Source organism: Streptomyces sp. NPDC003284 (assembly GCF_053589675.1).
The window spans coordinates 1-112173 of the sequence record NZ_JBSFSI010000010.1 but is presented as its reverse complement, the minus strand read 5'-3'; the positions used below and the strand labels follow the sequence as shown (position 1 = coordinate 112173).

General features: G+C 73.1%; 97 protein-coding genes, 4 tRNA genes and 2 pseudogenes (1 of these 103 only partly in view). 53 read left to right on the top strand and 50 right to left on the bottom strand.

The features are described 5' to 3' along the window. The 6 genes from ACWDYF_RS21885 to ACWDYF_RS21860 all read left to right on the top strand — a co-directional run. Positions 1–133: the end of an ABC transporter permease gene (locus ACWDYF_RS21885; RefSeq protein WP_018565627.1), read on the top strand. 665 nt of this gene lie to the left of the window's left edge; 133 of the gene's 798 nt are visible here — the last part of the coding sequence; the start codon falls outside the window, past its left edge; its stop codon occupies positions 131–133. A gap of 81 nt (positions 134–214) precedes the next feature. Next, positions 215–1270 (top strand): 2-aminoethylphosphonate ABC transporter substrate-binding protein, encoded by a 1056-nt coding sequence (locus ACWDYF_RS21880; RefSeq protein WP_381738623.1) that lies wholly within the window; start codon positions 215–217, stop codon positions 1268–1270. 74 nt (positions 1271–1344) lie between these two features. Next, positions 1345–2124 (top strand): HAD-IIA family hydrolase, encoded by a 780-nt coding sequence (locus ACWDYF_RS21875; RefSeq protein WP_018565629.1) that lies wholly within the window; start codon positions 1345–1347, stop codon positions 2122–2124. Between the two features lie 157 nt (positions 2125–2281). After that, positions 2282–2653 carry a hypothetical protein gene (locus tag ACWDYF_RS21870; RefSeq protein WP_389465993.1) on the top strand — a complete coding sequence of 124 codons (372 nt, stop codon included), beginning with the start codon at positions 2282–2284 and terminating at the stop codon, positions 2651–2653. 40 nt (positions 2654–2693) lie between these two features. Continuing rightward, positions 2694–2930, top strand: coding sequence for a hypothetical protein (locus ACWDYF_RS21865; RefSeq protein ID WP_037896860.1), 237 nt, complete (start codon positions 2694–2696; stop codon positions 2928–2930). A gap of 124 nt (positions 2931–3054) precedes the next feature. Then, complete coding sequence (locus tag ACWDYF_RS21860) at positions 3055–4077, top strand: glycoside hydrolase family 6 protein (protein WP_389465996.1); 1023 nt, start codon at positions 3055–3057, stop codon at positions 4075–4077. Between the two features lie 23 nt (positions 4078–4100). Here the strand turns inward: ACWDYF_RS21860 and ACWDYF_RS21855 are convergent, their stop codons facing one another. From ACWDYF_RS21855 to ACWDYF_RS21845, 3 genes are all read right to left on the bottom strand, one after another. After that, positions 4101–6035, bottom strand: coding sequence for a radical copper oxidase GlxA (locus ACWDYF_RS21855; protein ID WP_389465999.1), 1935 nt, complete (start codon positions 6033–6035; stop codon positions 4101–4103). After that, positions 6032–7906, bottom strand: coding sequence for a glycosyltransferase family 2 protein (locus ACWDYF_RS21850; RefSeq protein ID WP_389466003.1), 1875 nt, complete (start codon positions 7904–7906; stop codon positions 6032–6034). The genes ACWDYF_RS21855 and ACWDYF_RS21850 overlap by 4 nt, the downstream gene beginning before the upstream one ends. A 195-nt stretch (positions 7907–8101) precedes the next feature. Further along, positions 8102–8175: transfer RNA gene (locus ACWDYF_RS21845), tRNA-Lys, on the bottom strand. Between the two features lie 189 nt (positions 8176–8364). Here ACWDYF_RS21845 and ACWDYF_RS21840 point away from each other — a divergent pair. The 3 genes from ACWDYF_RS21840 to ACWDYF_RS21830 all read left to right on the top strand — a co-directional run bounded on the left by ACWDYF_RS21840 (position 8365) and on the right by ACWDYF_RS21830 (position 10770). Continuing rightward, positions 8365–9489, top strand: coding sequence for an SPFH domain-containing protein (locus ACWDYF_RS21840; protein ID WP_381743919.1), 1125 nt, complete (start codon positions 8365–8367; stop codon positions 9487–9489). 110 nt (positions 9490–9599) lie between these two features. Then, positions 9600–10205 carry a lytic polysaccharide monooxygenase auxiliary activity family 9 protein gene (locus ACWDYF_RS21835; protein ID WP_018565636.1) on the top strand — a complete coding sequence of 202 codons (606 nt, stop codon included), beginning with the start codon at positions 9600–9602 and terminating at the stop codon, positions 10203–10205. 112 nt (positions 10206–10317) lie between these two features. Next, positions 10318–10770 carry a DUF3592 domain-containing protein gene (locus ACWDYF_RS21830; protein ID WP_389466007.1) on the top strand — a complete coding sequence of 151 codons (453 nt, stop codon included), beginning with the start codon at positions 10318–10320 and terminating at the stop codon, positions 10768–10770. 121 nt (positions 10771–10891) lie between these two features. Here ACWDYF_RS21830 and ACWDYF_RS21825 read toward each other — a convergent pair. From ACWDYF_RS21825 to ehuB, 5 genes are all read right to left on the bottom strand, one after another. Further along, positions 10892–10965, bottom strand: a tRNA-Lys gene (locus ACWDYF_RS21825). A gap of 133 nt (positions 10966–11098) precedes the next feature. After that, entirely contained in the window at positions 11099–11899 is an 801-nt protein-coding gene (gene ehuA, locus ACWDYF_RS21820) for an ectoine/hydroxyectoine ABC transporter ATP-binding protein EhuA (RefSeq protein ID WP_389466010.1), read from the bottom strand. Further along, entirely contained in the window at positions 11889–12539 is a 651-nt protein-coding gene (ehuD, locus tag ACWDYF_RS21815) for an ectoine/hydroxyectoine ABC transporter permease subunit EhuD (RefSeq protein WP_018565639.1), read from the bottom strand. The genes ehuA and ehuD overlap by 11 nt, the downstream gene beginning before the upstream one ends. Then, positions 12536–13249 (bottom strand): ectoine/hydroxyectoine ABC transporter permease subunit EhuC, encoded by a 714-nt coding sequence (gene ehuC, locus ACWDYF_RS21810; protein ID WP_389466014.1) that lies wholly within the window; start codon positions 13247–13249, stop codon positions 12536–12538. Before ehuC ends, ehuD begins: the two co-directional genes overlap by 4 nt. Then, entirely contained in the window at positions 13246–14160 is a 915-nt protein-coding gene (ehuB, locus tag ACWDYF_RS21805) for an ectoine/hydroxyectoine ABC transporter substrate-binding protein EhuB (protein ID WP_389466017.1), read from the bottom strand. The genes ehuC and ehuB overlap by 4 nt, the downstream gene beginning before the upstream one ends. A gap of 163 nt (positions 14161–14323) precedes the next feature. Between ehuB and ACWDYF_RS21800 the strand changes: the two genes are divergently transcribed. From ACWDYF_RS21800 to ACWDYF_RS21790, 3 genes are all read left to right on the top strand, one after another. Next, positions 14324–15055: a maleate cis-trans isomerase family protein gene (locus ACWDYF_RS21800; RefSeq protein ID WP_381742885.1), complete on the top strand. Its 732-nt coding sequence runs from the start codon at positions 14324–14326 to the stop codon at positions 15053–15055. 235 nt (positions 15056–15290) lie between these two features. After that, positions 15291–16445 (top strand): glutathione-independent formaldehyde dehydrogenase, encoded by a 1155-nt coding sequence (locus ACWDYF_RS21795; protein WP_381742887.1) that lies wholly within the window; start codon positions 15291–15293, stop codon positions 16443–16445. A 130-nt stretch (positions 16446–16575) separates the two neighbouring features. Then, positions 16576–17673, top strand: a complete 1098-nt coding sequence (locus ACWDYF_RS21790; protein WP_381742888.1) for an LLM class flavin-dependent oxidoreductase — start codon at positions 16576–16578, stop codon at positions 17671–17673. 37 nt (positions 17674–17710) lie between these two features. Here the strand turns inward: ACWDYF_RS21790 and ACWDYF_RS21785 are convergent, their stop codons facing one another. Further along, positions 17711–19843 carry a putative bifunctional diguanylate cyclase/phosphodiesterase gene (locus ACWDYF_RS21785; protein ID WP_389466022.1) on the bottom strand — a complete coding sequence of 711 codons (2133 nt, stop codon included), beginning with the start codon at positions 19841–19843 and terminating at the stop codon, positions 17711–17713. Positions 19844–20328: 485 nt separating this feature from the next. Between ACWDYF_RS21785 and ACWDYF_RS21780 the strand changes: the two genes are divergently transcribed. Then, positions 20329–21696, top strand: a complete 1368-nt coding sequence (locus tag ACWDYF_RS21780) for a M6 family metalloprotease domain-containing protein (protein WP_389466025.1) — start codon at positions 20329–20331, stop codon at positions 21694–21696. A 114-nt stretch (positions 21697–21810) separates the two neighbouring features. Here the strand turns inward: ACWDYF_RS21780 and ACWDYF_RS21775 are convergent. From ACWDYF_RS21775 to ACWDYF_RS21745, 7 genes are all read right to left on the bottom strand, one after another. After that, positions 21811–21884 (bottom strand) — tRNA-Lys (locus ACWDYF_RS21775). Next, the gene (locus ACWDYF_RS21770; protein WP_389466028.1) at positions 21875–22549 is read right to left on the bottom strand and encodes a bifunctional DNA primase/polymerase; all 675 of its coding nucleotides are present in this window, start codon (positions 22547–22549) and stop codon (positions 21875–21877) included. The genes ACWDYF_RS21775 and ACWDYF_RS21770 overlap by 10 nt, the downstream gene beginning before the upstream one ends. A gap of 129 nt (positions 22550–22678) precedes the next feature. Further along, on the bottom strand, positions 22679–23053 hold the full coding sequence (locus ACWDYF_RS21765) for a hypothetical protein (protein WP_018565647.1): 375 nt from the start codon (positions 23051–23053) through the stop codon (positions 22679–22681). A 238-nt stretch (positions 23054–23291) separates the two neighbouring features. Then, positions 23292–24671, bottom strand: a complete 1380-nt coding sequence (locus tag ACWDYF_RS21760; protein WP_389466031.1) for an AAA domain-containing protein — start codon at positions 24669–24671, stop codon at positions 23292–23294. Continuing rightward, positions 24668–26281: a hypothetical protein gene (locus tag ACWDYF_RS21755; protein WP_389466034.1), complete on the bottom strand. Its 1614-nt coding sequence runs from the start codon at positions 26279–26281 to the stop codon at positions 24668–24670. The genes ACWDYF_RS21760 and ACWDYF_RS21755 overlap by 4 nt, the downstream gene beginning before the upstream one ends. After that, complete coding sequence (locus ACWDYF_RS21750; protein ID WP_018565650.1) at positions 26272–27459, bottom strand: hypothetical protein; 1188 nt, start codon at positions 27457–27459, stop codon at positions 26272–26274. Before ACWDYF_RS21750 ends, ACWDYF_RS21755 begins: the two co-directional genes overlap by 10 nt. Then, complete coding sequence (locus ACWDYF_RS21745) at positions 27410–28375, bottom strand: phosphatase PAP2 family protein (RefSeq protein WP_381742897.1); 966 nt, start codon at positions 28373–28375, stop codon at positions 27410–27412. Before ACWDYF_RS21745 ends, ACWDYF_RS21750 begins: the two co-directional genes overlap by 50 nt. A gap of 223 nt (positions 28376–28598) precedes the next feature. On the opposite strand from ACWDYF_RS21745, the gene ACWDYF_RS21740 reads away from it, so the two are divergent. Then, positions 28599–29195, top strand: coding sequence for a histidine phosphatase family protein (locus tag ACWDYF_RS21740; protein ID WP_381742898.1), 597 nt, complete (start codon positions 28599–28601; stop codon positions 29193–29195). A 112-nt stretch (positions 29196–29307) separates the two neighbouring features. Here ACWDYF_RS21740 and ACWDYF_RS21735 read toward each other — a convergent pair whose 3' ends face one another. Further along, positions 29308–30810: a hypothetical protein gene (locus ACWDYF_RS21735; protein WP_389466038.1), complete on the bottom strand. Its 1503-nt coding sequence runs from the start codon at positions 30808–30810 to the stop codon at positions 29308–29310. Positions 30811–31094: 284 nt separating this feature from the next. On the opposite strand from ACWDYF_RS21735, the gene ACWDYF_RS21730 reads away from it, so the two are divergent. Next, positions 31095–31505 (top strand): hypothetical protein, encoded by a 411-nt coding sequence (locus tag ACWDYF_RS21730; protein WP_389466041.1) that lies wholly within the window; start codon positions 31095–31097, stop codon positions 31503–31505. Between the two features lie 118 nt (positions 31506–31623). Next, on the top strand, positions 31624–32493 hold the full coding sequence (locus ACWDYF_RS21725; RefSeq protein WP_037896881.1) for a spermidine synthase: 870 nt from the start codon (positions 31624–31626) through the stop codon (positions 32491–32493). A 43-nt stretch (positions 32494–32536) separates the two neighbouring features. On the opposite strand, the gene ACWDYF_RS21720 is transcribed toward ACWDYF_RS21725, so the two are convergent. After that, positions 32537–33148, bottom strand: a complete 612-nt coding sequence (locus ACWDYF_RS21720) for a hypothetical protein (RefSeq protein WP_389466044.1) — start codon at positions 33146–33148, stop codon at positions 32537–32539. 130 nt (positions 33149–33278) lie between these two features. Here ACWDYF_RS21720 and ACWDYF_RS21715 point away from each other — a divergent pair, with 130 nt between their 5' ends. The 3 genes from ACWDYF_RS21715 to ACWDYF_RS21705 all read left to right on the top strand — a co-directional run bounded on the left by ACWDYF_RS21715 (position 33279) and on the right by ACWDYF_RS21705 (position 37175). Next, positions 33279–33983 carry a response regulator transcription factor gene (locus ACWDYF_RS21715; RefSeq protein ID WP_018565657.1) on the top strand — a complete coding sequence of 235 codons (705 nt, stop codon included), beginning with the start codon at positions 33279–33281 and terminating at the stop codon, positions 33981–33983. Further along, complete coding sequence (locus ACWDYF_RS21710) at positions 33980–35362, top strand: sensor histidine kinase (protein WP_389466048.1); 1383 nt, start codon at positions 33980–33982, stop codon at positions 35360–35362. Before ACWDYF_RS21715 ends, ACWDYF_RS21710 begins: the two co-directional genes overlap by 4 nt. Before the next feature lie 337 nt (positions 35363–35699). Beyond that, complete coding sequence (locus ACWDYF_RS21705) at positions 35700–37175, top strand: glycoside hydrolase family 18 protein (protein ID WP_389466051.1); 1476 nt, start codon at positions 35700–35702, stop codon at positions 37173–37175. Between the two features lie 150 nt (positions 37176–37325). On the opposite strand, the gene ACWDYF_RS21700 is transcribed toward ACWDYF_RS21705, so the two are convergent. Both ACWDYF_RS21700 and ACWDYF_RS21695 read right to left on the bottom strand, forming a co-directional pair. Beyond that, positions 37326–38750 (bottom strand): GH1 family beta-glucosidase, encoded by a 1425-nt coding sequence (locus ACWDYF_RS21700; protein ID WP_389466053.1) that lies wholly within the window; start codon positions 38748–38750, stop codon positions 37326–37328. A gap of 258 nt (positions 38751–39008) precedes the next feature. Then, positions 39009–40052 (bottom strand): LacI family DNA-binding transcriptional regulator, encoded by a 1044-nt coding sequence (locus ACWDYF_RS21695; protein ID WP_389466056.1) that lies wholly within the window; start codon positions 40050–40052, stop codon positions 39009–39011. Positions 40053–40544: 492 nt separating this feature from the next. Between ACWDYF_RS21695 and ACWDYF_RS21690 the strand changes: the two genes are divergently transcribed. The 5 genes from ACWDYF_RS21690 to ACWDYF_RS21670 all read left to right on the top strand — a co-directional run bounded on the left by ACWDYF_RS21690 (position 40545) and on the right by ACWDYF_RS21670 (position 47483). After that, on the top strand, positions 40545–41864 hold the full coding sequence (locus ACWDYF_RS21690; protein WP_381742914.1) for an ABC transporter substrate-binding protein: 1320 nt from the start codon (positions 40545–40547) through the stop codon (positions 41862–41864). A 743-nt stretch (positions 41865–42607) separates the two neighbouring features. Further along, complete coding sequence (locus tag ACWDYF_RS21685) at positions 42608–43600, top strand: carbohydrate ABC transporter permease (protein ID WP_018565663.1); 993 nt, start codon at positions 42608–42610, stop codon at positions 43598–43600. Positions 43601–43614: 14 nt separating this feature from the next. Further along, entirely contained in the window at positions 43615–44538 is a 924-nt protein-coding gene (locus ACWDYF_RS21680) for a carbohydrate ABC transporter permease (RefSeq protein ID WP_381742918.1), read from the top strand. Positions 44539–44789: 251 nt separating this feature from the next. Next, complete coding sequence (locus tag ACWDYF_RS21675) at positions 44790–46235, top strand: GH1 family beta-glucosidase (RefSeq protein WP_389466063.1); 1446 nt, start codon at positions 44790–44792, stop codon at positions 46233–46235. A 192-nt stretch (positions 46236–46427) separates the two neighbouring features. Then, entirely contained in the window at positions 46428–47483 is a 1056-nt protein-coding gene (locus tag ACWDYF_RS21670) for a LacI family DNA-binding transcriptional regulator (protein WP_381742921.1), read from the top strand. A gap of 12 nt (positions 47484–47495) precedes the next feature. Here the strand turns inward: ACWDYF_RS21670 and ACWDYF_RS21665 are convergent, their stop codons facing one another. Then, positions 47496–48005: a GNAT family N-acetyltransferase gene (locus ACWDYF_RS21665; protein WP_389466068.1), complete on the bottom strand. Its 510-nt coding sequence runs from the start codon at positions 48003–48005 to the stop codon at positions 47496–47498. A 108-nt stretch (positions 48006–48113) separates the two neighbouring features. Here ACWDYF_RS21665 and ACWDYF_RS21660 point away from each other — a divergent pair, with 108 nt between their 5' ends. Continuing rightward, positions 48114–48578: a MarR family winged helix-turn-helix transcriptional regulator gene (locus ACWDYF_RS21660; RefSeq protein WP_389466217.1), complete on the top strand. Its 465-nt coding sequence runs from the start codon at positions 48114–48116 to the stop codon at positions 48576–48578. An 82-nt stretch (positions 48579–48660) separates the two neighbouring features. Here ACWDYF_RS21660 and ACWDYF_RS21655 read toward each other — a convergent pair. The 4 genes and pseudogenes from ACWDYF_RS21655 to ACWDYF_RS21640 form a co-directional block, all read right to left on the bottom strand. Then, positions 48661–48733: transfer RNA gene (locus ACWDYF_RS21655), tRNA-His, on the bottom strand. 112 nt (positions 48734–48845) lie between these two features. Then, complete coding sequence (orn, locus tag ACWDYF_RS21650; protein WP_018565674.1) at positions 48846–49454, bottom strand: oligoribonuclease; 609 nt, start codon at positions 49452–49454, stop codon at positions 48846–48848. 138 nt (positions 49455–49592) lie between these two features. Beyond that, positions 49593–50810 (bottom strand): helix-turn-helix domain-containing protein, encoded by a 1218-nt coding sequence (locus ACWDYF_RS21645; RefSeq protein ID WP_381742925.1) that lies wholly within the window; start codon positions 50808–50810, stop codon positions 49593–49595. A gap of 467 nt (positions 50811–51277) precedes the next feature. After that, a pseudogene (locus ACWDYF_RS21640) lies at positions 51278–51598 on the bottom strand (hypothetical protein); the annotation flags it as partial. A gap of 376 nt (positions 51599–51974) precedes the next feature. Here ACWDYF_RS21640 and ACWDYF_RS21635 point away from each other — a divergent pair. Then, positions 51975–52502 carry a universal stress protein gene (locus tag ACWDYF_RS21635; protein ID WP_018565676.1) on the top strand — a complete coding sequence of 176 codons (528 nt, stop codon included), beginning with the start codon at positions 51975–51977 and terminating at the stop codon, positions 52500–52502. Between the two features lie 151 nt (positions 52503–52653). Beyond that, positions 52654–53220, top strand: coding sequence for a GPR1/FUN34/YaaH family transporter (locus ACWDYF_RS21630; protein ID WP_389466073.1), 567 nt, complete (start codon positions 52654–52656; stop codon positions 53218–53220). Positions 53221–53353: 133 nt separating this feature from the next. On the opposite strand, the gene ACWDYF_RS21625 is transcribed toward ACWDYF_RS21630, so the two are convergent. Continuing rightward, the gene (locus ACWDYF_RS21625) at positions 53354–54625 is read right to left on the bottom strand and encodes a helix-turn-helix domain-containing protein (RefSeq protein WP_389466076.1); all 1272 of its coding nucleotides are present in this window, start codon (positions 54623–54625) and stop codon (positions 53354–53356) included. Positions 54626–54880: 255 nt separating this feature from the next. On the opposite strand from ACWDYF_RS21625, the gene ACWDYF_RS21620 reads away from it, so the two are divergent. Genes ACWDYF_RS21620 through ACWDYF_RS21610 form a run of 3 tightly spaced genes read left to right on the top strand, consistent with a single transcriptional unit; the run spans position 54881 to position 58285 of the window. Further along, positions 54881–55903: a dTDP-glucose 4,6-dehydratase gene (locus ACWDYF_RS21620; protein WP_389466079.1), complete on the top strand. Its 1023-nt coding sequence runs from the start codon at positions 54881–54883 to the stop codon at positions 55901–55903. Beyond that, positions 55896–57122, top strand: coding sequence for an ATP-grasp domain-containing protein (locus ACWDYF_RS21615; protein WP_389466082.1), 1227 nt, complete (start codon positions 55896–55898; stop codon positions 57120–57122). The genes ACWDYF_RS21620 and ACWDYF_RS21615 overlap by 8 nt, the downstream gene beginning before the upstream one ends. Continuing rightward, on the top strand, positions 57119–58285 hold the full coding sequence (locus tag ACWDYF_RS21610; RefSeq protein ID WP_389466084.1) for a DegT/DnrJ/EryC1/StrS family aminotransferase: 1167 nt from the start codon (positions 57119–57121) through the stop codon (positions 58283–58285). The genes ACWDYF_RS21615 and ACWDYF_RS21610 overlap by 4 nt, the downstream gene beginning before the upstream one ends. On the opposite strand, the gene ACWDYF_RS21605 is transcribed toward ACWDYF_RS21610, so the two are convergent. The 3 genes from ACWDYF_RS21605 to ACWDYF_RS21595 all read right to left on the bottom strand — a co-directional run bounded on the left by ACWDYF_RS21605 (position 58239) and on the right by ACWDYF_RS21595 (position 61895). Beyond that, the gene (locus ACWDYF_RS21605) at positions 58239–59450 is read right to left on the bottom strand and encodes a UDP-N-acetylglucosamine--N-acetylmuramyl-(pentapeptide) pyrophosphoryl-undecaprenol N-acetylglucosamine transferase (RefSeq protein ID WP_389466087.1); all 1212 of its coding nucleotides are present in this window, start codon (positions 59448–59450) and stop codon (positions 58239–58241) included. The two genes, ACWDYF_RS21610 and ACWDYF_RS21605, sit on opposite strands and share 47 nt — an antisense overlap. Positions 59451–59671: 221 nt before the next feature. Next, entirely contained in the window at positions 59672–61489 is a 1818-nt protein-coding gene (gene glmS, locus ACWDYF_RS21600) for a glutamine--fructose-6-phosphate transaminase (isomerizing) (protein WP_389466093.1), read from the bottom strand. A 148-nt stretch (positions 61490–61637) separates the two neighbouring features. Further along, positions 61638–61895, bottom strand: coding sequence for a hypothetical protein (locus tag ACWDYF_RS21595; RefSeq protein WP_018565679.1), 258 nt, complete (start codon positions 61893–61895; stop codon positions 61638–61640). 165 nt (positions 61896–62060) lie between these two features. Here ACWDYF_RS21595 and ACWDYF_RS21590 point away from each other — a divergent pair, with 165 nt between their 5' ends. After that, complete coding sequence (locus ACWDYF_RS21590) at positions 62061–63644, top strand: purple acid phosphatase family protein (protein WP_389466098.1); 1584 nt, start codon at positions 62061–62063, stop codon at positions 63642–63644. Between the two features lie 38 nt (positions 63645–63682). Here the strand turns inward: ACWDYF_RS21590 and ACWDYF_RS21585 are convergent, their stop codons facing one another. Further along, on the bottom strand, positions 63683–64618 hold the full coding sequence (locus ACWDYF_RS21585; RefSeq protein WP_389466100.1) for a DUF4429 domain-containing protein: 936 nt from the start codon (positions 64616–64618) through the stop codon (positions 63683–63685). A 66-nt stretch (positions 64619–64684) separates the two neighbouring features. On the opposite strand from ACWDYF_RS21585, the gene ACWDYF_RS21580 reads away from it, so the two are divergent. Continuing rightward, the gene (locus ACWDYF_RS21580; RefSeq protein WP_389466103.1) at positions 64685–66373 is read left to right on the top strand and encodes a beta-N-acetylhexosaminidase; all 1689 of its coding nucleotides are present in this window, start codon (positions 64685–64687) and stop codon (positions 66371–66373) included. A gap of 138 nt (positions 66374–66511) precedes the next feature. Here the strand turns inward: ACWDYF_RS21580 and ACWDYF_RS21575 are convergent, their stop codons facing one another. From ACWDYF_RS21575 to ACWDYF_RS21555, 5 genes are all read right to left on the bottom strand, one after another. Further along, positions 66512–67561, bottom strand: a complete 1050-nt coding sequence (locus tag ACWDYF_RS21575; protein ID WP_381742935.1) for an ABC transporter substrate-binding protein — start codon at positions 67559–67561, stop codon at positions 66512–66514. Positions 67562–67678: 117 nt separating this feature from the next. Beyond that, complete coding sequence (locus tag ACWDYF_RS21570) at positions 67679–68839, bottom strand: acyl-CoA dehydrogenase family protein (protein WP_355483170.1); 1161 nt, start codon at positions 68837–68839, stop codon at positions 67679–67681. A 6-nt stretch (positions 68840–68845) separates the two neighbouring features. Continuing rightward, positions 68846–69790, bottom strand: coding sequence for a hydroxymethylglutaryl-CoA lyase (locus ACWDYF_RS21565; RefSeq protein WP_018565685.1), 945 nt, complete (start codon positions 69788–69790; stop codon positions 68846–68848). Next, positions 69787–71769: an ATP-binding protein gene (locus tag ACWDYF_RS21560; RefSeq protein ID WP_389466107.1), complete on the bottom strand. Its 1983-nt coding sequence runs from the start codon at positions 71767–71769 to the stop codon at positions 69787–69789. Before ACWDYF_RS21560 ends, ACWDYF_RS21565 begins: the two co-directional genes overlap by 4 nt. A gap of 16 nt (positions 71770–71785) precedes the next feature. Next, positions 71786–73402 carry a carboxyl transferase domain-containing protein gene (locus tag ACWDYF_RS21555; RefSeq protein WP_037896906.1) on the bottom strand — a complete coding sequence of 539 codons (1617 nt, stop codon included), beginning with the start codon at positions 73400–73402 and terminating at the stop codon, positions 71786–71788. A 97-nt stretch (positions 73403–73499) separates the two neighbouring features. On the opposite strand from ACWDYF_RS21555, the gene ACWDYF_RS21550 reads away from it, so the two are divergent. The 4 genes from ACWDYF_RS21550 to ACWDYF_RS21535 all read left to right on the top strand — a co-directional run bounded on the left by ACWDYF_RS21550 (position 73500) and on the right by ACWDYF_RS21535 (position 77350). Next, complete coding sequence (locus ACWDYF_RS21550) at positions 73500–74108, top strand: SACE_7040 family transcriptional regulator (RefSeq protein ID WP_381742937.1); 609 nt, start codon at positions 73500–73502, stop codon at positions 74106–74108. A gap of 169 nt (positions 74109–74277) precedes the next feature. After that, a complete protein-coding gene (locus ACWDYF_RS21545; RefSeq protein WP_389466111.1) occupies positions 74278–75435 on the top strand; it encodes an acyl-CoA dehydrogenase family protein in 1158 nt (385 codons plus the stop codon). Positions 75436–75440: 5 nt separating this feature from the next. Beyond that, on the top strand, positions 75441–76331 hold the full coding sequence (locus ACWDYF_RS21540) for an acyl-CoA thioesterase (RefSeq protein ID WP_064533271.1): 891 nt from the start codon (positions 75441–75443) through the stop codon (positions 76329–76331). A gap of 5 nt (positions 76332–76336) precedes the next feature. Then, positions 76337–77350, top strand: coding sequence for a cation diffusion facilitator family transporter (locus ACWDYF_RS21535; protein ID WP_389466115.1), 1014 nt, complete (start codon positions 76337–76339; stop codon positions 77348–77350). Between the two features lie 13 nt (positions 77351–77363). On the opposite strand, the gene ACWDYF_RS21530 is transcribed toward ACWDYF_RS21535, so the two are convergent. Next, positions 77364–78152: a phosphatase gene (locus tag ACWDYF_RS21530; protein ID WP_064533269.1), complete on the bottom strand. Its 789-nt coding sequence runs from the start codon at positions 78150–78152 to the stop codon at positions 77364–77366. Positions 78153–78214: 62 nt separating this feature from the next. After that, on the bottom strand, positions 78215–79780 hold the full coding sequence (locus ACWDYF_RS21525; RefSeq protein ID WP_389466120.1) for a helix-turn-helix domain-containing protein: 1566 nt from the start codon (positions 79778–79780) through the stop codon (positions 78215–78217). 244 nt (positions 79781–80024) lie between these two features. On the opposite strand from ACWDYF_RS21525, the gene speB reads away from it, so the two are divergent. Further along, complete coding sequence (speB, locus tag ACWDYF_RS21520) at positions 80025–80996, top strand: agmatinase (RefSeq protein WP_389466123.1); 972 nt, start codon at positions 80025–80027, stop codon at positions 80994–80996. Next, entirely contained in the window at positions 80993–82678 is a 1686-nt protein-coding gene (locus ACWDYF_RS21515; protein ID WP_389466126.1) for a thiamine pyrophosphate-binding protein, read from the top strand. The genes speB and ACWDYF_RS21515 overlap by 4 nt, the downstream gene beginning before the upstream one ends. A 117-nt stretch (positions 82679–82795) precedes the next feature. Here the strand turns inward: ACWDYF_RS21515 and ACWDYF_RS21510 are convergent, their stop codons facing one another. Beyond that, positions 82796–83167: a hypothetical protein gene (locus tag ACWDYF_RS21510; protein ID WP_389466129.1), complete on the bottom strand. Its 372-nt coding sequence runs from the start codon at positions 83165–83167 to the stop codon at positions 82796–82798. Positions 83168–83289: 122 nt separating this feature from the next. On the opposite strand from ACWDYF_RS21510, the gene ACWDYF_RS21505 reads away from it, so the two are divergent. The 5 genes from ACWDYF_RS21505 to ACWDYF_RS21485 all read left to right on the top strand — a co-directional run bounded on the left by ACWDYF_RS21505 (position 83290) and on the right by ACWDYF_RS21485 (position 91216). Further along, complete coding sequence (locus tag ACWDYF_RS21505; protein ID WP_389466132.1) at positions 83290–84228, top strand: serine hydrolase; 939 nt, start codon at positions 83290–83292, stop codon at positions 84226–84228. Positions 84229–84281: 53 nt separating this feature from the next. Further along, on the top strand, positions 84282–85334 hold the full coding sequence (locus ACWDYF_RS21500; protein ID WP_389466134.1) for an esterase-like activity of phytase family protein: 1053 nt from the start codon (positions 84282–84284) through the stop codon (positions 85332–85334). A gap of 109 nt (positions 85335–85443) precedes the next feature. Further along, on the top strand, positions 85444–89184 hold the full coding sequence (locus ACWDYF_RS21495) for an ABC transporter ATP-binding protein (protein ID WP_389466137.1): 3741 nt from the start codon (positions 85444–85446) through the stop codon (positions 89182–89184). Between the two features lie 92 nt (positions 89185–89276). Beyond that, on the top strand, positions 89277–89666 hold the full coding sequence (locus ACWDYF_RS21490) for a hypothetical protein (protein ID WP_389466140.1): 390 nt from the start codon (positions 89277–89279) through the stop codon (positions 89664–89666). A 119-nt stretch (positions 89667–89785) separates the two neighbouring features. Then, on the top strand, positions 89786–91216 hold the full coding sequence (locus ACWDYF_RS21485) for a S28 family serine protease (protein ID WP_389466143.1): 1431 nt from the start codon (positions 89786–89788) through the stop codon (positions 91214–91216). 75 nt (positions 91217–91291) lie between these two features. Here ACWDYF_RS21485 and ACWDYF_RS21480 read toward each other — a convergent pair whose 3' ends face one another. Next, the gene (locus tag ACWDYF_RS21480) at positions 91292–93151 is read right to left on the bottom strand and encodes a glycoside hydrolase family 3 protein (protein WP_389466146.1); all 1860 of its coding nucleotides are present in this window, start codon (positions 93149–93151) and stop codon (positions 91292–91294) included. 127 nt (positions 93152–93278) lie between these two features. Continuing rightward, entirely contained in the window at positions 93279–94202 is a 924-nt protein-coding gene (locus tag ACWDYF_RS21475; protein WP_381742958.1) for a LysR family transcriptional regulator, read from the bottom strand. A gap of 132 nt (positions 94203–94334) precedes the next feature. Between ACWDYF_RS21475 and ACWDYF_RS21470 the strand changes: the two genes are divergently transcribed. The 3 genes from ACWDYF_RS21470 to ACWDYF_RS21460 all read left to right on the top strand — a co-directional run bounded on the left by ACWDYF_RS21470 (position 94335) and on the right by ACWDYF_RS21460 (position 96898). Continuing rightward, the gene (locus tag ACWDYF_RS21470) at positions 94335–95315 is read left to right on the top strand and encodes an EamA family transporter (protein WP_389466149.1); all 981 of its coding nucleotides are present in this window, start codon (positions 94335–94337) and stop codon (positions 95313–95315) included. A 119-nt stretch (positions 95316–95434) separates the two neighbouring features. Then, positions 95435–96049, top strand: a complete 615-nt coding sequence (locus ACWDYF_RS21465; protein ID WP_389466152.1) for a dihydrofolate reductase family protein — start codon at positions 95435–95437, stop codon at positions 96047–96049. A gap of 48 nt (positions 96050–96097) precedes the next feature. Next, positions 96098–96898: a sugar phosphate isomerase/epimerase family protein gene (locus ACWDYF_RS21460; RefSeq protein WP_389466155.1), complete on the top strand. Its 801-nt coding sequence runs from the start codon at positions 96098–96100 to the stop codon at positions 96896–96898. Here the strand turns inward: ACWDYF_RS21460 and ACWDYF_RS21455 are convergent. From ACWDYF_RS21455 to ACWDYF_RS21440, 4 genes and pseudogenes are all read right to left on the bottom strand, one after another. Next, positions 96882–97628, bottom strand: coding sequence for a GNAT family N-acetyltransferase (locus ACWDYF_RS21455; RefSeq protein WP_389466158.1), 747 nt, complete (start codon positions 97626–97628; stop codon positions 96882–96884). The genes ACWDYF_RS21460 and ACWDYF_RS21455 overlap by 17 nt on opposite strands. 246 nt (positions 97629–97874) lie before the next feature. After that, on the bottom strand, positions 97875–98051 hold the full coding sequence (locus tag ACWDYF_RS21450; protein WP_451584298.1) for a DUF397 domain-containing protein: 177 nt from the start codon (positions 98049–98051) through the stop codon (positions 97875–97877). A gap of 38 nt (positions 98052–98089) precedes the next feature. Further along, on the bottom strand, positions 98090–98395 hold the full coding sequence (locus tag ACWDYF_RS21445) for a Scr1 family TA system antitoxin-like transcriptional regulator (RefSeq protein WP_389466163.1): 306 nt from the start codon (positions 98393–98395) through the stop codon (positions 98090–98092). A 124-nt stretch (positions 98396–98519) separates the two neighbouring features. Further along, positions 98520–98960 (bottom strand): annotated as a pseudogene (locus tag ACWDYF_RS21440) (Scr1 family TA system antitoxin-like transcriptional regulator); the annotation flags it as partial. Between the two features lie 109 nt (positions 98961–99069). Here ACWDYF_RS21440 and ACWDYF_RS21435 point away from each other — a divergent pair. Together ACWDYF_RS21435 and ACWDYF_RS21430 are read left to right on the top strand one after the other, a co-directional pair. After that, positions 99070–99372, top strand: coding sequence for an ATP-binding protein (locus ACWDYF_RS21435; RefSeq protein WP_389466166.1), 303 nt, complete (start codon positions 99070–99072; stop codon positions 99370–99372). A 15-nt stretch (positions 99373–99387) separates the two neighbouring features. Continuing rightward, a complete protein-coding gene (locus tag ACWDYF_RS21430) occupies positions 99388–99624 on the top strand; it encodes a DUF7848 domain-containing protein (protein WP_451584297.1) in 237 nt (78 codons plus the stop codon). 146 nt (positions 99625–99770) lie between these two features. Here ACWDYF_RS21430 and ACWDYF_RS21425 read toward each other — a convergent pair whose 3' ends face one another. Beyond that, complete coding sequence (locus ACWDYF_RS21425; protein WP_389466169.1) at positions 99771–100826, bottom strand: LacI family DNA-binding transcriptional regulator; 1056 nt, start codon at positions 100824–100826, stop codon at positions 99771–99773. A 437-nt stretch (positions 100827–101263) separates the two neighbouring features. Between ACWDYF_RS21425 and ACWDYF_RS21420 the strand changes: the two genes are divergently transcribed. From ACWDYF_RS21420 to ACWDYF_RS21405, 4 genes are read left to right on the top strand one after another with little or no spacing between them, the layout of a single operon-like run. Further along, on the top strand, positions 101264–102415 hold the full coding sequence (locus ACWDYF_RS21420; protein ID WP_389466171.1) for a Gfo/Idh/MocA family protein: 1152 nt from the start codon (positions 101264–101266) through the stop codon (positions 102413–102415). Continuing rightward, a complete protein-coding gene (locus ACWDYF_RS21415) occupies positions 102412–103590 on the top strand; it encodes a dihydrodipicolinate synthase family protein (protein ID WP_381742974.1) in 1179 nt (392 codons plus the stop codon). Before ACWDYF_RS21420 ends, ACWDYF_RS21415 begins: the two co-directional genes overlap by 4 nt. Then, a complete protein-coding gene (locus ACWDYF_RS21410) occupies positions 103587–104429 on the top strand; it encodes a sugar phosphate isomerase/epimerase family protein (RefSeq protein ID WP_381742976.1) in 843 nt (280 codons plus the stop codon). Before ACWDYF_RS21415 ends, ACWDYF_RS21410 begins: the two co-directional genes overlap by 4 nt. 4 nt (positions 104430–104433) lie before the next feature. After that, on the top strand, positions 104434–105036 hold the full coding sequence (locus ACWDYF_RS21405) for a hypothetical protein (RefSeq protein WP_389466174.1): 603 nt from the start codon (positions 104434–104436) through the stop codon (positions 105034–105036). 203 nt (positions 105037–105239) lie between these two features. Here the strand turns inward: ACWDYF_RS21405 and rbsD are convergent, their stop codons facing one another. The 5 genes from rbsD to ACWDYF_RS21380 are packed head-to-tail and all read right to left on the bottom strand — an operon-like array spanning position 105240 to position 111306. Further along, complete coding sequence (gene rbsD, locus ACWDYF_RS21400; RefSeq protein ID WP_037896949.1) at positions 105240–105629, bottom strand: D-ribose pyranase; 390 nt, start codon at positions 105627–105629, stop codon at positions 105240–105242. Continuing rightward, on the bottom strand, positions 105626–106558 hold the full coding sequence (locus ACWDYF_RS21395) for a ribokinase (protein WP_389466178.1): 933 nt from the start codon (positions 106556–106558) through the stop codon (positions 105626–105628). Before ACWDYF_RS21395 ends, rbsD begins: the two co-directional genes overlap by 4 nt. Positions 106559–106611: 53 nt before the next feature. After that, on the bottom strand, positions 106612–108561 hold the full coding sequence (locus tag ACWDYF_RS21390; protein WP_389466181.1) for an ABC transporter permease/substrate-binding protein: 1950 nt from the start codon (positions 108559–108561) through the stop codon (positions 106612–106614). Beyond that, positions 108551–110122 (bottom strand): sugar ABC transporter ATP-binding protein, encoded by a 1572-nt coding sequence (locus ACWDYF_RS21385; protein ID WP_389466183.1) that lies wholly within the window; start codon positions 110120–110122, stop codon positions 108551–108553. Before ACWDYF_RS21385 ends, ACWDYF_RS21390 begins: the two co-directional genes overlap by 11 nt. Beyond that, on the bottom strand, positions 110119–111306 hold the full coding sequence (locus ACWDYF_RS21380; protein WP_389466186.1) for a LacI family DNA-binding transcriptional regulator: 1188 nt from the start codon (positions 111304–111306) through the stop codon (positions 110119–110121). The genes ACWDYF_RS21385 and ACWDYF_RS21380 overlap by 4 nt, the downstream gene beginning before the upstream one ends. Before the next feature lie 301 nt (positions 111307–111607). On the opposite strand from ACWDYF_RS21380, the gene ACWDYF_RS21375 reads away from it, so the two are divergent. Then, complete coding sequence (locus ACWDYF_RS21375; protein ID WP_451584296.1) at positions 111608–111934, top strand: hypothetical protein; 327 nt, start codon at positions 111608–111610, stop codon at positions 111932–111934. Positions 111935–112173: the final 239 nt, after the last annotated feature.

Below are 112173 nucleotides of genomic sequence, written 5' to 3'. Positions count from 1 at the left end.
GGTGCTGATCTTCGCCGCCACCGACCGGGGTTCCCTGTTCACCGGCTCCGCCGTCGCCGTGGTGCTGATGGCGGTCACCCTGCTCGCCCTGCTGGCCGTCTCCCGCGTCCGCACCCGGGCGACCTACCGCTGACCCAACCCCCCGCGCCCCACCCCGCTGGTCCCTCCCGTCCCACGTCTCAGGCTTCCGCCCCCGCAAGGAGTCCGTCCCGTCATGCCCAGAAACACCCTCAAGCTCGCCGTCGCGCTCGCCGTGCTCGCCACCCCGCTGCTGTCCGCCTGCGGCGGCTCCTCCGCCGCCGCCGACGACAAGTCCGTCACCGTCTACAGCGCCGACGGCCTCAAGGGCGAGAACGGCGACGGCTGGTACGACCGCGTCTTCAAGGACTTCGAGAAGCAGACCGGCATCAAGGTCAAGTACGTCGAGGGCGGCTCCGGCGAGATGGTGCAGCGCGCCGTCCGCGAGAAGGCCAACCCGCAGGCCGACGTGCTGGTCACGCTGCCCCCGTTCATCCAGCAGGCCGACGGCAAGGGCCTGCTCCAGAAGTACGCCCCCAAGGGCGCCGACCAGGTGGCCGCCGCCGACAAGGCCGCCGACGGCACCTGGACCTCGGTCGTCAACAACTACTTCGGCTTCGTCTACGACAAGAAGGAGCTGAAGCCCGCCCCCACCACCTGGGAGCAGCTCCTGGACGCGAAGTTCAAGAACCGGCTCCAGTACTCCACGCCCGGTGTCGCGGGCGACGGCACCGCCGTCCTGGTCAAGGCCATGCACGACTTCGGCGGCAAGGACGCGGCCCTGGAGTACCTGAAGAAGCTCCAGGCCAACAACGTCGGCCCGTCCGCCTCCACCGGCAAGCTCGCCCCCAAGGTGGACAAGGGCGAACTGCTCGTCGCCAACGGCGACGTCCAGATGAACTACGCCCAGTCCAAGACCATGCCGAACCTCGGCATCTGGTTCCCGGCCCGGCAGGGCGGCCGGCCCACCACCTTCGCGCTGCCCTACGCCGCCGGGCTCGTCACCAAGGCCCCGCACTCCGACAACGGCCGCAAGCTCCTCGACTTCATGCTCGCCCGGCAGGCCCAGGAGCAGGTCAGCGAGATCGGCGGCGGCTTCAGCTCGCGCACGGACGTCAAGGCCACCGACGCCAACGCCACCGCGCTGACCAAGCTGATGACGGGCGTCGAGGTGTTCCAGCCGGACTGGGCGGACATCGACAAGAACCTCACCGCGTACGTCGACGCGTGGAAGGCGGCCACCGGGAGCTGAACCGTTCCGGCAAGATCGGGCCACTGGTTAGGCTGGGGCGACGCAGGCCCGCGTACGGCAGGAGACCGAACCCCATGGCAGACCGCAAGCCCATCGAGTCGTGGCTCACCGACATGGACGGTGTACTGATCCACGAGGGTGTCCCGATCCCCGGCGCCGACGCCTTCCTGAAGAAGCTGCGCGACTCGGGACGCCCGTTCCTGGTGCTCACCAACAACTCCATCTACACCCAGCGCGACCTGCACGCCAGGCTGCGCCGGATGGGACTGGACGTACCGGTGGACAACATCTGGACCTCGGCCCTGGCCACCGCGCAGTTCCTGGACGACCAGCGGCCCGGCGGCAGCGCCTATGTCATCGGCGAGGCCGGTCTGACCACCGCGCTGCACGACGTCGGGTACATCCTCACCGACCACGAGCCCGACTTCGTGATCCTCGGCGAGACCCGTACGTACTCCTTCGAGGCGCTGACCAAGGCCGTGCGCCTGATCAACGACGGGGCCCGGTTCATCGCCACCAACCCCGACAACGTCGGACCCTCGGTGGAGGGCGACCTGCCCGCCACCGGCTCGGTCGCCGCGCTGATCACCGCGGCGACCGGCAAGAAGCCGTACTTCGTCGGCAAGCCCAACCCGCTGATGATGCGGGCCGGGCTGAACGCGATCGGCGCCCACTCGGAGACCTCCGCCATGATCGGGGACCGGATGGACACCGATGTGCTCGCCGGTCTGGAGGCCGGGATGCGCACCTTCCTGGTGCTGTCCGGTGTGACCCAGCCCGACGACGTCGACCGCTACCCGTTCCGCCCCTCCGAGGTCGTCGCCTCCATCGCCGACCTCGTGGAGCAGATCTGAGCGCGGTTCCAGCGGCGGCACCCCGCCCTCCGGTCCAGCGCCCGCCCGGCATCCGGGCGGGCGCTGAACCATGTGCTCACCCGTTCGGAGCAGCACCGGCCCGTTGTGGATGCGGACGCCCCCGCCGTGGAGTCTCCTGGTACCCGGAGGTCTCACGATGGGTTCACTGCGCCTGACACTCTGTACAGGACTGCTGCTGGCCGGTGCCTTCGCCCCGGCCCTGGGCCCCGCCTCCGGCACCGGCGACGGCACCGCCGGGGCCGGCGGCAGCCCCGCGGCGCCGTCGGCGGCGGCCGCGCCCGCCGCCGCACCCGCAGGGGCGGCGCACCCGGAGCCCTCCCCGGCGCGGGCCACCCCCGCCGCACACGCCGTCGCACCCCTGCCCGGCGCGGCGCACGCGGTGACCGGGCTGGTCCTCGCGGGCGCCGCGGCGGCCGCCGTCGTCCTCCTGCCCCGGGCCCGCGCCGCCCGCGCCGGGAACGGCGGGGGCGGCGGGAGCGGGCGCGGCCGACGGCGCACCGAGGACTGAAGGCGAGCACCGAAGGCGAGCACCGAAGGACGGGATCACGATGTCGTACACCGAACGCTTCCGCGGCGCCGGCCGCGTCCTCGCCGCGGTGCTCTGGGTGGCGCTGCTGCTCGCGCTGTGGCAGTGGGGCGCCTCGGCCGACGTACAGCGGTCACCTGCCGTGCCGACGACCGGGGACATGGCCGCGGTCGGCCGCCCCGCCCAGGACCACCCGGACCGGCGCGCCGAGCTGCCCGGCCCCGCCGTCTCGGCGTACCTCACCCGAACCGGCCCGTGAGACCGCCGTCGCCTGGCAGCATGGAACGCGGCGAATACGCCGTATGAAGCTGCTATAGAGCTGAACGCACTGAACACGCTGAATGCGCCGGATGTGCCGAAGGGGACGAGGGGGAGGGAGTCGTATGCGCGGCCACAGGGGGGTGCGCGGGCGCGTCCGCGCGGTGGCGGTGGTGCTGGGGGCGGCGCTGCTGGCGGCCGGATGCTCCTCGGCGTCCCCGGGCGGGGACGACGCGGCGGGCGCGGCGGTCGCCCAGCGGCCCGGGGCGGCCGGTGACCCGTACTGGGTGAACCCGGACAGCGCGGCGGCCCGCCGCCTCGCGGATCTCGTCCGGGCCGGGCGCACGGACGAGGCCGCGCTGCTCCGCAGGATCGCCGAGCAGCCCACCGGCCAGTGGATCGGACCGGAGAACCCCGAGCGGGAGGCGCGCGGCTTCACCGAGGCCGCCGACCGGGCGGGCCGCACCGCGCTCCTCGTCCTGTACGACATCCCGCACCGCGACTGCGGCCGGTACTCGCGCGGCGGCGCCGCCGACGGCGACGCCTACCGGGCCTGGATCGCCGCGGTGGCCCGCGGCATCGGCGGCCGCGCCGCCACGGTGGTGCTGGAGCCGGACGCCGTGCTGCACCTGGTGGACGGCTGCACCCCGCCCAAGTTCCAGGAGGAGCGCTACGACCTGCTCGCCGGTGCCGTCGCCACCCTCACGTCCCTCGGGCGCACCAAGGTCTACCTGGACGCGGGCAACCCCGGCTGGGGGCGGCCCGGCCAGATCCACGAGCCGCTGCGGCGGGCGGGCGTCGAACAGGCGGACGGCTTCGCCGTCAACGTCGCCAACTTCTACTCCACCCGGCAGTCGCTCGCCTACGGCCGCCGGCTCTCCGCGCTGACCGGCGGCAAGCACTTCGTCGTCGACACCAGCCGCAACGGCAACGGCCCCGCCACGGACGGCGACCCCGGCGAACGCTGGTGCAACCCGCCCGGCCGGGCCCTCGGCGAGCCGCCCACGACACGGACCGCCGACCCGCTCGCCGACGCCTACCTCTGGGTCAAGCGCCCCGGCGAGTCCGACGGCACCTGCAAGGGCGGCCCGAAGGCGGGCGACTGGTGGCAGGAGTACGCCCTCGCGCTGGCGGGGGCGGCCCGGTAGGCGCCCGGGGCCGGGTGCGCGGCTCACCGTACCCGCACCCACCGGGCGACACTGGGCGCGCCCCGGGCGTCGTCCACGAACAGCATGTACCACCCCGGCTGCACCAGGTTCCGGTTCTCCGGCACCCGTACGGTGACCCGGTCGCCCGCCACCGTGAAGTCCAGCGCGATCGAGCGCTGGTCCACGTCCGTGACGTGTGTGGAGGCGCTCGGCCGGATCAGCCGGGCCTTCCTGATCCGGGCGGCGTCCCGCGAGACGAAGGTGGCCGGGGCGCCGCGCGCCACGGTCGCCGGGCCGCCGGACAGGGCGGGCCGCGCGCCCCGGTACAGATACGGCGGGGTGTAGATCTCGATGCGCTGCTCGAAGGTGCCCGGCCGGGTGCCCGCCTTGTCGCCGTAGAGCGGGTCGGAGCCGAAGAACATCACCCGGCCGTCCGGCAGCAGCAGCGAGCCGGAGTGGTAGTCGCGGCCCACCAGCGGGTCGGCGACCCGGCGGAAGGTGCCGGTGCGCGGGTCGTACAGCCGGGCCCGGCGGATGTCGGAGGCGCCGCGCCCCCGGTAGTCCGCGGAGCCGCCGGAGACCAGCACGGTGTCGTCGGGCAGGACCGACGCCTGCGGATAGCGGGTGCCCCGGTCCAGCGAGGGGCCGTCGGTGAAGCGCGGGTGCGCCGCCTTCAGGTCGATCAGCCGGGTCCTGCGGCTGGAGCGCGCGGACTCCCCGACGCCCCCGCCGCCGATGACGAGGTACCGCTCGTCCTGGGCGGGCGGCAGCAGCACCGTGCCGGACGTCTCCATCAGATCCGGGTCGCTCAGACCGGGCAGCGGGGTGAACCGGTTGCTGCCCACGTCCCAGATGCCCGGGGCGCGCCCCACGTCCGCGGGCCCGTACCCCGCGTTGGACCCGGAGTAGAAGAGCCTGCCGTCCTGCATCAGGAACAGCGCCGGGTAGGTGGGAAACTGACGGATCTTCGGGGTGTACGCCCACGTCCGGGTCGCCGGGTCGAAGAGCTCGTTCTTGCCGGGGACCAGCTGGCCGATGTCGTCCAGACCGGAGACGCCGAGCACCTTCCCGTCGCCCAGGGTGGTGAGCGTCGGGTACCAGCGGGCCTCGTGCATCGGGTCGACCTTGACGTACTTCTCGGCGACCGGGTCGAACTCGAAGGTGTCCCGGATCCCCTGGAAGTCCTTCTTGTCCAGGGCGAGTTTCTGCGCGATGCCGTAGGTGTTGCGGGCGTCGGCGCCGGTCAGGCCCTGGACGCGGTAGTTGTCCTGGGTGCCGGTCTCGTAGCGGGTGCCGCGGTGCTCGGCCTCGACGTAGATCCGGCCGAGCCCCGGGGTGTTGCCGCGGAACCTCCCGGTCCGGTCGAAGTTCTTCCTCGCGCGCGGGACGAGCACCGGGTCCTTGGAGACGAACGTCCGGCCGTTGGCCCTGCCGGTGAAGCGGGTGCCCGCGGGCAGGGTGACCGGCTTGTCCGGGTCCTCGTTGTGGACGATCATCAGACCGCCGGCCTTGGTGACGTCGCCCTTCAGCTTCTCGTAGCGCCTGGTGCCGCCCGCGATCAGGATGCTGCCGTCCGCGAGCTGGGTGTGGCCGGTGCAGAACAGGTCGGTCGGTGTGGGCACCTTCTTGACGGTGCCCTTCACCGGGTCCCACAGCCGGGAGTCGAACCGCCTGGCGTCGAAGTTCGCCTGGTTGTTGCCCGAGCCCGCGACCAGCAGCACCTTGCCGGTGTGCAGGAGCACCGCGTGGATGGTGTCCTGCCGGTACTCCTTCGGGAACTCCACGATGTCCCAGTGGCCGTGGGACGCCTTGTACCCCGGCTCGTCGATCTTGTACTGGTGGTAGCGCTGCGCGCCGAAGCGGTAGAGCCACGGCCCGTTCATCCCGGCCAGGGCGAGCACCACCACGGCGCCGAGCCCGACCCGGCGGGCCCGGCGCAGACCGGCCCGGTCCCTCATGCGTCACGCCCTCCCGTCCCGTGCCCGGCGTACGCCCGGGGCGCGGCGTCCCGCGCCGACGGCACCGGGTGCGCCGGGTTCATCGGGTTTGCCGGGTGCGCCTCCCGTCCGGGTCCGGTCCCTGGCCGCCGCGGCGAGCAGAGCCGGACGGCGACGGGGGAGAGGGTGATCAGCAGGGCGAGCCCGGCCCAGGTGAGCATGGCCGGGTGGGAGTGCCCGCGGACGATCCCGGCCGCGATCGAGCCGCCGAAGACCAGCACGAAGAACCAGTGCACACGGAACGTGCCGAACAGCGTGTCCGGGCTGTGCGCCGCGCCCTTGGGCGTCACCACGAACCGGCTGGGGCGGCGCAGCACCGCGTCCAGCAGCGCGCGGGCGTACACCGGCGCGGACAGCGCCGACATCACCATCCCGGCCACCCCGCCGGAGCCCTCGGGTTCGTGCGGGGAGACGTTGTGCCGGCGGTTCCAGACGTACAGGCCGATCTGGAGCGCGGACGCGTTCCCGTACAGCATCAGCCAGACCACGGGGTCGATGTTCACGCCCGAGGCGCCGAGGCCCAGGAAGAGCGCGCAGCTCAGCGCGGCCAGGATCCAGTTGAGCGCGGACAGCGGATAGAAGGCGATCAGCAGCGTGTAGTTGAGGAGGCGGCCCGGCGGGAGCGAGCCGAAGCCCTTCCAGTACTGCCTGAGGATCGTCTCGTACGTCCCCCGGGACCAGCGCAGTTGCTGGGAGAAGAAGTCCGTCCAGGAGGCGGGGCCCTCGCCGACCGCGAGCACGTCCGGGGTGTACACGGACTTCCACCGGCGGCCGGTCGCGGGGTTCTTGGCGCGGTGCATCTCGAAGCCGGTCGCCATGTCCTCGGTGATCGAGTCGTGGAGCCCGCCGATCTGCTTCAGGGCGCTGATCCGCACGGCGTTGCAGGTGCCGACGAACATCGGGGCGCCGTAGCGGTTCCCGGCGCGCTGGATCAGCGCGTGGAAGAGGAACTGCTGCGACTCGGCGGCCTTGGTGACGAAGGTGTCGTAGTTGCCGTAGACCTGCGGGCCGACGACGAAGCCGACGTCCGGGTCGCGGAAGTAACCGAGCATCCGCTCTAGGTAGTTGGGCAGCGGCACATGGTCGGTGTCGACGGAGGCGAAGACGTCGTAGGCGCCGCCGTGCGCCTGGAGCCAGGCGTTGTAGTTGCCGTGCTTGGTCCTGGCCCGGTGGGGGCCGCTGGGGCGGTTCCAGCGCTCGACGCCCCGCCGGGTGAAGTGGTGCACGCCCAGGCGCGCGCAGAGCGCCTTCGCCTCGGGGTCGTCGCCCTCGTCGAGCAGCCATACGTGCATGACGCCCCGGTGGCGCAGCCGTACGGCGGCCCGCAGCGTCCTGGCGGCCAGCTCCAGCGGCTCCTTGCCGGGCACGAACGTGGTGAGGAAGGCGACCCGGGTGCCGCTCTCCGGCACCACCGGGACGGGGTCGCGGGCGACCAGGGTGGCGTGCGCGTTGGACAGCACGTTCACACAGCGGAAGAGCTCGATCAGGCCGATCGAGACCAGCATCACCGCGTCCAGGAACGGCAGCCAGGGGTGGGCCGGGTGGTCGCGCTCGGTCCAGTGGGCGGGCTGCATCAGCCACGCGAGCAGGACCAGGGAGAGCAGCGGCGCGGCCACCAGCATCAGCGTGACCCGGACCCGGTGCGGCTCTTGGGCCAGCAGCGAGCGGTGGCGCACCCGGTAGGGGCGGTCCGGGTCGGGCCGGGTGAGCGGTCCGGCCAGCCGGCTGTGGTGCTCGTAGTCGTATCTGGGCAGGGCGCTCCTGATCGTGCGGAACGCCCCGGTGGTGCTGCCGCTGCGGTGCCGGGCGCCCGGCGGCGGCGTCGATGTCATGACTCATCCCCCCACGCACGCTCCGGCGCGTGTCGATCCCGTTTCGTACCGGTTGCATGGCTGCCCGGCCCGACCCCACTCGACGCGCGGAATCCGCGCCTTCGGGGGGTGCACATGAGTGCGAGCGAGGGGTGGGGGCGGGTGACCGGGGAACGCGAAAGGCCCCCCGCTCGCGCGAGGGGCCTTCCGGTGTCGTGCGCCGCCAGGGACTCGAACCCCGGACCCGCTGATTAAGAGTCAGCTGCTCTAACCAACTGAGCTAGCGGCGCCTGCTGACGTGGAGAACTTTACAGGAAGCAGTGAGGTGCCTGTGACCACCGCCGGGGGGTGTGGGGCGGGCGGGGAGAGGCTCCTTTGCGTCATTCAGACCGTCAGACATGCGTATTTTTGGGCTGATTGTGGCACTGATCACCGTGCATAGATCCGGACAAGTCCGTATGGAGTGTGACGTGGATCGCATGGAGCTGCCGGCCGACCTGCCGAATCGTTCCTTCCCTCGGCTCATCCAGAACGAGGCGACCACCGAGATCCCGGTCCACCTGCTCTTCCGCGACGAGGGCGGCCCGGCCCCCGCGCGGTCCTCGCCCACGGCACCGGCGGCCCCCGTCCGGCCCGCCGTGGTGGGCAGCAGGCGGGGCGGCCCGGACGAGCCGTCGCGCCCGCGCCGCCGGGTGCCCGCACCGGCCCGCCCGGCGCCCGGGGCGGACCCCGGCCTGGTGGAGCGGCCGGCCCGGACGCTGCCCGGCGCGGCCGGTGTCCTGGCCGGTGCCTGCGGGGCGGCGGGCTGTGTGCTCACCTCCTGGTGGGCGGGGGTGCTGCCGCCGCTCGCGGTGGAGGCGCTGCGGCTGCCCTCGGTCACGGGGGCGGGTCTCGGCCTGCCGCAGTGGGCCGCGTACGCCGGGGCCGGGGCGCTCGGACTGCTCGGCTTCGGCGGGCTGGCCCGGGGGCGGACCGGGCGGGCCTGGGTGCTCCAGCGGTTCGGCCGCTACCGGGGGACCGTCCGGCGCGGCGGGCTGCTGTGGGTCAACCCGCTGGTGCCGCGCCGCCGGATCGACGTACGGCTGCGGCACTGGCGCAGCGAACCGCTCCCGGCCGCCGACGCGGACGGGGTCGCGCTGCGGGTGGCGGTCCTCGTCGTCTGGCGGGTGCGGGACACCGCGCGGGCCGCGCTCGGCGTCGACGATCACGAGGGGTATCTGCGGGACTGTGTGGAGGCCGCGCTGGCGCGGGTGACGGTGCGCGCGGCGGGCGGCGCGCGCCAGACGGCGGAGGCGGCCGGGGAGGCGCTGACCCGGCTGGTGGCGCGGGAGGCGGAGCCGGTCGGGATCGAGGTGTTCTCGGTCCGCCCGGCCCGGGTCGTGTACGACCCGGAGGTCGCCGGGGCCATGCACCGGCGCAGCGTGGCGGCGCTGGACGCCCGCGACCGGGCCGGTGCGCTGACCTCGGTGGTGGACTCGGTCGAGGACACGGTGACCCGGCTGACCATGCGGGGACTGGTCGATCTGGACGCCGGGGAGCGCAAGGTGCTGGTGCGGGATCTGACGGTGGCGTTCTGCGCGGGACGGCGGGAAACCATCCCGTGATTGGTATGGACATGTTCAAGTGGCGGCCATAATCTGGGCTTGGTCTAGACCAGCACACCAGCACAGTTCAGCTCAGCGAACCTCCCCACACGTCCACCAGGAGCGACTCCATGCGGACCAAGGCCAAGTTGTACGCGGCCGTGCTGGGCCTCGCCACCACCGGCGCTCTCGCGCTCTCCACCGGCGGTGCCAGCAGCCACGGCTACACCGACCTCCCCATCAGCAGGCAGCTGCTCTGTGCCAACGGCACGGTGCGCGGCTGCGGCGAGATCCAGTGGGAGCCGCAGAGCGTCGAGGGGCCCAAGGGCTTCCCGGCGAGCGGAGCGGCCGACGGGCACCTGTGCTCGGGCGGCCTGGACCGGTTCGGGCAGCTCGACGGCGCCCGGACCCCCAAGGGTGCGGACTGGCCCACCACCAAGGTGACCGGCGGCCAGAGCTACACCTTCCGCTGGCAGTTCGAGGCACGGCACGCCACGACCGACTTCAAGTACTACGCCACCAAGCAGGGCTGGAACCAGGACCACGCCCTGAGCAGGAGCGACCTCAACACCACGCCGTTCCTCACGATCCCCTACGGCGGCAAGCAGCCCCCGGCCACCCTCAGCCACAGCGGCACCCTGCCCACCGGTCTGAGCGGCCACCACGTGATCCTCGCCGTCTGGACGATCGCGGACACCGGCAACGCGTTCTACGCCTGCTCCGACGTCACGTTCTGATCCGGACACCCGGCGCCGGCCGCGCGGTTCAGAGCTTTCTCTGAGCAAAGGGCGCGGCCGGTGCGGGTAGCCTCCCCTGCACGCCGGCCGGTCACGGCGTACGGGGGGTCCGATGGAAACGCTGTTCTACGTCGTCCCGGGGCTCATGGCCTGCGGCGCGCTCTGCGCTCTGGTCGTGGTCACGCGACGCGCCGGTGAGATACGCCGCGCCTGGCGCGACGGGCCGACCGCCGAGGCCCGCTGCCTGCGGGTGCACCTCGCGTCCGGCGGCGGGCAGACGTCCGCCGCCTCGCACCACGTGTACGAGTTCAGCACGCCCGAGGGCCGTGTCGTGCGGTTCACCGAGCGCGGGGGACCGCTGACGACCGTCGAGGGCGACATCGTCACCGTGCGCTACCCGGCCGGGCGTCCGGAGCGGGCCACGGCCCATGTCCCGGCGTCCGGCAGGCTCCTGGCGGAGCAGGGCTGCCTCTGCGCCTTCCTCGGGGTGTTCATCACCGCGTGCCTCGCCTTCATGGGCGTCGCCCATCTCGCCTTCGCGGTGGCAGGCGACGTGCTGCCGTGAAGCGACGCGCGGAGAAAAGCGGAAAAGCGAGAACGGCGAGAGGCGAGGGCGGTGAGAGACGAGGACGGTGAAAAAAGCGGTGAGGCCGGTCCATGGACTCATGGACCGGCCTCACCGTCGGTGCGCCGCCAGGGACTCGAACCCCGGACCCGCTGATTAAGAGTCAGCTGCTCTAACCAACTGAGCTAGCGGCGCATGACTCCCGCCGTCCGCTTCCCGCGTTCGGCGACGAAGAAAATACTACCCGGTCCCGGAGGGTGCTCGTGACCACCCGCGCGGCGGGCGGAGCAGGGGCGGCGCGCGCCCCGGCCCCGCCCGCGCGGGCGGCTCACAGCACCGCGCTCAGGAACTCCCGGGTCCGCTCCTGCTCCGGGTCCCCGAAGATCCGCTCCGGCGGCCCGGACTCCACGACCCGCCCGGCGTCGAACATCAGCACCTGGTCGGAGATGTCCCGGGCGAAGCCCATCTCGTGGGTCACACAGAGCATCGTGATGTCGGTGGAGCGGGCGATGTCCCGCAGCACGTCCAGCACGCCCGCGACCAGCTCCGGGTCGAGCGCCGAGGTCACCTCGTCCAGCAGCAGCACCTGCGGGCGCATCGCCAGCGCCCGCGCGATGGCCACCCGCTGCTGCTGCCCGCCCGAGAGCTGGGAGGGCCGCGCGTCGCACTTGTCGGCGAGACCCACCAGCTCCAGCAGCTCCCGCGCGCGGACCTCCGCCTCGTCCCTGCTCATGCCGAGCACGGTGACGGGGGCCTCGGTGATGTTCCGCAGCACCGACATGTTCGGGAACAGGTTGAAGTGCTGGAAGACCATCCCGATCTTCTTGCGGATCTCCCGGACCTGCTTCTCGGGCGCCGGGAAGAGCTGCTCGCCGTCGACCGTGATGGTGCCCTCGTCCGGCCGGGTCAGCGTCATCAGCAGCCGCAGGATGGTGGTCTTGCCCGAGCCGGAGGGGCCGATCAGCGTGACGTGCCGGCCGGCGGCGACGGAGAAGTCGAGCCCGTCCAGGACCGTGTGGTCGCCGAAGCGCTTGGTCACGTTCTCCAGGCGGACCAGTTCGCCGCCCGCCGCGCCGCCGGACCGCGGCCCGGCGGCGTCCTCGGGGTTCTTCGTGGTGTCAACGGACAAGACGTCGCTCCAGTGCTCGCAGGAGGAGGGAGGCCAGATAGGAGACGAGGATGAAGGCCACACCGATCACGGTCAGCGGCTCGGTGAACTGGAAGTGCTGCTGCGAGTACAGGCGCGCCTGCCCGAGCATCTCCAGCACCGTGATCGCCATCAGCAGCGGTGTGTCCTTGAGCATCGAGATGACGTAGTTGCCGAGCGCCGGGACCACCCGGCGGATCGCCTGCGGCAGGATCACCGCCGTCCAGGTCCGCCGCCGCGGCAGGTTCAGCGCCGTCGCGGCCTCCCACTGGCCGACGGGCACCGCCTCGATGCCGGCGCGGTACACCTGCATCGTGTACGTCGAGTAGTGCAGCCCGATCGCGAAGACACCGGTGGTCAGCGCGGAGAACGTCAGCCCCCACTCGGGCAGCACGTAGAAGAGGAAGAACAACTGCACCAGCAGCGGGGTGTCCCGGACGAACTCCGTGACCACCCCGACCGGCCAGCGCACCCACCGGGTCGGCGTCCGCATCAGCAGCGCCCACACCAGACCCAGCGCGAAGGAGATCAGCGAGCCCAGCACCAGCGCCTGGAGGGTGACCAGCAGACCGTCCCAGAAGTGCGGCAGGAAGTCGCGTACGGCGCCCCAGTCCCAGTTCACGCCGCACCACCCCCGACCGAGGTGCCCACCGGCCGCGCCGGGCGGGCGGCCGCGCCGCCCGGCGCCCTGCCGACGCCCCGCTTCAGCCGCTTCTCCAGACCGCGCATCAGCCGGGTGAGCGCGAAGGCGATCACGAAGTAGATGAGCAGGATGTACGTGTAGATGTGCGCGCTCTCCTGGAGCGCGAGCCGCACCAGGTTGCCGCTGAACGCCAGGTCGCCCATGCCCATGACCGACACCAGGGCGGTGCCCTTGAGCAGTTCGACCAGCAGGTTGCTGAAGGGCGGGATCATCTCCGGCACCGCCTGCGGCAGCAGGATCAGCCGCATCCGCTGCCAGGGCGTGAAGCTGAGCGCGATCCCGCCCTCGCGCTGCGCCGGTTCCACCGCGGTCAGTGCGCCGCGCACGATCTCGGCGCCGTACGCGCCGTACGTCAGCCCGAGCGCCAGCGTGCCCGCCCACAGCGGCACCAGCTGCCAGCCGAAGGCGGGCGGCAGCACGAAGAACACCCAGAAGATCATCACCAGCGCGGAGGTCCCGCGGAACACCTCGGTGTAGAAGCCCGCCAGGAAGCGGACGATCCACAGCCGGTGGGTGCGGGCGATACCGACCACGAAGGAGACGGCACCGGCCAGCAGCGCGCTGAGGACGAGCAACTGGACCGTGATCCACACGCCTTGGAGTACGAGTTCCCACAGTCCCTTCGTCATCCGGCGCACAGCTCCTTCGCGGTCAGCTCCGTCATCTCGTCCTTCGAGAACCCGAAGGGCCGCAGGACGCGGAAGAGTTCGCCGCTCTTCTTCAGCTTGTGCAGCTCGGTGTTGAAGGCGTCGCGCAGCTTCGTCTCGGTCGGCCGGAAGGCGAAACCGCCGCCGTCCACATGGGGCTTGCCCTTCACCAGCGGCGCGAACGCCTCGGTGGCCTCGGCCTTGGCGGACTTCTGCACCACCGCGCGGGTGGTCAGCGCCGTCCCCGCGAAGACGTCGACCCGGCCCGCCTCCACGGCGTTCAGCCCGGCCACCTGGTCCGGCACGATCAGGATGTCGCTCTCCTTGTACCCGGCCTCCACCGCGTACTGGATCTCCGCGTAGCCGGTGCCGGTGGCGAACCTCGCCTTCTTCGCCACCACGTCCCGGTAGTCGTGCAGCCCCTTCGGATTGCCCTTGCGGACGATGAAGGAGTCGAGCATCTGGTAGTCGGGGTCGGCGAAGAGCACCTGTTCGCACCGGTCGGCGTTGATGTACATCCCGGCGGCCACGACATCGAACTGCTGGGAGTTCAGCCCGGGTATGAGCGAGCCGAACTCGGTGGGCACGGGCTGCACCCGGTCCACCCCCAGCCGCTTGAAGATCACCTTCGCCAGTTCGGGCGCCTCGCCCGTCACCTTCCCGTCCTTGCCGATGTAGCCGAACGGGATCTCGCCCGCGATACCGAGCCGGACGACCCCCTGGGCCCTGAGCCGGTCCAGGAGGTCGCCACCGCCGTCCGCGGACGCCGTCGCCACGCGACTGCACCCCGCCGCCCCGAGCGCACCGGCCGCCGCGACCCCCGCGAGCAGCGACCGGCGGCTGGGCCGCGCGGGCGTCCGTCTGCCTCTTCCAAGTCCATGTGGTGGAGCCATGAGCGCGCCGCTACCCAGAGCCGGAGAACTTATGCGAAGGAAAACACGGCCCCTCCTGGGTACCCGGAGAGGCGACCCTGGCGGGGCCACGACCGGGCAACGGCACCGGACGCGGGCCCCGGCAGGGCCGACGACGCCCGCGAACACAGCAGAAAGGCTGGTCATGACCGCACTCGGAGTCCTCTACCCGGGCCACTTCGCCGAGGACGACTATCCGCGCATCGAACAGCTCCTGGGCAGCGACATCCGGGTCGACCTCGTCCACACCCCGCAGGACGAGGACGCGTACCGGACGGACGTGCCGCGCACGGCCCGGCCCGTCGAGGAGCTGACGCGCGGCGCGGAGGAACTGCGGCTGTCCGGCGCCGAGGCTGCGGTGTGGGCCGGCACCGGCGGCGGCTTCACCGCCGGCTGGGACGGCGCCCACCAGCAGGTGCGCGCCCTGGCACAGGCGATCGGCATGCCCGCCTCCGCCACCTCCTTCGGCTTCGTGCACGCGGTGCACGAGATCGGCGTACGGCGCGTCGCCGTCGCCGCCACCTACCCGGACGAGGTGACCGCCCTCTTCGCCGACTTCCTGCGCGCGGGCGAGGTCGAGGTGGCCGCCGCGCACAGCGCGGGCTGCCGCTCGGCCGCCGAGGCGGCGGCCTGGGGCGAGCCGGAGGTCCTCGCCCTGGCCCGCGCCGCCGACACCGCGCGGGCCGAGGCGGTGCTGCTGCCGGACACCGCCCTGCACACCGCCTCCCACCTCATGGCCCTGGAGAAGCACCTCGGCAAGCCCGTCCTCACCGCGAACCAGGTGACCGTCTGGGAGGGGCTGCGGCTCACCGACCGCCGTGTCAACGCCCCCGACCTGGGCGCGCTGTTCACCCGGGAACCGATCGTCCAGGTATGAGGTCGGCGGGCATCCGGCGGAAAGGTGTGAGAAGGGCGGGCGCGCTTGCGGCCGCCCGCGCCGAGGCGTTACCTGGAAGTGTCCGGCGGTGCAGCGAGAACGCCCCGGGTCCGGCGCAGGCACGGACCGGCGGCACCCGCCCGCCTGTGCTCGTGCGCCCCTGCCCGCGTGCCCCGCCCCGGAGGCGGGCCGCCGTCGCCGCCGTCGTGGAGCGATGACGCGGAGGTGACCGAAGGTGAAAGCCGTCGTCTACGAGAAGCCCTTCGACGTGGCGGTGCGCGACGTCGACGATCCCCGGATCCAGCACCCCAACGACGTGATCGTCCGCATCACGTCCAGTGCGATCTGCGGCTCCGACCTGCACATGTACGAGGGCCGCACGGCCGCGAAGGCGGGCATCGTCTTCGGCCACGAGAACCTGGGCGTCGTGGAGGAGACCGGCAGCGGCGTGACCTCGCTGGCCGAGGGCGACCGGGTCGTCATGCCGTTCAACGTCGCGTGCGGGTTCTGCAAGAACTGCCTCGCCGGAAAGACCGGGTTCTGCCTCACGGTCAACCCGGGCTTCGCCGGCGGCGCCTACGGCTATGTCGCGATGGGCCCCTACACCGGTGGCCAGGCCGAGCACCTGCGGGTGCCCTTCGCCGACTTCAACTGTCTGAAGCTGCCGCCGGGCGACGAGTTCGAGACCGACTTCGTGCTGCTCGCCGACATCTTCCCGACCGGCTACCACGGCTGCGAACTCGCCCAGGTCACGCCGGGTGAGTCGGTGGCGGTGTTCGGCGCCGGGCCGGTGGGCCTGATGGCCGCCTACTCGGCGCTGCTGCGCGGCGCGTCCAAGGTGTTCACCGTGGACCGGGTGCCCGAGCGGCTGGCCAAGGCGGAGGAGATCGGGGCCATCCCCATCGACTTCACCCGGGGCGACCCGGCCGAGCAGATCAAGGAGCAGACGGGCGGCGAGGGCACCGACAAGGGCGTGGACGCCGTCGGCTACCAGGCCCAGTCGCACAAGGACGTGGGCCACGAGGAGCCCGCCGTCGTCCTGAACACCCTGGTCGAGACGGTACGGCCCACCGGCATGCTCGGCATACCGGGCCTGTATGTCCCCTCCGACCCGGGCGGGCCCGACGAGCACGCCAAGCACGGCCAGCTGCTGGTCTCCATCGGCAAGATGTTCGAGAAGGGGCAGCGGATGGGCACCGGCCAGTGCAACGTCAAGCAGTACAACCGCCAGCTCCGCGATCTGATCATCGCCGGGCGGGCCAGGCCCAGCTTCGTCGTCTCGCACGAGCTGCCCCTGGACCGGGCACCGCAGGCGTACGAGAAGTTCGACCAGCGCGTCGAGGGCTACACCAAGGTCGTCCTGCACCCCGGGCACGCCCTGGCCGCGTGAGCCCCGCCCCCGGGCCGCCCCCTCCGGAGGGACGGGTCTGAGGGGATCTGAGGGGAAGGGGGAACAAGCGGGGACCGTCTCCTGTTGTCGCCCGGAGGAACCAGCACGGCCAACCAGCAGGAGGCACCCCGTGGCGGCAGAGGCGGCAGACGAGATCCGAGGCGAGCGGCACGGCAGCGCGCCCGTACCCCTCTCCGTCCTGGACCTGGTGACGGTGGGCGCCGGCCACACCGCCACCGAGGCGCTGCGCACCAGTGTGGCCCTGTCCCGGCTGGCGGAGAGCCGCGGCTACCACCGCCTCTGGGTCGCCGAGCACCACTCCATGCCCGGAGTGGCCTCCTCCTCACCTGCCGTGATCCTCGCCCACCTCGCCGCCCACACCGAGCGCATCCGCCTCGGCTCGGGCGGCGTCATGCTGCCCAACCACGCCCCGCTCGTCATCGCCGAGCAGTTTGGCACCCTGGAGGCCATGGCCCCCGGCCGCATCGACCTCGGCCTCGGCCGCGCTCCCGGTACCGACGGCGCCACCGCCGCCGCCCTGCGCCGCACGGACCACCTCGGCGAAGGCGCCGATGAGTTCCCGCAGCAGCTCGCCGAGCTGACCCGCTTCCTGGACGACGACTTCCCGGACGGCCACCCCTACCGCCGTATCCACGCCGTGCCCGGCCCCGTCCAGGCCACCTCGCCCGGCGGGGTGCAGTCCCCGCACCGGCCGCCCATCTGGCTGCTCGGCTCCTCCGGCTTCAGCGCCCGGCTGGCCGGCATGCTCGGCCTGCCCTTCGCCTTCGCCCACCACTTCTCCGCGCAGAACACCGTCCCGGCGCTCGACCTCTACCGCGAGTCCTTCCGGCCCAGCGCGGTGCTCGACGCCCCGTACGCCCTCATCGGGGTCGCCGCCCTCGCCACCGAGGACGAGCGCGAGGCCCGCCGCCAGGTGCTGGCCGCCGCGCTCAACATGGTCCGGCTGCGCACCGGCCGCCCGGGACTCGTCCCCACGCCCGAGGAGGCGGAGGCGTACGAGTTCAGCCCGATGGAGCAGGACTTCATCGCGTCCTGGAACGCCAACGTCGTGCACGGCACGCCCGACGAGGTCCGCTCCGGCCTCGACGACCTCCAGAAGCGCACCGGCGCCGACGAGCTGATGATCACCAGCAACGCGCACAGCGGCGACGTACGGCTGCGCAGCTACGAACTCATCGCGGACGCCTATGGACTGCCCCGCGCCTGAGTCGAGCCGAGCCCAGCCCGTGCCGGGCGCCGGGGGGCTACCGGCGGCCGCAGGCGTGGCCGCCGAGCAGCTCGGAGATGCGGTCCGGTGACACCGGGCGGGAGTACAGCCAGCCCTGCCCGGTGTCGCAGCCGATGCGGCGCAGCCTGCTGGCCTGGTCGGTGGTCTCCACACACTCGGCGGTGACGGTCAGCCCCAGCCGGTGCGCGAGCTGGATCATCGCCTCGACGATCACCTCGTCGGCCGGGCTCGCGGGCTCCGCGCCCGCCTCCGGCGTCCCGGTGTCCGCGAGGGCAGGCCGGACCGCCTCCCGCTCCGCGTACTGGAAGCCCCGGACGAACGAGCCGTCCAGCTTCAGCGCCGACACCGGCAGCCGGCTGAGGTAGGCGAGGTTCGAGTAGCCGGTGCCGAAGTCGTCGATGGCGATGTGCACACCCATGCCGCTCAGCGCCCGCAGCGCCTCCAGCGGCCGCCCGGCCGAGCCCATCACCGCCGACTCGGTCAGCTCCAGCTGGAGCAGGCCCGGTGCGAGCCCCGTCTCCGCCAGCACCTCGGCCACGTCCGCGACCAGGTCGGAGTCCCACACCTGGCGGACCGCGACATTGACGCTGACGAAGATCGGCGGCTCGTCGGGGTGGTCGAGCTGCCAGCGGCGGGCCTGGCGGCAGGCGGTCGCCAGGATCCAGCGGCCCAGCGGCACGATCGAACCGTCCTCCTCCGCCAGTGCGATGAACCGATTCGGCGTCAGCACCCCGAACTGCGGGTGCCGCCAGCGCACCAGCGCCTCCACCCCGCGCAGCCGCCCGTCCTCCATGGCGACCAGCGGCTGGTACTCCAGCGTGAACTCGCCCCGCTCCACGGCCGCGCGCAGCGTGGAGACCAGCGCCTGCCGGGTCATCCGGTGCGCGTTGCGCTCCGGGTCGAACAGGGTCCAGCGGGCCCTGCCGTCGGCCTTCGCCCAGTACAGGGTCGTGTCCGCGGCCTGCATCAGGGCGGTCGCCGACGTCCCGGCGGCCTGCCGCTCGACCACGCCGATCGACGCCGACACCGACAGCAGGCGCCCGGCGACCTCGAACGGCGCCTGGAGCGCGGTGAGCACCGACTCGGCCAGATCGGCCAGTTGTTCGGTGCCGGTGGAGTCCTCCACGAGCAGCGCGAACTCGTCCCCGCCGAGCCGGGCCACCAGCGGGGTGCTGCCCCGGCCGGAACCGGCCTCGTCCGCGCAGCCGGTCAGCCGCCGCGCCACCGCCGCGAGCAGCCGGTCGCCGACCCGGTGCCCCAGGGTGTCGTTGACCGCCTTGAACCCGTCGAGGTCCAGGTAGCACAGCCCGATCCGGCCGGTCCCGCCGCCGTCGTACGCGTCCGCCTCCAGCACGGCCGACAGGCGCTCGAAGAACAGGGTGCGGTTGGGCAGCCGGGTCACCGGGTCGTGCATCCGCAGATGCCGCAGCCGGGATTGCAGTTCACGGCGGGCGCTGACGTCGGCGATCGACAGCAGCACACCCGGAGGGACGTCCGGGCGGACCTCCGGCGGGGCGCCGTCCGAGCCGCCGTCCGAGCGGCCGGGCGCGGCTCCGGGCGCGTTCGCGGGGCAGTTCTCCGGCGGCAGCGGCGCGACCGTGACCTGCGCCCACAGCGAGCGGCCGTCGGCCTGTTTGAGCCGCCGGGTGCAGCGCAGCCGGGCCTGCCGCCCGCGCAGCACCTCGCGGTACGCCTGCCAGGTGCGGGCGTCGGAGCCGAGCTCCACCAGATCGGCGGCGGGCTGTCCGGCGAGGTCGGCGGCGGACGCGCCGACCAGGGCGGCGAAGGTGTCGTTGGCGCTGACGACCAGGCCGTCGCGGTCGACGACCGCCATCGCGAGCGGGGCGGCACCGAAGGCCGACCGGAAGGGCGGGGCGGACGGGGCGGGCGGGGCGGCGGAGGGGGACGGGGGGGACGGGGTGGTGGAGGGGGACTGGTCCGGCCCGGCGAATCCGGACCCGGCGGGGACCGGTTCCGCCATTGGGGTGACGCCGGGGCTGAGGACGGGGGTGACGCCGGGGATGGGGACGGGCGCGGGCGGGGGCGCGGGGGCCCTGGTGGACAGGGCGGTGCCGTGACCGCCGTTCGGCCCGGCCGTGGCCCCGGTGTCCGGGCCGCAGCTGCCCGGGTCGGTACCCGGAGCCTTCATAACATCACTCTGTGTGACTTTCGGCCGCATGAAGTCTGCCGCGGGCGTCGGCCCTTCGGACGTTCCGCTCACCGCTCGCTCCCGCAGTGCACTCGTTCTTCGTATCGGTCTCGTCGGGTGGCCGGCCAGGTGGGGATCGGCCGCCGGGCCCGTGTCCGCGCAGGAAGTGCCAGGAAAGTGTGCCGATCATAGATGCTGGCGCGGGGCCCCTTCCAGCCACTTGCCGGTTCCGCCGGATGGACGACCTTTCTGACAGATCGTTTCTGCCCACACCTGGGCAGGTTCTTCAGAAGGACGACCGATTGTGACGTTCCGTGAGTGGTCCGGGGGTGTCATCCCCGTCACGGCCGCTACGGCTCCGTATCTCGTGAACTCGCGTCCCGCACGCTCGCGCTCACCCTTCCGGTGCAGACAAACAGGGCGTACCTCTCCAAACTCGCACAGGCTGGGTTCGGTGTCCCCGCGAACCGCACCCGGAGGTCCCTGTGCCGCGTCAGCTCCCCCTGAAAGCGCTCGGCCGTGACGCTTTCCAGGCGCTGAGCCGCGCGGGGACGCGCCCCCGACTGCGCAGCACCGCCGCCGTGTTCACCACCCTCTCGGCGGTCGCCGCCACCTCGATCCTCAGCGGGCCCTCGGTCGCCGAGCCCTTCGCGGCCGCCCCCTGCGCGCTGCGCCGGACCGCGGCCCACCACTCGGAGGGCGTCGACACCTGGAACCCCTCCTACACCCGGCCGGTCAGACCGCTCGACGCCGTGATGATCTTCCTGTCCTTCCCGGACGCCGCCCCGCTCACCACCCCGGCCGAACTCGCCGCCGACCACTTCCCGGCCACCAGCCGCTTCTACGCGCAGGCGTCGTACGGCAGGTTCACGCTCCGGGCGCATCCGCTCAGGCACTGGATCCGGATGCCGCGGCCGTCCACGGCGTACGCCATGCACCGCGACTGGGACGTCCGGGACCGGGCCGCCTATCTGCGCGACGCCGTCGCCGCCGCCGACCCGCAGGTCGACTTCTCCCGCTACGACATCGTCTATCTGGTCGCCGACCCGGACGCGCCCGGTGTCGACTCCGACGCCACGAAGGTCGTCAACCTCAACACCCCGCTGCGGGCGGACGGCACGGACATCCGGCGGGTCGTGACGGTGTTCGAACGGCATCCGCCGGACCGGCTGGTCCTCGCCCACGAGACCGGGCACGTCTTCGACCTGCCGGACCTGTACCACCGGCCGGCCGACGGCAAGGGCGACTGGGACACCTATGTCGGCGACTGGGACCTGATGGGCAGCCAGTTCGCGCTCTCACCGGACCTGTTCGCCTGGCACAAGTGGAAGCTCGGCTGGCTGGACCCGCGCCAGGTCGTGTGCGTACGGGGGACCGGGCCGACCCGGCTGACCCTGGAACCCGTGGAGGCGGGGCCGGCCGCCGCGGGGCCGCCCGTGGCGGCGGAGCCGCCGGACATGGGGCAGTCGTCGGACGTGCCCGGGGCGGCGCCGTTCGGGCTGGGCGGCGGCACCAAGCTCGCGGTGGTGCGGACCGGGAGCGACCAGGTGCTGGCCGTCGAGGCGCGCTCCTCGGTCGGCAACGACCTCACCGGATGCCGGCAGGGCGTACTGGTGTACCGGGTGCGGGGGGACACGGAGTCGGGCGGCGGCGCGGTCCAGGTGATCGACGCCCATCCGCGCACCGGGGCGTGCGCGCACACCTCCGTCTATCCGCCGCTCGCCGACGCGCCGATCGGCGTGGGGGAGAGCTTCACCGTGCCCGGCGACGGTGTCCGGGTGGAGGTCGAGGACCGCACGGCCTCGGGGGCGTACACCGTGAGCATCACCCCGGCTCTGGAGAGCGAGGGCTGAGGGGGGTGCGGGGTGAGGGTGGTGGAGCACCCGCCATGCGCGACGTGGTCGCGGAGGAACGAAGATGGCGAGCCTTGTCCACGTTTCCGTGGGCGAGACTCGCCATCGTCATTGTGCGCCGCCAGGGACTCGAACCCCGGACCCGCTGATTAAGAGTCAGCTGCTCTAACCAACTGAGCTAGCGGCGCCTGCTGACGTCGTAGACCTTAGCATCCTGATCGGGGGGAGGAAAAATCGAAATCCGCACGGCCGACCGGGCCGCCCGGACGGCCGCCCACAGCAGGATCTCGGGACCCGGCAGCCACGGTCGCCGGGTGTCCGGCGCGACCAGCCAGCGGGACGCGGCGTGCGGGCCCCCGGGGCCGCCGACCGGTGCCGGGACGGTCACCGCGTCGCCGTTGCCGTGGCACAGCAGTGGCGGGACGCCGTCCGCGCGGCCCCGCCCGGCCGCCGGGCTCCGGGAGCCGAAGTCCTCCCACTCCAGCAGCGACGGCAGCCGGTGCGCGGTGCCCGGCGCGGCGAACAGCAGCATCCGTCCGCGATGGACGGCCACCGGACCGGAGCCGGGCCCCTCCTCCCACAGCCGGTCCAGCATCCGGCGGCCGAAGACCGCGGGCACGCTGACCACGTCGAAGGCGGTGCCGCAGGGCAGGACGACCGGTGCGTCCGGCTGTTCGCGCCAGTGGGCGAGGGTGCTGCGCGGATACGGCCCGGCCGAGGCGAGCCAGCCGGCCCCGTCGGCGGTGACGCGGGTGGCGTGGGTGGCGCCGGTGAGGTCGGCGCGGTCGTTGAGGTCGGTGAGACCGGCGGCGGCGGTCCGGTCGGCGAAGAGAGACGTTTCTGTGAGGCTCATGTCTCACGTCTACCGACCGTGAGGGTTTCCTCGCGCACAGTTGCCGGAAACCGGGACAGGGCGGGGGCCCGGGGCGTATCTTGCCCCGCGGGCATATGCCAGGGCGGGTCCGGCCGGGAGCGGCTGGGATCAGAGGGGGTCGGCCGGGTTCGCGTGCACGCTGTCCTCGGCGCCGCGCAGCAGATCCCGTCCGAACTCGACCATCCTGTGGGCGTAGTCCTCGGTCCACTGGGCGCGCTCGGCGATGTCCGCGGGCTTCAGCCGGTCGAAGCGGCGGGGGTCGGCGAGCTGGGCCGCCGCTATCGCCTGGAACTCCACCGCCCGGTCGGCCGCCGCGCGGAACGCCGTCGTCAGTTCGGTCGCCCGCTCCAGCAGCGTCCTGGGATCGTCGATCGACTCCAGGTCGAAGAAGTGCTCCGGGTCGGAGGCGGCTGCCACGGGCTCGAAGAGCAGGGGCGCGGGGCGTAGCCGCGGTTCGTTCCGACGCGGCGTGGGCTCCGCCATGTCTTCTCCTCCTCGTACTCGTACGGTCTCGGGTGGCGCCGTCCTCGTGGCGGGCCACCCTCCATTCTCTCGCGTGTGCGCAAGGGGACGGGTGCTCGCTGCCCATCCCCGGACCTTCTCAAGCCCCCGCCCCCACGGGATGTTCCCGCCTCACCCGCCCGGGGAGCCCCCGAGGCTCAGGGTCACCAGGGGACCTGTCCCCGAGGGTCAGGGATTCCAGGGCACGCGCCCCTGCGGCTCAGGGTCTCCATGGCACCCGGTGCTCGCGCAGGCGGGCCAGGACCGCGTGGTTGGCCTCCCAGCCGTCCGGGAACTTGACCGTGACGCCGAGCTGGACCGGGTCGGTGGAGGGGTGTTCGTCGAGGAGTTCGCTCACGCCCGCGCGGCAGACGACGATGCAGGCGTGCCGGTGCCGGGAGGCCAGCACGCACAGGCGGCCGGTCTCCAGGTGGAAGGCGGTGGCGTCGGGGCGGCCGGAGAGCGGGTGGAGCACGACGGTGACGTCGAACTCGCGGCCCTGGAGCCGGTTGGCGGTGTCCACGGTCACGTCCGTGACGCCCAGGGCGGCGAGGGCCGCGCGGACGGCCGCCGCCTGGTCGCGGTGGGCGGTGCCGACCGCGATCCGGCCGGCGGTCAGCGGCACCGGTTCGTCCGGCGACCGCTCGGACAGCGCCGCGCCGCCGCGCTCCAGCAGCCGCGCCACGACCGCCGCCACCGCCCGCACCGCCTCCGGGTCGGTGCGCGGAGTGTGCCGCGCGGGCAGCTCCAGCAGCCCCCAGCCGGACTCGGCGGCCTCGTCGATCACCCGGTCGGGGCCCGAGCCGTCCGAGGGCACCGCGAAGCCGAGCCGCCGCTCCCCGGCCGCCGTACCGCTGCGGAAGGGCGTGTACGGGTAGAACGCGTCGGACACCAGCGGCGCCGCCGACGCGGGCAGCCGCCACGACACGGGCAGCCGGTGCTGCGGCAGCTCCGGGTTGTGCGCCAGCAGTGTCGTCACCGCCGAGGCCGACGGGTCGTACGACAGTCCCGCCCACTGCTCGCCCCCGACGATCGAGAACGGGTCCAGCTGCCCGGGGTCGCCCACGAACAGCGCCCGCTCGAACAGCCCGGCCACGGCCAGCAGCGCGTCCGAGCGCATCTGGTACGCCTCGTCGACGATCGCGTGCCGCCACGGCTCGTCGGTCTTCACATGCGCCCACTTCGCGGCGGTGGACAGCACGATGTCCAGCCCGGCGAGGTCGCCCGCCTTGGCGGACGTGCGGACGTTCTCCAGGGCGTCGAGTGTCTTGTCGTACGGGTCGGAGTCGCTGCTGTGCAGCCGCCCCACGGGCAGCTCGGGCTCCTTCTCCGCGAGCCGTACCACCAGGTCGTCGACCTGCGCGTTGGTCTGCGCCACGACCATCAGCGGCCGTCCGGCGGCGGCCAGCTCCAGCGCGGCGCGCACCACCAGCGTCGACTTCCCGGCGCCCGGCGGGGAGTCGACGACGACGCCGCGGTGCGTGCCGTGCAGGGTGTCGCGGAGGATCGCCTCGGTGGCGCGGGCGGCCGCCGCGCCGGGGTCGAGGCCGGGCCCGGGGGCGCCGGACGCGGCGGAGGTCTCCTCGGCGGGGGCGGTCACAGGACGTCCTCCTCGGTCACCGGGTCCGGGGCCTGGGCGGCGCTCTCCTCACCCGGCGGCCCGCCGTGCGTCCACGGGGTCTGCTCCGGGTCGGGCAGCTTCGCCCCGCCGCGCTGCTCGTGCTCGAAGAGCGTGAAGCAGACCCGGTCGCCCTTCTGCGGCACCGAACCGGCCTCCGGCTCCTTGCCGCGGCCCATCTTGTCGAGGATCCGCAGCACCACCAGCGTCCCGTCGGCCCCGGCCTGCTCGGCCTCCTCGACGGCCACGCACTGCGCCGACTGCGGCCTGCCGTCCAGCGAGCGGTACACCTTGACCCGCTCGGCCAGATGCGGACGGTCGTCGGTGCGCACGGTGACCAGCGGGCGCGGGCTGGGCCGCTTGCCCTCGCTGTACGCCATGGTCACATCGGTGACCTCCCCGGCGAACGCCTCCCCGGACAGCCGCCGCCCCGCCATGACCAGCGGGTCGTCCAGTGCCTCCTGGGCGTCCAGGCGGGCCTGCTCGCGCTCGCGTGCCGCCAGTTTGTTCGCCGCGGTGACCGCGTCGTCGCGGCGCGGCTGCGGCGGCTCCCCGGCCAGCACCCGGTCGCGATGGCCGGTGAACGACCAGCGGTCGCGCGTCCACCGCTCCGCCACGCGCGCGCCCTGAGGCAGCTCCCGCAGCAGGTCGAGGCCCTGCCAGACCTTCTCCCAGGTGGGCAGGGCGCAGCCCAGGACCAGCTCGTGGACGCGGCGCTCGGCCGCGGTGAGCGCGGCGAGCCGGTCGTCGGCCTCCAGCCCGTCCGCCGCCGCGGCCAGCTCCCCGCGCGCGCGGTCGTAGCGCTCGATGGCGGGCGCGAGCAGCTTGTTGTCGAAGGCCGGGTCGGTGGCTGGACCGGCGGGCGGGCACAGCAGCTGCCCGGCCGCGTCCCGCTCCAGCTCGGCGCGCAGCGCGGCCTCGGCGCCCGAGAGGCCGTCCGGCGGGTCGATCCAGGCGAGCAGCGCTCCCAGGTGCTGGTCCTCCAGGGCGGACTGGCCGGTGGTCCAGTGCCGGGCCAGTACGTCGCTGAGGGCCAGCAGCAGCGAGGAGCCCGGCACCCGGGCCCGCTCGCCGAAGTGGGTCAGCCAGCGCCCCAGCAGGGGCACCCGGGGCGGCGCCGGATACGGGGTCTCCGGGTCCTGCTCGGCGGTGCGGCGAAAGCGCATGGAGCGGCCGAGCAGCCGTACGAAGTCGAGGCCCGCGCGGCTCGGCACGATCAGCTGGGGGGCGTCCGCGCACAGCTCGGTCTCGACCTTGACCCGCTTGCCGGTCTCCGGGTCGGTCTCGGTGCGCTCGGCGGCCTCCACCACGTCGGCGTAGGAGTCCAGGTAGGGCAGGACGACGTCCGCCAGCTCGGCCAGGAACGCGAACCGCAGGTCGCGGTCGCGCGGCTGCGCCACGGCCAGCAGCCGGGGCGCGTCCCGGTCGGTGCCGACCAGCGCGCCGAGCGGGGCGCCCGCCTCACCGGCGGTGGTGAGCGGCACGAGCACCAGGGGCCGCCCGGACAGATGCCGGTGCCGGACGGTCGCGGCGGGCTGGGCGTGGCCGTCGTGCACCGCCTGGAGGCGCGCGAGGGTGTCGATCAGCGACATGCGGCCCCCCGCCGCTCGTCGGCGGCCGCGGTCCGGCGCGCGGGCGCCGGGCGCGGGTGGTCCCGCAGGGCCTCCGCCCGCAGCAGCGCGGCCCGGCGCAGGGCGGCCACCGCCGGGTCGTCCGGCTCGCCCGCCTCGCCGTGGGCCGCGGCGAGCACGTCCTCGACGGTCTCCAGGCCGCCCAGCTCGGCGCGGACGGAGCGGCCCAGGGCGGTCACCGCGCCGTGCGCGCGGGAGCGGGCCCGGCAGTGGAAGGCCAGCTCGCAGGCGGCCAGGCACTCGGGCGCGTAGGCGGCGGGCACCGCCTCGACCGCCGCCGTCAGCCGCTCGGCGGGCAGCTCGGGGGAGAAGCACACGCCCTCGGGGAGCAGGTCGGCGATGTCCTGCAACCGGGTCAGCCGCGCCAGCTGGCGGGCGGTCACCGCACGCTGCTTGCGCACGTCGACGGCGGAGGCGGCGGGCAGGTTGGAGAAGTCCTTGGGGCACACCAGCAGCACGCTGTGCCGCACGCGCGGGGGCGGCGCCCCGTCCGGGGAGCACCGGGCGGCGACCTCCTCCAGGGCCAGCACGTACACCGCGGCCTGGCGGGCCGCCGCGCCCACCTTCGCCGGGTCGGCGGAGCCGTCCAGCATCGGGAACGACTTGATCTCCACGACGGTCCAGGCGCCGTCGGGGTGCACCACCACCGCGTCCGGTTCCAGGAAGGCGGGGGAGCCCGCCACGTCCAGGGCGAGCATCGGGTGGTCCAGCAGCGTCCAGGCGCCCGCCGCGGTGGCCTCGCGCAGCGCCAGCGCCGTACGCGCCGCGCGTCCCTCGGGGCCGACGGCGGTCAGGTCCGGGACACGCGCCTCGTGCGGCGGCTCGGCGCCGGGGTCGAGCCGCCGGTGCACCAGCCGCAGCAGCTCGGCGCCGCCGTCCGCCTTGACCCGCGCCTCGAACGCGTTGCCCCGGGTGAGGGCGAACTGGGACTGGCCGAACGCGGAGGGGGCGCCCAGCGCGCCGGCGAGCGCCGTCTTGTCCACACCCGCGCCGTCCAGGATCGCGCGCCGTCTGCACCCCGGGTTGGCGGCCAGGGCCGCCAGCGCGCGGGCGTCCAGGGCACGGGCCGGTACGCCGGGGCCGCGCAGCTCAGCGAGCTGCTGCCGGAGCGCCGTCCCCGGTGTCCTGGGGGGAGGCACCCGGCTCGGCTCCGGAACCGAACCGTGTTTCGCGCTGCCGTGGAATTCGCTCACCCGCCGAAGTCTGGCACTCGCCACTGACAACGGGGGAACCCGCGCCGTCCGGGCGGCCCGCCAGGGCCGGGACCCGCGCGGCCAGCAGCGTCCGGGCCCGGTCGGCGGCGCGCAGCACGTACGGGGCGAGCAGCAGCCCGACGCCCATCACGGCCACGCCCGCGACCGCGTCGAGGAAGTAGTGGTTGGCGGTGCCCATGACCACGATCGCGGTCAGTGTCGGGTAGGCGACACCGGCCGCCTTCGCCCAGCGGGTGCCGCCGTGGCGCCACAGCATCACGCCGCACCACAGCGCCCAGCCGACGTGCAGGCTGGGCATGGCCGCGTACTGGTTGGTCATGCCGCCCATGCCGCGCGGCGCGCTGGCGTCGCCGCCCCACCAGCCGTACGAGCTGTAGTGGGCCATGGTGTCCACGAAACCGTGACCGGGCGAGAGCAGCCGGGGCGGGCAGGTCGGCAGCAGGGTGAAGCCGATCAGTCCGATGAACGTGGACGTCATCAGCCAGGTGCGGGCCGTGCGGTAGGACGCGGCGCGCCGCCGGAACAGCCACACCAGGATCGCGGGCGTCACCACGTAGTGCAGGGACGCGTACCAGAAGTCGGCCGGGACGCCGAGCCAGGGCTCGCGGGTGAACAGCCGGTTCAGGGGGTGCTCGAAGTTGATCCGCAGCACCTTCTCGATGTGCAGGATCGACAGACCGTGGTCGACGGCGCCCGCGACGTCACCGCGGACCAGCAGCCGCCCGGCCGAGTAGCAGCCGTACACGAGCAGGATCAGCGGCAGTTCGGTCCACCAGCGGGGCCGGGTCCGCGGGGGCGCCTCGGCGCGCGGTGCACGTGCCGGTGCCTCGGTCTGCGGCATCCGATGCCCTCCCCCTTCAGGTCGCTCTTGTCGTCGCTGCGGCGCCCGGTGATCTCCGGTGGTCCCCGGCCGGTCGTGCCACTTTACGGTGTATGCGCCCGCCTGCGCGGGGCGCCCCGGCCCTCAAAGACGCGAGGGCCGCCCGCCGGGTTGCCCCTGCACAGGGTGCGCGATGATGGAAACCCCCGTCCGAAGATCTCACTATTTCCCGGAAAGGCTCCTCATGGCACCGCGCATCCTGCTGGCCCGGCACGGGCAGACCCAGTGGTCGCTGTCCGGCAAGCACACCGGCAGGACCGACGTGCCCCTCCTGGAGGAGGGCCGGCGCGGCGCCAAGCTGCTCGGCGAGCGGCTGCACCGGGCCCCCTTCGACGGCTTGCCGGGCATCGAGGTCCGCACCAGCCCGCTCGTGCGCGCGCGGGAGACGTGCGAACTGGCCGGTTTCGGCGAGCGCGCCACGGCCTGGGACACGCTCATGGAGTGGGACTACGGCTCCTACGAGGGCATGACGCCCCGGCAGATCCAGGACGAGGCCCCCGGCTGGCTCCTGTGGCGCGACGGCGCCCCGCGCGGGGAGACGCCCGGCGAGGTGCGGGACCGCGCCGACGAGGTGGTGGCCTGGGCCCGCGCCGAGGACCGCGACGTGCTGGTCTTCGCGCACGGGCACATCCTGCGGGCGATCGGCGCGCGCTGGCTCGGCCTGCCGCTCGACTTCGCCGCCCGCGTGCGCCTCAGCCCCACCTCGCTCTCGGTGCTGGACTGGGCCTACGGCGAACCGGTCCTGCACAGCTGGAACGACGTGGGGCACCTGGAGGGCTAGGACGCCCGCCCGAGCCGCCGCGCGGTGCCGGGACGCCCGCCGACCGCTCGTGTGCGGTGCGCGCGGGGCGTGGTGCCAGACCCACGCGCGCGTGGGTGCCGTGTGGCCGGTCTCACGCCGTCCTGGGGGTGCTCGCGTGGCGTTCCAGGAACGCCGAGACGCCGTTCGCCCGGCGGTGCGGCAGCAGCACCCGTGCCGTCCCGGCCAGCATCATCTGGATCCGTGAGGACTGCACCTGGTCCAGCAGGTCCAGGACCCGCATCCCGGCCGCCGCCGCCTCGTCGGGACGTCCCCCGCGCGCGAGGTCGTCGGCCAGCTCCGCCGTGTACAGCGCGATGTTCCGGGTGAAGTGCGGGTCCTGGAGGCGGGCGGCCCGCAGCGCGTACCGGGCCGCGCGCGGCCAGTCGCCCAGCGTCGACCAGCACTGGGCCTCCAGGCCCGCCAGCTCCGCCTCGCCGTAGAAGCTCATCCACTCGGGATCGGCGTCCGAGGGGCCCCGCCCGTACAGCGCCTGCGCGCGCGTGAGCGCCTGCGCGCAGCCGGTGCGGTCGGCGAGCCCCGCCCAGCCGCCCGCCTCGCGCAGCGCCAGCAGGGACATCAGCCGGGCCGAGCCCAGCTCGCGGGCGGCGCGCTGGGCCGCCTGCGCGGCGCGCACCGCCTCCCGGGGCCGTCCGGCGTCGCGCGCGAGGAACGCCGTGTTGCAGAAGGCGTGCGCCTCCACGGCCGCGTCCCCGGTCATCCGGGCGGTGGCCAGCGCCTCGGCGTAGTGCGAGCGGGCGTCGTCGAAGCGGCCCGAGTCATGGGCCAGCCAGCCCACCGAGATGGCGAGTTCACCGGCGCCCGCGTGCAGCCGGTCGGCCGTGGCCCGCCGGGTGGCGCCGGCGTCGAGCAGCGCGTACGCGGCGCGCAGCGGAGCCGCCGCGCGCCGGTAGAGGCCGTCCGCCCCGTGCCGGTCGTCGAGCAGCCGGATCCGGCGGACGGCTTCTTCGACGGCGCCCGCCTCGCTCGCACCGGCGCGGCGGACCGGGCGGTCCGCGGCCGACGCGTCGAGGGCGAGCCCCAGGGGGCCCAGCGAGGCGGCGGCCATCGTGGCGCCCCCGCGGGTCATGAATGCGCGACGCAGCACGTCGCTCTCCTCGTGGTCCTCGTGCGGGTGGTTCGGGTCTTGCTCGTCGTGCGGGTCGTAGGGGGCGTACAGGCCGTGCGGGTGGTACCGGTGATCCTGGTGGTGCGGACGGGGCGCCCCGGTCGTCTCCAGTGGCGCGCGGGCCGGGCTCTCGGTGTGCGTGGGGGGCGCGTCGCCGCTCCCCGGGGCGCGCGCGGCACGCCCGCGCACGGACGAGCGGGGCGCGAACCCCAGGTCGGCGAGGGTACGGCCGGGGAACATGTGCAGGAACACACGTTCGTACGCGTAGTTGGGGCAGCGGATCTCGCCCGCCTCCACCCGGCCGATGTAGCGCGCGTCGCAGCTGACCCGCTCGCCGATCTCGCGGGCGGCACGCCGCACCGCCGCGGCGAACTCGGCCGGGGAGCGCTGTCCGCGCAGCCGCCGGAAGGCGAGGTTCGGCCGCGGTGGCCGGGGGGACGGGGACGAGGTCACCGTTGACGACGCCATGGCCGGGCCCTCTCGTGCGAACCGTCGAACCATGCCGGAACCGAGGGGAGTTGCCCGGGTTGCCCCGGTGACTCCCTTTTTCCGACGGGCAAGAACGTACCGGTTGTGTCCGGCCCGCCACGCAGTGTTTGGCTACAAACCGGATATCTCATCCGTGATCTGCCATGAAGTGCCATCCTTTGTGGCTGACTTCGGCCGTAGCCGTTGACGACCCCGCCGCGTTGTACCCCGTGAACCGGGAGCCGCCCGACTCCCGACCCGCTCGCGCACGAGGAGGGGTATCCGTGGTGGAGTCCGGGACGCGGACCAAGGGGAGCGCCGATCGTCGGCCGTCGCCGTCGGCACAGGGGGCCGACTGCGACCTGGTGACCGTACCGGCCCGGCAGGGTCTGGAGGCGGTCGACATCCTGCGCCGCGAGGCGGAGGAGGCGGTGGGACCCGTCCTGCACGACGACGGCGGCGACACGCTGGGATTCGTGGTCCCGGCGGGCACCGCGGCGGGCTGGGACGTACCGGGCAGCACCTGCACCAAGACGGACGGCCGCGGTCTGCGCACCGCCCCGGAGCCGCCCGTGGAGGGCTCGGACTGGCTCCTGCCGCCCGAGGAGTCCGACCTCGCGACCGACCCCGCCGTGCTGCGCCGCGCCCTGGACGAGGCGGCCCGGATGATCGCGGCGGCGGACAGCTGCTGCTGACGAGCCCGCGGCGGGTGCGGCGTAGGGCGGGTGCGGCGTAGGGCGGGTGCGGTGCGCTCCGACTCCGACTCGGCCGGGCCGCCCGGTCCGCTCGGCCGGACCTTGCGACAATGGGGGGATGGGAAGGTCCAGGAGTCCCCGGCGCGAGCGCGGGAGCACGGCAGCCGTCGCCGCACAGGTGGACGGCGGTCTCGCCGAACTCGTCCCCGACCGGGAGCGGGCGCGGGCCTGGACGCTGCTGATCGACGGGGCACCGCAGTCGCACGTCGACCTGGACGACCCGGCGTACCTCTCCTTCGAGTACCAGCGCCGGATCGGCCATGTCATCGACCTCGCCGCCCCCGCGGGCAAGCCGGTGCACGCCGTCCATCTCGGCGGCGGCGCGTTCACCCTCGCCCGCTATGTCGCCGCCACCCGCCCCCGCTCCACCCAGCAGGTCGTCGAACGGGACGCCGCGCTGGTGGGCCTCGTGCGGCGCGAACTGCCGCTGGACGCCAACGCCCGTATCCGGGTGCGTTCCACCGACGCCCGCGAAGGGCTCGCCAAGGTGCCCGACGGATGGGCCGACCTCGTGATCGCCGATGTGTTCAGCGGCGCCCGCACCCCCGCCCACCTCACCTCGGCCGAGTTCCTCGACGAGGTCCGCCGGGCGCTGAAACCCGGTGCCGTCTTCGCCGCCAACCTCGCCGACGGTCCGCCGCTCGCCCATCTGCGGGGCCAGATCGCCACCGCCGCCGCCCGGTTCGCCGAACTGGCGCTCGTCGCCGACCCGGCCGTCCTGCGCGGCAGACGCTTCGGCAACGCGGTCCTCGTCGCCTGCGACCGGCCGCTGCCGATCGCCGAACTGACCCGCCGCGCCGCCTCGGACCCGCACCCCGGCCGGGTCGAACACGGCCGTGCGCTCACCGACTTCACCGGCGGCGCCGCCCCCGTCACGGACGCGGCGGCCGTCGCCTCACCGGCCCCGCCGCCGTCCGTCTTTCGCTGACACCGGGCGCCGGACGGCAGGCGGCGTAAGAGGGGTGCGCGGGTCAGTAGTTGCCCACCTCGACCCGGGGCGGCCCGTCGTGCCACGAGCAGATGACCGACACCCGGTCCTCGCCCGAGGTGAACTCGACCCGGATCCAGCTCGCCGTCTTCCACACCTGCATCGACCAGCCCGTGCCCGGCGTCGCCGAGACCAGGCTCGCGGAGGCCGTGTCCAGGTCGAACACCACGCGTCCGCCCTCGGTGTCATAGCCCTTGACCGTCCCGGAACCCCCCGAACCGCCGGAAGCCCCGGAGCCGTCGCCGCCGCCCGGACCTCCGGCCGCGCCGGGCGCGTCGGAGGAAGCCGCGGACGCGTCGCCGGTGCCCTCGGGCGGCGCGGAACGCGACACGCTCGGGGCGGGCGCCGACGGGGTGCGGGACGGCGCGGCCGACGGCGCGGACGGGCGCGCCGACGACGGACGCCGCGTCGCGGAGCCCGGCGGCCGCGACTCCCGCGCATCCGCGTCACCCGCCGTGATGGGCAGGGCGCGCGGCGGGTCGTAGGCGGTGCCCGCCAGCACCGTGTGGACACCCCACCACGACAGCGTGACCGCCGCGCTCGTCGCCAGCGACCACGCCAGTACGTGTACGAATCCTCTGAGCATCGCGGCCATCCTGCCGCACGCCCCCCACCGGCGTCTCCGCGGTGTGCCCCGGAGGGCAGTTGTCCACAGATGGGGGGCCTCCCGGATGGTTGTCCACAGGCGCGCACCGGCCCCGCCGGTATGGCGTACGGTGCGGCGCATGGCAAGTGTGCTCGTGGTCGAGGACGACCAGTTCGTACGCTCGGCGCTGATCCGGCATCTGACCGACGCCTCGCACACCGTGCGCAGCGTCGGTACGGCACTGGAGGCGCTGCGCGAGGTCGCCCATATCCGCTTCGACGTGGTCGTCCTGGACCTCGGACTGCCCGATCTGGACGGCGCCGAGGCCCTGAAGATGCTGCGCGGCATCACCGATGTCCCGGTCATCATCGCCACCGCCCGGGACGACGAGGCGGAGATCGTCCGCCTGCTCAACGACGGGGCGGACGACTACCTGATCAAGCCCTTCTCGGTCGAGCACCTGTCGGCCCGCATGTCCGCCGTGCTGCGCCGGGTCCGCTCGGGCCCCGACCGCACCGCGCGGCCCACCGTCATCCGCGTCGGCGGCCTGACCGTCGACCCGCTGCGCCGCCAGGCCGAGCTGGACGGCGCGCGGCTCGACCTGACGCGCAGGGAGTTCGACCTGCTCGCCTTCCTCGCCGGGCGGCCGGGCGTGGTGGTGGCCCGCAAGGAGCTGCTGGCCGAGGTGTGGCAGCAGTCCTACGGCGACGACCAGACCATCGACGTCCATCTGTCCTGGCTGCGGCGGAAGCTGGGCGAGACCGCCGCGCGCCCCCGGTATCTGCACACCCTGCGGGGGGTGGGCGTGAAGCTGGAGCCGCCCGGAGCGGGGCCGGACCGATGAGATGGGCCCTGGTCAAGGTCTGCCTGGCGGTCACCGTGATGGTCGTCGTCGCCTTCGCGGTCCCGCTCGGCCTGGTCGTCAAGGAGATGGCCCGCGACCGCGCCTTCTCCAACGCCGAGCGCCAGGCGGCCGCCGTCGCCCCCGCCCTGTCCATCACCACCGACCGCGAACAACTTGAGCGGGTCGTCGCCTCGGCGGACTCGGACGGCCGGATGGCCGTGCACCTGCCGACGACCGGCGGCAGCGCTCCCGTCGACATCGGCCGGCACCGGTCCGCCGCCGCGGACATCGCCACGGTACGGCGGCTCGGCCGCGCCTCCACCACCCAGGTGCCCGGCGGATCCGCGCTGCTCCAGCCGGTCGCGCTCAACTCCGGTGCCATCGCGGTCGTCGAGGTCTACGTCCCCGAGGCCGAGGTGAGCAACGGCGTGGGCACGGCCTGGGCGGTGCTCGCCGGGGTCGGTGCCGCGCTGATCGTCGGCTCGGTCGCCGTCGCCGACCGGCTCGGCGTGCGGATGGTGCGGCCCGCGCGTCGGCTCGCCGAGGGCGCGCACGAACTGGGGGAGGGCAGACTGGGCGCCCGGGTCCCGGAGGACGGACCACCCGAACTGCGCCGGGCCGCCGTCGCGTTCAACTCCATGGCCGACCAGGTCGTCCAGCTCCTCGCCAACGAGAGGGAACTGGCCGCCGACCTGTCCCACCGGCTGCGCACCCCGCTGACCGTGCTGCGGCTCAACACCGCCTCGCTCGGCGACGGACCGGCCGCCGAGCAGACCCGGGCCGCCGTCGCCCAGCTGGAGCGCGAGGTCGACACCATCATCCGCACCGCACGCGAGGCCAAGCCGCGCACGGCGGCGGCCGGACCGGGTGCGGGCGCGGGCTGTGACGCGGCCGAGGTGGTCCGGGAGCGGATGGGGTTCTGGTCCGCGCTCGCCGAGGACGAGGGCCGCACCTGGCGGCTGGCCGGGGTGGAGCGGCCGGTGCGCATCCCGGTGGCCCGCGCCGACCTCGCCGCAGCCCTGGACGCCCTGCTCGGCAACGTCTTCCGGCACACCGCCGAGGGCACCGCCTTCGCGGTGGACGTGCACACCGCCGAGGACGCGGTGATCGTGCTCGTCTCCGACGCGGGCCCCGGCATACCCGACCCGGCGGCGGCCATGCTGCGCGGCAGGGGCTCGGGGAGCGACGGTTCCACCGGGCTGGGCCTGGACATCGTGCGTCGCCTGGCGGAGTCCACCGGCGGCGACGTCCGGATCGGCTCCTCCGTGCTCGGCGGCACGGAGATACGCCTCTGGCTGCAACTGGACGGCCGCCGTCCCGTACGGGGCACGGGCCACCGGGGCACGGTGCGCGGCCGCCGCCGCGCTGCCACGCGATAGGGCGAGCCGCCGCGCGATAGAGACAGCCGCCGCGTGGTGGGGCGAGGAGGGCCGGGCGAGGGCCGGAGGCGAGGGGGAGCAGCGAAGCGAGTCGCTCCCCCCAGGTCCGGACCTTTAACCGTCCCCGATCCCTCCCTTAAGCCAACCCTAAGATCCCCGACTCCCGCCCGGAACAGACTGATTGCCCGGTTCCGGATCGCTAGCGTGCTGCCGCACCCCACTCGCACCGCGCCCCCACCCCCCCCGGCCCCCCACGCACCGCACCCCCGACCCGCACGGCACCCCCACTCCCTCGGGCACCTCAGGGCTCCCGTGAACAGCGAAGGCAGGCACCGCGATGAGCACGCACCGGCGCAGGATCAGCGGCAGGAACAAGGCGATAGGCGGCCTGGTGGCGGCGGCCGTGGCCGGTGGCGGGGTGTTCCTGTTCACCGCCACCGCGCAGGCGGCCGGGACCGGTGCCGCGTACACCAGGACCAGCGACTGGTCCACGGGCTACACCGCGCAGTACGTCGTCACCAACAACAGCGGGTCGGCCGAGAAGGACTGGACCCTGGAGTTCGATCTGCCGTCGGGGACGAAGCTGGGCTCCCTGTGGAACGGCGAGGCCGCTGTCAGCGGACAGCACGTCACCGTGAAGCCCGCCAAGTGGGACACCGCGGGGCTCGCCGCGGGACAGTCCGTCACCGTCGGCTTCGTGGTCGACGGCACCGGCGAGCCGACCGGCTGCCGCATCGACGGCGCGGCCTGTTCGGCGGACGGCGGAGCGACCCCGCAGCCCAGCGGCCGGCCCACCCAGTCCGCGAGCCCGGCCCCGACGCCCACCCCCACCAGGACGTCGACGCCCGCCCCGACGGCGACCGCGACGGCTCCGACCGCGAGCCCCACGTCCTCCCAGAGCCCCGGCACCGGCACGACCGCGGGCGCCGGCTTCGCGCCCTATGTCGACACCTCCCTCTACCCCGCCTTCGACCTGCTGGCGAGCGCCGACGCGACCGGCGTGAAGAACTACAACCTCGCCTTCGTCACCGACGGCGGCGGTTGCACACCCAAGTGGGGCGGGGTGACCGACCTCGGCGGCGACGCCGTGGCCGCGCAGATCGGTGCGCTGCGGGCCAAGGGCGGGGACGTACGGGTCTCCTTCGGCGGTGCCAGCGGCTCCGAGCTGGCGACGACCTGCTCCTCGGCGGACGCGCTGGCGGCGGCGTACGGCAAGGCGGTCGACCAGTTCAAGCTGACCAAGGTCGACTTCGACATCGAGGGCGGCGCGCTGCCGAACTCCGCCGCCAACACCCGCCGCGCCCAGGCCATCGCCGCGCTCCAGCGCCAACACCCGGACCTGGACGTCTCCTTCACCCTCCCGGTCATGCCCGAGGGCCTGACCCAGGACGGCGTGAACCTGCTGGCCGGTGCGAAGTCGGGCGGGGTGAAGATCTCCACCGTCAACATCATGGCGATGGACTACGGCGCCTCGTACAACGGCGACATGGGCACGTACGCCGAGCAGGCCGCCACCGCCACCCAGGCCCAGATCAAGAGTGTCCTCGGGCTGTCCGACAGCGCCGCCTGGAAGGCCGTCGCCGTCACCCCGATGATCGGCGTCAACGACGTCTCCGCCGAGGTCTTCAAGGTCGACGACGCCGGCCAGCTGGTCGCCTTCGCCCGGTCCAAGGGGCTCGGCTGGCTGTCCATGTGGTCCGCCACCCGCGACAAGCAGTGCGCGGGTGGCCCCAAGCCCACCGCGGACGCGACGTGCAGCTCCGTCGCGCAGGAGCCGTTCGCCTTCAGCAAGGCGTTCGGCGCCTACAACTGACCGGCGCGCCCCCGCGCCAGGCCGGCGGGCCGTACGGAGAGGTGTTCCGTACGGCCCGCCGCGCGCCAAGAAGACGTCCGTCAGGAGACGTCCGTCAGGAGACGTCCGTCAGGAGACGTCCGTCAGGAGACGTCCGTGAGAAGGCGTCCGTCAGAAGGCGTCCACCGGTGGCAGTTGCCCGGTCCGGGCCGCCTGTCCGTACCAGAGGGCGCTGGACTTCGGGATGCGGTCCAGGGTCGCGTAGTCGACGTACACCGCGCCGAACCGCTTGGCGTAGCCGTAGGACCACTCGAAGTTGTCCATCAGGGACCACAGGTAGTAGCCGCGGACGTCCGCGCCGTCCGTGACGGCCCGGTGCACCGCCGCCAGGTGGGCGTGCAGATAGGCCACGCGCTCCGGGTCGTGTACGCGGCCGTTGTCGTCGACCTTGTCGGGGAAGGCGGCGCCGTTCTCCGTGACGTGCAGCGGAAGGCCGGGTGCCTCGCGGCTGTAGCGCATGATCAGTTCGTGCAGGCCGCCCGGGTCGATCGTCCAGCCCATCTCCGTGCGGTCGCCCGGCGGCTGGTGGAACGCCACGTCCCGCGCACCGGGCCACGGCGAGTGCGCGCTCGCGCCGTGGGCGTCCGCCCGCGGGCCCGCGGGCGCGTTCCGCGCCGAGGAGACCAGCGCGGGCGTGTAGTAGTTGAGGCCCAGCGCGTCCAGCGGCTGGTGGGCGGTGGCCAGATCGCCGTCGAGGACGTACGACCAGTCGGTGAGCGGTGAGGTCGCCTCCAGCAGGGTCGCCGGATACGCCCCGTGCAGCATCGGACCGTGGAAGACCCCGCAGGCCAGGTCGTCGATCTGCCGGGCCGCCGCCAGGTCCTCCGGCTGCTGCGACAGCGGGCGGATCACCTGGGAGTTGAGGCTGACGGCGACCGAGGCACGGGCCGGGAGCACCGAACGCAGCGCCTGGGTGCCCAGGCCGTGCGCGAGGTTGAGGTGGTGCGCGGCGCGCAGCGCGGCCACCGGGTCGGTGCGGCCGGGCGCGTGCACGCCGGAGCCGTAGCCCAGGAAGGCGCTGCACCAGGGCTCGTTGAGCGTGGTCCACTGGTCCACGCGGTCGCCGAGCGCCTCGCCGACGAGGTGCGCGTACTCCGCGAAGCGCCGCGCGGTGTCGCGCTCGGGCCAGCCGCCCGCGTCCTCCAGCTCCTGCGGCAGATCCCAGTGGTAGAGGGTGACGGACGGCTTGATGCCGTGGGACAGCAGTTCGTCGACCAGCCGCCGGTAGAAGTCGAGGCCGGCCTGCACGGCGGGCCCCCGGCCGGTGGGCTGGACGCGCGGCCAGGAGACCGAGAAGCGGTAGGCGTTCAGGCCGAGCCGGGCCATCAGGGCCACGTCGTCGCGGTAGCGGTGGTAGTGGTCGACGGCGGTGTCGCCGGTGTCGCCGTCGGCCGTCGCGCCCGGCGTATGGCTGAAGGTGTCCCAGATCGAGGGGGTGCGGCCGTTCTCCCGTACGGCGCCCTCGATCTGGTAGGCGGAGGTGGCCGCGCCCCAGAGGAAGGAGGGAGGGAAGGACACGTTCTGCGCTTCGGGCATGGAATCGCTCCCACGGGTCGGGTGGGCCCATTATGCATGGGAGCGCTCCCACAACAAAAGAGGATCCCGCGCGGACCACACCCCGTCCCGGCGCTACGCCCCGCCCCCGGACCGTGCCCCCCGACCGCGCCCCGCCCCCCGGACCACACCCCGCCAACCGAACCCGCCCCGGAACGCAGGGCCATGATCCGGTCGGCTCCCGGTCGGCACCCGGCCTGGCACCCGGTCGGTACCCGGCGGGCACCCGCCCGATCCCGCTCAGGCCGACTCGCGCACCACCAGCTCCGTCGGCAGGATCACCGCGCGGTGGCCGGTGCCGCGCTGGGCGATCTCGGAGAGCAGCAGGTCCGCCATGGTGCGGCCCATCTCCTCCAACGGCTGGCGGACACTGGTCAGCGGCGGATCGATGTGCCGGGCCACGATCGAGTCGTCGAACCCGACGATGGCGACGTCGTGCGGCACCCGCAGTCCGGCGGCGCGCAGTTCGAGCACCGCGCCCGAGGCCATCACGTCGGAGGCGGCGAAGAGCGCATCCAGCGCGGGCCGCCGCCGCAGCAGTTCGCGCATCGCCGCGCGCCCGCCCTCCTCCGTGAAGTCGCCCCCCGCGATCAGCTCCTCGTCGGCGGGGAGCCCGGCGTCCGCGAGCGCCGTGCGATAGCCGTCGAGCCGGGCCTGCGCCGCGTCCATGTCCAGCGGCCCGGTGATGGTGCCGATGACCCGGCGGCCCTGGGCCAGCAGGTGCCGCACCGCGGTGCGGGCGCCGCCGCTGTTGTCCGCGCGGACGTGCCCGAGCCGTTCGCCGTGGCTGCGCCGCCCGGCCAGCACGGTGGGCACCGCCAGTTCCTCCAGCCGGTCGGGCAGGGTGTCGTCGCCGTGCACCGCCATCATCAGGACGCCGTCCACGCGCTGGGCCGACAGATAGCCGGCCAGCCGCGCGTACTCCTTCTCGTCCCGGGCCAGGACCAGCAGCAACTGCATCCCGGCGGCGGCGAGTCCGGTCGACACGCCCCGGATGATCCCGGAGAAGTACGGCTCGGAGAAGAGCCGGGTCTCGGCCTCCGGGACGACCAGGGCCACCGAGTCGGTGCGGCGGGTGACCAGGGAGCGGGCGGCGCGGTTGGGGACGTAGCCGAGTTCGGCGATGGCCTGCTCCACGGCCGCCCGGGAGCGCTCGCTCACCTGGGGCGAGCCGTTGATCACCCGGGAGACCGTGCCCCGGCCGACCCCGGCGCGGGCGGCCACGGCGTTCAGGGTGGGGCGCCGGACGTCCGCGTGCCTCGGGGGCGGTTCGGCGGGGGTCATCGTTCACCTTCCGGCGGTTGCGGTGGGGGTCCGCTCATTCTGGCCCAGAAAGTCCGGCGGCCGCCCCGGACGATCATCCCGCGGTCGCCCGGGGCCCGTTCACCCGGCTGTGACCTGCGCGAATCCTGGAGGACACCGAGCGGGGGCCGCAGAGTCACGATGCGCGGCACGACACATTCACGTGACGTGCGGAACACGCTTGCGCAACAACGCCGTTTTCAAGTCTTGACACCTGGCCCGGCAGCAACGAGTCTTCCGGCATGCCGCATGGGAGCGGTCCCACGGAGATTCCGGGACGCTCTCCCGTGCGGACCCCCGTACCAACGGCCCTTCCCTCTACCTCATATGGCACACCGTTGACCAGCAACTTCGCACCGCACTTCGGGTGCAGTGGGCTGGCCGCTGCTCGAACCGAGAGGGCAGGTCCGCACCGCCGGGATCCGGCGGTCTGATTCCTGAGGTCCCGTTCCCCCTGGAACAAGGAGTAGTGGAATGCGCATCACCCGTACCGTCGGCGGTCCAGGCCGCAGAGCAGCGGCCCTGACCACGACGGTTCTGACGGCCTCGGCCCTGCTGCTGACCGGTTGCAGCAGCGACGGCGACTCGGACAGCTCGGATGCCAACGGGAAGATCACCCTCAAGGTGGCCGACTACGGGCAGTTCGGCTACAAGGAGGCCGGTCTGTTCGCGCAGTACGAGAAGCTGCACCCGAACATCACGGTGAAGGAAGAGACCACCGCGAACGAGCAGGACTACTACCCGAAGCTCCTTCAGCAGCTGAACTCGGGCAGCGGTCTGGGGGACGTCACGGGTATCGAGGTCGGGCGCATCAAGGAGGTCGTCGACACCCAGGCGGGCAAGTTCGCCGACCTCAGCAAGACGATCAACGTCGCCGACTGGGTGTCCTGGAAGGAGAAGCAGGCCACCGCCAAGGACGGCACGGTCATCGGCGCGGGCACCGACATCGGCCCGATGTCGCTCTGCTACCGCAAGGACCTCTTCCAGCAGGCGGGCCTGCCCAGCGACCGCGAGGCCGTCGCCAAGGCGGTCGCGGGCGGCTGGGAGGACTACATCAAGCTCGGCGAGCAGTACAAGACGAAGGCGCCGTCCGGCACCTTCTTCATGGACTCCGCCAGCGCCATGTACAACGCGGTCGTCAGCTCCTCCGCGAAGCAGTACTACGACGCCGAGGGCAAGCCCGTCTACAAGGACAGCGAGGCCGTCCAGCAGGGCTGGAACCTGGCCGCCGAGACCGCCTCCAAGAAGCTGAGCCAGGGCCTGCCGCAGTTCCAGGACGCCTGGCAGGCGGCGCTGCGCAAGGGCACCGTGGCGTCCATGGCGTGCCCCGCCTGGATGGCCGCCCAGATCGCCACCTACTCCGGTGAGACCTACAAGGGCAAGTGGGACATCGCCCGCGCGCCCGGCTCGACCGCGGCCAACTGGGGCGGCTCCTTCCTCGCCGTGCCCAAGGGCGGCAAGCACGTCAAGGAGGCCACCGAGCTGGTCAAGTGGCTGACCGCCCCCGAGCAGCAGGCCGCCGTCTTCAAGGCGGTCGGTGTCTTCCCGTCGAACAAGGGCGCGTACGAGCTGGCCGGCGTGAAGGACGCGAAGCTGCCGTACTTCAGCGACGCCCCGGTCGGCCAGATCTACGCCGACGAGGCCAAGGCCATCCCCGAGGCGGTGCTCGGCCCGAAGGACGCCGCGATCAAGGACATGATCTCCACGCAGATCAACAACATGGAGCAGCGCGGCACGGCGCCCGACAAGGCGTGGAAGGCAGCGACGGAATCGATCGACAAGGCGATCGGCTGACGTCCGCCGGTACGGGCGGCCCCACCGGTCCCACCGGCCGCCCGTACCACCCGCCCGCACCGCGCGCGACGGCCGCTCCCCGGCGGCCGGCCCCGGGCGGCGGCTCCCGGTGACGGCTTCGGGCAGCGGCTCGGGGCGGTGGCTCCGGGTGCCGGTGCCCGCACCAGGCCCGGCCGCCGACGCCGGGCCGTACGGGCGTTCGCAGACGGACCTGGCGCACCGGACGGACCGGGTGGATCGGACGGACCGTATAGACCGTACGGACCGGGCGGAACCGTCGGGGCTGTCCTGGCTGGGACGGTTCCTGCGGGAATCCGGCCGAGTCCACGGGCGCGGCCGTACCCCTGGGACGGCGGCCGATCCCGTGGGACGGTGAACGCTCCCGCAGGACGGTCCCCGTCCCTGGGGAGGGGACCGATCCACGATCGGCACCGGCCCGCAGTTCGTCGGCCGACCCGATCCGCCCCGACCCGACAGGACGGCGACGGTCCGGCGGGCCGGGCTCCGGTCCCGCAGACCGGTCCCGGCCGCCAGGACGATCCCGCCCCCGTAGGCCGGGCTCCCGCCCCACCCGCAGGTGGCGACGGCCGGTAACGCGCAGGAGCGGCGCCTGGCTCCGGCGGCCTGCGGGCTCCGGCGGCCCCGGCGCCCGCCGGAGACCGCCTCCCGCCTCCGCTTGCCTCCGCCCCGCCCCCACCCGACCCCCGACCCCGGCCGCACCCTCCCAGGGAAGGACTCCCTCCGTGGCAACGACAACCCCCGTACGGGGCGCCCACACCCCGCCGCCCGGCGGTTCCGGCGCCGCGCCGAGCCGTCGCGGCACATGGCGCACCCGGCTGTGGCGCTTCGACGACAAGGCGTCGCCGTACGCGTACATCGCCCCCTTCTTCCTCGTCTTCGGCGCCTTCGGGCTGTACCCGCTCCTCTACACCGGCTGGATCGCCCTGCACCGGGTGGAGCTGACCGGGCTCGACCAGTCGCAGTGGGTCGGCTTCGACAACTTCTCGAAGATCCTCCAGGACTCCGAGTTCTGGACGGCCGTCTCCAACACCTTCGTCATCGGTGTCATCTCGACCGTCCCGCAGCTGCTCGTGGCGCTGGGCCTGGCCCATCTGCTCAACTACAAGCTGCGCGCCAGCACGTTCTGGCGGACGGTGATCCTCACCCCGTACGCCACCTCCGTGGCCACCGCCGCCCTGGTCTTCGCGCTGGTCTTCCGCGCCGACGGCGGCATCCTCAACTGGGTGCTGCACTTCTTCGGCGCGGGCAACACCGACTGGGGCAACGGGGAGTGGACCTCCAAGATCGCCGTCTCGGTCATCGTCATCTGGCGCTGGACCGGCTACAACGCCCTGATCTACCTGGCGGCCATGCAGGCGGTGCCGAGCGATCTGTACGAGGCCGCGTCGATCGACGGCGCCACGCGCTGGCAGCAGTTCCGCAAGGTGACCATCCCCTCGCTGCGGCCGACGATCCTGTTCACCATCGTCATCTCGACCATCGGATCCATGCAGCTGTTCGGTGAGCCGCTGCTGCTCCAGGGCGGCACCCTCGGATCCCAGGGCGGCAGCGAGCACCAGTACGAGACGCTCAGCATCTACCTCTACAACTACGGCTGGAAGCTGGGGCATCTGGGCCCGGCCGCGGCCGTCGCCTGGGCCATGCTCGTCCTGCTGCTGCTCATCGCCCTGATCAACTGGATCGTCGGCCGGTTCGTGCGCAAGAGCGCGGCCTGACGGGAGCGACATCGATGACCACGACCAGTCCCCTCACCCCCGTGCCGGACCTCACCCCGGCACCGGACGCCACCGCCCCGGGCGGGACCCGCGGCGGCCGTTTCAAGATCGGCGCCGGCCAGCAGCTCAAGGGCGGCCCGTTCACCTATCTCGCCCTCGTCGTCGTCGGCCTGGGCTCGATCTTCCCGCTCTACTGGACGCTGGTGGCCGCCTCCCACGACCAGCAGCGGGTCCTGGACAGCCCGCCGCCGCTGGTGCCGGGCGGCAAGCTCTGGCACAACATCCAGGCCGCCTGGGAGCAGGCCAACCTCGGCAAGGCCATCGTCAACAGTGTCGTCGTGGCCGGCTGCATCACCGTGGCCACGCTGTTCTTCTGCACGCTCGCCGGTTACGCCTTCGCCAAGATGCGCTTCCGGGGCCGGGGCGCCCTGATGACTGCCGTCATCGCCACGCTGACGATCCCGCCGCAGCTCAGTGTGGTCCCGCTGTTCATGCTGATGTCGGACATCGGGTGGGGCGGCAAACTGGAGTCGGTGATCTTCCCGACCCTGGTCGGCGCCTTCGGTGTCTTCTTCATGCGCCAGTACCTGCTGGAGGCACTGCCCTACGAACTGGTCGAGGCGGCCAAGGTGGACGGCGCGAGCAACATCCGCATCGTGTGGAGCGTCGTCCTGCCCGCGGCCCGCCCGGCGATGATGGTCCTCGGCATGCTGACCTTCGTCCAGGCGTGGAACGACTTCTTCTGGCCCTTCCTCGCCCTCAACCAGGAGAACCCGACCCTCCAGGTCGCGCTCGGCCAGCTCAGCGCCTCCTACACCCCCGACCAAAGCATCGTCATGGCGGGCGCGTTGGTCAGCACGCTTCCGCTGCTGCTCGTCTTCGTCGTCTTCGGCAAGCAGATCGTCGGAGGCATCATGGCGGGCGCCGTGAAGGGCTGACCTCCCCGCACCCGCCCCGCCCCCCTTCCCGCTGGCCCCCCGCCCCTCCCACTCTCCCCGCACCCTCCACTCGCCGCACTCCTCCCCGTACCGCCTCGCCCGCGGGCCGGGCGCACACCCCGGCGCCCGCCCGCATCCCCCCACCGGACCCCGGTCCGGGCCTTTTCCGCACGTGACCCGCACGCGATCTGCTCGCGAACTGTTCGCGATCCGCATGTCACCCGCACGCCACCCCTGGGAGCGCTCTCACCATGACCGCCGTACGACCCGAGACCACCGCCCGGACGGCCTCCGGCACCTCCTTCCCCACGGGTTTCGTCTGGGGCGCCGCCACCGCCGCCTACCAGGTGGAGGGCGCCGCGGCCGAGGACGGCCGCACCCCTTCCATCTGGGACACCTTCAGCCACACCCCCGGCAAGGTCCTCAACGGCGACACCGGCGACATCGCCGCCGACCACTACCACCGCTACCGCGACGACGTGGCCCTGATGAAGGACCTCGGCCTCAAGGCGTACCGGTTCTCCGTCTCCTGGTCCCGGGTGCAGCCCACCGGCCGCGGCCCCGCCGTCGAACGCGGCCTGGACTTCTACCGCCGGCTCACCGACGAGCTGCTGGCGGCGGGCATCACCCCGGTCGCCACCCTCTACCACTGGGACCTGCCCCAGGAACTGGAGGACGCCGGTGGCTGGCCGCACCGCGACACCGCGCACCGCTTCGCCGAGTACGCCGAGATGACCGCCCGCGCCCTCGGCGACCGCGTCGGCGTGTGGACCACCCTCAACGAGCCCTGGTGCTCGGCCTTCCTCGGCTACGGCTCCGGCGTGCACGCCCCGGGACGCACCGACCCGGCCGCCACCCTGCGCGCCGCGCACCACCTGAACCTCGCCCACGGACAGGCGGTCGGCGCGCTGCGTTCCGTGCTGCCCGCGTCCGCGCAGACCTCCATCACGCTCAATCTGCACCAGGTGCGCCCGCTCACCGGCAGCCCCGAGGACGCCGAGGCCGCGCGCCGCATCGACGCGGTCGGCAACCGGATCTTCACCGGCCCGATCCTGGACGGCGCCTACCCGCAGGACCTGCTGGACGACACCGCGCACCTCGTCGACTGGGGCACCCTGGTGCACGACGGCGACCTGGCGGAGATCTCCCGCCCGCTGGACGTGCTCGGCGTCAACTACTACGCGCCGACCGTGGTCTCCCACTCCGCCGACGGCGCCGCCACCAAGAACGACGGCCACGGCGCGAGCGAGCAGTCCCCGTGGACCGGCTCCGACCACGTCGCCTTCCACCTGGCCAACGACCAGCTCACCGCGATGAACTGGGCCATCGACGCCAGCGGCCTGCACACCCTGCTGACCGGCCTGGCCGCCTCCCACCCCGAGCTGCCGCTGATGGTCACGGAGAACGGCGCCGCCTTCGACGACTACGTCTCGCCCGAGGGCCGGGTCAACGACCCGCGCCGGATCGCCTATCTCCACGCCCACCTGGACGCCGTACGCCGGGCGGTGGCGGACGGGGCGGATGTGCGCGGGTACTTCCTGTGGTCGCTGCTGGACAACTTCGAGTGGTCCTACGGCTACTCGAAGCGCTTCGGTGCCGTCTACGTCGACTACGGCACCCAGCGCCGCATCCCCAAGGAGAGCGCCCACTGGTACGCCGGGGTGATCCGGGCCAACGCGCTGCCCTCGGCCGACTGATCCCGGACGCCCCCTCTCCCTCCCCCCTCCCCTCTCCCTCTCGCCTCCCTTTCCTCCCCCCTTCTCCTCCCCCTTCGTCTCCCTCTCGCCGCTGCCCGCGCGGCGGCGGGGGAGGGGGCGGCCGCGCCCCGGCTGTTAGATTCCTGGCCTGGGTTCCCGGCCTGCCGGCGGGGTGAACGGAAGGCGGCGACTATGGCGGTCAACGGTGGGCGGGGCCGGGGTGGCGGCCGGCCGACCCTGGAGGAGGTCGCCGCCCGCGCCGGGGTGGGCCGCGGCACGGTCTCCCGCGTGATCAACGGTTCGCCCCGGGTCAGCGACGCCACCCGCGCGGCCGTGGAGGCGGCCGTCGCCGAACTCGGCTACGTCCCCAACACCGCCGCCCGCGCGCTGGCCGCCAACCGCACCGACGCCATCGCGCTGGTCGTCCCGGAGCCCGAGACCCGGTTCTTCGCCGAGCCGTACTTCTCCGACATGCTGCGCGGGGTCGGCGCCGAACTGTCCGACACCGAGATGCAGTTGCTGCTGATCTTCGCGGGCGGCGACCGGGAGCGCAGGCGCCTCGCGCAGTATCTGGCCGCGCACCGGGTGGACGGGGTGCTGCTGGTGTCGGTGCACGCCGACGACCCGCTGCCCGACCTGGTCGCCCAGCTCGGGATCCCGGCGGTGATCAGCGGCCCGCGCTCGGCGGCCGAGGCGCTGACGTCGGTGGACTCCGACAACTACGGGGGTGCCCGCTCGGCGGTGGAGCACCTGCTCTCCCGGGGCCGCCGCCGCATCGCCCACATCACCGGCCACATGGACGTCTACGGTGCCCAGCGGCGCGTCGACGGCTACCGCGACGCGCTCGCCGACGCCGGACTCACCGAGGGCGAACACCTCATCGAGGAGGGCGACTTCACCGAGGAGGGCGGGCACCGGGCGATGACCCGGCTGCTGGAGCGCGAGCCCGCCCTCGACGCGGTCTTCGCCGGTTCGGACGTCACCGCGGCCGGCGCCCGCCAGGCGCTGCGCGCCTCGGGCCGCCGCATCCCGGACGACGTGGCGCTGGTCGGCTACGACGACTCGGCCATCGCCCGCCACATGGACCCGCCGCTGACCAGCGTCCGCCAGCCCATCGAGGAGATGGGCCGCGCCATGATCGGCCTGCTGCTCACCGAGATCGCCGACCGCCGCCCGCCCGAGTCGGCCGCGCCCGAGCGGCGGCACGCGGTGCTGGCCACGGAACTGGTGGTCCGTACGTCCTCCTGACGCGCCCGGCGGTCACCGTTCGGGCGCCGGTGCCGTCCCCCGCCACACGGTCTCGCCGTCCTGGATCTCCCCGGTCGGGGCGAGCCCGGCGGCGCTGGCGACCGCGGCGGAGGCGTGGTGCCCGGGGTGGATGTGCGCGACGACCGTGCCGACGCCCGCCCGCCCGAGCAGGGCGACCAGCGCCCGCGCCGCCTCGGAGGCGAACCCGCGCCCCTGCCAGGCCGTCCCCACGACCCACGCGATCTCGGCCGTCTCCCCGTCGTGCACCGTGGCCTGCACGGTGCCCGCCAACTGCCCGCCGGAGCGCAGCCGCAGCACCCAGTTGCACCAGGACACCCGCGCGTCCCCGGACCCGCCCACCAGCCGCTCGTAACGCGCCCTCAGCTCGTCCTCGTCCAGCGGCTGCCCGCCGATGAACACATGCAGCCCCGGATCGGCCAGCACCCCGGCCATCTCCCGGGCGTGCTCCACCCGTAGCGGGACGAGCTCCAGCCGCTCGGTACGGACACGCTCGGCACGCACGGGCACCCTCCGGCCTCCGGGGAACGACATCCCGGTCCTTGACCTCAAGCAAACCTGAGGTTCTACGGTCATCGTATGCCGTCGATCAAGAGGCACGAGGAGGGGCACATGAGCGCGACGCTCAAGGAGTACACGCAGGAGGAGTTGGCCGCCCAGCCCATCGGGGCGTGGACCGGCGTGGCGTACCGGCTGGTGGTCGGCGCCATCCGCGAACAGCTTGCGGTGGAGGACCTCACGCAGCCGCACTGGTGGACGCTCAACCACGTGGCCGGGGACCCCGGCGGCTGGACCCGCGCGGCACTGACCGAGCGGCTGGCGAAGTGGGACGACCTCGGTACCGACTTCGACGCCGTCTTCGACGACCTCACCGGCCGCGGCTGGCTCACGGAGGACGCGGGACTCATGACCCTGACCGAGGCGGGCGAGAGCGGCCTCGCCCGCGCCAGGGAACGCGGCGCACGCGTCCACCGGCAGACACACGAGGGCATCGACCCGGCCGACTTCGCGACCACGATCGACGTCCTGCGCCGCATGGCCGCCAACCTGGGCGGCGACGGCAATCTGCCGGACTGAGGTGAGGGGCGCGGCGAGCCGCCGGCGGAAACGGAAGAAGCCGGTGACCCGGGATTCCCGGGTCACCGGCTTCTCCGGTGAGGGTGAGTGACGGGACTCGAACCCGCGGCATCCTGGACCACAACCAGGTGCTCTACCAGCTGAGCTACACCCACCATGACCGGTGGTGGAGGAGGCTTTCGCTTCTCCGACCGGCCGAGAAAAAGTGTACAGGGTCCGAAGGGGTGCTCGCGCACGACTTTCGCGGCGCCCCTTCGAGGGACCCTTCTAGCCCTGCTGAGCAGGCAGGACGTGCTTCGCGGCGATCGCCTTGGCGGTGTCGGAATCGGGGCCGGGCTGGGGGACGAAGACGGCTTCGCGGTAGTAGCGCAGCTCCGCGATGGACTCGCGGATGTCGGCGAGGGCGCGGTGGTTGCCGTTCTTCTCGGGGCTGTTGAAGTACGCCCTCGGGTACCAGCGGCGGGCCAGCTCCTTGATCGAGGAGACGTCGACGATGCGGTAGTGGAGGTGGCCCTCCAGGGCGGGCATGTCGCGCAGCAGGAAGCCGCGGTCGGTGCCGACCGAGTTCCCGCACAGGGGCGCCTTGCCGGGCTCCTTCACATGCTCGCGGACGTAGGCGAGCACCTGCTCCTCGGCGTCCTGGAGCGTCGTGCCGCCGGGCAGCTCCGCCAGCAGGCCGGACGCGGTGTGCATCTGACGCACCACCTCCGGCATCGTCTCCAGCGCCGCGTCCGGCGGGCGGATGACGATGTCGACCCCTTCGCCGAGCACGTTCAGCTCGGAGTCGGTGACGAGGGCGGCCACCTCGATGAGAGCGTCGTCGGACAGCGAGAGGCCGGTCATCTCGCAGTCGATCCACACCATGCGATCGTTCATGTGTCTCACCTTACGGCGAGCCGCCGCGGGCCGGACCGCCCGTGCACGTCCCGGGGCGGGAGCGCGATGCGCGCGCTCCCGCCCCGGGACGGTGCCCGAGCCCCCCGGGGTTCCTCGCGGTTCCCCGGGCGCCGTTCCTCAGCCGCCGCTGCGCTGGCCCGGCAGGCTGCCCGACAGTGCCGCCGGTGCCCGGCGGACCGTGTGCTGGAGCGGCCCCTCCGGGTGCAGCGCGGACACCGGGCCGGAGGGCTGCGGGACGCCCAGGATCTGGGCCGTCCCGGCACCCGGGCCCACAGCGCCCAGCGGCGCCTCGGCGGCGTCGACCGGTCGCTCGCCCTGCGGCCTGCGCGCCCGGTACGCCGCCCGGTAGGCGGCCGGGGACGAGCCCAGCTGCCGCCGGAAGTGGCCGCGCAGCGCCACCGGCGAGCGGAAGCCGCAGCGGCCCGCGACCTCGTCCACCGAGTAGTCGGACGTCTCCAGCAGCCGCTGCGCCTGGAGCACCCGCTGGGTGATCAGCCACTGAAGCGGCGCGCTCCCGGTCAGCGAGCGGAACCGGCGGTCGAACGTACGGCGGCTCATGTACGCCCGTGCCGCGAGCGTCTCCACGTCGAACTGCTCGTGGAGGTGCTCCAGCGCCCAGGCGACGACCTCGGCGAGCGGGTCGGCGCCGATCTCCTCTGGTAAAGACCTGTCCAGGTAGCGTTCCTGGCCTCCGCTGCGGCGCGGCGGGACCACCAGGCGGCGGGCCAGCGCGCCGGCCGCCTCGTTGCCGTGGTCCGTGCGCACGATGTGCAGGCACAGGTCGATCCCGGCGGCCGTGCCCGCCGACGTCAGCACATCGCCGTCGTCGACGAACAGCTCCCGCGGATCGACGTGCACCGACGGATAGCGCTTGGCCAGCGTCGGCGCGTACATCCAGTGGGTGGTCGCCGGGCGGCCGTCCAGCAGGCCGGCGGCGGCCAGCACGAAGGCCCCGGTGCACAGGCCCACGATGCGGGCGCCCTCTTCGTGTGCCCGGCGCAGCGCGTCGAGCGCCTCCTCGGGCGGTGGCGCGGTGATCGAACGCCAGGCGGGCACGACGACCGTGCCCGCGCGTGAGATCGCTTCCAGGCCATGTGGCGCGGTGAGTTCCAGGCCCCCTGTGGTCCGCAGCGGGCCGTCCTCGCCGGCTGCCACCAGCAGGCGGTAGCGCGGCACTCCGGCGTCCTGGCGGTCGATCCCGAACACCGAAAGCGGTATGGAACTCTCGAAGATGGGGCCGCCGCTGAACAGCAGCACCGCGACGATCTCCTTGCGGCGGCGCCCGGACAGTTTCCGGACCGCGTTTTCCGGCGCGGCGGTGGAGTCGTGGCTCATACTGCTAAGCCCCCCTCGGTGGTCGCGGCTCCTCGGTTGTGTCGCTCCTGCACGTTTCCCCTCGGTCCTGCACGAGTCCCCCGCCGTAAGACATCAAGATCGAATCTACTGTGTCCGGCCGTGCCGCGGTGACCAGTTCGACACCCGGCACATTGTCGACATGGCAACTTGGCGTGAAGCATTCGATCACGAAGCGTTGCACTCCCACAGCGCGCAGGGAAGTGCGCCTTGTGGCGGTGGCCAATCCCCGTAGGGTGCGCAGGGGCCCTGAGACCCTTTTCTTGCAGGTCAAACGGGGGTTGAGGGGGTATGGGGGCGGGGGATGCGCCAGTTCAAGAAGTTGGCTGAAAAGATACGGCCGCGTGCATGGAAACCGGTCAGTCGACCGGTGTCGTTCCCCACGGTCCTCCCGGTCTTCCGGGCCCTTCCGGCCCGCCCAGCTCTCCTGGTCCCCCCGGCCCTCCCGGTCCCCCCAGATGCCGGCCGCCCCGGTGGGCCCCCGTCCCGGTCCGCTGGTGGCGGCCGCGGTGCGGGGCCCGCTCCTCGGCGCGCAGCCGGGCGGCGCCGCGCTCGGACTGGCGCAGCAGCGCCCGGCAGACCGCGGTGACGGCCGCCAGCCCCAGGGCGGTGCCGACGGCGCCGGCCGACGAGGCGCCGCACCAGAGCAGCACCACCGGAACCAGGACACAGCTGAAGGCGGCCCAGCGGACCACATCGCCCGCGCTGTCACCGGCGGGCCGCTCCGGCGGCGAGGGGCGTTTTCCGGATGCGGTGCGGGGTCCGGACACGGCGTGCTCCCTACGGTGCTCCCTGCGGCGGTGCGGCTCACGGGGTTCAACGCGTGTTCGATCCGTCGGTCACTGTACGGAACCGGAGGCCACCGGTACGGCGGCCCCCCGGGTGGTGTCGAGACACCGGTCTTACGGGTTCCGGACGGCCGGGGCAAGTGAATGCTGTGCAAACCGCCTGTACGGGGCAGCAACCATTGCGTTACGGGCGGCTGTCGTGCATGCTCCGGTGAACCGCCACGGAGAGTGCGCGGGATCTGGGCCAAGGAGGAGTGCGGCCGTACCCTTGCGGGTATGGGGACGGGAAGACGATTCCCGGACACAGCTCCGCCGCAGATTGTCGTCCCCGACAAAGGATCACCTCGCCGAGACAGCCATGGCCGGTCACGAATTCTTCGAACCCGCGGACCGCAAGCGGCCGGTCGCCGACCCCACGGCGGCCGAACCCCTGGCGGCACAAGAGCCACGCCATCCCTGCGATCCGGCGTTCAAGCACGGCGTCGTCGTCGGCTTCGACGGATCCGACTCCAGCGAGCGAGCCCTCGCCTACGCGATCGGGATGGCACACCGCACCCGATCCGGTCTGATCATCGTGCATGTGGCCAACCGGCTGCCCACCACGGTCTGGGCGGGCTGCGAGCCCCCGGTCTTCGTGGACGTCCCCGACCACCGCACCGAGGTGCTCGGCCTCGAACTGGCCTGCGCGGAGTATCTCGCCGAGGTCCCCTGGATCCTGGTCGAGCGCGGCGGGGACATCTGCCACGAACTCGAAGAGGTCGGCAAGGAGTACGCGGCGGACGCGATCGTGGTCGGCTCCACCCACGGCATCGTGGGCCGTATCTTCGGCTCGGTCGCCGGCCGTCTCGCCAAGCGCGCGCAGCGTCCGGTCGTCGTCATCCCCTGAGGGGCGCGGCCCGGACACCGCGACTACCGGCCATTCCGGCTCCCTTTGTTCAACGCTCAAGTTACCTGTGCGTAGAAGGTGATTGTGCCCTTGTGAAGGGCATATACCGGTCACCCGACACCGCACCGCACAGGCAAGAAGGGAGCCCGCCGTGGCCAACGACGTCTCTGCGGGAAGCACCACCACCACCATCGCCGGACGGCTCGCCCTGTTCGTCACCCTGATGGCCTTCGGCCTCGGGCACACCAGGGTCGTCCACTCCGTCACGGCCGCCGACGCCGTGACGATCGCTCACTATGTCGGCGGCGTCGCCCTGTTCGTCGTCGGACTGCTCGCCTTCCGGGAGGACGACCACGCCTCCGGCACGGCCTTCACCGTCCTCGGCGCCCTCTGGTTCACCTGGGCGCTCGCGGCGGGCGACCGGGCCTCCGCCAACGGCGCCGGGCTCTTCTTCGCCCTGTTCGCCGCCGTCGTCCTCACCCTCACCCTGGCCGGCGGCGACCCGCTCACCCAGGGCACCTACGGGCTGTTCCTCGTCTCCCTGGTCCTGCTCGCGGTGGCGGCCTTCACCGGCGGCGACGGCCTGGCGAAGGCGGGCGGCTGGTTCGCCGTCGCGGCCGGGGCGGCGGCCTGGTACGCCGCGACCGCGACACTCGCGCACTGGCCCACGTCGCTCCCGCGCCGCGCCACCGGCCGGGGCGTGGCGGCCGCCGGATAACCGCCTGGCCCCGGGGAGCGGCCCAGGCGCCCCGGGGCCGCGCGGTCACACCCCAAGGCCAGTAGTCCAGCTGCCTCCGAACCGGGCGGTATGCAGACCGAAGAGGCACCCGTCGAGAGGATGACCGCGCCCGTCAGGCGGTCAGGGCACCCGTACGGTCCGCGAACTCGCGGATTCCCTCGATCCGGGTCGGCCCGTACAGCAGGCCGGCGGTCAGCGCCCGCAACGCAGGCCGCCGAACCTCCTGCGGGGCCTCCTGCTCGACCCGCCGCAGCGCGGCGAACGCCTGCTCACCGTCCCCCAGCGCGTGCCACGTACGGGCGACGTCGGTCCACGCCCGCGCCCGCCGCTCCGCCGTCGGCATCTGGTCCACCTTCAACCTGGCTACCACCGGCACCGCCTCGTCCGGCGTCCCCAGCGTGTTGAGGACGCCGATCCGGTAGACGTCGATCTGCGTCCGCGGCGCCTCCACCGTGAACAGGCCCGGTACCGCCTGATGTCGCCCGGCCTCCTGCTCGGCCTCCTCCAGCAGCGCCAGGGCCGTCGACCGGTCCCGGCCGGCCGCGGCCGAGTAGGCTCCGGTCAGCAGCAGCGTCGTCCGCACCGCGCCGGTATGGTCGCGGGAGGCGTCCAGGTCCTCCGCCTCCTTCGTCAGCAAGTGCACCGCGGCGGTGGAGCGGCCGGAGCGGCGCACAGCGATCGCCAGTTGCCGCGAGGCCTCGCCGACGGCCACCGGTATGCCACTGCATCGCGCAGCCGCCAGCGCCCGGTCGGCCGCCACCCACGCCGCATCGGAGTGCTGCTTCGTCGCCAGCTCGGCCGCGAGGACGTACGAGCGGGCGAGAGCCAGGTCCGCCTCCTCACGCGCCCGGCCCGTCGAGACGTCCCGCGTCGCGGTCGCCGCCGCGATGAGACCCGGCAGATTCTGCCCCAGCCGCGTGTACTGGGTGGCGCAGTAGTCCCGGCGGGCAGCGGAAATCTGCCCGGCCAGCCGGGGCAGCGGCATCGGCTCCACCTGCGGCAGCCGGAACAAGGCCACTTCCAGGTCGGCAGAGTCGGCAGCGGCGGCAGGACGGGCGCCGACGACAGCTGTCGCTCCCGCTGCCACCACTCCCGTCAGCAGCTCCCTACGACGCACCTCGTCCTCCTCCGCCGACCGGCAACCTCCGGCCACCGTAGCGACATTGGTCATGCCGGGTCCGGTCGACGCACGCAGTTGCCCGGGTGCGATCCGCAGGAACGCCGCGAACCGCATCAGGGTCGGGTGGTCGACGCGCAGCTTGCCCGACTCGATCCGGGACACCGCCGACGCCGAATATCCGCACGCGTTGCCGACCTGCGTCTGGGTGAGCCGCGCGGCGCAGCGCGCCCCGCGTAACAGGGCACCGATCTCCTCTGCGCCCATGGGCACCTCCTTGGACCCCGGGGTGGGTGGTGCAGAACCTAGCGGCGTCCGAACAGCGTCGGGAGGGGCGCGCGGATGCACACCGTGTGCCAGATCCGCACACCCGTTGCAGAAGCCCGCCCGGCCGCTCTGCCCGGCCCCCGCGGGCCGCCATGGTGAGGACCGCACCCGGCAACCGCTGGGCGTCTCCACGACCGGACCCCCAAGAGGCGGCACACCCGTGCCGTCGGCCGGTCCTTCTCATCGGAGGCACGTATGAAGCTGCTGGTTACCGGCGGAGCCGGTTTCATCGGCTCCCACTTCGTCCGGCGCATGCTCGGCGCGGACGACATCGAGCAGGTCACCGTCCTCGACGCGCTGACGTACGCGGGTGACAGGGGCAACCTCGGACAGGCTTTTCTCAACCCGCGGTTGGAGTTCGTCATCGGCGACATCTGCGACGCCGTCCTGGTCGACGACCTCATGGTCCAGCACACTGCGGTCGTCCACTTCGCCGCCGAATCCCACGTCGACCGCTCGTTCACCACGGCCGGACGGTTCATCACCACGAACGTCATCGGCACGCAGACCGTCGCGGATGCCGCCATGCGGCACGGCATCGAGAAGTTCGTGCATGTCTCCACGGACGAGGTGTACGGGCCGCTGCCGGACGGTGCGGCCACTGAGGACTACCCGCTGCGCCCGACCGTCCCCTACGCCGCCAGCAAGGCCGCCGGCGATCTGGTCGCGCTCAGCTACTGGCACACGTACGGGGCGCCGGTCTGCGTCACCCGGTCCTCGAACAACTACGGGCCCTGCCAGCATCCGGAAAAGATCATCCCACTGTTCGTGACGAAGCTCCTGCGGGGCGAGCAGGTCACCCTGCATGGCGAGGGTCAGCACCTCCGCAACTGGCTGCACGTCGAGGACAACTGCGCCGGCGTCGAACTCGTCCTGCGCGCAGGCAAGCCGGGCGAGGTCTACAACGTCGGCGGAGGCACCGACCTGTCCAGCAAAGAGCTGACGGGCAAGCTGCTGACGATCTGCGGCGCCGACTGGGCCCGCGTCACCCACATCCCCGACCGGCTGTCCAACGACCTTCGCTACGCCATGGACTGGTCCAAGCTCGCCGCCCTCGGCTACCGGCCCGTCCACGACTTCCAGGCCGGGCTGGAGGAGACCGCCGACTGGTACCGGCGCAACCCCGACCGGTGGGCGCCCCTCTCCCGCAGCCCGCTGCCCGCCCTGCCTTGCCCGCCCGGCACTCTCGACACGACCCGGGAGTCGCAGCATGTCTGAGCACTGGCCACAGAACGCCCTGATCGTGCTTGGCGCGTCGGAGGAGCAGATCCCGCTCTACCAGGAGGCGCGGCATCGGGGTATCCCGACCATCGCGGTGGACATGCGGTCGGACGCCCCCGCGCTCCCGTTCGCCGACGCGGTCCTGACGATCTCCACCCGGGACACCGACGCCATCGCCGACGCGCTGGGCGACACCCGCCCCGCCGGGATCGTCTGCGGCGCGAGCGACGCCGGGCTGGCCACCTGGCACGCCCTGGGCCGACGGTACGGCACCGCCTACGTGTACCCCGAGAGCGCGCTCGCGGCCGGCGACAAGGCCGCCTTCCACGCAATCGCCGTGGCCTGCGGCGTCACCGGATACGGGTGGATCGCGTCGGACAACCCGGATCAGGTCGTCGCCGAGGCCGCGGGGCTGCGCTTCCCGCTCGTGGTCAAACCGACGGACGGCTCGGGCAGCAAGGGGGTCACTCGCGTCACCTGCCCTGAGGAACTGCCCGCCGCCGTCGCCCATGCCCTCTCCTGCTCCGATTCCCAGGCTGTGATCGCCGAGGAGTTCATCCACGGCCGTCCACTGGCCGTCGAGACCTTCATGCAGGCCGGCAGGGCGCTGATGACCTGTGTCACGGACAAGGACTTCATCGACGGGAGCTTCGTCGTCAGGCGCTTGCGCACCGCCGAGTTGCCCTCGGCGACGCACCGCCGGATCGAGGCCACCGCCGAACGGCTGTGCCACGCACTCGGCATCGTCGACGGGCCGGCGAACTTTGACGTCGTCCTCGGCGCGGACGGCCGGGAACGCGTCATCGAGGCCAACGCACGTCTCGGTGGTGACGGCGTCCCGCGGCTGCTCGCCGCCGCCTTCGGCGTGGACGTCGTGCATGCGCTCATCGCGCTCGCGCTCGGCGAGCCGTTCGGCGACCGACTGGCGCCTGCGCACGCAGCGCATGCGGCGCTGGAACTGATCGGCTCACCGCTCACCGTGGAAGGCCGGCTCGTCAGGTGGGAGGGCGTCACCGATGCCCGCAGTACTCCCGGGATCACCGACATCGAGCTGTACGCCGAGCCGGGCGACCTCGTACGCCCGCATGACCAGTCCGGCCACAAGATCGGCCTCCTCGTCGCCGCCGGACCGTCGGCGGCCGCCGCGTCTGCCGCCCTGGAGAGGGCCGGCGCACTGATCCGACCGGTCATCCAGCCGAACACGGAGGCGAAGTGACGACGCACACCCGTTCTCCCGCGGCTGGCGTCCAGCACAACGCCAGCCCGTACCTGTACGGCCAGGAGGCCGCCGCGGTGGCTCGCGTCCTGCAAACCGGCCAGTACGGGCACACCGAGGTCACCGAGGAGTTCGAGCGCCGCGTCGCCCGGTTCCTGAACATCCGTGACGCCGTCGCGGTCATGTCCGGCACCGCCGCCCTGCACACGGCGCTGCTCGCCGTCGGCGTCGGCCCCGGCCACGAGGTGGTCGTGCCGTCCATGACGTTCTGCGCGACCATCCAGGCGATCCTCGCCACCGGCGCCACGCCCCGGTTCGTGGACATCGACCCGGACACGCTGTGCGTCACCGACCAACTCGTCATGGACGCCGTCACCGACCGCTCGCGCGTGGTCCTGCCGGTCCTGTTCGGCGGCCGCCCCGTCGACCTCTCCCGCGTACGCAAGGAACTGGCCACCCGGGACATCGTCATCGTGGAGGACGCCGCGCACGCCTTCGGCTCCAGCCACGGCCCCCGCCTTGTCGGCGCCACCGGAGACCTGACCTGCTTCAGTTTCGGGCCGATCAAGAATCTCACCTGCGGGCAGGGAGGCGTCGTCATCCCCCGCACCCGCGACGAAGCCGACACGATCCGCCGGATCCGGATGCTCGGCGTCGTCCAGTCCCAGGTCCAACGCGGCAGGACGACCAGCTACCAGGTGGAGGGCTACGGGCTGCGCTACCAGATGTCCGGCATCAACGCCGCCATCGGCCTGGCCCAGCTCCCGCACTTCGAGGACACCGCGCGCACCCGCCGCCGCTTGTGGCGCGCGTACCGGCGCGCGCTGGCCGCCCTGAACGGTGTGAGGCTGGTCGACGTCGCCCCCGACCGCTCCGTGCCCCACCTGTGCCAGGTCCTCATCCCGAACCGGGACGAGGTCCACGCGCGGATGAAGGCCAGTGGTATCGGCGTCGGCGTCCACTACCCGCCCAACCACCTCCAGCGCGCGTTCGCCCGGTGGAGGCGCGACCTGCCCGCCACCGAGCAAGCCGGCGCGGAGATCCTCACCCTGCCGTTCCACCAGCACCTCACCGAGGCGGACATCGACCAGGTCGTCACCGTCCTCGGCCAGGCCCTCACCGAGATGGGGACGACTCCCCACGCCCGCCCACACCAGCGGTGACCGGCTGACCCGACGCGGCGGACAGGATCTCGTCCACGAGCCTGTCCGCCGCGTCCGGACGGCCGTACGCGCGGGCCCGCTCCGCCATGCCCGACCGCAGGGGGGCACCGGCCAGGAGCGGGCCCACCGCCGCCTGGAGCCGTACAGCCGTCACCTCGCCGGTCAGCGCGACCGCTGCCCCCGCCTCCTCCAGATGGCGGGCGTTGTGCACCTGCTCGTTCCCGGCCGACGATGCCAGCGGCACGAACACGGCCGGCTTGCCCAGAGCGGTCAGTTCCGCCAGCGTCCCGGCTCCGCTCCTGGACACCACGACGTCCGCGAGGGCCAGGACGTCGGGCAGTTCGCCGCTGACGAACCCTGTCAGGTGGTAGCGGGCTGCCAGCTCGGCGGGGAGCCCGGCCGCCCGGGCGCGCAGGGCTGCCTCGTGGTCCGGGCCGCACTGGTGGATCACGTTCGCCTGCTGCAACAGCCACGGCAGCGATTCGCCGATCAGCATGTTGATCTGCTGTGCCCCCTGCGCCCCACCGGTGACGTACACGGTCGGCAACTGCCGGTCGAAGCCCCACAGGCCCAGCGCCTGGACAGCTCGCGCCGCCTGTCCGGACAAGACTTCGGGCCGCACGGGATTGCCGGTCACCACGGCGACCGCCTGCGCCGACTCCGGGAGCAGTTCAAGGGTCGACTCCGACGACACGCAGATCCGCGCCGCCGCCGACGCGAGCTTCCGGTTCGCGAGGCCGAGCCGCACCGTCTGCTCGTGCAGCACGAGCGGCCGGTGGCACATCCGCGCCGCCAGCCCGGCCGGCACCGCCACGTAGCCGCCCGTCGCGAGCACCACATCCGGCCGGAAGCCGTCGATGGCCCGCCGCGCCTGCATCACGCCGAGCGGCACCCGCGCCATGTCCCGCACGTTCGCCGGCGACGCCATCTTGAGCGGATTCTTCGAGCGGCGGATCTTTCCGGTCGCCACCGCGGTGAAAGCGATGCCGGCGGCCGGGGCGACGCGCGCCTCCAGGCCGTCAGCCGTCCCGATCCACAGAACCTCCAGCCCCCGGCTCTCCCGGGCCAGCCTGGCCTGCAGCGTGCGCACCGCGGTCAGCGCGGGATAGGTGTGTCCACCGGTCCCGCCGCCCGTGACGACGAGACGGAAAGTGCCGCTGTGCATGGGACTCCCCAACCAAAGAGATCGGACGGGCCGTCACAGTATCGGCTGCCCGGTCCGTGCAGGACGGCAGTGTGTGCCCGTCGGCATGTGATGCAGCAGCACCGCACTCGCCTGCTCCCGGGACACCGGCCGGACCGGCTCCCCGGCACGGGAACGGCCCCCCACGCGCTCGCTGTCGGCGCGTGGGGGGCCGTTCCCGTGATGTCGGGCTCCGGCGGGATCTACTCCACCGTCACCGACTTCGCCAGGTTGCGGGGCTTGTCGATGTCCCGGCCCAGGGCCAGGGCCGTGTGGTAGGAGAGGAGCTGGAGGGGGATGCCCATGAGGATGGGGTCCAGTTCGTCCTCGTTCTTGGGGACGACGATCGTGCGGTCGGCCTTCTCCTGGGGCTGGTGGGCGACGGCGAGGATCGGGCCGCTGCGGGCCTTGATCTCCTCCATGGCCGCGCGGTTCTTCTCCAGCAGGTCGTCGTCCGGGACGATCGCCACGGTCGGCAGGGCGGGCTCGATCAGGGCGAGCGGGCCGTGCTTCAGCTCGGAGGCCGGGTACGCCTCGGCGTGGATGTAGGAGACCTCCTTGAGCTTCAGGGAGGCCTCACGGGCCACCGGGTAGCCCCGGACGCGGCCGATGAAGAGCATCGAGCGGGCGTCGGCGTAGGACTTGGCCAGCTCCTCGATCTCCGCCTCCTGCTCCATGATCGCGGAGATCTGCTCGGGCAGCTTGCGCAGGCCCTCGATGATCCGCTTGCCGTCGCGCACCGACAGGTCGCGGATGCGGCCCAGGTGCAGGGCGAGCAGCGCGAAGGCGACGCAGGTGTTGGTGAAGCACTTGGTGGAGACGACGCAGACCTCGGGCCCGGCGTGCACGTAGACACCGCCGTCCGCCTCGCGGGCGATGGCCGAGCCGACCACGTTGACCACACCGAGGACCCGGGCGCCCTTGCGCTTCAGCTCCTGCACGGCGGCCAGCACGTCGTAGGTCTCACCGGACTGGGAGACGGCGATGTAGAGGGTGTCGGGGTCCACGACCGCGTTGCGGTAGCGGAACTCGGAGGCCGGCTCCGCGTCGGCGGGGATCCGGGCCAGCTCCTCGATCATCTGGGCGCCGATCATGCCCGCGTGGTACGAGGTGCCGCAGCCGAGGATCTTCACCCGGCGCACCGCGCGCGCCTCACGGGCGTCCAGGTTGATGCCGCCCAGGTGCACGGTGGCGAACCGGTCGTCGATCCGCCCGCGCAGCACCCGGTCCACGGCCTCGGCCTGCTCGTGGATCTCCTTGTGCATGTACGTGTCGTGGCCGCCCATGTCGTACGACTCGGCCTCCCACTCCACGGTGGTCGGCTCGGCGGTCGTCCGGGTGCCCTCGGTGGTGTACGTACGGAAGTCGTCGGCCTTGAGGGTGGCCATCTCGCCGTCGTCGAGGGTGACTATCTGCCGGGTGTGGGCGACCAGCGCGGCCACGTCGGAGGCGACGAACATCTCCTTCTCGCCGATGCCGAGGACCACGGGGGAGCCGTTGCGGGCCACCACGATCCGGTCGGGGAAGTCGGCGTGCATGACGGCGATGCCGTAGGTGCCCTCGATCAGGCGCAGGGTCTCGCGGACCCGGTCCTCCAGCTTCTGGGCCTCCGAGCGCGCGATGAGGTGGACGAGCACCTCGGTGTCGGTCTCGGAGAGGAACTCCACGCCGTCCGCCTCCAGTTTGCGGCGCAGGTCGGCGGCGTTGTCGATGATGCCGTTGTGCACGACGGCGACCCTCTGGTCGGCCGACATGTGCGGGTGGGCGTTCACGTCGGAGGGGGCGCCGTGGGTGGCCCAGCGGGTGTGGGCGATGCCGGCGGTGCCCTTGAAGCGCGCGGGGACCTTCGCCTCCAGGTCGCGGACCCGGCCCTTGGCCTTGACCATCCGCAGGCCCGGGGTCTTCGGCGAGGTGATGACGATGCCCGCCGAGTCGTAGCCGCGGTACTCCAGGCGTTGCAGGCCCTCCAGGAGCAGCGGGGCGACGTCACGCTTCCCGATGTATCCGACGATTCCGCACATACAAGTCTCTTTTCCCCGAGTTGGTGCCGCGCCGACGCGCGTCGACGCGTGTCGAGCGCCGCCTCGATGCCGTGCCGTGTCGTGTCATGCCGTGTCGTACCGGTGCCGTGCGGGGCGCTGCCGTGCCCCGGCCCGTGTGCCGCGGGCGTCAGCCGTAGACGATGCGCCGCAGTTGCCGCAGCGAGAGGTCCGGCGGTGCCACCGCGCGGTACTTCAGGTCTGCCGCGATCCGTCCGAAGATCTCCGCGTTCACCAGGCCCTGTGCCTGGAGTTCGCGGTGCCGGCGCCGGACGAACTCCTCGGTCGTCTCGTCGAAGTAGGCGAGCACGTCCTGGACCACCCGCAGCGCCTCGCCCCGGCTCAGGGGCGTGGACCGCGTCAGATGATCTACGAGTTCGTCGTGCACCCGGTAGATCCTGGGGTACCGGGATCACTTTCGCAAGAATCCTGCCCGATATCGGGCAAGCGACAGTTCAAGCGCTGGTGAGCCGCTGTTCGCGTGCCGTCCATCTCCCGTCCCGCGCGCCGTCGCACCGGTAGACCATTTTCAGACGCCATGGACATTCCTCGCATGGGCGTACCCGAGAAGCTCGCCGAGCGCATGAGCATGGCCGAGCAGCACGAGTACCTGCGTTCCAAGTTCTCGCGGCGCACGATGATCCGGGGCGGCGCGGTCACCCTCGGCACGGTCGCGGGTGGCGCGTTCGTGACGGGCACCGCCGCGCAGGCCGCGGTGCCGGCCCAGCGCACCGCGTCCCCGGCCCCCGCCTCCTCGGCCGACGCCGTCGACGGCGCGCTGGTCGCGCCCTTCGGCCGCCACCTCGCCTTCGGCAACGACCCGCGCACCGAGATCACCGTCTCCTGGCAGGTCCCGGTCGCCGTCAAGAAGCCGTTCATCCGGGTCGGCGCACACCCCTGGGACCTGTCGCGGAAGATACCCGCCGAGGTCCGCACCCTCTACACCCCCGCCGGGGTCGGCGCCAGCGGCGACCGCACCCAGTACTACCTGCACGCCAAGCTCACCCATCTGCGCCCCGGCCGGACGTACTACTACGGTGTCGGCCACCAGGGCTTCGACCCGGCCGAGCGCCACCTGGCCGGCACCCTGGGCACCTTCACCACCGCGCCCTCGCACAAGGAGCCGTTCACCTTCACCGCCTTCGGCGACCAGGGCGTCAGCTACCACGGCCTGGCCAACGACGCGCTGATCCTCGGCCAGGACCCGGCCTTCCACCTGCACGCCGGTGACATCGCCTACGGCGACCCGGCCGGCCAGGGCAAGACCAGCGACAGCGGCTTCGACTCCCGCGTCTGGGACCAGTTCCTGTACCAGACCGAGTCCGTCGCCAAGCAGGTCCCGTGGATGGTCTCCTACGGCAACCACGACATGGAGGCCTGGTACTCGCCCAACGGCTACGGCGGCGAGGAGGCCCGCTGGACCCTCCCGGACAACGGCCCCGACCACGAGAACCTGCCCGGCGTCTACTCCTTCGTCTACGGCAACACCGCCGTCATCTCGCTGGACGCCAACGACATCTCCTTCGAGATCCCGGCCAACCTCGGCATCTCCGGCGGCACCCAGACCCGGTGGCTGGAGGCCCAGCTGAAGAAGTACCGGGCCAGCCGGGACGTCGACTTCATCGTCGTCTTCTTCCACCACTGCGCCTACTGCACCTCCACCGCGCACGCCTCGGAGGGGGGCGTGCGCCAGGAGTGGGTGCCGCTGTTCGAGAAGTACACCGTGGACCTGGTCATCAACGGCCACAACCACGTCTACGAGCGCACCGACGTCATCAAGCGCGGCCAGGTCACCAAGAAGCTCCCGATCGGCGGCACCGCCTACCCGGAGACCGACGGCGTCGTCTACGTCACCGCGGGCGCGGCCGGCAAGAGCCTGTACGCCTTCAGCGCCGACCAGACCTACGAGGGCCACGAGAAGGACATCGACGCGGTGTCCTCCTTCGTCTGCCTCAAGGACGGCGCCCGCCAGAAGGAGACCGTCGACTGGTCGCGCGTGCGCTACCTCGACTACTCCTTCCTGCGCGTGGACGTCACCCCGGCCTCCCGGGGCCGCCAGGCCACGCTGACGGTGCGCGGCATCGCCGAGACCGGCGCGCAGGTCGACCACTTCACGGTGTCGCGCCGCGCCAAGTAGGGCTCCGGCACCCGCGGACGGTCCTCGGGCGCACGGACTCACATGCGCTTGAGGACCGCCTGCTTGGCGAGCGCGAACTCCTCCCCGGTCAGCACCCCGGAGCGGTGCAGCTCGCCCAGCTCCCGCAGGCGGCGCAGCAGCGCGTCGTGCTCGTCCTCGGCGGGCGGCGCGCCGTGCGGGGCCGCCCGCTCCGTACGGCGCCCGGCCGGGCCGTCGGCGGCGGCCGCACCCGGACCCGCACCCGCACCCGGACCCGGCGCCGGGGCGGCGGCCCCGGCCGGATGCGGCAGCCGGGCCTGGACCGCCGCCGCGACCAGCGCCATCAGCGGATCCTTCTTGAAGCCCCACAGCTCGACGGCGTTCGGGTCGTACTTGGGCGGGGCGGCGTCGGGGGCGCCGCGCACGGCCAGCCGCAGATGGCCGTTCTCCAGCCCGGCGGCGGGCAGCCACTCCACCCCGGTGAGGTCGGCCGGGGCGAGGACGCGCGGACCGGAGGCGGCCTTGGCGTCCTCCGTCTTCCAGTTCCACTCCAGCCGGATCCGCTCCCCGTCGAAGCTCGCCGTGCCGTCCCCGGCGGACACCGACAGCGGCACGGCCGGGCCGGGCAGCAGGTACTCCGTCACCGGACCGGTGGGCACCTGCTCCAGCAGCAGCGCGTTGCGGACCTCGTCGGCGAGGTACTCGGCGACACCGAACCGGTCGGGCTCCACCAGCAGTTGGTACGGGTCGTGCGGCTCGGCCAGCCGGCCACCGGTGGCGTGCAGCAGCGGATCGGCGCCGTCGCGCAGCCGCAGCCTGAGCCGTCCGGCCCGCTTGCCCTGCTCGAACGAGATCCCGGCCAACGCCCTGAGCGGTACGCAGAGTTCACCCAGTGTCCGGCGCAGCACGCTGATGTTCCGGTCGCGCCCCGGGGTCAGCCGCAGCGCGTCGCCGTCGAACGCCCAGGCGCCGTCCTTCTGGATGATTTCCGCCATGGGGTGATTCTTTCACCGCCGTGCGGGAGAGTGGTCGGTACTGATCCGAGTGTGAAGGGAGCGCATGTGAGACGGCACCGCGGTACGACTCTCCGCAAGTCCCTCTCCACCCGAACCACCCCCACGCCCCACGCCACCCCCACCCCCGCCCCCGGCCGGGCCCCGCGCGCCGGCCGCGTCCTGGGCGCGCTGCTGCTGGTGACGGCGGCCGGCGCCTTCGCCGTCGGCGCCGCGCCGGCCGGCCGCGCCGGCGGGGGAGCGGCGCCCGCCGCGACCCCGCTGAGCCAGGTGATCCCCGCCCCGGCGGCCGTCGAGCCGGGCCGGTCCCCGTACCGGATCACGTCCGGCACCCGTATCCGTGTCGACGGCTCCCGCGAGGCGCGCCAGGTCGGCACCTATCTCGCGGACCTGCTCCGCCCGGCCACCGGCTACCGGCTGCCGCTGACCACGCACGGCACGGCGGGCATCCGGCTCCGGCTGGCCCAGGGCCCCTTCGGCGCCGAGGGCTACCGCCTGGACAGCGACGCCCGGGGGGTGACGATCACCGCGGCGAAGCCGGCCGGGCTCTTCCACGGCGTGCAGACCCTGCGGCAGCTGCTGCCCGCCGCCGTCGAGAAGAAGTCCGTGCAGCGGGGCCCCTGGCTGGTCGCCGGAGGCACCGTGCGCGACACCCCGCGCTACGCCTACCGGGGCGCCATGCTGGACGTCGCCCGGCACTTCTTCACCGTCGACCAGGTCAAGCGCTACATCGACCAGCTCGCCCTGTACAAGATCAACGAGCTGCATCTGCATCTGAGCGACGACCAGGGCTGGCGCATCGCCATCGACTCCTGGCCGCGCCTGGCCACCTACGGCGGCTCCACGCAGGTGGGCGGCGGGCCGGGCGGCCACTACAGCAAGGCCGACTACCGGGAGATCGTCCGCTACGCCGCCTCCCGCTATCTGGAGGTCGTGCCCGAGATCGACATGCCCAGCCACACCAACGCGGCCCTCGCCTCCTACGCGGAGCTGAACTGCGACGGCGTGGCGCCCCCGCTCTACACGGGCACCCAGGTCGGCTTCAGCTCGCTGTGCGCGCCCAAGGAGGTGACGTACGACTTCGTGGACGACGTGATCCGCGAGCTGGCCGCGCTCACCCCCGGCCGCTATCTGCACATCGGCGGGGACGAGGCGCACTCCACCAGCCACGAGGACTACGCGACGCTGATGAACCGGGTGCAGCCGATCGTCGCCAAGTACGGCAAGACGGTCATCGGCTGGCACCAGCTGACCGGTGCCACCCCGGCCCCGGGCGCGCTCGCCCAGTACTGGGGCCTGGACTCGACCGGTGCCGCCGAGAAGGCCCAGGTCGCCGAGGCCGCGCGGCACGGCACCGGGCTGATCCTCTCCCCGGCCGACCGGGTGTACCTGGACATGAAGTACACCAAGGACTTCCCGCTGGGCCTGGCCTGGGCCGGGTACGTCGAGGTGCGGCGCTCCTACGACTGGGATCCGGCCGCCTATCTGCCGGGGGCGCCCGCGTCCGCGGTGCGGGGTGTCGAGGCGCCGCTGTGGTCGGAGACCCTGTCGACCTCGGCGCAGCTGGACACCATGGCCTTCCCGAGGCTGCCGGGTGCCGCCGAGCTCGGCTGGTCGCCCGCCGCCACGCACGACTGGGACACCTACAAGGTCCGGCTCGCCGCGCAGGCGCCGCGCTGGGACGCCCTGGGCATCGGGTACTACCGCTCGCCGCAGGTGCCCTGGACCGACGGCTGACCTGACCGGCCCGGACGGCGGCGGACCGCGGGCGCCTCGGAGGACCGTCTCCGGGGCGCCCGCAGCCAACTGAGGTAAGCCTAACCTAACTCGTTATGCCGGGGAAGGCGGCGCGCGAGTCCCGGCGGCCCCCGGCGGTCAGGCGACCTTCTTCGCCGTCTCCAGGGCCTTGGCCAGGTCGTCGAGGAGCGGCACGCACTTGTCGTAGGACAGGATCGGCTCCGGATTGCGCGCGATGACCTGGCCGGCCTTGACGGCGGGGAGCTTCTTCCAGGTGGCCTGGGTGATCGCGGCGGGCTGGATGGCCGAGGAGCGGTTGTCCATCATGATGATGTCGGCCGGGTACTTGTCGATGTTCTCCCAGCTCAGCGACTCGTACCAGCCGCCGCCCTGCTTCTTGGCGCTCTCCGGGGGCTCGACCAGGTCCACGCCGAGGGCCTTGAAGTACTCCAGATCGACGGAGAGGTTGCTGCCGGAGACATAGAACAGGTCCTGGCTGGCGGAGCCGACCAGCACCTTGAGGCCGGGCTTGGCCTTCGCGGCGGCGCGCAGCCGGGCCGCCGCGTCCTCGAAGCGCTTCTTGGCCTGCTTGACCTGCTCGCTGGTCACATCGCCGCCGAGCGACCCGGCGAGCGCCCGCATCCGCTCCAGCGGCTGGGTGAGCGGGCGGTCGTAGACGGAGATGCCGACCGTCTGGGCGCCCAGCGCGAAGATTTTCTTCTTCTGCTCCTCCGGGACGTACCAGAGGGTGCCGGCGCTGTCGAACATCGTGGAGACGAGGAGGTCGGGGGAGAGGGCCGCGTACTTCTCGATGTTGAACTGGCCCCACTCGTTGCCCAGCACCGTCACCTTGGTGACGTCCAGGTCACCGGCCTGCACGTCCGGCTTGCCGTCCTTGGTGGTGGTCGGGCCGAAGACGCCCTTGACCGGGACGCCGTAGTCGTGGAGCGCGGCGGCGACCCCGACGAACGCGACGACGGACGAGGGCACCTTGCCGGCCTTCGCCGTCCGGCCGCGGTCGTCCTCGAACGTCCAGGGGCCGGACTTCCCGGCGCCCGCGCCGTCGCCCGAGCCCCCGTCCTTCGCCTTCTCGCTGCCGCAGGCCGCGAGCGCGGCCCCGAGTCCGAGGGCGCCGCCCGCGGCGAGGAGGCCGCGGCGGGTGAGGGTGGTGGCACGGGCGTGGGACATGGATGTGGCTGCTTTCGAACAGGGCGGGAGACCGCCGGGCTGGTCCAGGGGAGGTTAGCCTAACCTCACTGCCTGTCCAGGGCGGGGCCGGGACCCCGGCGGCCCTTCCGCGCCGGTTCAGCTCGTCAGCCCCAGCTCCCGGGCGATCAGCATGCGCTGGACCTCGCTGGTGCCCTCGCCGATCTCCAGGATCTTGGAGTCGCGCCACATCCGGGCCACCGGGTACTCGTTCATGAAGCCGTAGCCGCCGTGGATCTGGGTGGCGTCGCGGGCGTTGTCGACGGCGATCGTCGAGGAGTACAGCTTGGCGAGGGCGGCCTCCTTCTTGAAGGGCTCGCCGGCCAGCAGCCGGTAGGCCGCGTCGCGCCAGGCCAGCCGCGAGGTGTGGGCCTTCATCTCCATGTCGGCGATCTTGAACTGCACCGCCTGGTTGGTGCCGATCGGCCGGCCGAAGGCGTGCCGCTCCTTGGCGTACTTCACCGACTCGTCCACACAGCCCTGGGCCAGACCGGTGGCCAGCGCGGCGATGGCGATGCGGCCCTCGTCCAGGATCCGCAGGAACTGCGCGTAGCCGCGCCCCTGTTCGCCCAGCAGGTTGGCCGCCGGGACCCGGACGTCGGTGAAGGACAGCTCGCGGGTGTCCGAGGCGTTCCAGCCGACCTTGGAGTAGGCGGGCGCCACGGTGAAGCCGGGGGTGCCGGACGGCACGATGATCGCGGAGATCACGGGCCTGCCGTCGCTCTTGCGGCCGGTGACCGCGGTGACCGTGACCAGGCCGGTGATGTCCGTGCCGGAGTTGGTGATGAAGCACTTGGTGCCGTTGATCACCCACTCGTCGGTGTCCGGGTCCAGCCGGGCCGTCGTACGGGTCGCGCCCGCGTCCGAGCCGCCGTCCGGCTCGGTCAGCCCGAACGCGCCCAGGATCTCGCCCGCGCACAGCCGCGGCAGCCAGGTCCGCTTCTGCTCCTCGGTGCCGAACAGGTGCACGGGCATGGCGCCCAGCGAGACGCCCGCCTCCAGGGTGATGGCCACCGACGAGTCGACCCGCGCCAGCTCCTCCAGGGCGATGCCGAGCGCCAGGTAGTCGCCGCCCATGCCGCCGTACTCCTCGGGGAACGGCAGCCCGAACAGGCCCATGCGGCCCATCTCGCGCACGATCTCGTACGGGAACTCGTGCCGCTCGTAGAAGTCGCCGATCTTGGGCGCCACCACGTCGTGCGCGAACTGCTCGACGGTGCGGCGCAGTTCCTCCAGCTCGGGGGTGAGGCGGTGGTTCATCGTCGATCACTGCTCCTTGTGGGAGAGGGCGCGGAGAGTACGGGAGGGGCTCGGGCGGCCCAGGTGCGCGGCCATCCACTCGCTCGTGGCGACGAGACGGCCGAGGTCCACCCCGGTGTCGATGCCGAGGCCCCGCAGCATCCACACCAGGTCCTCGGTGGCGAGGTTGCCGGTGGCGGACTTGGCGTACGGGCAGCCGCCGAGGCCGCCCGCGGAGGCGTCGACGGTGGTGACGCCGTGCTGGAGCGCGGCCAGGGTGTTGGCGAGCGCCTGGCCGTAGGTGTCGTGGAAGTGCACACCGAGCGCGGAGGTCGGCACCCCCTGCTCGTTCAGCGCGGCCAGCAGCTCCAGGACCTGGCCGGGGGTGGCGACCCCGATGGTGTCGCCGAGGCTCAGCTCGTCGCAGCCCATCTCCAGCAGCGCCCGGCAGACCCGGACGACCTGGTGGACCGGGACGGCGCCCTCCCAGGGGTCGCCGAAGCACATGGACAGATAGCCGCGCACCCGCGCGTCCGCGTCCTTCGCGCGCCGCACCACCGGGGCGAACATGGCCAGCGCCTCGTCCACGCTCCGGTTGAGGTTGGCGCGGGCGAAGGACTCGGTGGCGCTGGCGAAGACGGCGACCCGGTCCGCGTGCAGCGCCAGGGCGCGGTCCAGGCCGCGCTCGTTGGGCACCAGCACCGGGAAGGCGCCGGGCAGATCGCGCACCAGCGGGAACAGGGCCTCCGCGTCGGCGAGCTGGGGCACCCACTTCGGATGGACGAAGCTGGTGGCCTCGATCGTCGTCAGGCCCGCACCGGCAAGGCGGCGGATGAACTCCGCCTTGACCTCGGTGGGCACGGTCAGCTTCTCGTTCTGCAGGCCGTCGCGCGGTCCGACCTCGTAGATCCTGACCCGCTGCGGCAGGTCGGGGGCCGGGACGACCATGGGCAGGGCCTCGGGGGCGGTCATGACCGCACCGTCCCTTCCTCGTTGGGCAGCGCGGCCGGGGCGGCGGTGTCCTCCTCGTGCGGGGCGACGACCGCGAGCACCTGGTCCATGGCGACGGTCGCGCCGGGGGAGACGTCCAGCTCGGTGACGGTCCCGGCGTGCGGGGCGGAGATGACGTGCTCCATCTTCATCGCCTCGACCACCACCAGGCTCTGTCCGGCGCTCACCTCGTCGCCGACGGCCACCTTCACCACCGTGACCGTGCCGGGCATGGGCGCGGTCAGCGAGTCGGCGCCCGCCCGGTCCGCGCGGGTGAGGGAGGCGGCCACCGGGTCGTGGTCGCGCACGTGCCAGGCGTCGCCGTCGCGGCCCAGCCAGTCACCGGCCCGCTCGAAGGTGTGGCGGACGCCGTCGAGGGTGACGGAGACCGTGTCGCCGTCGACCGTGTGGCCGCCGCGCGGGGTGTACGCGACCGGGTCGGCCGCCCGCAGCCAGAAGGTCACCGGCTTCGGCTCCCCGCCCAGCCGCCAGCCGCTCGGCACGGAGAACGGGTCGGTCCAGCCGTCCGCGCCGCCGTCCCCCGGGCGCAGCGCGTCCAGGCGGACCGCGGCGGCGGCCTCGTACACCTCCTCCGGTACGCCCGCGGGGATCAGCTCGTCCACCACCCGCCCCACCAGGCCGGTGTCCAGATCGCCCGCCACGACCGCCGGGTGGGCCAGCAGCCGCCGCAGGAACCCGGCGTTGGTCGGCACGCCCAGCGTGACCGTCCGCGCGAGGGCCGCGCGCAGCCTGCGCAGGGCGGTGGCGCGGTCGGGGCCGTAGGCGATCACCTTGGACAGCATCGGGTCGTACAGGCTGCCGATCTCGGTGCCCTCGCTCAGCCCGGAGTCGGTGCGCACCCCGTCGCCCTGCGGCTCGCGCAGCCGCAGCACGGTGCCGCCCGAGGGCAGGAAGCCGCGCGCGGGGTCCTCCGCGCACAGCCGGGCCTCCACGGCGTGCCCGGTGAGGGTGATGTCCTCCTGCGCGTACGGCAGGGGCTCGCCGGAGGCGACGCGCAGCTGCCACTCGACCAGGTCGAGCCCGGTGACCAGCTCGGTGACCGGGTGCTCCACCTGGAGGCGGGTGTTCATCTCCATGAAGTAGTACGCGGAGGGGTCGCCGCCGGGGACGATGAACTCCACCGTGCCCGCGCCCCGGTAGCCGCAGGAGCGGGCCGCCTGTACGGCCGCCTCGCCCATCGCCGCGCGCGTGGCCTCGTCGAGGAGCACGCTGGGCGCCTCCTCGATGATCTTCTGGTGGCGGCGCTGGAGCGAGCACTCGCGCTCGCCGAGGTGGATCACCCGGCCGTGTCCGTCGGCCAGGACCTGGATCTCGATGTGCCGGGGGGTGTCCACCCAGCGCTCGACCAGGAGGGTGTCGTCGCCGAAGGAGGCGCGGGCCTCGCGGCGGGCGGCGGCGATCTCCTCGGCGAGCAGCTCCTCCTCGCGCACCAGCCGCATGCCCTTGCCGCCGCCGCCCGCGGACGGCTTGAGCAGCACCGGCATGCCGATGGCGCGGGCCGCGTCGGCGAGCTGTCCGTCGCTCAGGCCCGAGCCGCTGGAGCCGGGGACCACCGGCACCCCGGCCGCCGCGACCGTCTCCTTGGCGCGGATCTTGTCGCCCATCAGGGAGATCGCGTCGGCCGGCGGCCCGATGAAGACCAGACCGGCCGCCTCGCAGGCGCGGGCGAACTCCGCGTTCTCCGCGAGGAAGCCGTAGCCGGGGTGGACGGCCTGGGCGCCGGTGCGGGCGGCGGCCTGAAGGATGCGGTCGGTGCGCAGATAGCTCTCGGCCGCGGCCGCCGGGCCGATGCGCACCGCGGTGTCGGCCTCGCGCACATGGCGGGCGTCCGCGTCGGCGTCGGAGAAGACGGCCACCGAGCGCACGCCCAGGGCGCGCAGGGTGCGGATGACACGGACGGCGATCTCGCCGCGGTTGGCCACCAGAACTGTGTCGAACATGGTCAGCAGGTCCCCCTCACATCCGGAAGACGCCGAACTGGGGGTCACCCAGCGGGGCGTTGGCGCACGCGGTCAGGGCCAGGCCCAGCACCTGCCGGGTCTCCAGCGGGTCGATCACGCCGTCGTCCCACAGGCGTGCGGTGGCGTAGTAGGCGTTGCCCTGGCGCTCGTACTGGGCGCGCACGGGGGCCTTGAAGGACTCCTCGTCCTCCACGGACCACTCCTCGCCGCGCGCCGCGAGCTGGTCGCGCTTGACGGTGGCCAGCACGGAGGCGGCCTGCTCGCCGCCCATCACGGAGATCTTGGCGTTGGGCCACATCCACAGGAAGCGGGGCGAGTAGGCCCGGCCGCACATGGAGTAGTTGCCCGCGCCGTAGGAGCCGCCGACGACCACGGTCAGCTTGGGCACCCGGGTGCACGCCACCGCCGTGACCATCTTGGCGCCGTGCTTGGCGATGCCGCCCGCCTCGTAGTCGCGGCCCACCATGAAGCCGGAGATGTTCTGGAGGAACAGCAGCGGGATGCCGCGCTGGTCGCACAGCTCGATGAAGTGGGCGCCCTTCTGGGCGGACTCGGAGAACAGGATGCCGTTGTTGCCGATGACGCCGACCGGGTGGCCGTGGATCCGGGCGAAGCCGGTGACCAGGGTCTGCCCGAACTCGGCCTTGAACTCGGCGAAGCGCGAGCCGTCCACCACGCGCGCGATGATCTCCCGCACGTCGTAGGGGGTGCGGGAGTCCACCGGCACCGCGCCGTACAGTCCGTACGGGTCCGCCTTGGGCTCCGCCGGGGCGGTGACCTCCCAGGGCAGCGGCCCGCGCGCGGGGAGGGTGGAGACGATGGTGCGCACGATGCGCAGCGCGTGCGCGTCGTCCTCGGCGAGGTGGTCGGTGACGCCGGAGGTGCGCGCGTGCACCTCGCCGCCGCCCAGCTCCTCGGCGGTGACGACCTCGCCGGTGGCCGCCTTCACCAGCGGCGGGCCGCCCAGGAAGATCGTGCCCTGGTTGCGGACGATGACCGCCTCGTCGCTCATCGCCGGGACGTACGCCCCGCCGGCCGTGCACGAGCCGAGCACCGCGGCGATCTGCGGGATCCCGGCGCCCGACAGCCGCGCCTGGTTGTAGAAGATCCGCCCGAAGTGCTCCCGGTCGGGGAAGACCTCGTCCTGCATCGGCAGGAAGGCGCCGCCCGAGTCCACCAGGTACAGGCACGGCAGCCGGTTCTCCAGGGCCACCTCCTGCGCCCTCAGGTGCTTCTTGACCGTCATCGGGTAGTACGTCCCGCCCTTGACGGTGGCGTCGTTGGCGACGATCACGCACTCGCGTCCGCTGACCCGGCCGATGCCCGCGATGACGCCGGCGGCCGGGGCCTGCCCGTCGTACATCCCGTCGGCGGCCAGCGGTGCCAGCTCAAGGAACGGCGAACCGGGGTCGAGAAGGGCGTCCACGCGCTCGCGCGGCAGCAGCTTGCCGCGCGCGGTGTGGCGCTCGCGCGCCCGCTCCCCGCCGCCCAGCCGGGCGGCGGCCAGCTTGCCGCGCAGTTCCTCCACGAGCGCCCGGTGCGCCTGTTCGTTGGCCCGCCAGGCCTCCGACGCGGGGTCTGCCGCGCTCGTCAGCTCCGGTGCCTCCTGCATCCTCGCGGTCCCCTCACCCAGTGATCCACTGTTAATGAGCGTTAACCCATTTCCCTCAGGTTAACGACCGCTAACGCCGCTGTCTAGAATTGTTCTCATGGCCACGCGAACCGACGCCCCCACCCGCCGCGAGCAGATCCTCAGGGAAGCGGCGCGGCTCTTCGCCGAACGCGGCTTCCACGGCGTCGGCGTCGACGAGATAGGCGCCGCGGTGGGCATCAGCGGACCGGGCCTGTACCGGCACTTCCCCGGCAAGGACGCGATGCTCGCGGAGCTGCTGGTCGGCATCAGCGGGCGGCTGCTGACCGGGGCGAAGCGGCGGCTGGCGGAGGCGGACGGGTCGGCGGGGCCGGAGGCGGTCCTCGACTCGCTCATCGAGGGGCACATCGACTTCGCGCTCGACGACCGCTCCCTCATCACCTTGCACGACCGCGAGCTGGACCGCCTCCGGGACAGCGACCGCAAGCTGGTGCGCCAGCTCCAGCGGCAGTACGTCGAGCTGTGGGTGGAGGTGGTCCGCCGGGTCCACCCCGCCCTGGCGGAGCCCGCCGCGCGCTCGGCGGTGCACTCGGTGTTCGGCCTGCTGAACTCGACCCCGCACCTGGGGCGGCGCGGGACCCTGCCGGGGCGGGGGCCGATGGGGGAGCTGCTGCACCGGATGGCGCGGGGCGCGTTCGCCTCGGCGGCGTCGCCCGCGGCGGGCTGAGCGGCGCGCCCCGGGCGGCGGCCCGCGCCCCGCCCTCCTCCGCTCCCCCCTGCGCTCCTCCGCTCCCGCGTGACGAGCGTTACCGGCCCGGCCCTTTACTGGCCTCGTACTCGTCGGTACGTTTGTGTGAGCAAGCGCTTAGACAGTCGAGGTCGCGGAGGTGGGCGGCGTGCGCCGTACGGTGTTCAACGAGGATCACGAGGCGTTCCGGGAGACCCTCCGCGCCTTCATCGAGGCCGAGGTCGTACCGGTGTACGACGAGTGGTTCGCCGCCGGGCAGGCCCCCCGGGACTTCTACTACAAGCTGGGCGAGCTGGGCGTCTTCGGGATCAACGTGCCCGAGGAGTTCGGCGGCGCGGGCCTGGACAGCCACAAGTTCGAGGCCGTCCTGTACGAGGAGACCGCGCGCGCGGGCGTGCAGTTCGGCGGCTCCGGCGTGCATGTGCTGCTCGCCCTGCCGTACATCAAGATGCTGGCCACCGAGGAGCAGAAGAAGCGGTACCTGCCGAAGTTCGTCACCGGCGAGGAGATGTGGGCCATCGCGATGACCGAGCCGGGTACCGGCTCCGACCTCGCGGGTATGAAGACCACCGCCAGGCTGTCCGAGGACGGCACGCACTACGTGCTCAACGGCGCCAAGACCTTCATCACCGGCGGTGTGCACGCCGGCAAGGTCATCGTCTGCGCCCGCACCTCCGCGCCCAGGGAGGACGACCGCCGCTTCGGCATCTCGCTGTTCGCGGTGGACACCAGGTCCGAGGGCTACTCCGTCGGCCGCAAGCTCGACAAGCTCGGCCTGAAGACCTCCGACACCGCCGAACTGGCCTTCGTCGACGTCAAGGTCCCGGCCGAGGACCTGCTCGGCGAGGAGAACAAGGGCTTCTCCTACCTCGGCCACAACCTGGCCTCCGAGCGCTGGGGCATCGCCTTCGGCGCGTACGCGCAGGCCAAGGCCGCCGTCCGGTTCGCCAAGAACTACGTGCAGGACCGCACCGTCTTCGGCAAGCCGGTCGCCCACTTCCAGAACACCAAGTTCGAGCTGGCCGCCTGCCAGGCCGAGGTGGACGCGGCCGAGGCCGTCGCCGACCGGGCGACCGAGGCCCTGGACGCCGGTGAGCTGACCCCGGCCGAGGCCGCCTCCGCCAAGCTGTTCTGCACCGAGGTCGCCCACCGCGTCATCGACCGCTGCCTCCAGCTGCACGGCGGCTACGGCTACATGAACGAGTACCCGATCGCCCGTCTGTACGCCGACAACCGTGTGAACCGGATCTACGGCGGCACCAGCGAGATCATGAAGTCGATCATCGCCAAGAACATGGGTCTGTAGGACCCGTGAGCACGGCACTGCGGTCCCTGCTCGATCTGCTCGACCTGGAGCGGATCGAGCAGGACATCTTCCGGGGCCGCTCCCGCTCGGCCGTCGTCCCGCGCGTCTTCGGCGGGCAGGTCGCGGCGCAGGCGATGGTCGCCGCCGGGCGCACGGTCCCCGCCGACCGGCACGCGCACTCGCTGCACGCCTACTTCCTGCGCCCCGGCGACCCCGGCGCGCCCATCGTCTACACGGTGGACCGCATCCGCGACGGCCGCTCCTTCACCACCCGCCGGGTGGTCGCGGTCCAGCACGGGCAGCCGGTCTTCCACCTCTCGGCGTCCTTCCAGACGTACGAGGAGGGCCTGGACCACCAGGTGCCCATGCCGCCCGCGCCGGACCCGGAGACCCTGCCCACCTCCGCCGAGCGGCTGCGCGGCTACGGCCATCTGGCGCCCGAGGTGGTCGAACGGCTCCTGGAGACCCGCGAGGCCGTCGACCTGCGCTACGTCGGCGAACCCCCGTACGGGGACTACGGCACACCCCGCGAGCCGCACTCGCAGGTGTGGTTCCGGGCCAACGGCAAGCTCGACGGCGACGTCGACACCCCGCTCCTGCACGTCGTCCTCGCCACCTACGTCTCCGACATGACGCTGCTCGACTCGGTGCTGCTCGCCCACGGGCGCGGCGGCTGGGCGGTCGGGGACGTCGTCGGGGCCTCCCTGGACCACGCGATGTGGTTCCACCGGCCCTTCCGCGCCGACGAGTGGCTGCTGTACGACCAGGTCTCGCCCTCGGCGTCCGGCGGGCGCGGGCTCGGGCAGGCCCGTATCCACACCCAGGACGGACGGCTGGCCGTCACGGTGATCCAGGAAGGCGTGGTGCGCGTTCCCCGGGAACCCCGGGAACACTGAGGGGCATGGCGCAGACCGACCAGGAGGACCGGGACGACCGCGACGACCGGGACGGCCCACAGGCACGGCGCGGCGGCGGTGAGAGCACCACCACGGTGATCGTCGCCGCCCTCGCCAACCTCGGCATCGCGCTGGCCAAGGCGGTCGCCGGAGTGCTCAGCGGGTCCAGCGCGATGCTGTCCGAGGCCGCGCACTCGGTGGCCGACACCGTCACCGAGGTGCTGCTGCTGACCGCGCTCAAGCGCAGCGAGCGCCCCGCCGACGAGGAGCACCCCCTCGGCTACGGCCCCGAGCGCTACATCTGGGCGCTGCTCGCCGCCGTCGCCACCTTCGTCGGCGGCGCGGTCTTCTCCCTCTACGACGGCGTGCACACCCTGGTCGCGGGCGAGCAGCCGGGCGATCCGCTGGTGGCGTACCTGGTGCTCGCCGTGGCCTTCCTGCTGGAGGGCTTCTCGCTGCGCACGGGCCTGCGCCAGGCGCGCGGCGAGGCCGCCCGGCTCGCGGTGCCCTTCCGCCGCTGGTTCCGGCGCACCGCCGACACCGCCGTCAAGGCCGTCGTCATGGAGGACTCCGCCGCCCTGGTCGGCCTGCTGCTCGCCGCGGGCGGCCTGCTCGGCGGCCAGCTCACCGGCTCGGGCGTCTGGGACGGCCTCGCCTCGCTGTGCATCGGCGCGCTGCTGCTGTACGTGGCCTGGGTGCTGGGCCGGTCCAACGCGGAGCTGCTGATCGGCCGCCCGCTGCCGCCCGCCGCCCGGGAGCTGATCCGGCGCGAGCTGCTGGCCCTGGACGACATCGAGGACGTACTGGAGCTGGTCACGCTGGTGCAGGGCCCCCGGGAGGCGCTGGTGGCGGCGAAGGTCGACCTCCGGGACGGGGCGAGCGCCGCCCGGATCGAATGGACGTGCGAGCAGGCCGAGCAGCGGCTGCGCGCGGCGCTGCCCCTGGTCGGCCGGGTCTATCTGGACCCGACGCCGGGCCGCGCCCGGCGCGGCCCGCACGGGTCCGCCCCGCCGCCCTGAGCCGCGGCGGCGCTCAGGCCAGGCCCGCCTGCTCCAGCAGATACGCCGTCATCGGGTCGTAGTGGCGCGGGCTGACCACGTGGTCGTCGAGCGGCACCGTCACCTGGACGGTGCCCTCGGCCTCGGCGAGGAAGAGCGCCGGGTCGTTGCAGTCGGCGTAGCCGCAGGAGTCCACGCCGAGCTGTCCGGCGCAGCCCGCCCAGCCGTGGTCGGCGACGACCAGGTCGGGCAGCGGCCGGCCCGCGCGCTCCAGACCGGTCAGGATCGCCCGCATCGGCTCACCGGAGTGGGTGTGCCACAGCGTGGCGCCGTGCTCCAGCATCGCCACGTCCGCGAACTGCATGACGTAGCCCTCGTCTGTTTGCAGGCCCTCGGGGATGACGACGATCTCGCAGCCGGCGGCCCGCAGCGCGGCGGCCGTGGCGCGGTGCACGTCCAGCAGGCCGCCGGGGTGGCCGGTGGCCAGCAGCACCCGCTGCCCGCCGTCGGCGGCCTTGCGCAGCCGCCCGGCCAGCCGCTCCAGGCCGTCCACGGTCAGCTCGGGATCGATGGTGTCCTGGCCCTGGCGGTGCTCCGGGTCGTCGACGACCCCGACCCGCTCGGCCATCACCGCGAGCACGTCCTGCTCGTCGGTCCAGCGGTCGCCGAGTTCCAGACCGAGCCAGTAGTTCCGGTCGCCGTTGGCCAGTTTGCGGTAGTGCGACAGGTTGTTCTCGCGGGGCGTGGCGACGTCCCCCGCGATACGGGTCCTGACGAGGTGGTCGACGAGTTCGGCGCGGCTGGGTGTCCCGGGTATCGGCATGGCTCCCATTGTGGGGCAGCGGGCGGCGCGCGAGCGCCGTACGCGAGAGGCTGGGACGCGGGTCACTCCCGGCGCCCGAGCGCGAACCACAGCTCCATCCGGACGTCGGGATCGTCCAGGTCGGCGTCGAGCAGGGCCGCGCACCGGGCGATCCGCTGCCGCACGGTGTTGCGGTGCACGGCCAGCGCCACCGCCGTGCGGTCCCAGCCGCCGTGCAGCGACAGCCAGGCGCGCAGCGTCTCGGCGAGCGCCGGGTGCCCGGCCAGCGGGGCGAGCACGGCACGGGCGTGGGCGGCGGCCGCGCCGGGCGGCACCAGGTCGTCCAGCGCGGGCCGGTCCGCGTGCCGGACCAGGGCGGTGCGGGTGGCACGGGCGCGGGCCAGGGCGCGGGCCGCCTGGGCGTCGGCGGCGGGCCACTGCGCGGGCGCGGCGGGCGCGCTGAGCCCGAGCGTCCAGCCGGGCTGCTCGGCCGGTGCCCGGTCGGCGGGCAGCAGCACCCGTACGACCCCCGATCCGTCGTCCGCCAGGTCCACCAGGGGCGAGCCCAGGGCGGCGCCCAGCGCCGAGGCGGCGATCCGGCCGACGGGCCGGTCCGGCCGGTCCGGCCGGTTCTCGGGACGGGCGTGCACCACGGTCCAGGGGCCCGCGCCGAGCAGCGGCGCCACCTCCTCGGCCGGTGCGCCCAGCAGCAGGCGCACCAGCGCGGCGGACCGGTCGGCGCCGCTGCCGCCGCGGTGCTCGCCGGTGAGCAGGGACAGCAGGACCGCGGCCACCGAGGCGATGGTGTGGTCGCCGGGCTCGTGCCGCGCGGTGGCGACGGCCAGGACGAAGCCCTGGCCCGCGCCCAGCGCGTAGGCGGCCAGCCGGGTCCCGGCGACGGTGTCGGTGGCGGAGCTGGGCGCCCGCGCGCCCGCCCGCGCACCGGGCCGCACCCGGGCGGCCAGCGCCGCCAGCGCGTCCGGCACCCCGGCCGCCGGTTCCCGCCCGGCCCGCGCGAGAGGTGCGCCGTCCGGCCCGTACAGCACGGCCGGGCCGGCCAGCTCCCGGGCCAGCCGGCGCAGCACCGACGGCACCGGGTCGGGCCGCGCGGCGGCGGCGGCCAGACCCTGCTGCGCCCCGGTGACCCGGCGCAGCTCGGCCAGCCGCGCCTCGGCCATCAGCTGCCACACGGCGCGGGCGACCGCGGCGAAGGTGGTCCGCGGGGGCACCTCGACCAGCGGCAGCCCGCGCCGGGCGCAGGCGGCGGCCAGGGCGGCGGGCACGGTGTCGTGCACCGGGGCCACACCGAAGCCGAGGGCCGCCCCGCCCGCCGCGACGATCCGGTCGACGTAGGCGTCGAAGTACCCGGCGGGCACGCCCCCCTCGGCGGGCCCGGGGACATGCACGCCCGCGGTCAGCAGCAGCTCGCCGCCCAGCAGGTACGGGTAGGGGTCGGCCATCTCCGTGGTGTGCGCCCCGTGGATCACGACACCGGGGCCGCACGGCCCGGCGAGCAGGCGCAGGGCCAGGTCCTCGCGGGCCAGCAGCGCGGACAGCGGGACGGGTGGGGTCGGCGGGACCGGTGGGGCCGGTGGGCTCGGTGGTGCCGGGGACGCGGGCGGGGGCTGCGGTGCGGGGGTGTCCGGCATGGTGTGCGTTTCCTCCTTCCGGGGCTGCTCGGATGGAGGAAACGTACACTTCGCAGCCGCTTCCCGGCCGCCTAGTGTCGGTCGGTGCGCCCCGGGCCGTTCCGGCGGCCTCCGGGCGGCCCGGGGACCCGGCGCCCCCGCCGGGCGCGGCCCGAACGCGCGTCCGGACCCGGCCGGCGCACACCAGTAGAGTCGCCTGAAGCAGTACATGCGCGACGAAGCGCAGGAAAGAAGGCTTTTCATCATGAGCAGCAACGAGACGCCCCGCGGCCCGGTCGACTCCTCCCGGATCCCGCGCTACGCCGGTCCGGCCACCTTCGCCCGGCTGCCCCGCCTCGACGAGGTGGGCACCGCCGACGTCGCGGTGGTGGGCGTGCCGTTCGACTCCGGTGTCTCCTACCGGCCCGGCGCCCGCTTCGGCGGCAACGCCATCCGCGAGGCGTCCCGGCTGCTGCGCCCCTACAACCCGGCGCAGGACGCCTCCCCGTTCGCCCTCGCCCAGGTCGCCGACGGCGGGGACATCGCCGTCAACCCGTTCCACATCGACGAGGCCGTGGAGACCGTCGAGGCCGCCGCCGACGACCTGCTCGGCACCGGCGCCCGCCTGATGACCCTCGGCGGCGACCACACCATCGCGCTGCCGCTGCTCAGGAGCGTCGCCAGGAAGCACGGCCCGGTCGCCCTGCTGCACTTCGACGCCCACCTGGACACCTGGGACACCTACTTCGGCGCCGAGTACACGCACGGCACCCCCTTCCGCCGGGCCGTGGAGGAGGGCATCCTCGACACCTCCGCCCTCTCCCACGTCGGCACCCGCGGCCCGCTCTACGGCAAGCAGGACCTGACCGACGACGAGAAGATGGGCTTCGGCATCGTCACCTCGGCGGACGTCTACCGGCGCGGCGCCGACGAGATCGCCGGCCAGCTGCGAGAGCGCATCGGCGACCGGCCGCTGTACATCTCCATCGACATCGACTGCCTGGACCCGGCCCACGCGCCCGGCACCGGCACGCCCGAGGCCGGCGGCATGACCTCGCGCGAACTCCTGGAGATCCTGCGCGGTCTGGCCTCCTGCCGTCTGGTGTCGGCCGACGTCGTGGAGGTCGCCCCGGCCTACGATCACGCCGAGATCACCTCGGTGGCGGCCTCCCACACCGCCTACGAGCTGACCACGATCATGGCCCGTCAGATCGCCGAGGAGAAGGCAGCCAAGTGACCCACGACCACGACCTGGTGCTCCGCCCGACGCCCGCCCAGACGGCGGCGGCGCTCAGTCCGCCCCCGGGCCGCACCGGCGCGGACCTGGTCGTGGAGACCCTGGCCGGGCTGGGCGCGACCACCGTCTTCGGCCTGCCCGGCCAGCACGCCCTGGGCGTCTTCGACGCGCTGCGCCGCTCGGACCTGCGCTACATCGGCCTGCGCACGGAGGGCAACGCGGGCTTCGCGGCCGACGCGTACGGCCGGATCACCGGCGAGGCCGCCCCGCTGCTGGTGTCCACCGGCCCAGGGGCCCTCACCTGCCTGCCCGCGCTCCAGGAGGCGGCGGCGGCCTCGGCGCCGGTCCTCGCCATCGGCAGCCAGGTCCCTGTCGCCGGACTCGGCGGCGGACGCCACGGCCATCTGCACGAACTGCCCGACCAGGCCGCCGTGTTCCGGGGCGTGGTGAAGTCCGTCCACCCGGTCCGTACCGCCTCCCAGATCCCGTCCGCCCTCGCGGCGGCCTGGCAGTCGGCGCTCACCGCGCCGCACGGCCCGGTCTGGGTGGAGATCCCGCAGGACGTGCTGCTGGCCGAGACCGTGCTGCCGCAGGTCACGGCGGTGGACGCCACCCCGCAGGAGCTGGTGCCCCGCCCCGAACTGACCGCCGTCGCCGCCCGGCTGCTGGCCACGGCGGAGCGCCCGGCGATCATCGCGGGCGGCGGGGTGGTCCGCGCCGACGCCGCCAAGAAGCTGCGGGCGCTCGCCGAGCGGCTGAACGCGCCGGTGGTCACCACCTTCGGCGGCAAGGGCGCCTTCCCCTGGAACCACCCGCTCTCCCTCCAGTCCTGGCTGGAGGACCGGCACACCACCGACTTCCTGGAGGACGCCGACGTCCTGCTGGTCGTCGGCTCGGGACTCGGCGAACTCTCCTCGAACTACCACACGTTCGCCCCGCGCGGCCGCATCGTTCAGATCGAGGCCGACCTCGGCAAGCTGGAGTCCAACCACCCGGCCCTCGGCATCCACGCGGACGCCCGCCTCGCCCTCCAGGCCCTCCTGGAGACCACCGGGGAGCGCCCCGACGACACGGCCGCCGACCGGGTGCGGGAGCTGCTGGCCAAGGTCCGGGGCCGGATCGCCGCCCAGGAACTGACCCTGGAGCAGGACGTCCTGGCCGCCGTGCGCCGCGCCCTGCCCGCCGGTTCGCCGTCCTTCTGGGACATGACGATCCTGGCGTACTGGGCGTGGTCGGCCTTCGACGCCAAGGCGCCCAACACCATGCACTCCGCCCAGGGCGCCGGTGGTCTCGGCTACGGCTTCCCGGCCGCCCTCGGCGCGGCCGTGGCCGACCCGACCCGCCCGGTCCTCGCCGTCTCCGGCGACGGCGGCGCCCTGTACTCCGTCGCCGAACTGGCCACCGCCCGCCAGTACGGCCTTGACGTCACCTGGCTGATCGTGGACGACGGCGGCTACGGCATCCTGCGCGAGTACATGACCGACGCCTTCGGCCGGGCCACCGCCACCGACCTCAACGGCCCGGACTTCGCGGCCCTCGCCGAGTCCTTCGGCGTGCCGGGGGTGCGGACGAGCCCGAAGACCCTGGAACAGGACCTCGCGAAGGCCCTGGCCACCCCCGGCCCCTCGGTCGTCGTCCTCCCCGCCGTCCTGCGCATGTTCGCACCGACCCACCTGGACTGAACGCCGTCGGCCGCACCGGAAGAAGCCCGTGCCCGGGTTCTGTCCCGGCTCCAGCCCCCGGACGGGCTGCCACTGCTCCGCCCCGAAGCGCGGCGCCTTCGCGAGCGGGCCGACCGCTCACCCCGCCACGAGGTGCCCGTACTTCTCCGCGTACGCCGTGCGCTGTTCGGCGTAGCCGTCGACGAAGGCGCGCTGCTCGCCGGGGCTCATGGTGTGGCCGGGGATCCGCCGGGGGAGCAGCGGGCCGGGGAGTTCGCGGAAGGTCTCGGCGGCGGCCTTCCAGTGGCCGCCGCCGCGGCGGCGGGCTGTCATGAGGTGGTCCATCACGGACGACAGCTCCTCGCCGAGGAAGTCCATGGGCATCTCCTTGACCAGGAGTTCGTCCGGTTCGGGCGGCTCGCCCGGCCGCCCGGACAGCAGGCGCAGGGTCCACAGCGCCGCGAGGAGCCGTCCGGACACGTGGTGGTCGCTCGGCCTCTGTTCTGCCACGTGCCCTTCCTACCCGCCGGGTGGCCGCCCATCCACCGTACGCGCGGGGGCCGTTCGGGCAGCGTCGGCGGAAATCACCGCACTCGTACAACCATTCCCTTCCGTCCGTGCGTCCACTGGGTATGACTCACTGGATATCCCGACGCGTCAGGACGCTCGCCGCGATCGGTGCGGGCGCCGGCGTGCTCGTCCCCTGTGTGGCGGCCGCGCCCCCGGCCGCGGCCGCCCCCGCGCAGGTCAGCTGCACGTCCGGCAAGGCGGGGCTGGCCGCCAGGCTCCAGCAGGACATCACCGCCGCGATGGCGGGCCGCAAGGGCTCCATCGCCGTCGGTGTGCGCGACCGCAGCACCGACACGACCTGCACCTTCCGCGAGTCGAGCGCCTACGACTCGGCGAGCGTGGTCAAGGTGACCGTCCTCGCGACCCTGCTGTGGGACGCGAAGAAGACGAACCGTCAGCTCACCGACCGCGAGGCGTCCCTCGCCCAGGCGATGATCACCCAGTCCGACAACGACTCCACCAGCAGCCTGTGGAAGCAACTGGGCATCTCCAAGGTCAGGGGCTTCCTCTCGGCCGCCGGCATGACCCAGACCGAGCCGGGCGAGGACGGCTACTGGGGCCTGACCCAGATCACCGCCCGCGACGAGCAGAAGCTGCTCGCCCTGGTCACCGCGAAGAACTCGGTGCTGAGCGACAACTCCCGCGCCTACATGCTGAAGCTGATGGGCCAGGTCGTCACCTCGCAGCGCTGGGGCACCCCCGCCGGAGCGCCCGCCACGGTCGCCGTGCACGTCAAGAACGGCTGGCTGGAGCGGGCCACGCACGGCTGGCGGGTGCACAGCGTCGGTACCTTCAACGGCCCCGGCCACGACTACACCGTCACGGTGCTCACCCAGGACAACAGCACCATGGACTACGGCGTGGCCACCATCCAGAACATCGCCAGGGCCGTCCACAGGGACCTCGGCCGGACCGTCTCGCTGCCGCACCGCCCGGTGACCGGGTTCAACCCGACGACCCGGCCCCGGGAGGCCACCGTCCCGCTGCCGCCGACCGGCTGACGCTTCACGAGGCGGTCTCCCCCGAGTCACCCGGGGCCCCTACGGTGACGGTCATGCGCCTGAGAACCGTACTCGCGACCGTCACCGCCGGCCTGGCGGCGGCCACCTGCCTCACCGCGGGACCGGCCGCCGCCACCACCGCCCCGGACCCCGCCCAGGGCCGTGCCCGGGACCACGTCTGCTCCCCGTCCGTCTCCCTCGACCGCTTCTCCGACGCGCTCGACAAGACGACCTACCGGGGCTCCTACACCGGCAACTTCTCCGCCCTCGCCCGCGACCGGCACGGCGACCTCGCCGCCCTCTCCGACCGCTCCGAGCTGTTCACGCTGGACCGCCGCACGCTCAAGCCGACCGGCGTGACCGCGCTCGCCGACGAGCAGGGCGCGCCGCTCGACTCCGAGGGCCTGGTCGTCGACCGGGACGGCACCCGGCTGATCACCTCCGAGACCGAGCCGTCCGTACGCCGCTACTCCCGCGACGGCCGCATCCTGGACCGGCTGCCGGTGCCCGGCGCGCTGCGCGTCGCCCCCGCGGGCCGCGCCACCGCCAACCAGACCTTCGAGGGCCTGACCCTGCTGCCGGGCGGCCGGACCCTGCTCGCGTCCATGGAGTACGCGCTCAGCGGCGACGACAGCCGCACGGTGCGCTTCCAGACCTGGCGGCGCACCGGGGACGGGCACTTCCGGCTCGGCGCCCAGTACGCCTACCGCACCGACGACGCGAGCCTCGGCGTCCCCGAGGTGCAGGCCGTGCCGGACGGCCGGCTGCTCGTCCTGGAGCGCGGCTTCACCGCGGGCGTGGGCAACACCGTCCGCCTCTACCTCGCCGACCCGCGCCGCGCCACCGACACCAGCGGCATCGAACACCTGACCGGGCAGCCCGGGGTCCGGCTGACCGGGAAGACCCTGCTCACCGACCTCGCCGCCTGCCCCTCGCTCGGCGCCACCGCCCACCAGCCCCAGCCCAACCCGCTCCTCGACAACATCGAGGGGATGACCGTCACCGGCCACGACACCCGGGGCCGCCTGCGCGTCCTGCTGGTCAGCGACGACAACGCGAACGCGGCCCAGACCACGCGGTTCTACTACCTCCGCGTCCGGATCTGACCCTGCGCGGACCGTCCCCGCCCGCACGCGGATTGTTGCGGGGGGATGAAATCCGCGGCCGTCCGTGTTGGTGCCTTCCGGAAGATCAGGCCGTCAGGGAGGCACCGACGTGGCAGCGCAGCCGGGGGAGACACGAGGGTGGGTGCGCAGGCTCGCCTCGTACGCGTGGCGCCATCCCAGGGACGTGCTCCTCGCCCTCGGCTCCTCCCTCGCCGGAATGGCCGTCCTGGCGCTCGTCCCGCTGATCACCAAGGTGATCATCGACGATGTCGTCGGCGACCGCAGCCGCGCCATGACCCCCTGGGCCGGCGCCCTGATCGGCGCCGCCCTCCTCGTCTACGCGGCCACCTACGTCCGCCGCTACTACGGCGGCCGGCTCGCCCTCGACGTCCAGCACGACCTGCGGACCGAGATGTACGAGTCGATCACCCGGCTCGACGGCCGCCGCCAGGACGAGCTGTCCACCGGGCAGGTCATCGGCCGCGCCACCAGCGACCTCCAGCTCATCCAGGGACTGCTGTTCATGCTGCCGATGACCATCGGCAACGTCCTGCTCTTCCTGATCTCGCTGGCGATCATGGCCTGGCTCTCGCTGCCGCTGACCCTGATCGCGCTCGCCGTCGCCCCCGCGCTCGGCTGGATCGCCTCCCGCAGCCGCCGCAGACTGCACCCCGCCACCTGGTACGCGCAGGCGCAGGCCGCCGCCGTGGCGGGCGTGGTGGACGGCGCGGTCAGCGGGGTCCGCGTGGTCAAGGGCTTCGGGCAGGAGGAGCAGGAGACCGCCAAGCTGCGCGCGGTCGGCCGCAGGCTCTTCGCCGGGCGGCTGCGCACCATCCGGCTGAACGCGCGCTTCACCCCGGCCCTCCAGTCGGTCCCCGCGCTCGGCCAGGTCGCGATGCTGGCGCTCGGCGGCTGGCTGGCCGTGCACGGGCACATCACGCTCGGCACCTTCGTCGCCTTCTCCACCTACCTCGCCCAGCTCGTCGGCCCGGTCCGGATGCTCGCCGTGGTCCTCACCGTCGGCCAGCAGGCCCGCGCCGGCACCGAACGCGTCCTGGAGCTGATCGACACCGAGCCCACGCTCACCGAGGGCACCCGGGAACTGCCCGCGGACGCGCCCGCGACCGTCGAGTTCGACGACGTGTCCTTCTCGTACACCGACGGCCGTCCCGTCCTGAAGGGCCTGTCCTTCGCGATCCGGCCCGGCGAGACCCTCGCCGTCGTCGGCTCCTCCGGCTCCGGCAAGTCCACCCTCTCCCTGCTGCTGCCGCGCTTCTACGACGTCACCCACGGCGCCGTCCTGATCGGCGGCCACGACGTGCGCGAGCTGACGCTCAGGTCGCTGCGGTCCGCCATCGGCCTGGTCCCCGAGGACTCCTTCCTCTTCTCCGACACCATCCGCGCCAACATCGCCTACGGCCGCCCCGACGCCACCGACGAGGAGATCACCGCCGCCGCGCGCGCCGCCCAGGCCGACCGGTTCATCACCGAGCTGCCCGAGGGCTACGCCACCGAGGTCGGCGAGCAGGGCCTGACCCTCTCCGGCGGCCAGCGCCAGCGCGTCGCCCTGGCCCGCGCCCTGCTGGCCGACCCGCGGCTGCTCGTCCTGGACGACGCCACCTCCGCCGTCGACGCCCGCGTCGAGCACGAGATCCACGAGGCGCTCGCCCAGGTCATGGCGGGCCGCACCACGCTGCTGATCGCGCACCGCCGCTCCACCCTGGCCCTGGCCGACCGCATCGCCGTCCTCGACGGCGGCCGCCTCGCCGACCTCGGCACCCACGAGGAGCTCCAGGAGCGCTCCGCGCTCTACCGGCGGCTGCTCACCGACCCCGACGGACTCGGCGACGTCTCCCCGGGCCACACCCCGCCCGCCGCGCCCCCCGAGGACGCCTCCGTCCGCGCGGAGCTGGACGCCGAGTTCGACGCCGAGCGGGGCATCACCCCGAAGCTGTGGACGGGCGAGCGCGAACCGCGCGACGCCGCCACCGCCGGCACGCCCGCCACCCCCGAACTGCTCGCCCAGGTCGAGGCCCTGCCACCGGCCACCGACACCCCCGACGTCGACGAGGCCCGCGCCGTACGCCCCGAGGACTCCTACGGCCTGCGCCATCTGCTGCGCGGCTTCGGGCTGCCCCTGCTGGCCAGCCTCGCCCTGGTCGCCCTGGACGCCGGAATGGGCCTGCTGCTGCCGGTCCTGATCCGGCACGGCATCGACCAGGGCGTCACCAGGGCGGCCGTCGGCGCCGTCTGGGCGGCCGCGCTGCTCGGGCTGCTCGCCGTGCTCGTGCAGTGGGCGGCGCAGACCGGCGAGACCCGGATGACCGGCCGCACCGGCGAACGCGTCCTGTACACGCTGCGCCTGAAGATCTTCGCCCAGCTCCAGCGGCTCGGCCTCGCCTACTACGAGCGCGAGCTGACCGGCCGGATCATGACCCGGATGACGACGGACGTGGACGCCCTGTCGACGTTCCTCCAGACCGGCCTGGTCACGGCGTTCGTCTCGGTGGTCACCTTCTTCGGCATCATGGTCGCGCTGCTGGTGATCGACATTCAGCTCGCGCTGGTCGTCTTCGCCACCCTGCCCCCGCTCGTCATCGCCACGTTCTTCTTCCGCCGGGCCAGTGTGAAGGCGTACGAGCTGGCCCGTGAGCGGGTGTCGGCGGTCAACGCCGACCTCCAGGAGTCGGTGGCCGGGCTGCGGATCGTGCAGGCGTTCGGGCGCGAGCGCGACGGCGGGCGGCGCTTCGCCGAGCGCAGCGACAGCTACCGCCGGGCCCGGATACGCGGCCAGTGGCTGATCTCCGTCTACTTCCCGTTCGTGCAGTTCCTGTCCTCGGTCGCGGCGGCCTCCGTGCTGATCGCGGGCGCGGGCCGGGTCGAGGCGGCCACACTGACCACCGGCGCCCTGGTGGCGTACCTGCTCTACATCGACCTGTTCTTCGCCCCCGTCCAGCAGCTCTCCCAGGTCTTCGACGGCTACCAGCAGGCCACCGTCTCGCTGGGCCGCATCCAGGAGCTGCTGCGCGAGCCCGCGTCCACCGAGCCCGCCGAGCGGCCCCGCGAGGTGTCCGCGCTGCGCGGCGACATCGCCTTCGAGGACGTGCGCTTCGCCTACGGCGCCGAGGGCGCCGAGGAGCAGGCCCTCACCGGCATCGACCTGCGCATCCCCGCCGGACAGACCGTCGCCTTCGTCGGCGAGACCGGCGCGGGCAAGTCGACCCTGGTCAAGCTGGTCGCCCGGTTCTACGACCCGACCGGCGGCCGGGTCACCGCGGACGGCACGGACCTGCGCGAGCTGGACCTGACGGCGTACCGCCACCGGCTCGGGGTGGTCCCGCAGGAGGCGTACCTCTTCCCGGGGACCGTCCGCGACGCCATCGCCTACGGCCGCCCCGGCGCCGCCGACGCCGAGGTGGAGGCGGCGGCCCGCGCGGTCGGCGCGCACGAGATGATCGCCACCCTGGAGGGCGGCTATCTGCACGAGGTCGCCGAGCGCGGCCGCAATCTCTCCGCGGGCCAGCGCCAGCTGATCGCGCTGGCCCGCGCCGAACTGGTCGACCCGGACGTCCTGCTGCTCGACGAGGCGACCGCCGCCCTCGACCTGGCCACCGAGGCCCAGGTCAACCAGGCCACCGACCGGCTCGCGGGCCGCCGCACCACGCTGGTGGTCGCCCACCGGCTGACCACGGCGGCCCGCGCCGACCGGGTGGTGGTCCTGGACCACGGCCGGGTCGCCGAGGACGGCACCCACGACGAGCTGCTGGCCCTCGACGGCCACTACGCCGCGCTGTGGCGCACCTTCACCGGCGCGGCCGAGCCGGAGGAGCCGGTCGGCGTCCCCCGGTGACCGGCCGGGGCAACCGTCCGAGGTGCGTACGGCGTCCGTACACGCGTACGCCGATGTGCCTGCCGTGAGGGGACGTGAGGGGAGAGGTGACCGTGGACAGGGCTGTGCTGCGCCGACGGCTGGCGCTGGGCCTGGCCGTGCTGACCGGATCGGGGCTGCTCTCGCTCGCCCTGCCCGCCACCGCCCAGGCGGCCTCCGCCGCCTGCTCGGGGCGCCAGGTCAGGACGCTCTCGTTCGCCGCCGGGTCGGTGCGCGTCTACCGGAGCAACGGCTATGTGTGCGCGGTCACGGTCCCCGCGCGCCCCGGCCGGCCGCAGGCGATGTCGGTGAGCGTGCAGGCGCGCGGCAACCGCCCGGTCACCGACCGGGGCCGCTACTCCCAGCACGCGGGCCCGGTCACCGTGCACGCCGGGCACCGCTGCGTACGGGTCACCGGCGCGGTCGGGACACGGACGGTCAGCAGCGGCTGGATCCTGTGCTGAGCCGCTGAGCGGGACGGCGGTCCGCCCGCCGCGAGGTGATCAATTCTTCGACTCCCCTGGTGCGCACCCGAGTTGCTCCGATAGCTTCCGGCGCACATCTGTCTCACAGGGGAGTGTGCATGCGCAAGGCGCTCAGATGGCTGCTGGCACTGGTGGTGCTCGTCGGCACCGTCAGCACGGCCGGGGCGGCCACCGCCGCCCAGCAGGGAGCCACCGGCACCGACATCAAGGACCGGCTGCTGTCCATACCGGGCATGAGCCTGATCGAGGAGAAGCCCTACACCGGCTATCGCTACTTCATCCTGAACTACACCCAGCCGGTCGACCACCGGCACCCGTCCAAGGGCACCTTCCAGCAGCGGTTCACCCTGCTGCACAAGGGAGTCGACCGGCCGACGGTGTTCTACACCAGCGGCTACAACGTCTCCACCAACCCCAGCCGCAGTGAGCCGACCCGGATCACCGACGGCAACCAGGTCTCCCTGGAGTACCGTTTCTTCACCCCGTCCCGCCCGGCCCCGGCCGACTGGTCCAAGCTCGACATCTGGCAGGCCGCCAGCGACCAGCACCGCCTCTTCACGGCGCTGAAGAAGGTCTACTCGCACAACTGGATCGCCACCGGCGGCTCCAAGGGCGGGATGACGGCGACCTACTACGAGCGCTTCTACCCGCGCGACATGGACGGCGTCGTCGCCTACGTGGCACCCAACGACGTCGTCAACGACGAGGACTCCGCCTACGACCGCTTCTTCGAGACGGTCGGCACCAAGGAGTGCCGCGACCGCCTCGGCGCCGTCCAGCGCGAGGCCCTGGTGCGCCGTGAGCCGCTGGAGAAGAAGTACGCCCAGTACGCCGCCGACCACCACAACACCTTCACCACCATCGGCAGCCTGGACCGCGCCTACGAGGCGGTCGTCCTCGACTACGTGTGGGGCTTCTGGCAGTACAGCCTGCTGTCCGACTGCGACACCGTCCCGGCCGACGCCCGGAACGCCACCGACCAGCAGATCTGGGACTCGGTCGACACCATCTCCGGCTTCTCCGCCTACACCGACCAGGGCCTGGAGACCTACACGCCGTACTACTACCAGGCGGGCACCCAGATGGGCGCGCCCACCATCCACTTCCCGCACATCGAGAAGAAGCTCATCCGCTACGGCTACCAGCCGCCGCGCAACTTCGTGCCGCGCTCCATCCCGATGCGCTTCCAGCCGTGGGTGATGCCCGACGTGGACAGCTGGGTGCGGCACAACGCCCGGCACATGCTGTTCGTGTACGGGCAGAACGACCCGTGGGGCTCGGAGCGGTTCCGCCTCGGGCACGGCGCGCGTGACTCCTATGTGTTCACCGCGCCCGGCATGAACCACGGCGCCAACGTCGCTGGCCTGGTCCCCGACCAGCAGGCGCTGGCCACGGCCAGGATCCTGGACTGGGCGGGCGTCGCCCCCGCCGCGGTGCGGGACGACCCGTCGGCGGCGCGCCCGCTGGCCCGCCCGGACGCGAAGCTGGACGCCCGGGAGACGGAGCGCGAGCGCGCGCTGAGGCCGTGACCGGCATCCGGTCGCACAGCGGCCGGTGAACGGCAGGCCGCGCCCGGAGCCGGTGCTCCGGGCGCGGCCCGCGGATCAGTACGTCAGGCCGTACCCGACGGGGTACAGCACCCGCGCCGGGTCGTCCGCCCGCTGCACCGGCACCGGCAGCTTCCCGCGCGGCCGCACCCGCCCGGCGATCACCCGGGCCGCGGCGCGCACCTCCACGTCCGTCCAGGAGTACGCGGCCAGGAACGCCGGTACGGACGGGAGCTGGGCGACGTCGTAGGGGTTGCGCACGGCCAGCGCGACCACCGGCCGGCCCGTCGCGGTCAGCCGCTCCACCAGCGTGCGCTGGGAACCGCCCGCCGTGACGTTGTACGTCGCCACCACCACCGCGTCCGCCTGCGCCGCCGCCGCGACCGCCCGGTCGATGACGGCCTGGGCCGGGGCGGTGCCGGTGGACAGGGCGGTGGCGGTGAAGCCCAGTTCGGTGAGGGCGGCGGCGAGCACCCCGGTCGGCGGGCCCGTCGTGCCCGACGGCGAGGCCGGGTCGGCGCCCACCACGAGGATCCTGCGGTGGCCGCGGCGCGAGAGCGGCAGCAGCCGGCCCTCGTTGACCAGCAGCGTCGTCGTCCGCTCGGCGATACGGTCGGCCGCCGCCAGATGCTCGCGGGTGCCGACCCGGTACGGCACCTGGCGCTCGGAGACGTACGGGCCGTCGAAGAGGCCGAGGCGGTTCTTCATCCGCAGGATGCGCAGGATCGATTCGTCGAGCCGGGCCTCGGTCAGCTCGCCGCCGCGCACCGCGTCCAGCACCGCGTGCCAGGCGACGTCCAGGTCCGGCGGGTTGAGCAACTGGTCCACGCCCGCCTTCAGCGCGAGCACCGGCACCCGGTCGTCGCCGTACTTGGTGCGCACCCCCTCCATGCCGAGCGAGTCGGTGATCACCACCCCGTCGTAGCCCAGTTCGCCGCGCAGGATGCCGGTGAGGATCGGCTGCGACAGCGTGGCCGGGTCGCCCGAGTCGTCGAGCGCCGGGAACTGGATGTGCGCCGTCATCACCGAGTCGATCCCGGCCCGGATCGCGGCCCGGAACGGCACCGCGTCCAGCTTCTCCCACACCTCCCGGCTGTGCGTGATGACGGGGAAGCCGTAGTGGCTGTCCACGGCGGTGTCGCCGTGCCCGGGGAAGTGCTTGGCGGTCGCCGCGACCCGCGCGCCCTGATAGCCCTGCACCTCGGCGGCCACCAGCCGCGCCACGGCGTCCGGGTCGGCGCCGAAGGACCGTACGCCGATGACCGGGTTGGCCGGGTTGACGTTCACGTCGGCGTCGGGGGAGTAGTCCTGGTTGATGCCCATGGCGCGCAGCTCGGTGCCGGAGAGCCGGCCCAGCGTGCGGGCGTCGGCGGTGGAGCCGGAGGCGCCGACGGCCATGGCGCCGGGGAAGAGCGTGGCGGGCCTGCCGACCCGGCAGACGATGCCGTGCTCCTGGTCGGTGGCGACCAGGACGGGCAGTCCGCGCGGCTGCTGGAGCGAGGCCCGCTGGATGCCGTTGGACAGGGCGGCGATCTGCCGCGGGTCGCGGGTGTTGTGGGCCCAGGTGAAGTAGATGATGCCGCCGACGCGGTACTTCGCGATCAGCTCGGCGGCGGTGCGGACGCCGATCTCGCCGAGGTTGGCGTCGATGTCGGCCTGGTCGGGGTCGGTGGCGGAGTGGCCGTAGACCCGCATCACGAAGAGCTGGCCGACCTTCTCCTCCAGGCTCATCCGCGCGACGAGGGCGCGCAGCCGGCGGTCGTCGTGCGGGGCGGCGGCCTGAGCGGTGCCGGTGGCTCCCACGGCGAGGGCGGCGGTGAGCGTGGCGGTGGCGGCGAGGACGGCGCGTCTGGAGGGGGAGGGGCCGGAGGTGCCGGAGAGGTCGGAGGGGGAGGAGGGGCGTGTGGTGTCGTGCACGTGCGCTCCTTCCGGAGGGGTTCCACTGAAGGAAACTTCCGAGGGATCACCAATATCCGGGAAGTTTCTGCCAGTCAAGGGAACGCACGGACCCGGGCGGTGGGGCGCACGGCCCCGGCCGGAGGGCTCAGGCGGTCCGCGGTGTGTGCGCCGACACCGCCGGCCAGTGCTCCCGCAGGGTGCGCACCGTCTCCGCGATGGCCGGCCGCCGGGCCGCCCCCGCGCGCCACAGCGCGTACAGATGCCGTACGGGCACGGGGTCCAGCGCCACCTCCACGACCCCCTCGGGCAGCGGCCCCCGGCCCAGCCGGGGGATCAGCGCCACCCCGAGGCCCGCGGCGACCAGCGCGACCAGCGTCGGGTTCTCGTCGGCCTGGTGGACGACGTCCGGCTCGTGCCCGGCGGCCCGCAGCGTGCGCAGCAGCCAGTCGTGGCAGACCCGGCCCGGCGGCTGGCAGATCCACCGCTCCCCGCCCAGCTCCGCGCGCCGCACCGCGCTCCGCCCCGCGAACGGGTGCCCGGCCGGCACCAGCAGATCGCACACGTCGTCCCCGACGGCCGCCTGCTCCACCCCGGCCGGGGCGGGCAGCGGCGCGATGTCCCAGTCGTGCGCCACGGCCAGGTCCACGGCGCCCTTGGCGACCAGATCCACCGACAGATGCGGGTCGACCTCGCTGAGCCGGGCGTCCAGCGCGGGGTGCCGCCGGGCCAGGTCGGCGAGCACGCCCGGCAGCAGCCCGCGCGCCGCCGAGGCGAACGCCGCGATGGCCAGCCGTCCGGACGGCACCCCGCGCCGCTCCTCCAGCTCGGTCTCCGCCCGCTCCACGATCGCCAGCAACTCCCGCGCCGCCGAGACCAGTTGGTGCGCCTCGTCGGTGAGCCGCACCCCGCGCCCCTCGCGCTCCAGGAGGACGGTCCTGGTCTCCCGCTCCAGCTTGGCGATCTGCTGGGACACCGCCGAGGAGGTGTAGCCGAGCGCGGTGGCCGCCGCCCCCACCGTCCCGTGCACGGACACGGCGTGCAGGGCGCGCAGGCGCTGGAGATCGAGCACGGTTCCTCCCACAGGACGGCGCGGCCGGCCGCCGCCCCCGCGGGCGACGCCGCGACCGGTTAGCGTTGCTGCATCCAACAGTGCAGCAATCATCGCTGGTGCTACACGGTCCGGGCGAGTGATCCTCGACGCATGCGACCACCCCACGTCCTCCTCGCCGTCCTCGTCGCCGCCGTCTGGGGCGTCAACTTCACCGTCATCGAGGTCGGCCTCGGCCACTTCCCGCCGCTGCTGTTCTCGGCCCTGCGCTTCCTGGCCGCGGCGCTGCCCGCCGTCTTCCTGGTGGGCCGGCCCAAGGTGGCCTGGAAGTGGATCGTGGGCGTGGGACTGGTGCTCGGCGTCGCCAAGTTCGGCCTGCTGTTCGTCGGCATGGACTACGGGATGCCCGCCGGGCTGTCCTCCCTGGTGCTCCAGATCCAGGCGGTGTTCACGGCCCTGTTCGCCTTCGTGGCCCTCGGCGAGCGACCCACCCGGCTGCGGCTGGCCGGCATGGGCGTGGCGCTCGCCGGGATCGCCGTCGCCGCCGTGGACGAGGGCACCACGGGACCGCTGGGCGCCTTCGTCCTGGTCGTCGTCGCGGCGGCCTGCTGGGGCGTCTCCAACGTCCTCACCCGCAAGGCGGCCCCGCCGGACTCCCTGAACTTCATGGTCTGGGTGAGCACCGTCCCGGTCCTGCCGCTGCTCGGCCTCTCCCTGCTGACCGAGGGCCCCTCCCAGGACCTCGCCGCCCTGCGCGGCCTGGACTGGCAGGGCGCGGGCACGGTCCTCTACGTCGCCTGGGTCACCACCGTGTTCGGCTTCGGCGCCTGGGGCTGGCTGCTGCGCCGCCACCCCGCCTCCACCGTCGCCCCGTTCTCCCTGCTGGTCCCGGTCTTCGGCATGTCGGCGGCGGCCCTCTTCCTGGACGAGTCCGTCACCCCCCTGCGCTGGTGCGCGGCGGCCCTGCTGGTGGGCGGCGTGGCACTGACGTCGCTCGCACCGGGGAGGAGGGGCGGCCCGCAGGCGCGTACGGAGAGCGCCGGGGGCGCCCCGGCGGACGTTCCCGCACGGACGGCAGCGGACGCCCCCGCGCCGGACGGGGCCACGGTCCCAGCAGTTCCGCCGAGGACCTGACGCGCGCCAGACGTTGCCCGCCCGGTGTGTCGTGCAGCCTTTTTCAGACAACCGATGAGTAGCGGGCGAAGAGTCGGTCTGTCTTCCGTACCGAACGGACAGCGAGCGGGAGGCATCACATGCGTGTCGTCGTCACCGAGTTCATCAGCCTCGACGGGGTCGTGCAGGCGCCCGGAGGGCCGCAGGAGGACACCGACGGGGGGTTCGCGCACGGCGGATGGTCGCATCCGTTCTTCGATCCGGAGGTGCTGGGCGGGGCGTTCGCGGCCGGTCTCGACCGGGCGGAGGCGCTGCTGTACGGGCGCCGTACGTATCTCACGATGGCCGCGGCCTGGCCCGAGCGGGCCGGGGACCCCTTCGCCGACCGGCTCAACTCGCTGCCCAAGTACGTCGTGTCCGACACCCTCGACGACTCCGCGCTGACCTGGGAGAACACCGTACGCGTCCCGGGCGCCCAGGCGCTGGGGAAGGTGCGCGGGCTGCGGACGTCCGGCGGTGACGGGGAGCTGGCGATGATGGGCAGCCCCACACTGGTGCGGGCGCTCCTGGCCGCGGACCTGGTGGACGAACTGCGGCTCGCCGTGATGCCGGTGCTGCTGGGCGGCGGCAAGTCGGCCTTCCCCGTGGACGGGGTGCTGCGGACCTGGGAACTGGTGTCGTCGGCCACCGCCAGGACCGGCGCGCAGCTCAATGTGTTCCGGCCCGTGCGGCGGGCCGCCGGGTCGCCCGCCTGACCGGCGGAATCGGTACGGGCGGCCGCGGCGGCGCGTAGGGTCCGGGCCATGAAGCTCGCGTTCTCCACTCTCGGTGTCCCCGGCCTGCCCGTCCCGGAGGTGCTCGCGCTCGCGGCCGCGCACGGCTACGACGGCGTCGAACTCCGCGCCCACCCCGAGGAACCGGTGCACCCCGGCCTCTCCCCGGCCCGGCGGGCGGAGACGGCCGCCCAGTTCGCGGCGGCCGGGGTGGAGGTGCTGGCCGTGGCCGGATACGCGCGGGTCGCCGCGCCCGGTGACGACGCTCCCGTGCTGGACGAGATCCGCGCCCTGCTGCGGCTGGCGCACGACCTGGGCGCGGGCGCGGTACGGGTCTTCCCGGGCGCCGACACCGCGCTGCCGCCCGAGGAGTCCGACGCCGTCGCGGCCCGGCGGCTGGGTGCCGCCGCCGAGGACGCCGCCGCCCTCGGTGTCCGCATCCTGCTGGAGACCCACGACTCGCACCGCACCGGCGCCGACGCGATCCGCGTCCTCGGCCCGGTCGGGCACCGGCAGGTGGGCGCGCTGTGGGACGTGATGCACACCTGGCTCGGCGGTGAGCAGCCGTCGCAGACCTGTGCGGCGCTCGCCCCGCACCTCGGATACGTCCAGGTCAAGGACATCGCGTCGGCCGAGGACACCACCCCGCTGCCGCTGGGCGCGGGCGTACTGCCGCTCGCCGGATGCGTGGCGGCGCTGACCGGCGCCGGCTGGGACGGCTGGCTGTGCTGGGAGTACGAGAAGCGGTGGTACGAGGCGGCGGCGCCGCTGCCCGGACTGCTCGGGCCGGGACGGGAGTACCTGGACCGGCTGCTCAGCGCGTCGGCGTAGCGGACTCGGGCCGGTTGACGCTCCCGCCCTGGTCCCGCTCTCGGCTCTGGTTCCGGGTCTGGTCCCGCTCTCGGTTCTGGTCCTGGTCCCGGTCCGTGCGGGCGGTCCGTTCGGCCGCGCGGCGCACCCGGGCCTCCAGGGCCGCGCGGCGCTCGGGCCACTCCTCGGCCGTGATCGAGAAGATCGCCGAGTCGCGCAGCCGGCCCTCCTCGCCGGGCGCCGAGGAGCGGGACCAGTTGCGCAGGACGCCCTCGAAGCGCGCGCCGACGCTCTCGATCGCGGCGCGGGAGCGGCTGTTGCGGGCGTCGGTCTTCAGGTCGACGCGGGCGGCCTCCCACACCTCGAAGGCGTGCCGGAAGAGCAGGTACTTGGCCTCGGCGTTGACACCGGTGCCCTGCGCGGAGCGGGCGAGCCAGGTGAAGCCGACCTCGACGGCGTCGAGGCGCTCCTCGTCCCGCCAGCAGCGCGGCTCCCAGAAGGCGGTGGCGCCCACCGCGCGCCCGGTGGCCAGGGAGATCTGCGCGTAGGGCGCGAGGCGGCCGGTGGCCGCGCGGGCGAGCTGCCCGTCGATGTAGGCCGCGGTCTCCTCCGCCCGGGGCACCCAGGTGTACGCGTAGGTACCGCGGTCCTCCTCCGCCGCCACCGCGAGGTCGGCGGCGTGCCGCTGCTCCAGCGGCTCCAGGCGTACGAGGGTGCCCTCCAGGACCGGGCCGGTCAGGGTGATCGTCACGCCTGGAGTGTGGCGTACGGGTCCGGTGACGTCGACCGTGTTTCGGCTGGTGGGCTTGTGCCATGGGCACAGCAGCTCCCGCAATGCGGAGCACGGTCCCCGCGCAGCTGGCTGACATCAGGTGGCGGCGTCGGAAACAAGTTCGAGGCTTACCTCGGTCGCGATTTCCCCAGACCCTCGAAGGGGTAGGTGCGTACACGGCTCAGTTCTGTCCGTGCACGCGCCTACGTGGGGTCAGCCGAGTTCCTACCGGGCGTTGAATGCCTTGTCCTGAGTGCCGTTCACGAACGCAGACCACCCGGCATCGGTGAAAGAAAGAATCGGACTTCTCGGGTCCTTCGAGTCGCGAACCGCTCGACCGCCCTCGGGAAGAATCGCGATCTCGATGCAATTGCCGTTGTTTCCGGAGTAGGAGGACTTCACCCAGACCGATTCATTTGCGGTATTAAGGCTACTGTTCGTCACTTGGCTACCGTTTCTTCTATTGCCTTGTGAATCAAGGCCCTTGACCTGCTGACGTCGCAAGCCGCGACGTTCAAACGCCGGAACAGCGTTCGGTACTTCTCAGTGTCGGACTGCTCCTCATGGTACACGTTACCCGTGTTTGACTCCGCGTAAGCAATGTCCAACTCCGAAGCCGAAGGAAAATTCATGATGACAAAGGGGCCGAAGAGGGACGCATTCAACGGGCTTTCGATCGGCAGGACTTGAAGCTCGATATTGGTCTCCTCGCTGGCCGACAGAAGGTACTCCAGTTGTTCGCGCATGATTTCTGAGCTGCCAACTCTGTGCCGCAGTATGGCCTCGGACAAGATCACCCACAGGATGAACCGGGTTCCCTTCGCGGGTGAGAACCTTCCTGCGTTCTTCCCGGACCTTCACCTGAGTGTCGATGTTTTCCTGGGAGGCGTCAGGCATCTGAATTCTGATGACAGCTCTGGTGTAGGCAGGGGTCTGCAAGAGTCCGGGAACAAGACTTGTCTCAACGTCGTAGACCTCGGATGCGTCCGACTCGATGGCGATGTACGCAGCGTAGGCCGAATCGATGGAGTTCGCGTACTGCACCCACCAGCCCTTCTGTCTGGCGTCCTTCGCTAGCTTCTCGATCTCGGCTCGCTGAGCTGCGTCTGTGACGCGATAGGCGTCAAGAAGTGCTCTCAGATCGAGGAGCCGGATTCCAGATTGAGCATTCTCGATGCGAGTCATCTTGGATTCCGCACAACCCAGGATTTCCGCAGCGTCGGAATGCTTCAGACCCGCCGTGATGCGGAGATCTTTCAGTGTTCGCGCCAAACGAAGCTGCCGGATTGTCGGGTTGTGAGTGATCGGCATTCGGCCATCTCCAGTCACGTAAGGAGGCGTGTCTGTGGCAGGAGATCAGACGACTGGCACCTACCGGTTATGCGCCCGGTACTCGAGGGGTCGTGCCAGTGTTGACAACTTGTCGGATGATCTGACTCTGGTTGTCTCCGAGCTGGTGACCAATGCCATCCTTCACGGGAAGACCACGCGCGGTCGGCAAGTCGCCCTGGTCATCGACCGGGACGCGAAACGCATCCGCGTGGAGGTGCGAGATGTCGGTGACGGAATGCCTCGCCAGCCTCTCGGTGGTGAACCGTTGCCCGTCTCCGGCCGTGGCCTGGAAATCGTGGCCTCCCTCTCCGACGCGTGGGGAGTGATCGAACGGGTCATCGGTAAGACCGTATGGGCCGAGTTGGCCATCAAGCCCTCGGACGCCGTCTAGCGGTGAGGTCGGTTCATGGGATTCGTCAACTACAGGATGCGTAGGGACGCCGAAGCCGAACAAGGGCGTTCTCATGCCTGGTGCATGACGTGTGGTGCGCGCTCGAAGGAGACCGTGGACAAGCGCGCCGTGCGCGACTGGTGTATCGGGCATGCCGCAGAAAGTCGGCATGCGAGGTTTCGAGGGGTGGAGTTCACCTACTTCGTGGTCGCCCCTGATCCTGAAAGGCCCGCTGCTCAGGAAGAGTCCTGAGCCGGAGTGAAATGCCGGAAAGTCGCACGGGGGTCGGAGTCGTGGGGCTATCCGAAGACCCTATGGTGCGGCCGAGCCGCCCGAGGCGGCCCGCGGACGGCCCACGCAGGCCCCGCCTCGGTGTTTGTGCCGGGCGGCCCGGCAGGTCACCCCCGCTGTTCCCGGGGCACCCCCGTCGACCCCCGCACCATCAGTTCCCCGTGCACCGTGGCGATCCCGCCCGGTGGCGGCTCCTCGCGGGCCATGGCTATGCGGCCGGCGCGGGCGCCCGCCTCGGCGAGGGGGAGGCGGACGGTGGTGAGGGAGGGGACCGCGTCCATGCTGAAGGGCAGGTCGTCGAAGCCCGCGACGGAGACGTCCCGCGGGACGCGCAGCCCGGACTCGCGCAGGGCCGCGCAGGCGCCCAGGGCGACGGAGTCGTTGGCGGCGACGATCGCGGTGAGCGAGGGCTCGCGGCGCAGCAGCTCCAGCGCGGCCTCGTGGCCGGAGCGGCGGTCGAAGCGGCCGTGCACGGTGAGCGCGGGATCGTCGTCGAGGCCGGCCGCCGCCAGGGCCTCGCGGTGGCCCTCCAGACGGTGGCGGGTGGTGGTGCGCTCGCGCGGGCCCGCGATGTAGCCGAGCCGCCGGTGGCCCAGGCCGATCAGATGCCCGGTCAGCCGCCGCGCGCTCCCGCGGTTGTCGAAGGCCAGCGTGACGGCTTCGGTGTCCGGCACGGGCGGCCGTCCGCACAGCACCACCCGGGTGCCGGCCTCCGCGAGCCGGCGCAGCTTCGCCGCGACCGCCGCCGCGTGCGGCGCGTCCTCCACGGCACCGCCGGTGAGCACGACCGCGGCGGCCCGCTGCCGCTGGAGCAGCGTCAGATAGGTGAGTTCGCGCTCGGGCGAGCCGCCGGTGTTGCAGACCACCGCCAGCCGTTCGCCGCCGGCCCGGCCGCCCGGACCGCCGATCTCCGACTGGATCGCGCTCGCCATGATCCCGAAGAACGGGTCGGCGATGTCGTTGACCAGGATGCCGACCAGGTCGGAGGTGGCGGCGGCGAGGGCGCTCGCGGGACCGTTGAGCACGTAGTCCAGCTCGTCGACCGCCTTCAGGACCCGTTCCCGGGTGGCCGCGGCGACGGGGTAGTTGCCGTTCAGCACGCGCGACACCGTCGCGGGCGAGACCTGGGCGCGGGCCGCCACGTCCGCCAGGGTCACCGTCATCTCGTCGTCCTCCGGTCGTGCAGCTCGTCGTCGTGAGTGATCACACCACCGCCGTACGGCCGGTGCCGGCCGCGGTGTCGTGCCGACCTTACGGCCCCCGGGGACGTCCGCGTCCGCCCGCTCGGACAACAGGCGCTGCCCGCAGCGTACGAGGGCTCCTGCCCTCGGGGTGCGACGGGTCGTGCCCTGAGGGCACGGTGCCTCCTGCCCGCCCGGACCACCGCGCCTCCCCGGACGGGACGACCGCCTCGGCCCCGTGCGCCCGGACCGCCCCGCCGAGCCGCCCCTGCCACCGGATCCGCCCGCCCGGCCGACACGTTCCGCCTCCGCCCTTGTCCGCGACGCCGCCCAGAGGCTAGCTTCTCCCTCAGATAGAAAGCGCTTGCTGTCCGGGAGGCCGCAGGCGCGGTACGCCGTACGAAGGGACGGGCACTGACGTGACACGCAAGACGGTGCGGATCGCCATGAACGGCGTGACCGGGCGCATGGGCCACCGCCAGCACCTGGTCCGCTCGATCCTCGCGCTGCGCGAACAGGGCGGCCTCGATCTCGGCGACGGCACCGTGCTGTGGCCGGAGCCGGTCCTGGTCGGCCGCCGCGAGCACGCGCTGAAGGCGCTTGCCGAGCAGCACGGTCTGGAGCACTTCTCCACCGACCTGGACGCCGTCCTCGCCGACCCGGCCGTGGACATCTACTTCGACGCCCAGGTCACCTCCGCCCGCGAGGAGGCGCTGCGCAAGGCGATCGCCGCGGGCAAGCACATCTACACCGAGAAGCCCACCGCCACCGGTCTCGACGGCGCCCTGGAACTGGCCCGGCTCGCCGAGGCCGCGGGCATCCGGCACGGCGTCGTCCAGGACAAGATCTTCCTGCCGGGCCTGCTCAAGCTGAAGCGCCTGATCGACGGCGGCTTCTTCGGCCGCGTCCTGTCCGTGCGCGGCGAGTTCGGCTACTGGGTCTTCGAGGGCGACTGGCAGGAGGCGCAGCGCCCCTCCTGGAACTACCGCACCGAGGACGGCGGCGGCATCGTCACCGACATGTTCCCGCACTGGGAGTACGTGCTGCACGAGCTGTTCGGCCGGGTCACCTCCGTCCAGGCGCTCACCGCCACCCACGTCCCGCGGCGCTGGGACGAGCAGGGCAAGTCCTACGACGCCACCGCCGACGACGCCGCCTACGGGATCTTCGAGCTGGCGGGCGGTGCCGTCGCCCAGATCAACTCCTCCTGGGCGGTGCGCGTGCACCGCGACGAACTCGTCGAGTTCCAGGTCGACGGCACCGAGGGCTCGGCCGTCGCGGGCCTGCGCCGCTGCCGCGTCCAGCACCGCTCCGCCACCCCCAAGCCGGTCTGGAACCCGGACATCCCGGCCACCGAGGACTTCCGCGGCCAGTGGCAGGAGGTGCCCGACAACACCGTGTTCGACAACGGCTTCAAGGCCCAGTGGGAGCTGTTCCTCCGGCACGTCTACGCCGACGCCCCCTACCACTGGGACCTGCTGGCCGGCGCCCGCGGCGTCCAGCTCGCCGAACTGGGCCTGCGCTCCGCAGCCGAGGGCCGCCGTCTCGACGTACCGGAGATCGGCCTGTGACCCTCCACCTGCCGGACGCGGACGGCACCCTGCGGCCCTACGAGCCCCGTACCGAGCCCTTCACCGCCGCCCCGGGCGCCGCTCCGGGCGCCCCCCTGGCCTCCCGCACCGTCTTCTCCGCCGCGCACGTCGTCGCCGACCCGTTCGCCGACGTCTCGCCCGACGGGCCCGCCGCCGTCGACTGGGACGCCACCCTCGCCTTCCGCCGCCATCTGTGGTCCCACGGCCTGGGCGTGGCCGAGGCCATGGACACCGCGCAGCGCGGGATGGGCCTGGACTGGGCGGGCGCCGCCGAACTGATCCGCCGCTCCGCCGCGGAGGCCGGGGCCGTCGGCGGCCGGATCGCCTGCGGCGTGGGCACCGACCAGCTGACCGCCACGACCGCCACGACCGCCACCCTCGCCGAGGTCCGGTCGGCCTACGAGGAACAGCTCGCCGTCGTCGAGGAGTCCGGCGCCCAGGCGATCCTGATGGCCTCCCGCGCCCTCGCCGCCACGGCCCAGGGCCCGGACGACTACCTGGAGGTCTACGGCCACCTGCTGCGCCAGGCCGCCGAACCGGTCGTCCTGCACTGGCTGGGCCCGATGTTCGACCCGGCGCTGGAGGGCTACTGGGGCTCGTCGGACCTGGACACGGCGACCGACACCTTCCTGGAGGTCGTCGCCGCCCACCCCGACAAGGTCGACGGCGTCAAGATCTCCCTGCTGGACGCGCAGCGGGAGATCGACCTGCGCCGTCGCCTCCCGCAGGGCGTGCGCTGCTACACCGGCGACGACTTCCACTACCCGGAGCTGATCGCGGGCGACGAACAGGGCTTCAGCCACGCCCTGCTGGGCATCTTCGACCCGCTGGGCCCGCTGGCCGCCGAGGCGGTCCGCGTCCTGGACACCGGCGACACGGCGGGCTTCCGCGCCCTGCTGGACCCCACGGTGGCCCTCTCCCGGCACCTCTTCGAGACCCCCACCCGCTACTACAAGACCGGGGTCGTCCTGCTCGCCTGGCTGGCCGGGCACCAGAGCCACTTCACCATGGCCGGCGGCCTCCAGTCGGCCCGCTCCCTGCCGCACCTGGCCCGCGCCTACGAACTCGCCGACCGGCTCGGCCTGTTCCCCGACCCGGGGCTCGCCGAGGACCGGATGCGCACCCTGCTCTCCCTGTACGGAGTGACCTCATGAACCCCGCCCCCGGCCTGGACCGCTTCTCCGTCAACCAGATGACGGTCCGCGGGCTCTCCCTGCCCGAACTCACCGACGCCTGCGCCCGGCTGGGCGTGCCCGGCGTCGGGCTGTGGCGCGAACCGGTGCGCGCGTACGGCGTGGCGGCCGCCGCCAAGCTGGTCCGGGACGCCGGGCTGACCGTCACCACCCTGTGCCGGGGCGGCTTCCTGACCGCGGCCGGCCCCGCCGAGCGGGCCGCGGCGCTGGCCGACAACCACGCCGCGATCGACGAGGCCGCCGCGCTCGGCACCGACACCCTGGTCCTGGTCTCCGGCGGCCTGCCCACCGGCGACCGGGACCTGCACGGCGCCCGCGAGCGCGTCGCCGACGCCCTCGCCGTCCTCGGCCCCTACGCGGCCGAACGCGGCGTACGCCTCGCCGTGGAGCCGCTGCATCCCATGTTCGCCGCCGACCGGTGTGTGGTCTCCACCCTCGCCCAGGCCCTGGACCTCGCCGAACGCTTCCCCGCCGGGCAGGTCGGCGTCGCCGTGGACACGTACCACATCTGGTGGGACGACCGGGCGCCCGAGCAGATCGCGCGCGCGGGCGCGTCCGGCCGTATCCACACCTTCCAGCTCGCCGACTGGACCACCCCGCTGCCCGCGGGCGTCCTCCACGGGCGCGGGCAGCTCGGTGACGGCTCCGTCGACCTGCGCGCCTGGAAGCGGCGCGTCGAGGCGGCCGGGTACACCGGCTTCATCGAGGTCGAACTCTTCAACGAGGAGCTGTGGGCGCGCGACGGCCGCGAGGTACTGGCGGAAACAGCGGGACGGTTCGTCGAGCACGTGGTCGAATGACGCAATGACGCAGACAGGGACGCTCCTGGGGCCGCTGGAACGGACCGGCGGCCTCTGGGTGGTGGGCGACAGCGGCCGGCCGGACAACGACTGGGTGGAGTTCCGGCCGGAGGGGATGCACCGGCACGAGCCCGGCGGGCCGGGGCGGTCGGTCGCCTGGTCCCGGCTGATGCCGGGCGTGAAGCTGACGCTGGGCGGCGAGAACCCGGCCCGGGGGCAGTACGGCGTCGCGGGCCTGCTCGGCGGACTGCCGGGCCCTTGGCGGCACGGCAGCGGATATCTGCATCTGACGCTGCGTGACCCCTACGAGGACTGGGTGGCGCGGTTCAGCAGGCACCCCCGCCACTACCCCGCCACCGGGATCCTCCTCTTCGGGGAACTGGTGAAGCGCCTCCTGGACGAGGGCCGGGCCCATCTGCTCGGCGACCCCGCGCTGCTGGACCGCGTCGTCGCCCGCCTGGCCACGGAACGCCTGCGGGGCCGCCACGCGACACAGGACGCGGTGACGCGGGCCCTGGCGCCGGAGGACCCGGCACCCGCGGATCCGGCATCCGCGGACCCGGCATCCGAAGATGCGGCACCCGGAAAGCAGTCACCCGAAAAATAATCGCGAACGGATGCAACCCTTCCGGCCCGAGGCGTGTCGTATCTCTCGTCGGAACCCCCGGAGGGGGCCTGGGGCGACCCGGGGAGGCTCGGGGGGAGCCACGGGTTCCGGCGCAGGAGGGGAAGAGCCGAGGGGGCCGGGTCGACGACCGGGCCCCCTCGAAGCTGTCCGGCACCGCTCCCGGACCGCCACCTCACCTCACCTCAGAAGAACACCCCGCAGCGCAGCAGGACGTTGGCGTACGGCCGCGCCTCACCGGTCCGTACGACCAGACGCGCGCCCGCCGACAGCTCCTTCAGCCGCTCGTGCGGGACCAGGACGAGCCCGGGGAAGCGGCCGTCCAGCAGCGCCGACGCCGCCGGATTGGCGCCGCGTATCTCGGCCGCCGCCGTGGCGCCCTCCACCACCAGCTCCGCGAGCAGCCCGTCCAGCACCTCGGCGAAGGACGGCACCCCGGCGCGGAACGCCAGGTCGACCACGCGCGGCCCGGCCGGTACCGGCATGCCCGCGTCGCACACCAGCACCTCGTCCGTGTGCCCCAGCTCGGCCAGCGCACCGGCGAGATGCCGGTTGAGGATGCCCGCCTTCTTCACCGGGAGCCGCCCCGGGCGACGGCGGGGCCGAGCGCGTCGACCTCGGCGGCCGTCGGGTACGACTCCTGCGCGCCCCGCCGGGTCACGGCCGCCGCGCCTACCCGGGCCGCGTACGCCGCCGCCTCCGGCAGGGACGCGCCCGCGCCGAGCCGCCAGGCCAGCGCCGCGGTGAACGCGTCGCCCGCGCCCGTCGTGTCCACGGCGTCCACCCGCACCGACGGCACCCGGGACACCCCCTGCGCCGACGCCACCAGGGCGCCCTCGCCGCCGAGGGTGACCACCACCGAGCGCGGCCCGCGCGCGAGCAGCGCCCGCGCCCAGTCCTCCGGGGCGTCGCCCGCCCCGTCCCCGCCCAGGATCACCTTCGCCTCGTGCTCGTTGACGATCAACGGGTCGCAGGCGTCCAGCAGTTCCCGCGGCAGCGGGCGCGGCGGCGACGGGTTCAGCACGAACCGGCTGCCCGGCGCGAGATGCCGTACGGCCTCCACGACCGACTCCAGCGGGATCTCCAGCTGCGCGGACACCACCCGGGCCGAACCGATCAGCGGGGCGGCGGCGCGGACGTCGTCCGGGGTCAGCCGGCCGTTGGCGCCCGGCGAGACCACGATGCTGTTGTCCCCGGAAGGGTCCACCGTGATCAGCGCGACCCCGGTCGGGGCGCCCCCGGCCAGCACGCCCGCCGGGTCGGCACCGGCCGCCCGCAGCGAGTCCAGCAGCAGCCGGCCGTGCGCGTCGTCGCCGACCCGCGCCAGCAGGGCCGTACGGGCCCCGAGCCGGGCGGCGGCCACCGCCTGGTTGGCGCCCTTGCCGCCGGGGTGGACGGCCAGGTCGGAGCCGAGCACCGTCTCCCCGGCCGCGGGCCGCCGCTCGACGCCGATCACCAGGTCGGCGTTGGCCGACCCCACGACCAGCAGGTCGTAGTCGTACATGCGCTGTGTCTCCTTGAGGGCCTTGAGAGATCGGGGGACGGGCCGGTCACCGGTCAGCCGCTGAACCCGGCCACGTTCTCCTTCGTTACCACCTTCACCGGCACCTTCACCGTCGGCGCGACCTGCTTGCCCTGGACCGCCTTGAGCGCGTTGTCCACGGCGATCCGGCCGAGCTGGCTGGGCTGCTGCGCGACGGAGGCGTACAGCGTGCCGTTCTTCACGGCGGTCAGCCCGTCCGGGGTGCCGTCGAAGCCGACCACCTGCACCGACGTACCGGCCTTCGAGCCGAGCGCCTTGACCGCGCCGAGCGCCATCTCGTCGTTGGCGGCGATCACACCCTGCACGTCCGGGTGGGCCTGGAGCAGGTTCGACATCACGTCGAGCCCCTTGGTGCGGTCGAAGTCCGCGGGCTGCTGGGCGAGCACCTGGATACCGGGGTACGCCTTGAGGCCCTGGGCGAAACCGGCGGCGCGCTCACGGGCGGCGGAGGTGCCCGCCTGCCCCTGGAGGATCACGATCTTCCCGTGGCCGCCCAGCTTCCCGGCGATGCTCCTGGCGGCCAGCTCGCCGCCGGCCACGTTGTCGGAGGCGACCAGCGCGGCCGTCTTCGCGTTGTTGACACCGCGGTCCACGGCGATCACCGGGATGTCCGCCTTGCCCGCGGCCTTCACGGAGTTGCTGGCCGCGTCCGAGTCGACCGGGTTGACGATGATCGCGCCCAGGCTGGAACTGGTGAAGTTCTGAAGCTGGTTGGCCTGCTGCGAGGCGTCGTTCTGCGCGTCGGTGACCGTCAGGTCCAGGCCCAGCTTCTTCGCCTCGGCCTGGGCGCCCGACTTGATCTGCACGAAGAACGGGTTGTTCAGCGTGGACAGCGAGAGACCCAGCTTCGGCGTGGTCGAGGCGGACCCGGTGTGCAGCAGCGAGGTCGCCGCCACCAGCGCCACCGTCACCACGGCCGCCAGCCCGTACGTCGCCGCCTGCCGGCCCTTGCCGCCGCCGCTGCCCGTGCCCGCCGTCTGCGGGGTCGCCCCCGCCTTGCGGCGCACCGTGTCCAGCAGCACCGCCAGCGCGATCACCACACCGATGACGACCTGCTGCCAGAACGCGGACACCGACAGCAGGTTGAGGCCGTTCCTGAGCACCGCGAGGATCAGCGCGCCGATCAGTGTGCCGGACGCCTTGCCGGTGCCGCCCGCCAGCGAGGCGCCGCCGATGACGACCGCGGCGATCGCGTCCAGCTCGTAGCCGTTGGCGGCCTGCGGCTGCGCGGAGGACAGCCGGGCGGCGAGCACGATGCCCGCGGCGGCGGCGAACAGCCCGGACAGGGCGTAGATCGCGAGCTTCTGCCGCTTCACGCGCAGCCCCGAGAGCCGGGCCGCCTCCTCGTTGCCGCCGATCGCGTACATCGAACGCCCGATGTACGTACGTCCCAGCACGAACGCCGTGATCAGCCCCATCACGACCATGACCAGCACCGGCACCGGCAGCCAGCCGCCGAGCGTGTCGCCCAGGTGCGAGACCGAGTCCGGCAGGGCGATCGGGGAGCCCTGCGAGATGACCAGCGACAGACCGCGCGCCACCGACAGCATGGCCAGCGTCGCGATGAACGGCGGCAGCTTGCCGTAGGAGATCAGGAAACCGTTGACCAGGCCCGCCGCGATGCCCGTGGCGACGGCGAGGACCACCGCGAGGGCGACCGGCACGCCGTGCGAGGTGGCGCTCCAGGCCAGCACGGTCGCCGAGAGCGCCGCCACCGAACCCACCGACAGGTCGATGCCCGCCGCGACGATGACGAAGGTGACACCGAAGGCCAGGATGGCGGTCACCGCCGCCTGGACACCGATGTTGAGCAGGTTGTCCGTCGTCAGGAAGTCACCGGAGAGCGCGGACAGCGCGATGACGAGGACGATCAGCGCGGTCAGCGCGCCGTTGTCGAGGAGCAGCCGGCGCAGGCCGGAGGCGCCACCCGCGCCCGCCTTGCTCTTGAGCGTGTCAGTGGCCACGGGGGGCCTCCACTTCGGTCGTTCCGTTCACAGGGGTCGCGGGGTTCGAGGGGGCCGCGGGGGCGGACGAGGAGGGCGAACCGACGGCGAGCGCCATCACGGCGTCCTGGGTGGCCCGGTCGGCCGGGAGTTCCCCGGCGATCCGGCCCTGGGCCATCACCAGCACCCGGTCGCTCATGCCGAGCACCTCGGGCAGATCGCTGGAGATCATCAGGACGGCGGCACCGGCCGCGGTCAGTTCGTTGATGAGCTGGTAGATCTCGACCTTGGCACCGACGTCGATGCCCCGGGTCGGCTCGTCGAGGATGAGGACCCTGGTGTCCGCCAGCAGCCACTTGCCGATGACGACCTTCTGCTGGTTGCCGCCGGACAGCGTCCGCACATGCTGGCCGAGACCGGCCATCCGCACACCGAGCTGCCCGGCGATCCGCTCCGCCGCCCGGTGCTGCCCCTTGAGGTCGACGAGCCCGCCGCGCGAGGTCGAGCGCAGGGTCACCAGACCGAGGTTCTCCGCCACGGAGGCGTCCAGGACCAGGCCCTGGCCCTTGCGGTCCTCGGGCACCAGCCCGATCCCGGCGGCCATCGCCGCGTTGACGTCGTGCCGCCGCAGCCGGACGCCCGCGACCCGGACGTCCCCCTTGTCGTACGGGTCCGCGCCGAACACGGCCCGCACGACCTCCGTACGGCCCGCGCCGACCAGCCCCGCGATGCCGACGACCTCACCGGCGTGCACCTCGAAGCCCACGTCGTGGAAGACGCCGTCACGGGTGAGCCCCTCCACGGTGAGCAGCGGCTCACCGCGCTCGGCCCGCTCCCGCGGGTACTGCTGCTCGATGGAGCGGCCCACCATGAGCCGGACCAGTTCGTCCTCGGGCGTGGAGGCGGGCACCTGGCCCACGCTGCGCCCGTCCCGGATGACCGTGACCCGGTCGCCCAGGGCGGCGATCTCCTCCAGGTGGTGCGTGATGAACACGATGCCCACGCCGTCGGCGCGCAGCGCCCGCACGATCGCGAACAGCTTCTCGACCTCCTCGGAGGTCAGCACGGCGGTCGGCTCGTCCATGATGAGCACGCGCGCGTCCAGGCTGAGCGCCTTGGCGATCTCGACCATCTGGAGCCGGGCGATGCCCAGGTCCCGCACCCGCGCGCGGGGCGACACCTTGACCCCCACCCGGTCGAGCAGGGCGGCGGCCTCCGTCTCCATCCGCTTGCGGTCGATGATCCCGAAGCGGCGCGGCTGGCGGCCCAGGAAGATGTTCTCCGCGACCGTCAGATCGGGGACCAGGTTGAACTCCTGGTAGATGGTGGCGATCCCGAGCCGCTCGGAGTCCTGCGCACCGTGGATGCGCACCTCCTCGCCGCCGGCCAGGATCCGCCCGGCGTCGGGGGTGTAGGCGCCGGAGAGCATCTTGATCAGCGTGCTCTTGCCCGCGCCGTTCTCACCGAGCAGCACGTGCACCTCGCCGCGGCGCAGGTCGAAGTCGACGCTGTCCAGCGCCACCACGCCCGGGAAGGTCTTCCGGATGCCCTCGATGCGCAGCAACTCGTCCGGGTCGCTCACGGCATGCTCCTGTTCGTTGCGAAGGACTCGTCCTCCGGTACGGCTCCGGCACCGGCACCGGCGGCGGGCTCCCGTACGCCGGGGACGACGGTCACGGCCACGGGCGACTCGCCGGGAGAGCCGGAGGAGTCGGGAGAGCCGGAGGACTCGGGGGAGTCGGGGGAGACGGGGGACTCGGGGGAGCCGGGGGAGGGAGCCTCGCCGCACGAGCGGCGCACGACGAGCCGGGCGGGCAGGGTCACCGACTCCGGCCCGCGCCCCTCGACCCGGTCCACCAGCGCCCGCACGGCGGCCCGCCCCAGCGCGCCGGTGGGCTGGGCGATGGCGGTGATCGGCGGATCGGTGTGCACGAACCACGGGATGTCGTCGAACGCGGCCAGCGCGATGTCGTCCGGCACCCGCAGCCCGCGGGCGCGGATCGCGTCCAGCGCGCCGAGCGCCATCAGGTTGTCGGCGGCGAAGATCACCTCGGGCGGTTCGGGCAGGTCGAGGAAGCCCTCGGTGACCCGCCGCCCGCTCTCCGCCTGGAAGTCGCCCTGCCCCGTGTAGGCGTCGGGCAGGGCGAGCCCGTACGCGGCCAGCGCGTCCCGGAAGGCCCGGACGCGCTCGCTGCCGGTGGTGGTGGCCGCCGGGCCCGCGATGATCGCGAGCCGTCGGTGGCCGAGCCCGCACAGGTGCGCGACGAGATCACGCACCGCCTGCTGCCCGTCCGCCCGCACCACCGGCACGTCCACGCCCTTGATCCACCGGTCCACGAACACCATGGGCGTCCCCGCCCGCGCGGCCTGGAGCATCAGCGGCGAACCGCCGTCGGTGGGGGAGACCAGCAGCCCGTCGATCCTGCGGTCCAGCAGCGTCCGTACGTGGTGGTCCTGGAGGTCGGGCCGCTCGTCGGCGTTCCCGATGATCACGCTGTAGCCGAGCGCGCGGGCCTCCTCCTCGACGGAGCGGGCCAGCTCGGTGAAGTAGGGGTTGAGCACGTCGCTGATGACCAGCCCGAGCGTGCGGGTCTGGTCCGTGCGCAGCGACCGGGCGACGGCGTTCGGCCGGTAGCCCAGCGCCTCGACGGCGGCCCGCACACGGGCGCGCGCCTCGGCGCTGACCGACGGGTGCTCGTTCAGGACGCGCGAGACCGTGGCCACGGAGACACCCGCTTCGGCAGCGACGTCCTTGATGCTCGCCATCGCCGTTCCACCTCCTCGTGGAATCGATTACACGAGGGATTGGAATCGATTACACGGCGCGGGGCAAGAGTCTGTGACCAGATCGTGATGTACGGGCCGGGACGCCGTGACCAGCGAGCGGTGCGGCGCTGAGGGCGGTGAACGGCCGCTTCCGCCGCGATGGTCACCGGTTGTGGCAGCCCTGTGACGCAACACGGTTGCGACGGTGATGGCCGGTTGTGAACATGGAGAGGCGGAAACGTTCACGGAGGGTTGTTCACCGAGGACGGTGCAACCCGCTTCAGGGGGAGGCGAGTTCGGCGTGAAGTTTGATATGGGTGCGCAGACGTTGTCGACGTTGGTGCGTGATTCGCGTGGGTCGAGTGATGATCTGGGGTTGTTGATCCGTCAGTTGGTGCGGGCGGTGGAGCCGTTGGAGGGGAAGTTCAACGGTGCGGGGCGGCGGATGTTCGATGAGTTCAAGGGTCGGGCGGATGGGATCGCGGGTGAGCTGAATTCGTCGTTGTCGGCGATTGTGGGTGGTCAGTCGGGGATGGACGGTGCGTTCTCGTCGGGTGATCAGGAGCAGGGTGACAATGCGCGGCATCACATGGGTGCGGCGAATTTCGATGCGGCGCGGTTCCGCTGATCCGTCTGGTCCGTGTGATCCGTCTGATCTGTCTGGTCCGTGTGGTCGGTGTGGGTCGTCTGTTCTGTTGTTTTTCTGTTTCGCGGGGAGTGGTGTGTGATGGCGGGTTCGGGTTCGGGTTCGGGTTCGGATCGTCGTTCGTATGACACGGGGGCGTCGTCGGATGTGCAGGGGAGTCTTCAGGCGGTGGTGGCGCGGTTGGAGGAGGTGATCGGGCAGCGTGATCGTCAGGTGAAGGC

What these genes read in the sequence shown, in the direction of transcription:
- ACWDYF_RS21605 (WP_389466087.1), bottom strand. Translation starts at nt 59,450, where the DNA reads ATGCACAGCGGCACTTTCCGTCTCGTCGTCACGGGCGGCGGGACCGGT.
- ACWDYF_RS21860 (WP_389465996.1), top strand. Translation starts at nt 3,055, where the DNA reads ATGCGCGGCCACAGGGGGGTGCGCGGGCGCGTCCGCGCGGTGGCGGTG.
- ACWDYF_RS21635 (WP_018565676.1), top strand. Translation starts at nt 51,975, where the DNA reads ATGGCCGGTCACGAATTCTTCGAACCCGCGGACCGCAAGCGGCCGGTC.
- ACWDYF_RS21670 (WP_381742921.1), top strand. Translation starts at nt 46,428, where the DNA reads ATGGCGGTCAACGGTGGGCGGGGCCGGGGTGGCGGCCGGCCGACCCTG.
- ACWDYF_RS21430 (WP_451584297.1), top strand. Translation starts at nt 99,388, where the DNA reads ATGGGATTCGTCAACTACAGGATGCGTAGGGACGCCGAAGCCGAACAA.
- ACWDYF_RS21445 (WP_389466163.1), bottom strand. Translation starts at nt 98,395, where the DNA reads ATGCGCGAACAACTGGAGTACCTTCTGTCGGCCAGCGAGGAGACCAAT.
- orn (WP_018565674.1), bottom strand. Translation starts at nt 49,454, where the DNA reads ATGAACGATCGCATGGTGTGGATCGACTGCGAGATGACCGGCCTCTCG.
- glmS (WP_389466093.1), bottom strand. Translation starts at nt 61,489, where the DNA reads ATGTGCGGAATCGTCGGATACATCGGGAAGCGTGACGTCGCCCCGCTG.
- ACWDYF_RS21765 (WP_018565647.1), bottom strand. Translation starts at nt 23,053, where the DNA reads ATGGCGGAGCCCACGCCGCGTCGGAACGAACCGCGGCTACGCCCCGCG.
- ACWDYF_RS21470 (WP_389466149.1), top strand. Translation starts at nt 94,335, where the DNA reads ATGCGACCACCCCACGTCCTCCTCGCCGTCCTCGTCGCCGCCGTCTGG.
- ACWDYF_RS21425 (WP_389466169.1), bottom strand. Translation starts at nt 100,826, where the DNA reads ATGACGGTGACCCTGGCGGACGTGGCGGCCCGCGCCCAGGTCTCGCCC.
- ACWDYF_RS21615 (WP_389466082.1), top strand. Translation starts at nt 55,896, where the DNA reads ATGTCTGAGCACTGGCCACAGAACGCCCTGATCGTGCTTGGCGCGTCG.
- ACWDYF_RS21645 (WP_381742925.1), bottom strand. Translation starts at nt 50,810, where the DNA reads ATGAGCCACGACTCCACCGCCGCGCCGGAAAACGCGGTCCGGAAACTG.
- ACWDYF_RS21525 (WP_389466120.1), bottom strand. Translation starts at nt 79,780, where the DNA reads ATGCCGGACACCCCCGCACCGCAGCCCCCGCCCGCGTCCCCGGCACCA.
- ACWDYF_RS21850 (WP_389466003.1), bottom strand. Translation starts at nt 7,906, where the DNA reads ATGACATCGACGCCGCCGCCGGGCGCCCGGCACCGCAGCGGCAGCACC.
- ACWDYF_RS21735 (WP_389466038.1), bottom strand. Translation starts at nt 30,810, where the DNA reads ATGGCGTCGTCAACGGTGACCTCGTCCCCGTCCCCCCGGCCACCGCGG.
- ACWDYF_RS21695 (WP_389466056.1), bottom strand. Translation starts at nt 40,052, where the DNA reads ATGACCCCCGCCGAACCGCCCCCGAGGCACGCGGACGTCCGGCGCCCC.
- ehuC (WP_389466014.1), bottom strand. Translation starts at nt 13,249, where the DNA reads ATGACGAAGGGACTGTGGGAACTCGTACTCCAAGGCGTGTGGATCACG.
- ACWDYF_RS21465 (WP_389466152.1), top strand. Translation starts at nt 95,435, where the DNA reads ATGCGTGTCGTCGTCACCGAGTTCATCAGCCTCGACGGGGTCGTGCAG.
- ACWDYF_RS21770 (WP_389466028.1), bottom strand. Translation starts at nt 22,549, where the DNA reads ATGAGCCTCACAGAAACGTCTCTCTTCGCCGACCGGACCGCCGCCGCC.
- ehuB (WP_389466017.1), bottom strand. Translation starts at nt 14,160, where the DNA reads ATGGCTCCACCACATGGACTTGGAAGAGGCAGACGGACGCCCGCGCGG.
- ACWDYF_RS21535 (WP_389466115.1), top strand. Translation starts at nt 76,337, where the DNA reads ATGGCGCAGACCGACCAGGAGGACCGGGACGACCGCGACGACCGGGAC.
- ACWDYF_RS21745 (WP_381742897.1), bottom strand. Translation starts at nt 28,375, where the DNA reads ATGCCGCAGACCGAGGCACCGGCACGTGCACCGCGCGCCGAGGCGCCC.
- ACWDYF_RS21855 (WP_389465999.1), bottom strand. Translation starts at nt 6,035, where the DNA reads ATGAGGGACCGGGCCGGTCTGCGCCGGGCCCGCCGGGTCGGGCTCGGC.
- ACWDYF_RS21555 (WP_037896906.1), bottom strand. Translation starts at nt 73,402, where the DNA reads ATGCAGGAGGCACCGGAGCTGACGAGCGCGGCAGACCCCGCGTCGGAG.
- ACWDYF_RS21530 (WP_064533269.1), bottom strand. Translation starts at nt 78,152, where the DNA reads ATGCCGATACCCGGGACACCCAGCCGCGCCGAACTCGTCGACCACCTC.
- ACWDYF_RS21840 (WP_381743919.1), top strand. Translation starts at nt 8,365, where the DNA reads ATGGAGCTGCCGGCCGACCTGCCGAATCGTTCCTTCCCTCGGCTCATC.
- ACWDYF_RS21835 (WP_018565636.1), top strand. Translation starts at nt 9,600, where the DNA reads ATGCGGACCAAGGCCAAGTTGTACGCGGCCGTGCTGGGCCTCGCCACC.
- ACWDYF_RS21870 (WP_389465993.1), top strand. Translation starts at nt 2,282, where the DNA reads ATGGGTTCACTGCGCCTGACACTCTGTACAGGACTGCTGCTGGCCGGT.
- ACWDYF_RS21590 (WP_389466098.1), top strand. Translation starts at nt 62,061, where the DNA reads ATGGGCGTACCCGAGAAGCTCGCCGAGCGCATGAGCATGGCCGAGCAG.
- ACWDYF_RS21575 (WP_381742935.1), bottom strand. Translation starts at nt 67,561, where the DNA reads ATGTCCCACGCCCGTGCCACCACCCTCACCCGCCGCGGCCTCCTCGCC.
- ACWDYF_RS21875 (WP_018565629.1), top strand. Translation starts at nt 1,345, where the DNA reads ATGGCAGACCGCAAGCCCATCGAGTCGTGGCTCACCGACATGGACGGT.
- ACWDYF_RS21410 (WP_381742976.1), top strand. Translation starts at nt 103,587, where the DNA reads ATGAACCCCGCCCCCGGCCTGGACCGCTTCTCCGTCAACCAGATGACG.
- ACWDYF_RS21880 (WP_381738623.1), top strand. Translation starts at nt 215, where the DNA reads ATGCCCAGAAACACCCTCAAGCTCGCCGTCGCGCTCGCCGTGCTCGCC.
- ACWDYF_RS21550 (WP_381742937.1), top strand. Translation starts at nt 73,500, where the DNA reads ATGGCCACGCGAACCGACGCCCCCACCCGCCGCGAGCAGATCCTCAGG.
- ACWDYF_RS21565 (WP_018565685.1), bottom strand. Translation starts at nt 69,790, where the DNA reads ATGACCGCCCCCGAGGCCCTGCCCATGGTCGTCCCGGCCCCCGACCTG.
- ACWDYF_RS21865 (WP_037896860.1), top strand. Translation starts at nt 2,694, where the DNA reads ATGTCGTACACCGAACGCTTCCGCGGCGCCGGCCGCGTCCTCGCCGCG.
- ACWDYF_RS21680 (WP_381742918.1), top strand. Translation starts at nt 43,615, where the DNA reads ATGACCACGACCAGTCCCCTCACCCCCGTGCCGGACCTCACCCCGGCA.
- ACWDYF_RS21485 (WP_389466143.1), top strand. Translation starts at nt 89,786, where the DNA reads ATGCGCAAGGCGCTCAGATGGCTGCTGGCACTGGTGGTGCTCGTCGGC.
- ACWDYF_RS21395 (WP_389466178.1), bottom strand. Translation starts at nt 106,558, where the DNA reads ATGTACGACTACGACCTGCTGGTCGTGGGGTCGGCCAACGCCGACCTG.
- ACWDYF_RS21500 (WP_389466134.1), top strand. Translation starts at nt 84,282, where the DNA reads ATGCGCCTGAGAACCGTACTCGCGACCGTCACCGCCGGCCTGGCGGCG.
- ACWDYF_RS21560 (WP_389466107.1), bottom strand. Translation starts at nt 71,769, where the DNA reads ATGTTCGACACAGTTCTGGTGGCCAACCGCGGCGAGATCGCCGTCCGT.
- ACWDYF_RS21740 (WP_381742898.1), top strand. Translation starts at nt 28,599, where the DNA reads ATGGCACCGCGCATCCTGCTGGCCCGGCACGGGCAGACCCAGTGGTCG.
- ACWDYF_RS21660 (WP_389466217.1), top strand. Translation starts at nt 48,114, where the DNA reads ATGAGCGCGACGCTCAAGGAGTACACGCAGGAGGAGTTGGCCGCCCAG.
- speB (WP_389466123.1), top strand. Translation starts at nt 80,025, where the DNA reads ATGAGCAGCAACGAGACGCCCCGCGGCCCGGTCGACTCCTCCCGGATC.
- ACWDYF_RS21800 (WP_381742885.1), top strand. Translation starts at nt 14,324, where the DNA reads ATGACCGCACTCGGAGTCCTCTACCCGGGCCACTTCGCCGAGGACGAC.
- ACWDYF_RS21675 (WP_389466063.1), top strand. Translation starts at nt 44,790, where the DNA reads ATGACCGCCGTACGACCCGAGACCACCGCCCGGACGGCCTCCGGCACC.
- ACWDYF_RS21705 (WP_389466051.1), top strand. Translation starts at nt 35,700, where the DNA reads ATGAGCACGCACCGGCGCAGGATCAGCGGCAGGAACAAGGCGATAGGC.
- ACWDYF_RS21720 (WP_389466044.1), bottom strand. Translation starts at nt 33,148, where the DNA reads ATGGCCGCGATGCTCAGAGGATTCGTACACGTACTGGCGTGGTCGCTG.
- ACWDYF_RS21460 (WP_389466155.1), top strand. Translation starts at nt 96,098, where the DNA reads ATGAAGCTCGCGTTCTCCACTCTCGGTGTCCCCGGCCTGCCCGTCCCG.
- ACWDYF_RS21620 (WP_389466079.1), top strand. Translation starts at nt 54,881, where the DNA reads ATGAAGCTGCTGGTTACCGGCGGAGCCGGTTTCATCGGCTCCCACTTC.
- ACWDYF_RS21505 (WP_389466132.1), top strand. Translation starts at nt 83,290, where the DNA reads ATGACTCACTGGATATCCCGACGCGTCAGGACGCTCGCCGCGATCGGT.
- ACWDYF_RS21785 (WP_389466022.1), bottom strand. Translation starts at nt 19,843, where the DNA reads ATGAAGGCTCCGGGTACCGACCCGGGCAGCTGCGGCCCGGACACCGGG.
- ACWDYF_RS21380 (WP_389466186.1), bottom strand. Translation starts at nt 111,306, where the DNA reads ATGGCGAGCATCAAGGACGTCGCTGCCGAAGCGGGTGTCTCCGTGGCC.
- ACWDYF_RS21700 (WP_389466053.1), bottom strand. Translation starts at nt 38,750, where the DNA reads ATGCCCGAAGCGCAGAACGTGTCCTTCCCTCCCTCCTTCCTCTGGGGC.
- ACWDYF_RS21755 (WP_389466034.1), bottom strand. Translation starts at nt 26,281, where the DNA reads ATGTCGCTGATCGACACCCTCGCGCGCCTCCAGGCGGTGCACGACGGC.
- ACWDYF_RS21570 (WP_355483170.1), bottom strand. Translation starts at nt 68,839, where the DNA reads ATGAACCACCGCCTCACCCCCGAGCTGGAGGAACTGCGCCGCACCGTC.
- ACWDYF_RS21690 (WP_381742914.1), top strand. Translation starts at nt 40,545, where the DNA reads ATGCGCATCACCCGTACCGTCGGCGGTCCAGGCCGCAGAGCAGCGGCC.
- ACWDYF_RS21585 (WP_389466100.1), bottom strand. Translation starts at nt 64,618, where the DNA reads ATGGCGGAAATCATCCAGAAGGACGGCGCCTGGGCGTTCGACGGCGAC.
- ACWDYF_RS21405 (WP_389466174.1), top strand. Translation starts at nt 104,434, where the DNA reads ATGACGCAGACAGGGACGCTCCTGGGGCCGCTGGAACGGACCGGCGGC.
- ACWDYF_RS21830 (WP_389466007.1), top strand. Translation starts at nt 10,318, where the DNA reads ATGGAAACGCTGTTCTACGTCGTCCCGGGGCTCATGGCCTGCGGCGCG.
- ACWDYF_RS21625 (WP_389466076.1), bottom strand. Translation starts at nt 54,625, where the DNA reads ATGGGCGCAGAGGAGATCGGTGCCCTGTTACGCGGGGCGCGCTGCGCC.
- ACWDYF_RS21725 (WP_037896881.1), top strand. Translation starts at nt 31,624, where the DNA reads ATGGGAAGGTCCAGGAGTCCCCGGCGCGAGCGCGGGAGCACGGCAGCC.
- ACWDYF_RS21710 (WP_389466048.1), top strand. Translation starts at nt 33,980, where the DNA reads ATGAGATGGGCCCTGGTCAAGGTCTGCCTGGCGGTCACCGTGATGGTC.
- ACWDYF_RS21715 (WP_018565657.1), top strand. Translation starts at nt 33,279, where the DNA reads ATGGCAAGTGTGCTCGTGGTCGAGGACGACCAGTTCGTACGCTCGGCG.